General features: G+C 72.5%; 104 protein-coding genes (2 of these 104 cut by a window edge). 56 read left to right on the forward strand and 48 right to left on the reverse strand.

What is annotated here, in order from left to right; translation table 11 throughout:
• Together ACF1A5_RS01950 and ACF1A5_RS01955 are read left to right on the forward strand one after the other, a co-directional pair.
• Positions 1-109 carry the final stretch of a hypothetical protein gene (locus ACF1A5_RS01950; RefSeq protein WP_392190846.1) on the forward strand. It extends 449 nt beyond the left edge of the window, so 109 of the gene's 558 nt are visible here — the last part of the coding sequence; its start codon lies off the left edge, out of view; it ends in the stop codon at positions 107-109.
• A gap of 241 nt (positions 110-350) precedes the next feature.
• Positions 351-737 carry a hypothetical protein gene (locus ACF1A5_RS01955; RefSeq protein ID WP_392190847.1) on the forward strand — a complete coding sequence of 129 codons (387 nt, stop codon included), beginning with the start codon at positions 351-353 and terminating at the stop codon, positions 735-737.
• Between the two features lie 102 nt (positions 738-839).
• Here ACF1A5_RS01955 and ACF1A5_RS01960 read toward each other — a convergent pair whose 3' ends face one another.
• Complete coding sequence (locus tag ACF1A5_RS01960; RefSeq protein ID WP_392190848.1) at positions 840-3,545, reverse strand: FG-GAP-like repeat-containing protein; 2,706 nt, start codon at positions 3,543-3,545, stop codon at positions 840-842.
• Positions 3,546-3,861: 316 nt separating this feature from the next.
• On the opposite strand from ACF1A5_RS01960, the gene ACF1A5_RS01965 reads away from it, so the two are divergent.
• The 4 genes from ACF1A5_RS01965 (at position 3,862) to ACF1A5_RS01980 (ending at position 7,768) form a co-directional block, all read left to right on the forward strand.
• Positions 3,862-4,479, forward strand: coding sequence for an RNA polymerase sigma factor (locus ACF1A5_RS01965; protein ID WP_392190849.1), 618 nt, complete (start codon positions 3,862-3,864; stop codon positions 4,477-4,479).
• Between the two features lie 60 nt (positions 4,480-4,539).
• The gene (locus tag ACF1A5_RS01970) at positions 4,540-5,514 is read left to right on the forward strand and encodes a hypothetical protein (protein ID WP_392190850.1); all 975 of its coding nucleotides are present in this window, start codon (positions 4,540-4,542) and stop codon (positions 5,512-5,514) included.
• A 422-nt stretch (positions 5,515-5,936) separates the two neighbouring features.
• Positions 5,937-6,599, forward strand: coding sequence for an RNA polymerase sigma factor (locus tag ACF1A5_RS01975; RefSeq protein ID WP_392190851.1), 663 nt, complete (start codon positions 5,937-5,939; stop codon positions 6,597-6,599).
• Positions 6,599-7,768, forward strand: a complete 1,170-nt coding sequence (locus ACF1A5_RS01980) for a hypothetical protein (RefSeq protein WP_392190852.1) — start codon at positions 6,599-6,601, stop codon at positions 7,766-7,768. The genes ACF1A5_RS01975 and ACF1A5_RS01980 overlap by 1 nt, the downstream gene beginning before the upstream one ends.
• A 208-nt stretch (positions 7,769-7,976) precedes the next feature.
• Here ACF1A5_RS01980 and ACF1A5_RS01985 read toward each other — a convergent pair whose 3' ends face one another.
• Entirely contained in the window at positions 7,977-8,831 is an 855-nt protein-coding gene (locus ACF1A5_RS01985; RefSeq protein ID WP_392190853.1) for a L,D-transpeptidase family protein, read from the reverse strand.
• Between the two features lie 254 nt (positions 8,832-9,085).
• Between ACF1A5_RS01985 and ACF1A5_RS01990 the strand changes: the two genes are divergently transcribed.
• From ACF1A5_RS01990 to leuE, 3 genes are all read left to right on the forward strand, one after another.
• A complete protein-coding gene (locus tag ACF1A5_RS01990; protein ID WP_392190854.1) occupies positions 9,086-10,666 on the forward strand; it encodes a methylmalonyl-CoA mutase in 1,581 nt (526 codons plus the stop codon).
• Between the two features lie 96 nt (positions 10,667-10,762).
• Entirely contained in the window at positions 10,763-11,167 is a 405-nt protein-coding gene (locus ACF1A5_RS01995; RefSeq protein ID WP_392191195.1) for a hypothetical protein, read from the forward strand.
• Between the two features lie 65 nt (positions 11,168-11,232).
• Positions 11,233-11,898 carry a leucine efflux protein LeuE gene (gene leuE / locus ACF1A5_RS02000; protein WP_392190855.1) on the forward strand — a complete coding sequence of 222 codons (666 nt, stop codon included), beginning with the start codon at positions 11,233-11,235 and terminating at the stop codon, positions 11,896-11,898.
• Here the strand turns inward: leuE and ACF1A5_RS02005 are convergent.
• From ACF1A5_RS02005 to ACF1A5_RS02025, 5 genes are all read right to left on the reverse strand, one after another.
• Positions 11,873-12,316, reverse strand: a complete 444-nt coding sequence (locus tag ACF1A5_RS02005; RefSeq protein ID WP_392190856.1) for a hypothetical protein — start codon at positions 12,314-12,316, stop codon at positions 11,873-11,875. The two genes, leuE and ACF1A5_RS02005, sit on opposite strands and share 26 nt — an antisense overlap.
• Before the next feature lie 33 nt (positions 12,317-12,349).
• Positions 12,350-13,261, reverse strand: coding sequence for a class I SAM-dependent methyltransferase (locus ACF1A5_RS02010; RefSeq protein ID WP_392190857.1), 912 nt, complete (start codon positions 13,259-13,261; stop codon positions 12,350-12,352).
• A 160-nt stretch (positions 13,262-13,421) separates the two neighbouring features.
• Complete coding sequence (locus ACF1A5_RS02015; RefSeq protein WP_392190858.1) at positions 13,422-14,606, reverse strand: acyltransferase family protein; 1,185 nt, start codon at positions 14,604-14,606, stop codon at positions 13,422-13,424.
• A 120-nt stretch (positions 14,607-14,726) separates the two neighbouring features.
• Positions 14,727-16,064, reverse strand: a complete 1,338-nt coding sequence (locus ACF1A5_RS02020; RefSeq protein WP_392190859.1) for an alpha-2,8-polysialyltransferase family protein — start codon at positions 16,062-16,064, stop codon at positions 14,727-14,729.
• Positions 16,061-17,038, reverse strand: a complete 978-nt coding sequence (locus tag ACF1A5_RS02025) for a glycosyltransferase family 2 protein (RefSeq protein ID WP_392191196.1) — start codon at positions 17,036-17,038, stop codon at positions 16,061-16,063. The genes ACF1A5_RS02020 and ACF1A5_RS02025 overlap by 4 nt, the downstream gene beginning before the upstream one ends.
• 199 nt (positions 17,039-17,237) lie before the next feature.
• On the opposite strand from ACF1A5_RS02025, the gene ACF1A5_RS02030 reads away from it, so the two are divergent.
• From ACF1A5_RS02030 to ACF1A5_RS02050, 5 genes are all read left to right on the forward strand, one after another.
• The gene (locus ACF1A5_RS02030) at positions 17,238-18,575 is read left to right on the forward strand and encodes a DUF6716 putative glycosyltransferase (RefSeq protein ID WP_392190860.1); all 1,338 of its coding nucleotides are present in this window, start codon (positions 17,238-17,240) and stop codon (positions 18,573-18,575) included.
• A gap of 32 nt (positions 18,576-18,607) precedes the next feature.
• Positions 18,608-19,912 (forward strand): cytidylyltransferase domain-containing protein, encoded by a 1,305-nt coding sequence (locus ACF1A5_RS02035; protein WP_392190861.1) that lies wholly within the window; start codon positions 18,608-18,610, stop codon positions 19,910-19,912.
• Between the two features lie 14 nt (positions 19,913-19,926).
• Positions 19,927-20,865, forward strand: a complete 939-nt coding sequence (locus ACF1A5_RS02040) for an N-acetylneuraminate synthase family protein (RefSeq protein ID WP_392190862.1) — start codon at positions 19,927-19,929, stop codon at positions 20,863-20,865.
• Positions 20,866-20,908: 43 nt separating this feature from the next.
• Positions 20,909-22,105, forward strand: coding sequence for a hypothetical protein (locus ACF1A5_RS02045; RefSeq protein ID WP_392190863.1), 1,197 nt, complete (start codon positions 20,909-20,911; stop codon positions 22,103-22,105).
• 399 nt (positions 22,106-22,504) lie between these two features.
• A complete protein-coding gene (locus tag ACF1A5_RS02050) occupies positions 22,505-23,743 on the forward strand; it encodes an amidohydrolase (protein WP_392190864.1) in 1,239 nt (412 codons plus the stop codon).
• A 92-nt stretch (positions 23,744-23,835) separates the two neighbouring features.
• On the opposite strand, the gene ACF1A5_RS02055 is transcribed toward ACF1A5_RS02050, so the two are convergent.
• Positions 23,836-24,183, reverse strand: coding sequence for a hypothetical protein (locus ACF1A5_RS02055; protein ID WP_392190865.1), 348 nt, complete (start codon positions 24,181-24,183; stop codon positions 23,836-23,838).
• A gap of 496 nt (positions 24,184-24,679) precedes the next feature.
• Here ACF1A5_RS02055 and ACF1A5_RS02060 point away from each other — a divergent pair, with 496 nt between their 5' ends.
• The 7 genes from ACF1A5_RS02060 to ACF1A5_RS02090 all read left to right on the forward strand — a co-directional run bounded on the left by ACF1A5_RS02060 (position 24,680) and on the right by ACF1A5_RS02090 (position 31,887).
• Positions 24,680-25,735, forward strand: a complete 1,056-nt coding sequence (locus tag ACF1A5_RS02060) for a BMP family protein (protein WP_392190866.1) — start codon at positions 24,680-24,682, stop codon at positions 25,733-25,735.
• Positions 25,736-25,926: 191 nt separating this feature from the next.
• Positions 25,927-27,453: an ABC transporter ATP-binding protein gene (locus ACF1A5_RS02065; RefSeq protein WP_392191197.1), complete on the forward strand. Its 1,527-nt coding sequence runs from the start codon at positions 25,927-25,929 to the stop codon at positions 27,451-27,453.
• Positions 27,450-28,577, forward strand: a complete 1,128-nt coding sequence (locus ACF1A5_RS02070; RefSeq protein ID WP_392190867.1) for an ABC transporter permease — start codon at positions 27,450-27,452, stop codon at positions 28,575-28,577. The genes ACF1A5_RS02065 and ACF1A5_RS02070 overlap by 4 nt, the downstream gene beginning before the upstream one ends.
• Positions 28,577-29,860, forward strand: coding sequence for an ABC transporter permease (locus ACF1A5_RS02075; RefSeq protein ID WP_392190868.1), 1,284 nt, complete (start codon positions 28,577-28,579; stop codon positions 29,858-29,860). The genes ACF1A5_RS02070 and ACF1A5_RS02075 overlap by 1 nt, the downstream gene beginning before the upstream one ends.
• Positions 29,857-30,258: a cytidine deaminase gene (locus tag ACF1A5_RS02080; protein WP_392190869.1), complete on the forward strand. Its 402-nt coding sequence runs from the start codon at positions 29,857-29,859 to the stop codon at positions 30,256-30,258. Before ACF1A5_RS02075 ends, ACF1A5_RS02080 begins: the two co-directional genes overlap by 4 nt.
• A 76-nt stretch (positions 30,259-30,334) precedes the next feature.
• A complete protein-coding gene (locus ACF1A5_RS02085) occupies positions 30,335-31,618 on the forward strand; it encodes a thymidine phosphorylase (protein ID WP_392190870.1) in 1,284 nt (427 codons plus the stop codon).
• A 95-nt stretch (positions 31,619-31,713) separates the two neighbouring features.
• Positions 31,714-31,887, forward strand: coding sequence for a hypothetical protein (locus tag ACF1A5_RS02090; protein WP_392190871.1), 174 nt, complete (start codon positions 31,714-31,716; stop codon positions 31,885-31,887).
• A 7-nt stretch (positions 31,888-31,894) separates the two neighbouring features.
• Here ACF1A5_RS02090 and ACF1A5_RS02095 read toward each other — a convergent pair whose 3' ends face one another.
• Entirely contained in the window at positions 31,895-32,815 is a 921-nt protein-coding gene (locus ACF1A5_RS02095) for an AEC family transporter (protein ID WP_392190872.1), read from the reverse strand.
• A gap of 135 nt (positions 32,816-32,950) precedes the next feature.
• Between ACF1A5_RS02095 and ACF1A5_RS02100 the strand changes: the two genes are divergently transcribed.
• On the forward strand, positions 32,951-33,337 hold the full coding sequence (locus ACF1A5_RS02100) for an STAS domain-containing protein (RefSeq protein ID WP_392190873.1): 387 nt from the start codon (positions 32,951-32,953) through the stop codon (positions 33,335-33,337).
• On the opposite strand, the gene ACF1A5_RS02105 is transcribed toward ACF1A5_RS02100, so the two are convergent.
• Together ACF1A5_RS02105 and ACF1A5_RS02110 are read right to left on the reverse strand one after the other, a co-directional pair.
• Positions 33,221-34,234, reverse strand: coding sequence for a sigma-70 family RNA polymerase sigma factor (locus ACF1A5_RS02105; RefSeq protein ID WP_392190874.1), 1,014 nt, complete (start codon positions 34,232-34,234; stop codon positions 33,221-33,223). The genes ACF1A5_RS02100 and ACF1A5_RS02105 overlap by 117 nt on opposite strands.
• A 145-nt stretch (positions 34,235-34,379) precedes the next feature.
• Positions 34,380-35,693 (reverse strand): MFS transporter, encoded by a 1,314-nt coding sequence (locus ACF1A5_RS02110; RefSeq protein WP_392190875.1) that lies wholly within the window; start codon positions 35,691-35,693, stop codon positions 34,380-34,382.
• Between the two features lie 63 nt (positions 35,694-35,756).
• On the opposite strand from ACF1A5_RS02110, the gene ACF1A5_RS02115 reads away from it, so the two are divergent.
• Positions 35,757-36,731: a LysR substrate-binding domain-containing protein gene (locus ACF1A5_RS02115; protein WP_392190876.1), complete on the forward strand. Its 975-nt coding sequence runs from the start codon at positions 35,757-35,759 to the stop codon at positions 36,729-36,731.
• Positions 36,732-36,761: 30 nt separating this feature from the next.
• On the opposite strand, the gene ACF1A5_RS02120 is transcribed toward ACF1A5_RS02115, so the two are convergent.
• Positions 36,762-37,523, reverse strand: a complete 762-nt coding sequence (locus ACF1A5_RS02120; protein WP_392190877.1) for an alpha/beta hydrolase — start codon at positions 37,521-37,523, stop codon at positions 36,762-36,764.
• A 113-nt stretch (positions 37,524-37,636) separates the two neighbouring features.
• On the opposite strand from ACF1A5_RS02120, the gene ACF1A5_RS02125 reads away from it, so the two are divergent.
• Both ACF1A5_RS02125 and ACF1A5_RS02130 read left to right on the forward strand, forming a co-directional pair.
• The gene (locus ACF1A5_RS02125) at positions 37,637-38,800 is read left to right on the forward strand and encodes an adenosine deaminase (protein WP_392190878.1); all 1,164 of its coding nucleotides are present in this window, start codon (positions 37,637-37,639) and stop codon (positions 38,798-38,800) included.
• Between the two features lie 127 nt (positions 38,801-38,927).
• Positions 38,928-39,278, forward strand: coding sequence for an ATP-binding protein (locus tag ACF1A5_RS02130; protein ID WP_392190879.1), 351 nt, complete (start codon positions 38,928-38,930; stop codon positions 39,276-39,278).
• Between the two features lie 79 nt (positions 39,279-39,357).
• On the opposite strand, the gene ACF1A5_RS02135 is transcribed toward ACF1A5_RS02130, so the two are convergent.
• From ACF1A5_RS02135 to afsQ1, 5 genes are all read right to left on the reverse strand, one after another.
• Entirely contained in the window at positions 39,358-39,558 is a 201-nt protein-coding gene (locus tag ACF1A5_RS02135) for a PspC domain-containing protein (RefSeq protein WP_392190880.1), read from the reverse strand.
• A 41-nt stretch (positions 39,559-39,599) separates the two neighbouring features.
• A complete protein-coding gene (locus tag ACF1A5_RS02140; protein ID WP_392190881.1) occupies positions 39,600-40,181 on the reverse strand; it encodes a VanZ family protein in 582 nt (193 codons plus the stop codon).
• Positions 40,182-40,287: 106 nt separating this feature from the next.
• Positions 40,288-40,920: a hypothetical protein gene (locus ACF1A5_RS02145; RefSeq protein ID WP_392190882.1), complete on the reverse strand. Its 633-nt coding sequence runs from the start codon at positions 40,918-40,920 to the stop codon at positions 40,288-40,290.
• Positions 40,917-42,530, reverse strand: coding sequence for an ATP-binding protein (locus tag ACF1A5_RS02150; RefSeq protein ID WP_392190883.1), 1,614 nt, complete (start codon positions 42,528-42,530; stop codon positions 40,917-40,919). The genes ACF1A5_RS02145 and ACF1A5_RS02150 overlap by 4 nt, the downstream gene beginning before the upstream one ends.
• A complete protein-coding gene (gene afsQ1, locus ACF1A5_RS02155) occupies positions 42,527-43,204 on the reverse strand; it encodes a two-component system response regulator AfsQ1 (RefSeq protein ID WP_356182571.1) in 678 nt (225 codons plus the stop codon). Before afsQ1 ends, ACF1A5_RS02150 begins: the two co-directional genes overlap by 4 nt.
• Before the next feature lie 259 nt (positions 43,205-43,463).
• Here afsQ1 and ACF1A5_RS02160 point away from each other — a divergent pair, with 259 nt between their 5' ends.
• Positions 43,464-44,255, forward strand: coding sequence for a SigE family RNA polymerase sigma factor (locus tag ACF1A5_RS02160; protein WP_392190884.1), 792 nt, complete (start codon positions 43,464-43,466; stop codon positions 44,253-44,255).
• A gap of 254 nt (positions 44,256-44,509) precedes the next feature.
• On the opposite strand, the gene ACF1A5_RS02165 is transcribed toward ACF1A5_RS02160, so the two are convergent.
• Complete coding sequence (locus ACF1A5_RS02165) at positions 44,510-45,145, reverse strand: uridine kinase (protein ID WP_392190885.1); 636 nt, start codon at positions 45,143-45,145, stop codon at positions 44,510-44,512.
• A 127-nt stretch (positions 45,146-45,272) separates the two neighbouring features.
• Between ACF1A5_RS02165 and ACF1A5_RS02170 the strand changes: the two genes are divergently transcribed.
• Positions 45,273-45,704, forward strand: coding sequence for a hypothetical protein (locus ACF1A5_RS02170; RefSeq protein WP_392190886.1), 432 nt, complete (start codon positions 45,273-45,275; stop codon positions 45,702-45,704).
• Positions 45,705-45,828: 124 nt separating this feature from the next.
• Here ACF1A5_RS02170 and ACF1A5_RS02175 read toward each other — a convergent pair whose 3' ends face one another.
• Genes ACF1A5_RS02175 through deoC form a run of 3 tightly spaced genes read right to left on the reverse strand, consistent with a single transcriptional unit; the run spans position 45,829 to position 49,128 of the window.
• A complete protein-coding gene (locus ACF1A5_RS02175; RefSeq protein WP_392190887.1) occupies positions 45,829-46,734 on the reverse strand; it encodes an aldehyde dehydrogenase family protein in 906 nt (301 codons plus the stop codon).
• Positions 46,727-48,163, reverse strand: a complete 1,437-nt coding sequence (locus ACF1A5_RS02180; RefSeq protein ID WP_392190888.1) for an aldehyde dehydrogenase family protein — start codon at positions 48,161-48,163, stop codon at positions 46,727-46,729. The genes ACF1A5_RS02175 and ACF1A5_RS02180 overlap by 8 nt, the downstream gene beginning before the upstream one ends.
• A 5-nt stretch (positions 48,164-48,168) precedes the next feature.
• Complete coding sequence (deoC, locus tag ACF1A5_RS02185; protein WP_392191198.1) at positions 48,169-49,128, reverse strand: deoxyribose-phosphate aldolase; 960 nt, start codon at positions 49,126-49,128, stop codon at positions 48,169-48,171.
• Between the two features lie 173 nt (positions 49,129-49,301).
• Here deoC and ACF1A5_RS02190 point away from each other — a divergent pair, with 173 nt between their 5' ends.
• Positions 49,302-49,988 (forward strand): PH domain-containing protein, encoded by a 687-nt coding sequence (locus ACF1A5_RS02190; protein ID WP_392190889.1) that lies wholly within the window; start codon positions 49,302-49,304, stop codon positions 49,986-49,988.
• A gap of 365 nt (positions 49,989-50,353) precedes the next feature.
• On the opposite strand, the gene ACF1A5_RS02195 is transcribed toward ACF1A5_RS02190, so the two are convergent.
• The 3 genes from ACF1A5_RS02195 to ACF1A5_RS02205 all read right to left on the reverse strand — a co-directional run bounded on the left by ACF1A5_RS02195 (position 50,354) and on the right by ACF1A5_RS02205 (position 53,746).
• On the reverse strand, positions 50,354-51,985 hold the full coding sequence (locus tag ACF1A5_RS02195; RefSeq protein WP_392190890.1) for a phospho-sugar mutase: 1,632 nt from the start codon (positions 51,983-51,985) through the stop codon (positions 50,354-50,356).
• Positions 51,986-52,327: 342 nt separating this feature from the next.
• Positions 52,328-53,152 (reverse strand): purine-nucleoside phosphorylase, encoded by an 825-nt coding sequence (locus tag ACF1A5_RS02200; protein ID WP_392190891.1) that lies wholly within the window; start codon positions 53,150-53,152, stop codon positions 52,328-52,330.
• 156 nt (positions 53,153-53,308) lie between these two features.
• Complete coding sequence (locus ACF1A5_RS02205) at positions 53,309-53,746, reverse strand: gamma-glutamylcyclotransferase (protein ID WP_356182594.1); 438 nt, start codon at positions 53,744-53,746, stop codon at positions 53,309-53,311.
• A gap of 104 nt (positions 53,747-53,850) precedes the next feature.
• On the opposite strand from ACF1A5_RS02205, the gene ACF1A5_RS02210 reads away from it, so the two are divergent.
• Both ACF1A5_RS02210 and ACF1A5_RS02215 read left to right on the forward strand, forming a co-directional pair.
• Positions 53,851-55,299 carry an NAD(P)H-quinone dehydrogenase gene (locus ACF1A5_RS02210; RefSeq protein WP_392190892.1) on the forward strand — a complete coding sequence of 483 codons (1,449 nt, stop codon included), beginning with the start codon at positions 53,851-53,853 and terminating at the stop codon, positions 55,297-55,299.
• A gap of 167 nt (positions 55,300-55,466) precedes the next feature.
• A complete protein-coding gene (locus tag ACF1A5_RS02215) occupies positions 55,467-56,420 on the forward strand; it encodes a DeoR/GlpR family DNA-binding transcription regulator (RefSeq protein ID WP_392190893.1) in 954 nt (317 codons plus the stop codon).
• A 317-nt stretch (positions 56,421-56,737) separates the two neighbouring features.
• Here the strand turns inward: ACF1A5_RS02215 and ACF1A5_RS02220 are convergent, their stop codons facing one another.
• The gene (locus tag ACF1A5_RS02220) at positions 56,738-58,510 is read right to left on the reverse strand and encodes an acetyl/propionyl/methylcrotonyl-CoA carboxylase subunit alpha (RefSeq protein WP_392190894.1); all 1,773 of its coding nucleotides are present in this window, start codon (positions 58,508-58,510) and stop codon (positions 56,738-56,740) included.
• A 382-nt stretch (positions 58,511-58,892) separates the two neighbouring features.
• On the opposite strand from ACF1A5_RS02220, the gene ACF1A5_RS02225 reads away from it, so the two are divergent.
• Positions 58,893-59,408, forward strand: a complete 516-nt coding sequence (locus tag ACF1A5_RS02225) for a hypothetical protein (protein WP_392190895.1) — start codon at positions 58,893-58,895, stop codon at positions 59,406-59,408.
• A 60-nt stretch (positions 59,409-59,468) separates the two neighbouring features.
• Here the strand turns inward: ACF1A5_RS02225 and ACF1A5_RS02230 are convergent, their stop codons facing one another.
• The gene (locus ACF1A5_RS02230; protein ID WP_392190896.1) at positions 59,469-60,089 is read right to left on the reverse strand and encodes a Maf family protein; all 621 of its coding nucleotides are present in this window, start codon (positions 60,087-60,089) and stop codon (positions 59,469-59,471) included.
• 55 nt (positions 60,090-60,144) lie between these two features.
• Entirely contained in the window at positions 60,145-60,273 is a 129-nt protein-coding gene (gene mmpB / locus ACF1A5_RS02235; protein ID WP_392190897.1) for a morphogenic membrane protein MmpB, read from the reverse strand.
• Positions 60,274-60,418: 145 nt separating this feature from the next.
• Here mmpB and ACF1A5_RS02240 point away from each other — a divergent pair, with 145 nt between their 5' ends.
• Positions 60,419-60,670, forward strand: coding sequence for a hypothetical protein (locus ACF1A5_RS02240; RefSeq protein ID WP_392190898.1), 252 nt, complete (start codon positions 60,419-60,421; stop codon positions 60,668-60,670).
• A gap of 10 nt (positions 60,671-60,680) precedes the next feature.
• On the opposite strand, the gene ACF1A5_RS02245 is transcribed toward ACF1A5_RS02240, so the two are convergent.
• Both ACF1A5_RS02245 and ACF1A5_RS02250 read right to left on the reverse strand, forming a co-directional pair.
• Positions 60,681-60,890, reverse strand: coding sequence for an acyl-CoA carboxylase epsilon subunit (locus tag ACF1A5_RS02245; protein ID WP_392190899.1), 210 nt, complete (start codon positions 60,888-60,890; stop codon positions 60,681-60,683).
• Between the two features lie 29 nt (positions 60,891-60,919).
• Positions 60,920-62,515: an acyl-CoA carboxylase subunit beta gene (locus tag ACF1A5_RS02250; protein ID WP_392190900.1), complete on the reverse strand. Its 1,596-nt coding sequence runs from the start codon at positions 62,513-62,515 to the stop codon at positions 60,920-60,922.
• A 111-nt stretch (positions 62,516-62,626) separates the two neighbouring features.
• Between ACF1A5_RS02250 and ACF1A5_RS02255 the strand changes: the two genes are divergently transcribed.
• Positions 62,627-63,490, forward strand: a complete 864-nt coding sequence (locus ACF1A5_RS02255; protein ID WP_392190901.1) for a biotin--[acetyl-CoA-carboxylase] ligase — start codon at positions 62,627-62,629, stop codon at positions 63,488-63,490.
• A 161-nt stretch (positions 63,491-63,651) separates the two neighbouring features.
• The gene (locus ACF1A5_RS02260) at positions 63,652-64,785 is read left to right on the forward strand and encodes an adenylate/guanylate cyclase domain-containing protein (protein ID WP_392190902.1); all 1,134 of its coding nucleotides are present in this window, start codon (positions 63,652-63,654) and stop codon (positions 64,783-64,785) included.
• Between the two features lie 44 nt (positions 64,786-64,829).
• Here the strand turns inward: ACF1A5_RS02260 and ACF1A5_RS02265 are convergent, their stop codons facing one another.
• Positions 64,830-65,819 (reverse strand): hypothetical protein, encoded by a 990-nt coding sequence (locus ACF1A5_RS02265; protein ID WP_392190903.1) that lies wholly within the window; start codon positions 65,817-65,819, stop codon positions 64,830-64,832.
• A 280-nt stretch (positions 65,820-66,099) separates the two neighbouring features.
• On the opposite strand from ACF1A5_RS02265, the gene ACF1A5_RS02270 reads away from it, so the two are divergent.
• The 3 genes from ACF1A5_RS02270 to hutH all read left to right on the forward strand — a co-directional run bounded on the left by ACF1A5_RS02270 (position 66,100) and on the right by hutH (position 69,930).
• Positions 66,100-66,894 (forward strand): enoyl-CoA hydratase/isomerase family protein, encoded by a 795-nt coding sequence (locus tag ACF1A5_RS02270; protein WP_392190904.1) that lies wholly within the window; start codon positions 66,100-66,102, stop codon positions 66,892-66,894.
• A gap of 225 nt (positions 66,895-67,119) precedes the next feature.
• Positions 67,120-68,292 (forward strand): diguanylate cyclase domain-containing protein, encoded by a 1,173-nt coding sequence (locus tag ACF1A5_RS02275; protein WP_392190905.1) that lies wholly within the window; start codon positions 67,120-67,122, stop codon positions 68,290-68,292.
• Between the two features lie 99 nt (positions 68,293-68,391).
• Positions 68,392-69,930, forward strand: a complete 1,539-nt coding sequence (hutH, locus tag ACF1A5_RS02280; protein WP_392191199.1) for a histidine ammonia-lyase — start codon at positions 68,392-68,394, stop codon at positions 69,928-69,930.
• 70 nt (positions 69,931-70,000) lie between these two features.
• Here hutH and ACF1A5_RS02285 read toward each other — a convergent pair whose 3' ends face one another.
• The gene (locus ACF1A5_RS02285; protein WP_392190906.1) at positions 70,001-70,339 is read right to left on the reverse strand and encodes a hypothetical protein; all 339 of its coding nucleotides are present in this window, start codon (positions 70,337-70,339) and stop codon (positions 70,001-70,003) included.
• A 109-nt stretch (positions 70,340-70,448) separates the two neighbouring features.
• Between ACF1A5_RS02285 and ACF1A5_RS02290 the strand changes: the two genes are divergently transcribed.
• The 3 genes from ACF1A5_RS02290 (at position 70,449) to ACF1A5_RS02300 (ending at position 73,353) form a co-directional block, all read left to right on the forward strand.
• Positions 70,449-70,838: a hypothetical protein gene (locus ACF1A5_RS02290; protein ID WP_392190907.1), complete on the forward strand. Its 390-nt coding sequence runs from the start codon at positions 70,449-70,451 to the stop codon at positions 70,836-70,838.
• A gap of 215 nt (positions 70,839-71,053) precedes the next feature.
• Entirely contained in the window at positions 71,054-72,301 is a 1,248-nt protein-coding gene (locus ACF1A5_RS02295; RefSeq protein ID WP_392190908.1) for an Ig-like domain-containing protein, read from the forward strand.
• A 281-nt stretch (positions 72,302-72,582) separates the two neighbouring features.
• Positions 72,583-73,353: a group II truncated hemoglobin gene (locus ACF1A5_RS02300; RefSeq protein ID WP_392190909.1), complete on the forward strand. Its 771-nt coding sequence runs from the start codon at positions 72,583-72,585 to the stop codon at positions 73,351-73,353.
• Between the two features lie 49 nt (positions 73,354-73,402).
• Here the strand turns inward: ACF1A5_RS02300 and ACF1A5_RS02305 are convergent, their stop codons facing one another.
• On the reverse strand, positions 73,403-74,332 hold the full coding sequence (locus ACF1A5_RS02305; RefSeq protein ID WP_392190910.1) for a helix-turn-helix domain-containing protein: 930 nt from the start codon (positions 74,330-74,332) through the stop codon (positions 73,403-73,405).
• Positions 74,333-74,505: 173 nt separating this feature from the next.
• On the opposite strand from ACF1A5_RS02305, the gene ACF1A5_RS02310 reads away from it, so the two are divergent.
• Positions 74,506-75,546: an NAD(P)-dependent alcohol dehydrogenase gene (locus ACF1A5_RS02310; RefSeq protein WP_392190911.1), complete on the forward strand. Its 1,041-nt coding sequence runs from the start codon at positions 74,506-74,508 to the stop codon at positions 75,544-75,546.
• Positions 75,547-75,744: 198 nt separating this feature from the next.
• Here ACF1A5_RS02310 and ACF1A5_RS02315 read toward each other — a convergent pair whose 3' ends face one another.
• Complete coding sequence (locus ACF1A5_RS02315; protein ID WP_392190912.1) at positions 75,745-79,254, reverse strand: glycosyltransferase; 3,510 nt, start codon at positions 79,252-79,254, stop codon at positions 75,745-75,747.
• A gap of 453 nt (positions 79,255-79,707) precedes the next feature.
• On the opposite strand from ACF1A5_RS02315, the gene ACF1A5_RS02320 reads away from it, so the two are divergent.
• Positions 79,708-80,073, forward strand: coding sequence for a hypothetical protein (locus ACF1A5_RS02320; protein ID WP_392190913.1), 366 nt, complete (start codon positions 79,708-79,710; stop codon positions 80,071-80,073).
• A 518-nt stretch (positions 80,074-80,591) separates the two neighbouring features.
• Positions 80,592-81,059 carry a hypothetical protein gene (locus ACF1A5_RS02325; protein ID WP_392190914.1) on the forward strand — a complete coding sequence of 156 codons (468 nt, stop codon included), beginning with the start codon at positions 80,592-80,594 and terminating at the stop codon, positions 81,057-81,059.
• Here ACF1A5_RS02325 and msrA read toward each other — a convergent pair.
• Together msrA and ACF1A5_RS02335 are read right to left on the reverse strand one after the other, a co-directional pair.
• The gene (msrA, locus tag ACF1A5_RS02330; RefSeq protein WP_392190915.1) at positions 81,019-81,738 is read right to left on the reverse strand and encodes a peptide-methionine (S)-S-oxide reductase MsrA; all 720 of its coding nucleotides are present in this window, start codon (positions 81,736-81,738) and stop codon (positions 81,019-81,021) included. The genes ACF1A5_RS02325 and msrA overlap by 41 nt on opposite strands.
• Positions 81,739-81,956: 218 nt before the next feature.
• The gene (locus ACF1A5_RS02335) at positions 81,957-83,075 is read right to left on the reverse strand and encodes a hypothetical protein (RefSeq protein ID WP_392190916.1); all 1,119 of its coding nucleotides are present in this window, start codon (positions 83,073-83,075) and stop codon (positions 81,957-81,959) included.
• Between the two features lie 111 nt (positions 83,076-83,186).
• On the opposite strand from ACF1A5_RS02335, the gene ACF1A5_RS02340 reads away from it, so the two are divergent.
• The gene (locus ACF1A5_RS02340) at positions 83,187-84,341 is read left to right on the forward strand and encodes a cystathionine gamma-synthase (protein WP_392190917.1); all 1,155 of its coding nucleotides are present in this window, start codon (positions 83,187-83,189) and stop codon (positions 84,339-84,341) included.
• A 43-nt stretch (positions 84,342-84,384) separates the two neighbouring features.
• On the opposite strand, the gene ACF1A5_RS02345 is transcribed toward ACF1A5_RS02340, so the two are convergent.
• The 3 genes from ACF1A5_RS02345 to ACF1A5_RS02355 form a co-directional block, all read right to left on the reverse strand.
• Entirely contained in the window at positions 84,385-84,633 is a 249-nt protein-coding gene (locus ACF1A5_RS02345; RefSeq protein ID WP_392190918.1) for a hypothetical protein, read from the reverse strand.
• Positions 84,630-85,190 carry a sigma factor-like helix-turn-helix DNA-binding protein gene (locus ACF1A5_RS02350; RefSeq protein ID WP_392190919.1) on the reverse strand — a complete coding sequence of 187 codons (561 nt, stop codon included), beginning with the start codon at positions 85,188-85,190 and terminating at the stop codon, positions 84,630-84,632. Before ACF1A5_RS02350 ends, ACF1A5_RS02345 begins: the two co-directional genes overlap by 4 nt.
• Positions 85,191-85,368: 178 nt before the next feature.
• Positions 85,369-85,875 carry a MarR family winged helix-turn-helix transcriptional regulator gene (locus tag ACF1A5_RS02355; RefSeq protein ID WP_392190920.1) on the reverse strand — a complete coding sequence of 169 codons (507 nt, stop codon included), beginning with the start codon at positions 85,873-85,875 and terminating at the stop codon, positions 85,369-85,371.
• Positions 85,876-86,039: 164 nt separating this feature from the next.
• On the opposite strand from ACF1A5_RS02355, the gene ilvA reads away from it, so the two are divergent.
• From ilvA to ACF1A5_RS02370, 3 genes are all read left to right on the forward strand, one after another.
• Positions 86,040-87,269, forward strand: coding sequence for a threonine ammonia-lyase (ilvA, locus tag ACF1A5_RS02360; RefSeq protein WP_392190921.1), 1,230 nt, complete (start codon positions 86,040-86,042; stop codon positions 87,267-87,269).
• A 255-nt stretch (positions 87,270-87,524) separates the two neighbouring features.
• Positions 87,525-88,538 carry an ATP-binding cassette domain-containing protein gene (locus ACF1A5_RS02365; protein WP_392190922.1) on the forward strand — a complete coding sequence of 338 codons (1,014 nt, stop codon included), beginning with the start codon at positions 87,525-87,527 and terminating at the stop codon, positions 88,536-88,538.
• A complete protein-coding gene (locus tag ACF1A5_RS02370; protein ID WP_392190923.1) occupies positions 88,535-89,392 on the forward strand; it encodes an ABC transporter permease in 858 nt (285 codons plus the stop codon). Before ACF1A5_RS02365 ends, ACF1A5_RS02370 begins: the two co-directional genes overlap by 4 nt.
• An 88-nt stretch (positions 89,393-89,480) precedes the next feature.
• On the opposite strand, the gene greA is transcribed toward ACF1A5_RS02370, so the two are convergent.
• Both greA and ACF1A5_RS02380 read right to left on the reverse strand, forming a co-directional pair.
• On the reverse strand, positions 89,481-89,981 hold the full coding sequence (gene greA, locus ACF1A5_RS02375) for a transcription elongation factor GreA (protein ID WP_392190924.1): 501 nt from the start codon (positions 89,979-89,981) through the stop codon (positions 89,481-89,483).
• Between the two features lie 176 nt (positions 89,982-90,157).
• The gene (locus ACF1A5_RS02380) at positions 90,158-90,556 is read right to left on the reverse strand and encodes a DUF4307 domain-containing protein (protein ID WP_392190925.1); all 399 of its coding nucleotides are present in this window, start codon (positions 90,554-90,556) and stop codon (positions 90,158-90,160) included.
• Between the two features lie 223 nt (positions 90,557-90,779).
• Here ACF1A5_RS02380 and mca point away from each other — a divergent pair, with 223 nt between their 5' ends.
• Both mca and ACF1A5_RS02390 read left to right on the forward strand, forming a co-directional pair.
• Positions 90,780-91,637, forward strand: a complete 858-nt coding sequence (gene mca / locus ACF1A5_RS02385; protein ID WP_392191200.1) for a mycothiol conjugate amidase Mca — start codon at positions 90,780-90,782, stop codon at positions 91,635-91,637.
• 6 nt (positions 91,638-91,643) lie between these two features.
• Positions 91,644-91,889 (forward strand): hypothetical protein, encoded by a 246-nt coding sequence (locus tag ACF1A5_RS02390; RefSeq protein WP_392190926.1) that lies wholly within the window; start codon positions 91,644-91,646, stop codon positions 91,887-91,889.
• 26 nt (positions 91,890-91,915) lie between these two features.
• Here the strand turns inward: ACF1A5_RS02390 and ACF1A5_RS02395 are convergent, their stop codons facing one another.
• A complete protein-coding gene (locus ACF1A5_RS02395; RefSeq protein WP_392190927.1) occupies positions 91,916-95,116 on the reverse strand; it encodes a tetratricopeptide repeat protein in 3,201 nt (1,066 codons plus the stop codon).
• 198 nt (positions 95,117-95,314) lie between these two features.
• Here ACF1A5_RS02395 and ACF1A5_RS02400 point away from each other — a divergent pair, with 198 nt between their 5' ends.
• Positions 95,315-97,345 (forward strand): thioredoxin domain-containing protein, encoded by a 2,031-nt coding sequence (locus ACF1A5_RS02400; RefSeq protein ID WP_392190928.1) that lies wholly within the window; start codon positions 95,315-95,317, stop codon positions 97,343-97,345.
• Positions 97,346-97,351: 6 nt separating this feature from the next.
• On the opposite strand, the gene ACF1A5_RS02405 is transcribed toward ACF1A5_RS02400, so the two are convergent.
• Genes ACF1A5_RS02405 through ACF1A5_RS02415 form a run of 3 tightly spaced genes read right to left on the reverse strand, consistent with a single transcriptional unit; the run spans position 97,352 to position 99,494 of the window.
• A complete protein-coding gene (locus ACF1A5_RS02405; RefSeq protein WP_392190929.1) occupies positions 97,352-98,083 on the reverse strand; it encodes a Mut7-C RNAse domain-containing protein in 732 nt (243 codons plus the stop codon).
• Positions 98,084-98,116: 33 nt separating this feature from the next.
• Complete coding sequence (locus ACF1A5_RS02410) at positions 98,117-98,755, reverse strand: TetR/AcrR family transcriptional regulator (protein ID WP_392190930.1); 639 nt, start codon at positions 98,753-98,755, stop codon at positions 98,117-98,119.
• A gap of 25 nt (positions 98,756-98,780) precedes the next feature.
• On the reverse strand, positions 98,781-99,494 hold the full coding sequence (locus ACF1A5_RS02415; protein ID WP_392190931.1) for a hemolysin III family protein: 714 nt from the start codon (positions 99,492-99,494) through the stop codon (positions 98,781-98,783).
• 278 nt (positions 99,495-99,772) lie between these two features.
• Here ACF1A5_RS02415 and ACF1A5_RS02420 point away from each other — a divergent pair, with 278 nt between their 5' ends.
• Positions 99,773-101,596 carry a phosphoenolpyruvate carboxykinase (GTP) gene (locus ACF1A5_RS02420; protein WP_392190932.1) on the forward strand — a complete coding sequence of 608 codons (1,824 nt, stop codon included), beginning with the start codon at positions 99,773-99,775 and terminating at the stop codon, positions 101,594-101,596.
• Between the two features lie 562 nt (positions 101,597-102,158).
• The gene (locus ACF1A5_RS02425) at positions 102,159-102,677 is read left to right on the forward strand and encodes a hypothetical protein (RefSeq protein ID WP_392190933.1); all 519 of its coding nucleotides are present in this window, start codon (positions 102,159-102,161) and stop codon (positions 102,675-102,677) included.
• Positions 102,678-102,914: 237 nt separating this feature from the next.
• On the opposite strand, the gene ACF1A5_RS02430 is transcribed toward ACF1A5_RS02425, so the two are convergent.
• Both ACF1A5_RS02430 and ACF1A5_RS02435 read right to left on the reverse strand, forming a co-directional pair.
• Positions 102,915-103,340 (reverse strand): hypothetical protein, encoded by a 426-nt coding sequence (locus ACF1A5_RS02430; protein ID WP_392190934.1) that lies wholly within the window; start codon positions 103,338-103,340, stop codon positions 102,915-102,917.
• Positions 103,341-103,460: 120 nt separating this feature from the next.
• Entirely contained in the window at positions 103,461-104,672 is a 1,212-nt protein-coding gene (locus tag ACF1A5_RS02435; protein ID WP_392190935.1) for a pyridoxal phosphate-dependent aminotransferase, read from the reverse strand.
• Positions 104,673-104,798: 126 nt separating this feature from the next.
• Between ACF1A5_RS02435 and ACF1A5_RS02440 the strand changes: the two genes are divergently transcribed.
• Positions 104,799-105,485 (forward strand): hypothetical protein, encoded by a 687-nt coding sequence (locus ACF1A5_RS02440; protein WP_392190936.1) that lies wholly within the window; start codon positions 104,799-104,801, stop codon positions 105,483-105,485.
• 149 nt (positions 105,486-105,634) lie between these two features.
• A complete protein-coding gene (locus ACF1A5_RS02445; RefSeq protein ID WP_392190937.1) occupies positions 105,635-106,495 on the forward strand; it encodes a serine protease in 861 nt (286 codons plus the stop codon).
• Between the two features lie 221 nt (positions 106,496-106,716).
• On the opposite strand, the gene ACF1A5_RS02450 is transcribed toward ACF1A5_RS02445, so the two are convergent.
• Both ACF1A5_RS02450 and ACF1A5_RS02455 read right to left on the reverse strand, forming a co-directional pair.
• Entirely contained in the window at positions 106,717-108,366 is a 1,650-nt protein-coding gene (locus ACF1A5_RS02450; protein ID WP_392190938.1) for an amidohydrolase family protein, read from the reverse strand.
• 10 nt (positions 108,367-108,376) lie between these two features.
• Positions 108,377-109,642: an amino acid deaminase gene (locus ACF1A5_RS02455; RefSeq protein ID WP_392190939.1), complete on the reverse strand. Its 1,266-nt coding sequence runs from the start codon at positions 109,640-109,642 to the stop codon at positions 108,377-108,379.
• A gap of 135 nt (positions 109,643-109,777) precedes the next feature.
• Here ACF1A5_RS02455 and ACF1A5_RS02460 point away from each other — a divergent pair, with 135 nt between their 5' ends.
• Entirely contained in the window at positions 109,778-110,857 is a 1,080-nt protein-coding gene (locus ACF1A5_RS02460; protein ID WP_392190940.1) for a sugar kinase, read from the forward strand.
• Positions 110,854-111,244, forward strand: partial view of an IclR family transcriptional regulator gene (locus tag ACF1A5_RS02465; protein ID WP_392190941.1) — the 5' portion only. The gene runs 383 nt beyond the window's last position; the window shows 391 of its 774 coding nt (coding positions 1-391); the start codon lies at positions 110,854-110,856; its stop codon lies beyond the right edge, outside the window. Before ACF1A5_RS02460 ends, ACF1A5_RS02465 begins: the two co-directional genes overlap by 4 nt.

Below are 111,244 nucleotides of genomic sequence, written 5' to 3' on the forward strand. Positions count from 1 at the left end.
GGTCGCCGACCACGGCCCGGCCGGCCTCCGCCAGGCCCTGGACGTCTCGACCGAGGGCCGTCGCGTCCTGCGCGCGGTGGTGTCGCGCCGGGCCCGCGGACGGGTCTGAGGACCGGACTCCGCGGGTCACCGCGCGGGGCTCCGGACGTCCCGGGCGGGCTCGTGCCCCCGCCGCGTGCGCCCATGCGGCCGCCGGGCGGCCGGCGATGCCTCAAACCCCGGCCCTGCGAGAGTCCTGTGACTGTCCTGCGGGCGCCGTGGGTCGGTCCTGCGCCGGTTGCGGGAAACCGCCGGATCGGCGTGACGCGACGCGCGCCGACCTCGCTCTTCCCTATGTGACAGCGCTAGATGTGACGACTCAGCAGACCAGGCCGCCGGCCGCCGCCAAGCCGGTGCGGTGGGCGGCGGACACCGTGACGGCGATGCGCGAGGGCGCCCGGCTGCGCCTGGACTACTCGGCGCAGAGCCTGTGGCGCGTGGACCGGGTGATCGAGGAGATACGGCGGGAGGGCGCCCCGTACGCGGCCGTGGAGAGCATGCTGCGCGGCTTCGGCGCCTACGCCGGTGAGGTGATCGTCCGCCAGGCCGGGGGCGAGTGGTGGGGAGCCGGCGGCGACCACTGGGTCCGCACCCCGGACGGGCGGCTGTGGGACCCGATCGACGAGGCCCGGCGCTGTTTCGCGGGCGACGGCTCCCTGCGGCTGCTGTGCCGCGACGCGAGCACGGCCGGCTCCTGACCACGGGCGGCGCGGCGGACGCGGACCGGGCCCCGCCCCCGCGGTCAGGCGCGGGGACGGGGCCCGGTCCGGTGGACGGCCCCGGGCGGGGCCGGTAGATCCCTACGGGGTCAGCGTCTGGCCGAGGCGGGCGCCCGCCGGGGTGCCGAGGGCGGACCGGCCGAGAATGGCGGTCTGCGTGTAGCCGAGGCCGCTGCTGTTGCTGGGCAGGTACATCAGGATGCCGTTGCCGCTGTCCTCGCCCTCCACACCGAAGGTGAGGTCGGCGCGGCCGTACCCGGACAGGTCCGTCAGGGACACGCTCGACCCGAGGTGGTCGCCGGACTCGGTGGAGCCGGGGACGCCGGAGGTGTCCTGCGAGACGCCGATCGATCCGGAGCCGGTGAGGCCCGTGGAGGTGCCCTTGAGCAGGACCGCGTCACCGGCGTCGACCTCGTTGACGCCACTGCGGGTCAGGTTCTCGCCGGGCGCGCCCACCAGGGCGTCCGGGTAGCCGTCGCCGTTGTAGTCGCCGACCGACACCGAGGTGCCGAAGGCGTCGCCGGACTCGTTGCCGCCGGGTACGTAGGCGGTGTCCTGCTGGATGACGGTCATACCGGTCGTGGTGAAGCCGGTCGAGGTGCCCTGGAGCATGGTGACCTGGCCGCCGGACGCGCCGCCGGACTCGGAGGCGTAGGGCTGGCCGATGACGATGTCGTCGTAGCCGTTGCCGTTGATGTCGCCCGCCGCGACGGAGCGGCCGCCCTTGACGGAGAGGACACCGGCCTTGGTCAGGCCGGTGGCCGAGCCCGCGAAGCGGACGATCCGGCCGATGCCGCCCGCGTCGCGGTAGTTGAGGGCGACGTCGGCGTAGCCGTCCCGGTTGAAGTCGCCGGTCGCGGCGTCGAGGTAGGCGACCGCGCCGGTGGCGGTGGTGAGCGTGCCGGAGGTGGTGGCGCCGCCGGTCAGGCGGACGTTCCAGTTGCCGCCCTGGCCGGTGCCGGCCGAGAACAGGTCGGCCTTGCCGTCGCCGTCGAAGTCCCCGACCGCGACCGTCGAACCGAGTCTCGCGCCGGTCGCCGTGACACCCGACGTGGTGTACGAGAAGCCGGTGTTCAGCGCCGGGCCGTACAGGACCGTGACCGCGCCGCGGTCGGCGTGCCCGCTCGTGTCGTCCTCGCCGGGGGCACCGATCGCGAGGTCCGCGTAGCCGTCGCCGTTCACGTCGCCCCAGGCGGTGGCGGCGCCGAAGTCGTCACCGCTCTCGGAGGAGCCGGGAACGCCCGGGCTGCTCTGGGTGAGGGTCGTCCTCGAGGCCGTGACCGGGCCGTCGAGCCCACCGGGGACCACCGTCAGCGAGTTGGCCTTCGGAGTGCCCGCGACCAGGTCGGCGACGCCGTCCCGGTTGTAGTCGGAGGTGGGCAGGGCGTGCGAGATGCCGGGCGTCTTGGCGAGCGCGGCGATGAAGGACAGCTTGGGATAGAGATTGTCGCCGGGGCAGGCGGTCGCGTTGGTGTCGCGGTGGCCGAAGACGCGGGGCAGCGTGATCGACTCGCCCTTGGCGACCTTGTTGCCGTCGACGCCGGCGTCGCTGCCGGACACCAGGGTGACCTTGCCGGTCGGGTCGACGCCGTACATGCCGAACTTCCACGCCACGACGCGCGCGATGGCGTCGAGGGCGGCGCGGGAGGGCTTGGCGCTCATGTAGTTGCCGATGTACGAGATGCCGACCGTGTTGGTGTTGAACCCGATGTCGTGGGCGCCGACCACCGGCAGGTCCATGCCGCCGCTGCGGCCCTCGAAGATCTGGCCGCAGCGGTCGACGACGAAGTTGTAGCCGATGTCGTAGTAGCCGCGGGAGAAGTGCTCCTGCTGGATGGTGCGCATCCGGGCGCGGGACTCTCCGCAGGAGAGCGTGTTGTCGCTGTCGACACCGGTGTGGTGGACGACTGCGGCCTTGATCTCGGTGCCGTAGCTGGGCGTGCCGTCGTAGTTCGTCGACGCGCCCCACTCGGCCTGCGTGATGACCGGCGGCTTGACGACGGTGGACGGGACCGGCTCGGGAACCGTGCTGGACGGCGACGGCGAGGCGCTCGGCGACCCGCCGGCGGAGTCCGTGGCCGTGGGCGAGCCGGCCGGCGTGGAGTCCGTCGGCGCCGGGTCGGTGGGCGAGGGGGAGTCGCTCGCGACGGGCGAGTCGGTGGGCACCGCCGAGTCCGTCGGCGCGGAGGAGTCGGTCGGTGACGGCGAGTCCGTCGTGGCCACGGTGTACGCGGCGGGCTCGGAACCCCGCTTCGGGTCCGTGCCGGGGTCGAGCAGCCGCACGTCCATGCCGGCCGGCTGGCCGGCCGCCTCGGTGCCGTCGGCGTTCACGACGCGTACCTGGACGCCGTCGGAGTCGCCGGTCCACACCGAGGCGGTACCGCCGCGCACGGCGCTTCCGGCCCGGGCGCGCTCGGCGCCGTCGGCCTGGTAGGGGTCGTCCGGCAGCTTCTGCCAGCCCGACCACTTGTGGGTCTCGAGGTCACGGGTGCGGACCTCGGGCGTCCCCCTGGCCTTGTCGCTCTCGTCGTCCCAGGTCAGCAGCAGTGCGCTGAACCGGTCGGTGTCCTGCTGCCCCAGGCCCTTGCGGCCCGCCCCCCGGTCCTGGAGCTTCAGCGTGTGCACCGACGGCTTGCGGGCCGCGCCCTTGCCGTCGCCCTGCGCGCCGGGATCGGCGATCGCATACGTGACGGCTCCTGCTCCGCCCAGTACGACGGCACCGAGCGTCAGCCACGCTCTTCGCTTGAGACTCAGCGGTTTGTACGCATGGGTCCTGCGAGGACTCAACTGTCCCACCCCTAGAAGTTCAACACGATGACAACACCTGTCACACAGGCGGTACTTGTACAGCGCACAGGACTCGCCGAACGTCACCGGGCGGCCGGCGCCGGCGCCGGGGCCGGAGCCGGGGCCCGCGGCCGGTGTCGTGCCCGGTCTGCGCCCGGAGGGGGAGGGGTGTGCGCGGCCCTCTGGGCCAGGGGCTGTGACACTTCCGTCGGGCCCGGCGCTGAAGATCGTGGAGGACACGGACACGGCTGGACCGTGCCCGCGGTGGGGTACGCGCCACGCGGTGGCTACGCACTCGGCACGAACGAGGACAGTCTTGGGCCAGGGAGGGGAACCCCGTCGCCGCCAGGCGCACGACGGGGAACTGGGCGCGGCCGTCGCACGGGCCCAGGACGGTGACGAGGCAGCTTTCGCGGTCGCCTACCGGATCGTGCAGCCGGGTCTGCTCGGCTATCTGCGCGGACTGGTCGGTGACGACGCCGAGGACGTGGCGTCCGACGCCTGGCTGGAGATAGCCCGGGACCTCGGCCGCTTCAAGGGCGACGGGGCCGGTTTCCGCGGCTGGACGGCGACCATCGCCCGGCACCGGGCGCTGGACCACCTGAGGCGCCGGAGCGTACGGCCCCGGGCGGCGGCTCTCGAGGCGGAACTCCTCGACCTGCCCGCTCCGTCCAACACCCACGACCAGGTCCTGGAGTCGCTCTCCACCGCGCGGGCCCTCGACCTGGTCCGGGCCCTCCCGAGGGACCAGGCGGAGGCCGTGCTGCTGCGCGTCGTCGTCGGTCTCGACGGCCCTGCCGCCGCCCGCGTGCTGGGCAAGCGGCCGGGAGCGGTGCGGACGGCCGCGTACCGGGGGCTGAGGCGGCTCGCGGACCGGCTGGGTGCGACAGGTGTGACGAAGGACGACTCCCGGACGCTGGGGGAGTCGGAGTGAACTACAACCGCGGCCGGGAACGACAGGACGGCCGACGGGCGGACAGGGACGGGTACGGACATGGGTGAACGGCGAAGCGACGGCAGTGCTCACGGCCGTCGGCGCGGGCACCCGGGCAGCGCCGTGTCCGGGGCCGGGCACAGTACGCGGGACCTCATATCGGAGGCGCAGCAAGCCCGGGTGGAGGCGCTGCTGGCCGCGGTGCTGCGCGGAAGCGTCCTGGACGCGGAGGCCGAGCAGCGGGCCGTGGTGGCGTTCCGGGCCGCCCGGGACACCGGCGCGCACGGCGCGCGGTCCCGGCGCCGGGACGACTGGCGGGCGCCCGAGCCCCGGCGCAAGCGGCGCTCGGTGAAGGTCACCGCGGGTCTGGCCCTGGCCGGCCTCACCCTCGGCGGAGTCGCGGTCGCGGCCATCGGCTCCGCCCGGTCGTCGGACGGCGGACCCGGGGACGGGCCCTCCACCCGCCCGTCGTCCGGCGTCTCGGCCGGGACCTCCGCCGCGTCGTCCGCGGGCGGTCCGGGTACGCCGGGCGCCTCCGCCACGACGGACCGCCCGGCCACCGCCCGGGACACCGAGGCGCACTGCCGGGCGTACGAGAGGGTCGAGGGCCGCGGCAAGGCGCTGGACGCGACCACCTGGCGGCGGCTCGTCAAGGCCGCGGGCGGTGAGGACGAGGTCGCCGGCTACTGCGCCGATCAGCTGGCGCGGGCCGCGGCCCGCGACGCGGAGAGCGGCACCGGCGGCACGGGGAACCCCGGCGGCTCCGGCAATCCCAGGACCTCCGTGACCGCCGGGAACACCGGCACCGACAGGCCTGAGACCGGGACGGCGGCGAACGGAGGCGGGTCGGCGACGGGCGGCTCGAGCGGCGACGGCACCAGCGCGGCCACGGGCGGCACCGGCGCGGCCGCGGGTGGCGGCGGCACGGGTGACAGTACGGGTGGTGGCACGGCCACGGGTGGTGGCACCTCCACCGGCGGCGATGCCTCCACCGGCGGGGACGGCTCCGGCGGGACCGGCGGAAAGAGTCGCTGATCACGCGCCGTCCGGCGCACGCTCCCGGCCCCCGCGCGGGACGGTGGAAAATTACCGAAAAGTTCATGTCCGGCGCGCGACAGCGCCCGCTCGTCCGCTCATGGCGCGTCACTTTCCGGCCGGGGCGAACGCTTTCGTGCCCTGCCGGGGCCGCCATGGCAACGGCCGGGGCCGCCACCCCCCACAGGAGAGGCCCCGGCCGTCGCGCGGCACGGGCCGCGCGGCGGCCCGTATTCTCTACAGCGCCGGGAGTGCGTTTTCTGTCACACCTCACCCCACCTCAGTTAGTTGCACGTTGTACGGTCATGGACGGCGAGCTGTTTCACGCCGTAACGTGCCTTTCGCTCCGGGCGCGAAAGATGCATGATCACAGCCATCGACGGTCTCGGGGCCGGCCGCAACGATCGACTGAGGAACCACGGGTGCTGGGGGACGACGCGGAGCTGACCGCTGCGGTGCTTGCGGCACAGGACGGGGACGAGACCGCGTTCCGGACTGTGTACCGCGCTGTGCAACCGCGGCTGCTCGGATACGTACGGACGCTGGTCGGCGACCCGGACGCGGAGGACGTGGCGTCCGAGGCCTGGCTGCAGATCGCCCGGGACCTCGGGCGGTTCAGCGGCGACGCCGACCGCTTCCGCGGCTGGGCCGCCCGGATCGCCCGCAACCGTGCGCTGGACCACATACGGATGCGCGGCCGCCGCCCGGCGATCGGCGGCGACGAGACGGAACTGACGGGCAAGCCCGCCGAGTCCGACACCGCGGGCGAGGCCATGGAGGCCCTGGCCACCGACAGCACCCTCTCGCTCATCGCCAAGCTCCCGCAGGACCAGGCCGAGGCCGTCGTCCTGCGGGTCGTCGTGGGCCTCGACGCCAAGACCGCCGCGGAGACGCTCGGCAAGCGGCCCGGAGCCGTACGCACCGCCGCGCACCGCGGTCTGAAGCGGCTCGCGGAGCTGCTCGGCGCCGATCCGGAATCGGCGGGCGTCCTGGACGCGCTGCCCCCTCCGCGAGAACCGCAGGGCCGTGCGGTGACGTCCGCCGGTGTGACGCAGACGCGCGCCCGGACGCAGAAGGACATGTGATGGCCGACGAGCAGTACAGGTGGCTTGACCGCGCTACGGCGGAGCGTTTGCTGCGCGGAGAGCCACTGGACACCGTCGACGCCGCCGCCCGTGAGCAGGCAGAACGCCTCGCCAAGGCCCTGAACGCCCTCTCCGTGGAGCCCTCCGGGGCGGAACCGGAACTTCCCGGCGAGGCCGCCGCGTTGGCCGCCTTCCGCAAGGCGCACGCCGAACGGGCGGACGCCCAGGCCGCCTTCGCGCCGTCCGTCTCACCGTCCCGGACCCGGTCCGCCGACGCGGGCGTCGTCCACATCGGCTCCCGCGACGGCCGCACCCGGCGCGCCCGCCGGAGCCGTTCCGTACGCCTCGCGCTGTCCGCGGTGCTGGCCGCCGGGGCGGTCGGCGGGGTCGCCGCCGCCGCCACGACCGGCGTGCTGCCCACCCCGTTCGTCGATGACGAGCCCGGCCCGGCCGCCTCGGTCTCGGCCCCGGCGACCCCCGGCCGCCCGCTGGACCCGCCCTCGCCGGGCGGCGGCCCCCGCTCCCCGGAGCCCGGCGGACCCACCGCGGGGACGCCGGACGGTGGCCGGGACACCAGTGGCGACGGCAGTCCCGGCCGGAACGGCGCCACCGGCTCCGACGGCAGCATGGGCCGCGGCCGGAGCAGGCTGGTGTCCGCCTGCCGCGACCTGCGCGACGGCCGGGGCCTGGGCGCCGACCGCAGGCGCGCCCTGGAGGGAGCGGCGGGCGGTTCCTCGCGCGTGTGGACGTACTGCGAGGGCGTCCTCAAGGCCGCCGACACCCGCTCCGAGGGCAAGGGCGGCACCGGCAACGGCACCGGCAACGGCAACGGCACCGGGAACGGCACGGACACCGGCCCCGGGAACGGGAACGGCAACGGGAACGGCAACGGGAACGGGAACGGCAAGGGGAACGGGAACGGGAACGGCGAGGGGAACGGGAACGGCAAGGGGAACGGGAACAGCACCGGGAACGGTAACGGCCAGGGCCAGAACGGCGGCGGCGAGGAGGGTGGCCAGGGCGCCCACGGTGGCGGCCACCACCCCGACGGCGGGAAGAAGCCCCTGTCCCCGGCCCCCGAACCCGCCCCGGCGTGGACGCCGGCGCCCCGCACCACCCCCGCCACAACCTCGCCCACGTCGAACGGCGCGCCGACGCACTCATCCTGACCTGCGGTTTTCCACCCCAGAAAAATTTTTCTCCGCAGGGTGTGACGTTTTCGGGGCCCGTAGCGCAGTAATGAGTGAGCCGACTGGTCATCGGCCGTCGCACAGAGCCGGGGTTCCCCCCGTACCTACGGCTCGTGCAAATGGCGCGGGCGGGACACGTTCCCCCGGTCCCGCCCGCGCCCCGAATCCCTCTCCGGCGGATCGTGCCTCACCAGGACACGACGACCTTGTCGCCGACCCTCACCCGCGCGAACAGCCGCGCGATCGCCGCCTCGTCCCGTACGTTCACGCAGCCGTGCGAACCGCCGGCGTAGCCGCGGGCCGCGAAGTCGTACGAGTAGTGCACCGCCTGGCCGCCGCTGAAGAACATCGCGTACGGCATGGGGGAGTGGTAGAGCGTGGACACGTGGTGACGGGACTTCCAGTAGACGTGGAAGACGCCCTCCCGGGTGGGCGTGTACTGCGCGCCGAAGCGCACCGCCATCACCGAGACGGTCCGTCCGCCGATCATCCAGCGCAGCGTCCGGCTGGTCTTGTCGATGCACAGCACCCGGCCGGTCAGGCAGCGCGGGTCCGGCGCGGCGGCCGGCTGCCCGCCCATCAGGTACAGCTCCCACCGGCCCGGCTCGTGCGTCATGGCCAGCAGCCGCCGCCAGGTGACGGTGTCCGTCCGCCCCGTGCGCGGCAGCCCGCGCTTGCCCTGGAAGCCCGCGACGGCCCGCTGGGTCAGGTCGTCGTACGTCCCGGTCGGGCCGTCGAACAGCCAGGCGATCTGGCGCAGCCGGGCCTGGAGCTCGCGGACGCCCCGCCCGGAGTCGCCGCGGGACCACAGGACGGGCGCGGCGGCCCGGCCCGTGGCGGGGTCCGGGCCGGGGTCCGGTGTGGCGCGCGGGCCTCCGCCGGCCGGGGCGTGGGCCGTGGGGGACCGGGTGGCCGGAATCTCGATGTGCACCGGCGAGCGGTGCTTGCCGTCCGGGCCCGTCCCCGCGCCCTGCACCGTGCACCCGTACAGCGCGGCCGTCGCCGCGACGGCCGCCGCGACGGCGCGGCCTCTTCCGCTCATGCCCCCGATACGCATACCGCCCCCTGCGCCCCCTGCCGTCTCACGGCTGTCTGTCCGGTCGTACACCCCGGATGTCTCCCCACGCGTGACGCGCGGCGAACCACGGGGCAGGAACACAAGGATGAACAGGTCTGTGAGCAAGGTCCCAGCGTGGGGCCCTCCACCCGACGCACGGCCGCCGCTACAGTCCGTGGCGGGGGTCGGCTGTACCGGCGAGTAACTGGCGAGTAATTCAGAACGCGGAGGCACACACCATGGCGCGCGAGTCGGAGTCCGGGCTGCCCATCGAGCCGGTCTACGGACCGGACGCCCTGGAGGGCTGGGACCCGGCCGGGAAGCTGGGCGAGCCGGGGTCGTACCCGTTCACCCGCGGTGTCTACCCGTCCATGTACACCGGCCGCCCCTGGACGATGCGCCAGTACGCCGGCTTCGGCACGGCGGTGGAGTCCAACGCCCGCTACAAGCAGCTCATCGCCAACGGCACGATGGGCCTGTCCGTCGCCTTCGACCTGCCCACCCAGATGGGCCACGACTCGGACGCGCCCATCGCGCACGGCGAGGTCGGCAAGGTGGGCGTGGCGATCGACTCGATCGACGACATGCGGGTGCTGTTCGGCGGGATCCCGCTGGACAAGGTCTCCACGTCGATGACGATCAACGCGCCGGCCGCGCTGCTGCTGCTCCTGTACCAACTGGTCGCGGAGGAGCAGGGGGTGCCGGCGGACCGGCTCACCGGCACGATCCAGAACGACGTGCTGAAGGAGTACATCGCGCGCGGGACGTACATCTTCCCGCCCAAGCCGTCGCTGCGCCTGATCGCGGACATCTTCAAGTACTGCAAGGCCGAGATCCCGAAGTGGAACACCATCTCGATCTCCGGCTACCACATGGCGGAGGCGGGTGCCTCGCCCGCGCAGGAGATCGCGTTCACGCTGGCGGACGGCATCGAGTACGTCCGCACGGCGGTCGCGGCCGGCATGGACGTGGACGACTTCGCGCCCCGCCTGTCGTTCTTCTTCGTCGCCCGGACGACGATCCTGGAGGAGGTCGCCAAGTTCCGCGCGGCCCGCCGGATCTGGGCGCGGGTGATGAAGGAGGAGTTCGGCGCCAAGAACCCCAAGTCGCTGATGCTGCGCTTCCACACGCAGACGGCGGGCGTGCAGCTGACGGCGCAGCAGCCGGAGGTGAACCTGGTCCGCGTCGCCGTCCAGGGCCTTGCGGCGGTGCTCGGCGGCACCCAGTCGCTGCACACGAACTCCTTCGACGAGGCGATCGCGCTCCCCACCGACAAGTCCGCGCGCCTGGCCCTGCGCACCCAGCAGGTCCTGGCCTACGAGACGGACGTGACGGCGACGGTGGACCCCTTCGCCGGGTCCTACGTCATCGAGAGGATGACCGACGACGTCGAGACGGCCGCCCTGGAGCTGATGCGCAAGGTCGAGGACCTCGGCGGCGCGGTCACGGCGATCGAGCACGGCTTCCAGAAGAACGAGATCGAGCGCAGCGCCTACCGCATCGCCCAGGAGACGGACTCCGGCGAGCGGGTCGTGGTCGGCGTCAACCGCTTCCAGCTCGACGAGGAGGAGCCGTACGAGCCCCTGCGCGTCGACCCGGCCATCGAGGCCCAGCAGGCCGAACGCCTCGCCAAGCTGCGCGCCGAGCGCGACCAGGCGGCCGTGGACGCGGCGCTGGCGGCCCTGAAGAAGGCCGCCGAGGGCGAGGACAACGTCCTGTACCCGATGAAGGACGCCCTGAAGGCCCGCGCGACGGTCGGCGAGGTCTGCAACGCGCTGCGGGACGTCTGGGGGAACTACGTGCCCTCGGACGCGTTCTGACCTGGGCCGTTCCTCCGACGAGTGACCGGGGGCGGAAATGGTCCGCTCCCGGTTACTCGTGTTGGGTATTCCGGGAAGGAGGGTGCCGTGGCTGTGATGCTGCACGAGTCGTCGCTTGCCGATGCTGCCGACCGGCTCTGGGAGGAGCTGCCCGGGCACCGGGTGGGGATCCTCAACGGGAGCATCGTCGTGACACCGCCGCCGGATGGCTCGCGTCAAGAGACGCTGACCTGGCTCGTCGAAGAGTTCTCAAGGGCCCAGGCCGGAAAAGCAGGGCCCAAGTACCTCTCCGGGATCGCTTTGTGGCTGCCGACCGGCCCTGACGACTACGCGGTTCCCGACTTCTCCCTCGTCGAGGCCGACTTCAAGGACGCACTCGTCGAGAAGAACTGCTACGCGCCCCATGTCTTCCGCCTGGGCGGCCAGTCCGTCCCCGTGCCGGAGTCCGTCGGTGTGACCCTCGAGCTGTCCGTCGACGCCCTCCTCGACGGCGACGGCTGACCCACCCGTCTCGCCCCCCGAAATCCGCGACCGGGGTGCGGTGTCCGCGTGCGACACTCCATCTCATGTTCGGCGTCATCGACCTCCCCACCTACCTGGCGGGCCTCGTCCTCATCGTGCTGCTCCCCGGGCCCAACTCGCTCTACGTGCTGTCCGTCGCCGCCCGGCGCGGGATTCGCGCCGGCTACACGGCCGCGGCGGGCGTGTGGTGCGGGGACACCGTGCTGATGACGCTGTCGGCCGCCGGGGTCGCCTCGCTGCTCAAGGCGAACGCGGTGCTGTTCGGAATCGTGAAGTACGCGGGCGCCGGATATCTGACGTGGCTGGCGATCGGGATGCTGCGGGCCGCCTGGGGGATGTGGCGGACGCGGCGGGAGCAGGTCCTGGAGGACCTGGAGGAGGGCCCGGCCGCCACCCGCGACCGGGCCGACGAGCGGCCCTACCGCCGTGCGCTCGTCGTCAGCCTCTTCAACCCCAAGGCGATCCTGTTCTTCGTCGCCTTCTTCGTGCAGTTCGTCGACCCGGGGTACGCCTACCCGGCCCTGTCCTTCGTCGTCCTCGGCACCTTCGCCCAGCTGGCGAGCTTCCTCTACCTCAGCGCCCTGATCTTCGGCGGCACCAGGCTGGCCGCCGCCTTCCGCCGCCGCAGGCGCCTGTCGGCGTGGACGACGTCGGCGGCGGGCGCGCTGTTCCTCGGCTTCGCCGTCAAGCTGTCCCTGGCCAGCGCGTAGCGGTGGCGCCGCTGCGCCCGTACGACCGCCCGCGGGGCCGGCGGAGCCCGACCCGCGCGAGGTACTCGGTCAGCCCCGCCTCCGTGCTTCCGGCCCAGCCGACGTGACCGCCCGGACGGACCAGGAACAGGCCGGTGCCGTACGACGCGGGGGCGGGACCGGCGAGCACATGAACCGCGTCGGTCTCGGCGCCGGTTGCCGGTGCGTCCGGAGCCAGCAGAGTCCAGTGCGGCCCCCGGAACGGCTCGAAGAGCCGCACGCCGTCCACCGTGCCGTCCGGCGCCCGGTCACCGGCGACGACCGGCCCCGGCGCGGTGCGGCCCTCCGTGCTCCAGCGACGACTCCCGGTGGCCCAGACCTGGTTGCGCGGTCGCCTTAGGAGGGTCTGGCGCTGGCCGTCGCCGGGATCGAGGCGCACTACGGGATGAGCTGAACCGGCACGCGGCAGCCATCAGCCGGAGCGGCGGGCGTTGCGCAAGGCTCGTGTCAGGGCCGGTGGCAGCAGGTCGACGGCGATGCGGCGGCCGCGGCTGCGGCTGAGGGAGGCAGTGGCGGGTGCCGGCGGCGTCGTGGGGGCGCGGTGCAGGGCGGGCACGGGCGGGCCCGCGTATCGGGAGGGCGGGAACGGTGGGGCCTTCATGTCCTTGGACTTGAGGCGGATGATGCGGTGCCCGGCGGCCTGCTGGACGCTGAGGTGGCAGTCCCGCCGCTCGCGCGCCATGGCCAGCAGCTCCTCCTGGACCGGCTCGGGGTCGTCCCAGGTGCCGTAGAGCTTCTGGGTGCTCAGGCAGATCGGCTTCAGGCCCCGGTTGAGCACCGCCTCCCAGGCGGCGATGGAGACACCGGGCGTGTGCTCCGAGCGGAAGTCGTCCAGGACGACGACCCCGCCGGGCTTCAGCGCCTCGCGGGCGGCGCCGATGTCGTCGCGCACGTGCTCGTACAGGTGGGAGGCGTCGATGTGGACGAACCGGCAGGAGCGGGGCTCCACCTGGGCCGGCACCAGGGAGCTGGGGCCCTGCAGGACGCGGGGCAGCTCGTCGTGGAAGGCGCGGTAGTTCTGCTCGAAGGCGCGCCGGGTCAGCGTGCCGTAGGACTTGGTCGACTCGGCCCGGTTGGCGTCGTCGGGCGCGTCGCCCTCGAAGAGGTCGCACACGGTGTAGCGCTCGCCCGCCCGCAGATGGCGGCCGACGAAGATCGCGCTCTTGCCGAGGTAGACCCCGACCTCCAGCAGGTCGCCGCCGAGTCCCGCGGACTCCTGCCGGCTCAGGAGCCATTCGAAGAGGACCTGGTCGAGGACGGGGAACCAGCCGGGTACGTCGTCGAGCCGGTGGGGCAGGCGGGCGGTGTCGGGTGCGGTGGTCATGAGGATGAACGCTCCCTCGGGGACGGGGCGGGTGGCGGAGCGACCGGGGGAAACGCCCCGAGGCGGTCGGGCCGTGGCCGGTCGCGGCAACTCCCCCGGCACCTGCCCGACCACGGATCCGCGAACCCGCCGCCGGATGAACTCCGGCCCAACTTCCGCTTCAGCGCGGGCCGTCGGTAGATGGCCTGCGGGTGACCAGCGCGCGCTTCAGCCGCGGCCCGAGGGGCCGCTCCACGAAGCGGTGGATCAGCCACGCCAGGCACAGCAGACCGGCCACCGCGAGCAGCAGCGTGAGATACGGGTGCAGTCCCAAGCGCCGGTGCAGCACCCGGATGACCACCCAGCCCAGATGCTCGTGCACCAGGTAGAAGGGGTACGTCAGCGCCCCCGCGACCGTCAGCCAGCGGCCCTTCACCCAGCGCGTCCAGCCCGTCGCCACCGCCGCCACCGAGGCGAAGGCGAGCGCCACCACCAGCTGGATCACCCAGGGACTGCGGGGGATGCCGCCGTGGGCACCCGGGTGCCACAGCTCCACCGTCGCCCAGTGCTGGCCCAGCAGCCAGGAGATCGCCACGATCCCCCACAGCATCAGGGAGCTCCCGAAGCGGTGGACGAGGTAGAGCGCGAGGCCGCCGACGAAGAACGGCGCGTACTCGGGCATCACCAGCTGGTCGAGCACCGGATTGCGGGCGATCTGTGTGAGGGCGCAGGCCAGCGTCCACACCGCGCAGAACATCACCACCCGCCGGTAGGTGACGCCCCGCCACACCACGCACAGCGCGAACAGGGCGTAGAAGCGCACCTCCGCCCACAGCGTCCAGCACACGCCGAGCACCCGCGGCACGCCCATCGGCTGCTGCAGCATCGTCAGATTGACCAGGAACTCGTCGAACCGGACCGGTCGCAGCACGACGGGCAGGACCAGGCTCGCCCCGCCGACCAGGAGCAGAGCCACCCAGTAGGCCGGGTACAGCCGGGCGACCCGGGAGCGGAAGAAGTCGCCGAGGCTGCGGCCCCAACTGCTCATGCAGATCACGAAACCGCTGATGACGAAGAAGAACTGCACGCCCAGACAGCCGTAGACCGCGGCCTGGGACAGTGTCGGGAACATCCGGCCGGGGGACTGGTGCCAGGAGGCGGCGATCGTGCCGCCGCGTCCGGTGAAGTGGTACAGGCACACCATCAGGGCCGCCAGCAACCGCAGGCCGTCCAGGGAACGCAGCCGGTCGTCGCCGCCGCGCGGCCCCGGCACGGAGGGGCCGGGCGCGGTCAGGACGGCGGTGGCCCCCGGGGGCGGCGTGGGCGCCGGGCGTGCCGGGGCCATGGTCTGGTCGGACACGTTCATCCCAGGGCTTTCTGGTCGGGGGGCGGACAGGGCGCCGGCGCCGCGACGCCCCCCACCCGGTGGTGGGGCAGGGGCGTGGTGCGCGGCGCACGGCCGGCTCGGCCGGGCACACGGCCCGGGTCAGCTCCTGACACCCCGGCGCAGCGCCCGGGCCCGGCGGGCCATCCGTCGCACCGTCGCGTTGCGCGGGATGAAGGCGAGCTGCGCCGGGACGGCCCCGGGCAGGGCCAGCGAGGTGAGGCGGCGGCGCTTGAAGTAGCGCCAGGTGTGCGGGGACAGGTGCCGCGCCAGGTACCGCTCCGCCTCCGCGCGCAGACCGTGGTAGATCTTCGGCTGCATCGCGTAGGAGACGGTGCGCACCAGCTCGGTCAGCGCCGCCACGTCCATGCCCCGTCGCTGCTCGGTGACGGCCGCGCGGTCGCCCAGGTCGGGCAGCAGCGCGTCGACGACCGCCACCGGCACCCGGTTGCTGTTCTCGTACGGCGCCAGGCGCTCCATCAGCGTCGTGGTGCCGGTGCGCGCGACCGGCAGTCCGTACAGCGCGGAGGCGGTGAGCAGGGCGGTCGAGAAGCAGCCCACGACCAGCGCGGGACGCATCCGCTGGTAGAGCACCTCGGCCAGGACGGGCGTGTCGAGCACCGTGAGGTCGGCGCCCAGCTTCTCCGCCTCCTGCTCCAGCGCCCGCGACCAGCGCGCCGGCGCCGACGGGTGCGGCTTGAAGACGACCTCGGTGTGGCCCAGTTCGACCACCCCCCGGAGCATCCTCACGTGCAGCTGCTCCTCCTCCTCGGGGGTGAGGATCTCCAGCGCGGAGAGGTACTGGCCCAGCAGCAGCGCCGGTTCGCCCTCGATCCGGGGCAGCTCGCCGCCGGTGTCGCCGATGTCGGCCAGCACCTTCAGGAAGGCGTCCGTCGGCACGATCTCCGGTGCGACGCCGAACTCGGTGAGCAGTACGGGCGTCAGGCCCGGCACCAGGTCCAGGTGGAGCAGCCGGTCGATGCGCGTGCCGACCAGCGGGTCGATCTTGTTGCGGGTGGGGCCGTAGCTCATCAGGCCGTCGGCGTAGACGGTGACGGGCGCGCCGGTGAAGATCTGCGCGACGCCGAGCGCCGGATTGACCTGGATCGACTCCACGGCCAGCTCCACCGGATCGTCGCCCAGGTTCCACAGCAGCCTGAGGTGCCGCTCCCACAGCGGGACGTCGTCGGCGCGCGGGGACCAGCCGCCCGGGTGGAAGGGGGAGATGGTCTCGTTCCACGACACCACGTCGTCGAACCGGTCCCGCAGCCGCTCGAAGCCCGGCATCTCGTCCAGGCCCGGGGTGGTCTCCGGCGTGGCCGCGTTGTTGCAGACCAGCAGGATGCGGCGGTCGGCGGGGCCGAAGCAGTCGGAGTCGAGGGCGGCGGCGAGCGTGGCGGTGCCGTAGAGCGTCGACGCCAGGAAGATCTGCGTGCTCACGCGGCGACCCCCGTGCCGGTCGCGCGGCGGCGCACCCTGCGCAGCCGGGTGGCGCGCAGGACGTCCATGGAGTCGAGCGCCTCCTCGAGGACGGCCTGCGGCATCCGCCGCAGGGCGGCCCCGCTGAGCGACTTCAGTTTCCGTGCCACGGGCGGCTCGAACCTTTCGATGGATCCCAGGTGGTGCGAAATGATCGCGCAGTAGGTGCGGACGGCCTTGGGCAGCAGTTTCTCCGCCTCCGGGTCCTTCGCCGTCTCCTCGATGACCTGGTCGAACGCCCGGATGAAATCGAGCTGCCGGACGTCGCCGATCTGGGTGAGCGAGGAGGCGACACCGCGCCGGTAGTGGACGCCGAGCAGACCGGCCACCGCGAAGGACTCGGCCTCCCGGTGCAGCTTCCAGATCCACGGCCGGTCCTCCGCGGTGCGCAGGCCGTCGGTGAAGTGCAGCAGGCCCCGGTCGACCAGCCGGCGGTGGTAGATGCCCGCCCAGGCGTAGGGGTAGTCGACCGAGGTGGAGCGGTCGGCGGGGAGTATCGCGTCCCGCGGGTTCATCACCACGCCGCGCCGGCCGTGCGGCACACGGGTGATGCCGCGCGCCCGCGCGGTGCAGTGCACATGGTCGGTGCGCACGAAGTCGCACCCCAGTTCCTCGATGAAGGACAGCAGCCGCGGGTAGTACCCGGGGGCGAGCCAGTCGTCGCCGTCCAGGAACGTCAGGTACTCGCCGCGGGCCCTGTCGATGCCGGTGTTGCGCGCGGTCGCCAGTCCTCCGTTCTTCTCGTGTCTGACCCACACCGCGCCCGGCAGCTCGCGCTCCGCGCGCGCGAGAATGTCCGGGGTCTCGTCGCGCGAGCAGTCGTCGACGAGGATGAATTCGAAGTCCTCACGCGCGTTCGCGCGCAGGCTCTTCAAGGTGTCGGGTGCGTATTGCTGCACGTTGTAGAACGGCACGATGACGGAGAGCTTGACCACGGCGTCGACGTTAAATGCCGGGTCCGTCATCCGTCTTTACCTGTGGCTTGATGATCGGTGAACGGCGCGTGGCGATGCCGTGAACCCGGCCTTTTCCCAGGTCGATCGGGCCCCGATTCGCCATTCGTCGATGCGCTGTTAACCGTTTGTTGAGATCGGGTTGGGCCGAACCTAGAAATGCCTTCCTACGGTCTTCGACGTGCCAGTAAGTGCAACGAAGGTCCTGCGAGTAGCCGTTCTCGCGGATTCCGACACCCGGTGGAAATGGGGCGCGCTCACCGCGAACCGCATCGCCGCCGATGATTCCCCCGAATCGGACATCCGGCTCGACGGCTATCTCCTGCGCGGCCGCGCCACTCCCACCGCCCGTCAGCTGACGGAGGTCGGCGTCCGCGCCGACTCGCTCCGTGAGGTGACGGCCGTCGAGTTCCTGCGCGCCATGGGCGAGGACGCCGCGGGCGAGGAGCCCTACGACGTCCTCGTGCTCGCCCTGGTCGGCGGCGGTGTGCAGGCGATGCTGCACGGGCTCGGACAGGCCTGGAAGGGCCGCACCCGGCGGCCCGTCGTCGTCACCGGCTACGTCGGCGTCGTCTACGAGAAGCTCGCCGACGGCCTGCTGCTGCGTCACGGCGCCGACCTGGTGCTCGCCAACTCCCGCCAGGACGCGGAGCGTTTCCGGGCCGTGTACGACGGGGTGGGCGCCGACGCCTCGGCGGTCACCGAGGTGGCCCTGCCGTTCCTCGGCGGCGCCCCCTACACGGGTGAACACGAGCCCTGCACCGTCGTGTTCGCCGCCCAACCCTCCGTCCCGGAGAACCGCCGGGACCGTACGTACCTGCTCGAACGCCTGGTCCAGCACGCCCGCCGGCACCCCGAGCGGGAGGTGCTGCTCAAGCTGCGCTCGAGGCCGGGCGAGCACACCACGCACCTGGAGGAACTGCCGTACCAGAGGCTGGCGCAGAAGACCGACCTGCCGCCCAACTTCCGCCTGGTGTACGGGCACATGGGCGAGGTCCTCGACCGCACCGACCTGCTGGTGACCATCAGCTCCACGGCCGCCCTCGAAGCGCTGCACCGCCGTATCCCCACGGTCGTCCTCACCGACCTGGGCGTGCGCGAGGTGCTCGGCAACCACCACTTCGTCGGCTCCGGCTGCCTCGCCTCCTGGGACCAGCTCGACGCCGGACACCGGCCGACGGCCGACGAGGAGTGGGTGGCCCGGCAGGGCGTCGCCGCCGACGGCGGCTACGCCACCGCCTTCGACCAGGCCCGCGAGCGCATCGCCGAGCTGCTCGACCGGCCCGGCGGACTGCCGCCGCTGGCCCCCTACTACACGTCCGTCACCGCCCCCGGCTACCTGCCCGGCATCCTCGCCCGCCATCACCTCGGCCCCGACGGCAGCCCGCTTCCGGGCGCCCCGGCCGCCGACCGGGAGCCCGGACCGGTCCGGCAGATCGTCCGGCGCGCCGCCCGCGGCGCCTACCGCCACGGCGTCCAGCGCGTGGCGCCCGTGATCCGGCGGATGGGGGAGCTGTGAGCGACCGCGTCCCACGTCAAGGAGTGCAGCCCATGTCCAACGCCAACCCGGAGACGGGCCCCCGCGCATCGGTGCGCCGCGTGCTCGCGGTGATCCCCGCACGGGGCGGCTCCAAGGGCGTGCCCGCCAAGAACCTCGCCCCGGTGGGCGGCGTACCGCTGGTGGCCCGCGCCGTGCGCGAGTGCCGCGCGGCCCGGCTGGTCACCGATGTCGTGGTCTCCACCGACGACCAGGCCATCGCCGCCGCCGCCCGCCAGGCCGGCGCCGAGGTGGTGCTGCGCCCGGCCGCCATCGCCGGCGACACCGCCACCTCCGAGGCCGCCGTCCTGCACGCCCTGGACGCCCACGAGGCGCTGCACGGCTCCCCGGTCGACGCGGTCCTGCTCGTCCAGTGCACCAGCCCCTTCCTCCTGCGCGAGGACGTCGACGGGGTGGCCGCGGCGGTCGTCGAGCACGGGGCCGACACCGCGGTGACCGTCGCGCCCTTCCACGGCTTCGTCTGGCGGGACGCGGCCGACGACCCGGCGGTCGGCGGCACGCGTTCCGCGGCGGCCGTCGGCGGCGCGGTGGCCCTCGCCAATTCCACGGAGACCGAGGGCGGTTACGGCGTCAACCACGACAAGTCCTTCCGCCCGCGCCGCCAGGACCGCCCCCAGGACCTGCTGGAGACCGGCGCCGCCTACGCGATGGACGCGGCCGGTTTCCGCGAGCACCGGCACCGCTTCTTCGGCCGCACCGAACTGGTGCGCACCGACCCCGCCCGCGTGCTGGAGGTCGACGACCCGCACGACCTCGCGCGCGCCCGCGCCCTGGCCCCGCTCTTCGACGCGGACAGGCCCGGCGCCCTCCCCACCTACGACGACATCGACGCCGTAGTTCTCGACTTCGACGGCACCCAGACCGACGACCGGGTGCTGATCGACTCCGACGGACGCGAGTTCGTCTCCGTGCACCGCGGGGACGGACTCGGCATCGCGGCCCTGCGGCGCAGCGGCCTGACGATGCTGATCCTGTCCACGGAGCAGAACCCTGTGGTCGCCGCCCGCGCCCGGAAGCTGAAGCTCCCGGTCCTGCACGGCATCGACCGCAAGGACCTCGCACTGAAGCAGTGGTGCGAGGAGCAGGGCATCGCGCCGGAGCGCGTGCTCTACGTCGGCAACGACGTCAATGACCTCCCGTGCTTCGCCCTCGTCGGCTGGCCCGTGGCGGTCGCGAGCGCCCACGACGTCGTGCGCGGCGCCGCACGCGCGGTCACCACCGTCCCCGGCGGTGACGGCGCCATCCGAGAGATCGCCAGCTGGATCCTCGGCCCCTCTCTCGATTCCCTCACCAAGTAAGGAAATTCTCTGCCATGAGCACCAACTCCCGCCAGCGCATGTTCGGTTCGCGTGAGGTCGGCCCGGGCAAGCCGGTCTACATCTGCGGCGAGATCGGCATCAACCACAACGGTGAGCTGGAGAACGCGTTCAAGCTGATCGACGTGGCCGCCGAGGCCGGCTGCGACGCCGTCAAGTTCCAGAAGCGCACCCCGGAGATCTGCACCCCGCGCGACCAGTGGGACATCGAGCGCGACACCCCCTGGGGCCGGATGACCTACATCGACTACCGCCACCGGGTGGAGTTCGGTGAGGACGAGTACCGCCAGATCGACGAGTACTGCAAGGAGAAGGACATCGCCTGGTTCGCCTCCCCGTGGGACACCGAGGCCGTCGCCTTCCTGGAGAAGTTCGACGTCCCCGCCCACAAGGTGGCCTCCGCCTCCCTCACGGACGACGAGCTGCTGCGCGCGCTGCGCGCCACCAACCGCTCGGTCATCCTCTCCACCGGCATGTCGACCCCGAAGCAGATCCGCCACGCGGTCGAGGTCCTCGGCAGCGACAACATCCTCATGTGCCACGCCACCTCGACCTACCCGGCCAAGGCCGACGAGCTGAACCTCCGCGTGATCAACACGCTGGAGAAGGAGTTCCCGAACGTCCCGATCGGCTACTCCGGCCACGAGACCGGCCTGCAGACCACGCTGGCCGCCGTCGCCCTCGGCGCCACCTTCGTCGAGCGCCACATCACCCTGGACCGCGCGATGTGGGGTTCGGACCAGGCCGCCTCCGTGGAGCCGCAGGGCCTGCAGCGCCTGGTGCGCGACATCCGCACCATCGAGGCCTCGCTGGGCGACGGCGTGAAGAAGGTCTACGAGTCCGAGCTCGGCCCGATGAAGAAGCTCCGCCGTGTCCCCGGCGTCGTCGCCGAGGCGGAGATCGCCGCGGCGGCGGGCGAGCCGGTGGCGGTCTGAGACCGAGCACCCGCACCCCTGACGACGGGACGGTCGTACCTCGATGAGCCTCCGCGCCGGGTCCGCCGGCTCCACCCCCCACGGCTCCCGCACCCTCGCCTTCGTGGAGAGCCCGGTACAACTGCTCAACGTGCTGGAGTGGGCCCATGCCCGCTCCCTCGGCGAAGGCCGCGAGGCCTCCGGCACGGGGCCCGTACCGGCCCGGGCGAGGCGTGCCGCGAACCTCGGTGCCACCGGGGCCCGCGGCGCGGCCGTTGCGGCCGGCCCGTCGGCGGCCGGCGCGGATCTCACCCTCGTCGTCCTGTCCCCGACCGACCCCATGACCCGCGGCCAGCTGCGCCGTATGGCCGAACTGGCCCGCGACGAGGGCCACGAGGTCCGCTGGGAGGAGGCGCGGGGCGGGCCGGCGGCGCCGTTCCAGACCATCGGCGGCCTGACCCGGCTGCTGCGCCGGGCCGAGCGGATCGTGATGGGCGACCCGTTCTCCCGCTACGTGCAACTGCTGCTGACCATCACCCGGGCGCGCGATCTCGTGGTGGTCGACGACGGCACGGCGACGATGGAGTTCGTCGCCCAGCTCGCCCGCGGCGAGCGGCTGGTCCGCTGGCACCGCAAGGGCGGCCGTCCCGGCCCCCGCGACCTCCTCTTCGCGCCCGTCTCGGGCGCCGCCCGGCGCCGTCTGACGCCGAGCGCGAGCCGCCGGGTGGAGGTCTTCTCCTCGATGCCGATCGAGGAGACCCCGGACGGCGTGACCGTCACGGCGAACGACTTCGCCTGGACCCGGGCCCGCTTCGGGCCGCCCCGCATCAGCGCGGGCGCCGACCTGGTGGGCACCTCGCTCGTCGAGACGGGCGTGGTGGACGGCGAGCGGTACCTGAACGCCGTCCGCACCCTGGCCCGGACCCACGGCGCCACCCGCTACTTCGCCCACCGCCGCGAGAGCGCGGACAAGCTCCACCGGCTGGCGGTGGAGACCGGCCTGGAGATCGTCCGGCCCGAGCTGCCGCTGGAGGTGATCGCCCGTCGTGGCCCGATCGGCCGTACGGTGCTCAGCTTTCCCTCCACCGTCGTGCACACCCTGCCCCTGGCGCTGACCGGCACGGACGTGAAGGTCGCCGTCTGCGACATCGACCCGGCCTGGCTCACCGCCACGGCGTCCCCCCGCGCCCAGGGCTTCCTGTCGGGCGTCACGGGCACCGCCCGCGACGTGCACCGTCTGGCAGCCGTCACGACGGCCTGAACCCGCCGCTCCCGCCCGATGCGCGCCGAGGGCCGCCCCGCCCCCCACGCCCGCCCCCCACGCCCGGCGCCCCGCCGGCGGTGTCGCGGCGCCGTGCCGCGGACGGCGGGCGGATGACGGACGCAAGCCCCTCGCGGTGTCCGGAAAGTGAACAGACCGGCGTGCTCCCCGTGTGACGTGGTATGCGTGGAGAGAGACAGTGGACGGGTGCGGAGTGGGTTCGCCGCCGCTCCCGGGGAGTTCGCGATCACTCGGCGGAAAGGCGGGCGAGTTTACCCATCCCAGACGACCCCCATGCGTCGTGCGGTCGGATTTTCTTCCCCTAACGGGTTGAAGTTTTGTTGATCGAGGGTCAGCCGACCGCTCCGGCGTCCTACCCTTCAGAGGGTGAAGCAACTGATGTCCCTACAGTCCGAGGCCGATCTGCCGACCGATGCCGCCCTGCCCGGCGCGCTGCCCGAGGCGCTGCACGCCGAGCTCGTGGCCTTCCGCCGCGACCTGCACATGCACCCGGAGCTCGGCAACCAGGAGTTCCGTACCACCGCCGCGATCAAGGCACGGCTGGAGAAGGCGGGGCTCACGCCACGGGTGCTCACCGGCGGGACCGGACTGGTCTGCGACATCGGTGTGGACACGTGGGACGGCGGGCCGGACATCCTCGCCCTGCGGGCCGACATCGACGCCCTGCCCATCCCGGACACCAAGAGCGAGTGCCCCTACCGCTCCACGGTGCCCGACCGCGCCCACGCCTGCGGACACGACGTGCACACGACCGTCGTGCTGGGCGCCGGGCTGGTGCTCGCCGACCTGCACCGGCAGGGGCGGCTGCCCCGGCCCGTGCGGCTGATCTTCCAGCCCGCCGAGGAGGTGCTGCCCGGCGGCGCCGGCGAGGTGATCAAGTTCGGTGCCCTCAACGGGGTGGCGCGGATCCTCGCCGTGCACTGCGATCCCCGGGTGGACGCCGGCAAGGTCGGCCTGCGCCACGGGCCCATCACCTCCGCCTGCGACCGCCTGGAGGTCTCCCTCGACGGCCCCGGCGGGCACACCGCCCGGCCGCACCTCACCACGGACCTGGTCACCGCCGCCGCGCGCGTCGTGACCGACGTGCCCGCGCTGGTCGGCCGGCGGGTCGACACCCGGGCCGGGCTCGCCGTGACCTGGGGACGGATCGAGTCCGGCCACGCCCCGAACGTCATCCCGCAGCACGCCGAGCTCGCCGGGACGGTGCGCTGCCTGGACATCGCGGCCTGGCGGCAGGCGCCCGACATCGTGGTCGCCGCCATCGACGAGGTCGCCAACCTGCACGGCGCCAAGTCGGAGATCACCTACGTCCGCGGGGTGCCGCCGGTGGTCAACGACCCCGGGGTGACCGAACTGCTCCGGGACGCCATGACGGCCCGGCGGGGCGCCGAGTCGGTGGAGGGCACCGAGCAGAGCCTCGGCGGCGAGGACTTCTCCTGGTACCTGGAGCACGTGCCCGGCGCCATGGCCCGCCTCGGGGTGCGCACCCCGGGCGAGCGGACCGTGCGCGATCTGCACCAGGGCGACTTCGACGCCGACGAGTCCGCGATCACCGTGGGCGTGGAGCTGTTCACGGCGGCCGCCTTCCTGGATGCGGTGCCCTCAAGGGAGGCCTGAACCACGTGCGGCCGCATGAGTCGGGCCGTCCGGCGTGACACCGGACGGCCCGACTCATGCCGTTGGAGCGAAAAGCGGCTTACCTCTGCCGATCAGAGGGGCTCGTCGGTCTCGATCTTCATCTTGAGGACGGCGACGCCACTGTGTCCCGGGTCCGAGCTGCAGGTGGCATGCGAGGTCTGACCCTTGCGCGTGTTCACCCAGTTGCCTTCCAGGTTGAACGTGTGGCCGTTCGGGCCCACGCACACGGCCCAGACGCGGTGCTGGCTGAAGCGCGTGTTGCCCCCGGTGCACTTGCCGTACGCGGTTCCCCCGTTGGAGGACCTCCACGTGGTGCACGTGGAACTGGCGGCCGCAGGCGTGGCCGTCAGGAGGACGAGCGCGGTGCCGGCGGTGACGCCCACGCCGACCGCGGCGGAGATGGCCTTACGGAAATTCAAGAGTTCCCCCCTGGTGATCCCAAATGATCGGCCTTGGTCAATGGCCGAAGATCCTCGGGCTCAACTTAACCAAGGGGTAAGGGGGTTGCAACGGTTTTCGATCACAGCTCGCCTGCGCCTGCGTGACGTGAGGCGCCCGCCGGGCAGTGTCTGTGATCACCGTGTGGGAAGCGACCGCCCTGGCGCTTCCGGGTGGGGGGGAGCTGGGCCCACCTCGAGAGCGGTGGTCTCGGTGAGAGTCGCTCCGTCGTCCGGCGCAACACCGTCGTGAGCCATTCGCACACGGTCTGCGACGACGGCCCGAGGCGCCTCAGACTCCGAGTTCAGACAGTGTTTGCCTCGAATCGATAACGGCCTTGTGAAGGGTGTTTTTCTGACATCTACGCGCGTTACGATGCCGCGAAGCCGATGCCGTCGGAGCGCTCGGCCCGAGCACCGGCATGGTGCTCACATCAAGCGCCGACATGGCGCTCAGGTCAGGTGAAGGAGCCTTCCCGTGCGCCGGGTAGCCAAGCTTTCCGCTGCGTGTCTCGCCACCGCAGCTCTCGCCCTTTCTGCCACCGCCTGTGGCAGCACGTCCTCCGAGAACAACGCCTCGTCGCCCTCCTCCAGCGGCGGCAAGGGTGTCAAGATCGGTCTCGCCTACGATGTCGGCGGGCGGGGTGACAGGTCCTTCAACGACTCCGCCGCGCGCGGCGCCGACAAGGCCGAGAAGGAGTTCAGCGGTTCGATCAAGGAGCTGACCGCGAAGTCCTCGGACACTCCGGCCGACCGTGAGCAGCGCCTCACGGACCTGGCTCAGGCCGGCTACAGCCCGATCATCGCGGTCGGTTACACCTACGCCCCCGCCGTCGCCAAGGTCGCGAAGCAGTTCCCGAAGACCTCGTTCGGCCTGATCGACGCCGTGGTGGAAGGCAACAACGTCGACAACATCACCTTCACGGAGGAGCAGGGCTCCTACCTGGCCGGTGTCGCCGCCGCGCTGAAGACGAAGAAGGACCACGTCGGCTTCATCGGCGGTGTCGACAGCCCGCTGATCAAGAAGTTCGAGGCGGGTTACGTCCAGGGCGTCAAGGACACCAACCCGAAGATCAAGGTCGACACCCAGTACCTGAGCCACGGCTCGGACACCTCCGGCTTCGCCAGCCCCGACAAGGGCAAGGAGGCCGCGCAGGGCATGCTCGACAACGGCGCGGACGTCGTCTACTCGGCGGCCGGCTCCTCCGGCAACGGCGCGATCGAGGCCGTCAACGGCGTCAAGGGCGCCTGGGCCATCGGCGTGGACTCCGACCAGTACAACATCCCTGGTCTGGCCAAGTACAAGAACTCGATCCTGACCTCGATGGTCAAGAACGTCGACGTCGGTGTCTACGACTTCGTCAAGTCCGTTCACGACGGCAAGCCGCTGACCGGCACCAACTCCTACTCGCTCGCCAAGGGTGGCGTCTCGCTGTCCACCAGCGGCGGCTTCATCGACGACATCCAGGCCAAGCTGGACGCTGCGAAGAAGAAGATCGTCGACGGCTCCATCAAGGTCAAGACCACTCCGTGACCTGACGGATCCGCTCGGACCTCGGGCTCGGCGGGGGGCCTTCCCCCGCCGAGCCATAACAATGCCTCAACTCTACGCGCGTAGTGCGGAGTTGTCGCGCTAGCGTCGCCGACGCCTGCCCTCCCCCTTGCAGCCCCTTCCCCCGAGGAGAGTGCGCCATCAACGCGTCCAGCCCTCCCGCTGCCGTCGAACTGCGCGGCATCACCAAGCGTTTTCCCGGCGTCGTCGCCAACCGCGACATCGACATCACGGTCCGCACGGGCACCGTACACGCCCTCTGCGGTGAGAACGGCGCCGGCAAGTCCACCCTGATGAAGATCCTCTACGGCATGCAGCAGCCGGACGAGGGCACCATCACCGTGGGCGGCGAAGAGGTCACCTTCCACAACCCCGGTGACGCCATCGCCCGCGGCATCGGCATGGTGCACCAGCACTTCATGCTCGCCGACAACCTGAGCGTCCTCGAGAACGTCGTCCTCGGCGCGGAGAAGCTGTACGGCATCGGCGCCAAGGCGCGCAGGAAGATCAAGGAGATCTCCGACTCCTACGGGCTGAACATCCGGGCCGACGTCCTGGTGGAGGAGCTCGGGGTGGCCGACCGCCAGCGCGTGGAGATCCTCAAGGTCCTCTACCGCGGCGCCAAGACCCTCATCCTGGACGAGCCGACCGCAGTGCTCGTGCCGCAGGAGGTCGACGCCCTCTTCCGCAACCTGCGCGAGCTGAAGGCCGAGGGCCTCACTGTCATCTTCATCTCCCACAAACTGGGCGAGGTGCTGTCGGTCGCCGACGAGATCACCGTCATCCGGCGCGGCACCACCGTCGGCACGGTCGAGCCGCGCACCACCACCCCCAAGCAGCTCGCCGAGCTGATGGTCGGCAGCGAACTGCCCACGCCGGAGACCGGGGAATCCACCGTCACGGACGCCCCGATGCTCAGGGTGGACGGGCTGCACCTGGCGCAGAAGGACCTCGACGGCGTCGAGCGCATCGTCCTCGACGAGATCTCCTTCACCATCCACAAGGGCGAGGTCCTCGGCATCGCCGGTGTGGAGGGCAACGGCCAGTCCGAGCTCGTGGAAGCGATCATGGGCATGCGCGACCCGGACGCCGGCGTCGTCACGCTCGACGGCGACGACATCTCCCACATCCCCACCCGCCGCCGTCGTGAGGCGGGCATCGGCTACATCCCCGAGGACCGCCACCGCCACGGCCTGCTCCTCGAGGCGCCGCTGTGGGAGAACCGCATCCTCGGCCATGTCACCGAGCGCCCCAACTCGCGCGGCGGACTGCTCGACATCAAGGCCGCCCGCGCCGACACCGAGCGCATCGTCGAGGCCTACGACGTGCGCACGCCCGGTATCGAGGTGACCGCCGCCTCGCTGTCCGGCGGCAACCAGCAGAAGCTGATCGTCGGCCGCGAGATGAGCCACTCGCCGAAACTGCTCATAGCCGCCCACCCCACCCGCGGTGTGGACGTCGGCGCCCAGGCGGCGATCTGGGACCACATCCGCGAGGCCCGCCGCGACGGCCTGGCCGTGCTGCTGATCTCCGCCGACCTGGACGAGCTCATCGGCCTCTCCGACACCCTGCGCGTGATGTACCGCGGCCGCCTGGTCGCCGACGCCGACCCCGCCACCATCACCCCCGAAGAGCTGGGCTCCGCCATGACGGGTGCGGCCTCCGGCCACCTGGAGCACACAGAGGACGACGACCGATGAACAAGCTGACCTCACGGATCGACAAGGAGCGGCTGTTCCTCGGCATCGCCGCGCCGCTGCTGGCGATCGTCACCGCGCTCGTCATCACCACCCTGGTGATCCTCGCCACCGGCAAGAACCCGGGCGACGCCTTCAGCGACATGGTGACCTACGGCTCCGCCAGCGACAGCCAGGTCTACATCCTGAACAAGGCGACGACGTACTACCTGGCGGGTGTCGCGGTGGCCATCGGCTTCCGCATGAACCTGTTCAACATCGGTGTCGACGGCCAGTACCGGCTCGCCGCGTTCGTCGCAGCCGTCCTCGGCGGCGCGCTGACCGTCCCCGGCTGGATCGCCATCCCGTTGATCATCGCCTGCGCCATGGCGACCGGCGCCCTGTGGGCGGCCATCGCGGGCATCCTCAAGGTGACGCGAGGCGTCAGCGAGGTCATCTCGACGATCATGCTGAACTCGATCGCCACCGCGATCATCGCCTACCTGCTGCAGCCCGGGAAACTGGCCGAGCTCCAAGAAGGCGGCACCGTCGTCTCCACCAAGCCGCTGCCGTCGGCCTCGTACTTCTTCAGCATCGACACCGGCCCGGCCGGTCTGCTGTGGGGCTTCATCTTCATCGCCGTGATCGTCGGCGTGGCGTACTGGTTCGTGCTCGGCCGCACCCGGTTCGGCTTCGACCTGCGCACCGTCGGCCAGTCCGACTCCGCCGCCGCCGCGAGCGGTGTCGGGGTCAAGAAGATGATCGCCACCAGCATGATCATCTCAGGGGCGGTGGCCGGCCTGATCGGCATGCCGACCCTCCTCAACGACAGTCACCAATTCAGTAACGACTTCCCGGCGGGCATCGGCTTCACCGGCATCGCCATCGCACTGCTCGGCCGCAACAGCCCGATCGGCATAGCGCTCGGCGCCCTCCTGTGGGGCTTCCTCGAGCGCACCACCAACCACCTGGAGTTCCAGGGCTACGACAAGGAGATCCTCGGCGTGATCCAGGGCGTCATCGTCCTGTGCGTCGTGATCGCCTACGAGGTCGTCCGCCGCTACGGCCTCAAGCGCCAGCAGCAGCGGGTCGGCGCCGAACTCGCCGCGCAGGCCGCGGCCCCGATGAAGAAGCAGGAGGTGGCGTGATGACTGCCACGATGACCGACGCGCCGCCGCCCGCGGCGCCCAAGGCGGACACCCGAGCACCCAAGGGCCGCTCCACCGGCCAGCTCCTCATACTGGCCGCGGGCGCGCTCATGCTCGTGGCCGCGGTCCGCGTCGTCACCGGTGCCAACCAGCTCGACTCCGCCGGACAGGTCGGGGCCGCGCTGGGCCTGGCCGTGCCCATCGGTCTCGCCGGTCTCGCCGGCCTGTGGTCCGAGCGGGCCGGTGTGGTCAACATCGGTCTCGAGGGCATGATGATCCTCGGCACCTTCGGCGCCGGCTGGATCGGCTGGCAGTCCAGCCCCTGGCTCGGCCTGCTGTGCGGAATCGGCTTCGGTGTCCTGGGCGGCCTGGTGCACGCGGTCGCCACGGTCACCTTCGGCGTGGACCACATCGTCTCCGGTGTCGCGGTCAACCTGCTGGCCCTCGGCGCCACCCAGTACCTCGCCAAGCTTTTCTTCGCCAACGGCAAGGCGACGGAGGCGGGCGGCAACCCCAAGCAGTCCCCGCCCGTGGACTCACTGCCTCACGTCACCGTGCCCGGCCTCTCGGACGCCCTGCAGGCGGTCGAGAAGCACCACTGGTTCCTGATCTCCGACCTCGCGGGCATCCTCGGTGGTCTGATCACCAACCTGTCCGTCGTGACGGTCCTCGCCGTGCTGCTGTTCGTCGGCAGCTGGTGGCTGCTGTGGCGCACCCCGTTCGGGCTGCGGCTGCGCTCCTGCGGCGAGAACCCGATCGCCGCGGAGTCGCTCGGCGTCAACGTCTTCCAGTACAAGTACGTCGCCGTGGCCGTCTCCGGCGGCCTCGCCGGGCTCGGCGGCGCCTTCCTCGCCCTGGTCACCTCGCACACATACCTGGAGGGCCAGACCGGCGGGCGCGGTTACATCGGCCTCGCGGCGATGATCTTCGGCAACTGGCGTCCCGGCGGAGTGGCCATGGGCGCTGCCCTGTTCGGTTACTCCGACGCGCTTCAGCTGCGCAACGGCGGTACGACCGTGCACGCGCTGCTGCTCCTGCTGGTCGTCCTGCTCGTGGTCCTCGCCGGCTGGAAGCTGTACCGCACCGCCCTGTGGCAGGGCGCGATCAGTCTGATCGTGGGCGCCCTCGTCCTGGTCTGGTATCTGTTCACCGACGAGGTCCCGAGCGACTTCGTGGGCGCCACGCCCTACGTCGTCACGCTGCTTGTGCTCTCACTGTCCGCCCAGCGGCTGCGGATGCCCAAGGCGGACGGCATGCGCTATCGGAAGGGACAGGGCAAGTGACCGCGGACGCGACCTTCGACTGGGCGGCTCTGCGCGAGGAGGCGCGGGCTGCGATGTCCCGCGCGTACGCCCCCTACTCGGGCTACCCGGTCGGCGTCGCGGCCCTGGTCGACGACGGACGCGTGGTCACCGGCTGCAACGTCGAGAACGCCTCGTACGGGCTCGGTCTGTGCGCCGAGTGCGGGCTCGTGTCGCAGCTGCAGAACAGCGGGGGCGGCCGGCTGACCCACTTCACCTGCGTGGACGGAGGCGGCGAGATCCTCGTGCCGTGCGGCCGCTGCCGCCAGCTGCTGTACGAGTTCGGCGGGCCGAACCTGCTGGTGGAGACCCCGGTGGGGATCCTGCCGCTGTCGGAGATGCTGCCGCAGGCCTTCGGCCCGGACCATCTCACCAAGTGACTCCCGTGCGGCCCCTCTGAGTCGATCGTCCTGGCTCAGGGGGGCCGCGCACCTTCGCAACCCCGGAAGGAACGCCATGGCCATGGACGCCATCTCCGTCATCCGCACCAAGCGGGACCGCGGCGAGCTCAGCGACGAGCAGATCGACTGGGTCATCGACGCGTACACCCGCGGGGAGGTCGCCGACGAGCAGATGTCCGCGCTCGCGATGGCCATTCTGCTCAACGGCATGGACCGCCGGGAGATCGCCCGCTGGACCGCCGCGATGATCGCCTCCGGCGAGCGCATGGACTTCTCCTCCCTGTCCCGGCCGACGGCGGACAAGCACTCCACGGGCGGCGTCGGCGACAAGATCACGCTGCCGCTGGCCCCGCTGGTCGCGGCCTGCGGCGCGGCCGTCCCCCAGCTCTCCGGCCGGGGCCTCGGCCACACCGGCGGCACGCTGGACAAGCTGGAGTCGATCCCGGGCTGGCGGGCGCTGCTGTCGAACGAGGAGATGCTGTCCGTGCTGGACGGCGTCGGCGCGGTGATCTGCGCGGCCGGTGACGGGCTGGCCCCGGCGGACAAGAAGCTGTACGCGCTGCGCGACGTGACCGGCACGGTCGAGGCCATCCCGCTGATCGCCTCGTCCATCATGTCCAAGAAGATCGCGGAGGGCACCGGGTCGCTGGTCCTGGACGTGAAGGTGGGCACGGGCGCCTTCATGAAGACCCTCGAGGACGCGCGCGAACTGGCCTCCACGATGGTCGGCCTGGGCACGGACCACGGGGTGCGGACGGTCGCGCTCCTCACCGACATGTCCACCCCCCTCGGGCTGACCGCGGGCAACGCGCTGGAGGTCCGCGAGTCGGTCGAGGTCCTCGCGGGCGGCGGCCCGGCGGACGTGGTCGAGCTGACGCTCGCGCTGGCCCGCGAGATGCTCGACGCGGCCGGCCTGAAGGACGCCGACCCGGCCAAGGCCCTCGCCGACGGCTCCGCGATGGACGTCTGGCGCCGCATGATCGCGGCCCAGGGCGGCGACCCGGACGCCCCGCTGCCGACGTCGCGCGAACAGCACGTGATCACGGCCCCGGCATCCGGTGTCCTGACCCGCCTGGACGCCTACGACATCGGCGTCGCCGCCTGGCGCCTGGGCGCCGGACGCGCCCGCAAGGAGGACCCGGTGCAGGCGGGCGCGGGCGTCGAGATGCACGCCAAGCCCGGCGACCCGGTCACCGAGGGCCTGCCCCTGCTGACCCTCCACACGGACACCCCGGAGCGCTTCGCGTACGCGCTGGAGGCGGTGGCGGGCTCCTACGACATCGCCACCCCCGGCACGGACTTCACCGCTTCCCCCGTGGTGCTGGAGCGTATCGCCTGACCTGGCGTTTCTCCATTCGGGTGAACGGGATCGGTGGACCTGCGCCGGTCCCGTTCGGCAGGCTGGGACCGGTGACGCACCGATAGGAGACCGCCATGAGGGCACTCACCGTCAGCCACGACCCCGGGCAGAGCTGGGACGACCTCGTCCGGTTCTGGGAGGAGATGGCATGGCCTGAGGTCAGCAAGGTGGAGATCATCGAGGCGATCATCACCGGGTCACCACCGCCGTCCGAAGAGCACAACGACACTGTGTTCCCCTGCCGCTGATGTGCAGTCATCCCAGCAGCGCCGCCACCAGCACCAGGACCGGCACCGACAGGATCGTCGACAGCAGGATCGACTCGCGGGCCAGGGACTCGCCGACGCGGTAGCGGCTCGCGTAGGTGAACAGGTTCTGGGCGGCGGGCAGGGACGAGGTGACCACCACGTCCAGGAGCGGGGCGCCGTGCAGGCCGAAGACTCCCGAGGCCAGCGCCCAGGCGGCCAGCGGCTGGCCCGCCGACTTCAGGGCGACGGAGAGCAGGACCAGGTGGCGGTCGTGTCCCCGGCCGGGGGCGGCGCTGCCGCGCAGGGAGATGCCGTACGCCAGCAGGACCGCGGGGACGGACATGTTCCCGATCAGGGTCAGGGGCGCCATCACCGGGCCCGGCACCGTCCAGCCGGTCGCCGACACCAGCACGCCGGTCAGTGAGCCGACCGCGATCGGGTTGCGCAACGGCGTGAGCAGCCGCCGCCACAGCGGGCCCTTCTCGCCCCCGCCGGACAGGTCCAGGACCGTCAGCGCGAGCGGCGTGACCATGATCTGCTGGAACAGCAGCACCGGGGCCACCAGGGACGCGTCCCCCAGGACGTACACGGCGATCGGGATGCCGAGGTTGCCCGAGTTGACGTAACTGGAGCACAGGGCGCCGATCGTGGTGCGGCCCACGCCCCAGCCCCGTACCGCCCCCACCGCCACGAAGACGCCCGCGACGGCCGCCGTGCTCATCGCCGTGACCAGCAGGCGGCTGGAGAAGATCACCGACAGGTCGGCCCGGGCCAGCGTGGTGAACAGCAGGGCCGGGGACGCCACGCTGAAGGCCAGCTTGGTGAGGACCTCACGGGCGTGCGGGCCCAGGGAACCGCGCCGCCCGATCACATAGCCGACGCCGATGACGACGGCGATGACCGCGAACCCGCTCAGCACCCCCCGCACACGGCCCCCTTCCCGGTCGGGAGGCCCGCGGAGATCCCGGTCGGAGCAGATACGCGGCCCATCCGGCAAACCCTCCGGGGCGGGAGGGCGGCAGGTCAATGTGATCTTCGCCGGCCCCGGCCGCGGCGGGCACCGATGAGTCGGGCCGGCCGCGGACGTCTACCGATCGTGGACGCCACGACACCGCCCGTACTCGTGCTCGCCGGACCCGTCACCCGTACCGAGGTGGTGGGTCTGTGCGAGGAGGTGCGGGTGCTGCTGGCGGCCGGGGGAGCCGGGCACGTCGTGTGCGACGTGGGCGGGCTCGGGCCGCCGGGGCTCGGGGTGGTCGACCTGCTGGCCCGGCTGGAGCTCGCCGCCCGGCGGGCCGGGGGCCGGATCCGGCTGCGCGACCCCGACCCCGCGCTACCCGCCCTGCTCGACCTGGTCGGAATCCGCTTCGAGCTGGAGGGGCAGCCCGAACAGCGGGAACCAGCGCTGGGTGTCGAGGAAGCAGTGGAATCCGGTGATCCGGCCCTCTGACACCTCCAGCACCTGCACGGCCCACGCGCTGAAGCCGCCCTTGTCGGGATCCGGCTTGTAGTGGGCGAAGCCGGGCAGCCCGTTGGCCCGCACGGGCAGCAGACGGGAGCCCGCGCAGGACGCGCCGAGCGTCGTCATGAAGCCGGTGATGTCCGCCGGGCCGGTCAGCCACAGGTCGAACGGCGGCATCGTCATGACGGCGTCCTCGTGAAGCAGTGCCGTCAGCGCCGTCATGTCGTACCCCTCGAACGCCTTCACATAGCGCTCCAGCAGCTTCTGCTGCTCCTCGTCGAGCGGGTCCGAGACGGCCGCGTCGGCGCCCCGGTCGTCCCGCTCGGCGAGCGTGGCACGCGCCCGCTGCAGGGCGCTGTTGACCGACGCGACCGTGGTGCCGAGCAGCTCGGCCACTTCGCTCGCCCGCCAGGCCAGCACCTCCCGCAGGATCAGCACGGCCCGCTGCTTGGGCGGGAGCTGCTGCAGGGCGGCCATGAAGGCGAGCCGCACCGACTCCCTGGCGACGGCCGCCTCCGCCGGGTCCTGCACCGCGGGCAGGACGCGGGCGTCCGGCATCGGCTCCAGCCAGGTGCTGTCCGGGCGGGGTGCGAGAGCGGCCCGGGCCAGCGGCGTCGACTCCGTCAGGTCCATGGGCCGGGCCCGCTTGCCGCCTGCCGTCAGCATGTCCAGGCAGACGTTCGTCGCGATGCGGTAGAGCCAGGAGCGGAGGCTGGAGCGGCCCTCGAACCGGTCGTGGCTCCGCCAGGCGCGCACCAGGGTGTCCTGGACCGCGTCCTCGGCCTCGAAGGACGAGCCGAGCATCCGGTAGCAGTACCCGGTCAGCTCGACCCGGTACTTCTCCAGCTGCGCGTCGAGGTCCGTCGTCGCGGTGCCGTCGCTCATCGTCCACCCACCCCTGTGGCCGTCCCGGCCGGTGCGCGTCCTCGCGTCCGGCACTTCGGAAGCTACCGCAGGCCACTGACAACGGCTCCTCGAGCGCACAGCCGGCCACTTCGGTCCGTTGGCCGCACGCACGTGAGCGATTCGCTCAGTGGGCCGGGACCGCCTCCCGCCCGGCGGCCACCCGCGCCGCGCGGGAGCCGAGCGCCGTGATCGCCACCACGCCCAGCACCGCCAGCAGGCCGACGCCGACCGTGCCGGACCAGCCCCGCGCGTGGAAGGCCAGGGCGCCGAGGGTGCTGCCGGCGCTGGAGCCGACGTAGTACGCGGACTGGTAGAGGGCGGAGGCCTGGGCGCGGCCGTGGGTCGCCGTCCGGCTGACCGCCGAGGACGCGACGGCGTGGCCCGCGAAGAAGCCCGCCGTGATCAGCACCAGGCCGGGCAGGACCAGGGCGATGGAGCCGAGCAGGGACATCAGCAGACCCGCCGCCGTGGTGGCCCCGGCGAGGTAGAGGGCGCCCCTGCGGCCCAGCCGCCCCACCAGCCGGCCCGCCGTCGAGGCGGACACCGTGCCGACCAGGTACACCAGGAAGATCGAGCCGACGATGCCCTGCGGAAGCGAGAAGGGTGCCTCGGTCAGGCGGTAGCCGATCACCGTGTAGACACCGCCGAACACCGTCATGAACAGCGCCCCGATCGCGTACAGGCGGCGCAGCAGCGGGTCGGCGAGGTGGTCGCGGACCGTGCGGGCCAGCACCCGCGGGCGCAGCGAGCCCGGGGTGAAGTGCCGCGGCGCCGGAAGGAGGAGGCGGAAGGCCACCGCGCAGGCCACCGCGATCACGCCGATCGTCCCGACGGCGGCCCGCCAGCCCCACTCCTGGGCGACCCAGCCGGTGACGACCCGGCCGCTCATGCCGCCCACGCTGTTGCCCGCGACGAACAGGCCGATCGCGGTGACCAGCGCCTTGGGCCGGACCTCCTCCGCCAGGTACGCCTGTGCCGAGGCGGGCAGACCGGCCAGCGCCGCGCCCTGCAGCGCCCGCAGCACCACCAGCGCGCCGAGCGAGGGGGCGAAGGGCACCAGCAGGCCGATCGTCACCGCGACCGCCAGCGAGGCGGTCATCACCGCGCGCCGGCCGAAGCGCTCCGACAGCGCGCTCATCGGCAGGACGAACAGCGCCAGCCCGCCCGTCGCGGCCGCCACGGTCCAGCTCGCCTCGCTCGCCGCCACCGCGAACTCGCCGGAGATCAGCGGCAGCAGGGCCTGGGTGGAGTACAGCAGCGCGAAGGTCGCCACGCCCGCGAGGAAGAGGGCGAGGCTCATCCGGCGGTAACCGGGATCGCCCGGGGTCGTACGGGAGTCGGCGGGGGAGGGGAGGGAGGCGGTGGAGGCGGTGGAGCCGGCGGGTACGGCGGGTGCGGCGCCCACGACGGTGGACGCCCCGGTATCGGCGCAAGACATGTCCTCGACGGTAGGGAGGGCCCGCTCATCCGTCCAATGCATGGAATCGCCATAATCGTTCCCATGGTGCATCAGCAGCGGTCACGAGCTCGCCTGTCACCGTCCGGTGACACAGAAGACATCGAAAAGAGCGGCGAGGAGGTCGCGCTGCTGCTCGCGCCCCGGCTCGCCCACTTCGCCGGGGTCGCCCGGACCGAGCACGTCACCCGCGCCGCGCAGGAGATGCAGGTCCCGCAGTCCACGCTCTCCCGGGCCATGGTCCGGCTGGAGGAGGACCTCGGCGTCGACCTCTTCGCCCGCCGGGGCCGGACGATCTCCCTCACCCCCGCCGGACGCACCTTCCTCGGCCACGTCGAACGTGCCCTCGCCGAGATCGAGCGGGCCGCCGAGGAGGTGCGCGCCGACGCAGACCCGGCCACCGGCAAGGTCGCCTTCGGCTTCCTGCACACCATGGGCGCCGAGACCGTGCCCGGCCTGCTCCAGGCCTTCCGCGCCGACCATCCCCGGGTCCGCTTCGGCCTCGTCCAGAACTACGGCGAGGCCATGCTGGAGGGGCTGCGCGCGGGGGAACTGGACCTGTGCCTGACCTCCCCCGTGCCGGACGCGCCGGACCTCGTCGCCCGCCGCCTGGACGAGCAGAAGCTGCGCCTGGTCGTCCCGGCCGAACACCGCCTCGCCGCCCGCCGCCGCGTCCGCCTGGCCGAGGCCGCCGACGAGACCTTCGTGACCCTGGAGGCCGGCTACGGCCTGCGCCGCATCACCGACGACCTGTGCCGTGAGGCGGGCTTCACCCCGCGCGTCGCCTTCGAGGGGGAGGAGGCGGAGACGTTGCGCGGTCTGGTCGCGGCGGGGCTCGGGGTCGCCCTCCTGCCGCCCCCGGCCGTCCCCAGGCCGGGTGTGGCCGAACTGACGGTCACGGCCCCGCGCGCGGTACGCGAGATCGGCGTGGCCTGGCGGGAGGGCCACCCGGACACGCCCCCGGTGGCCGCGTTCAAGAGGTTCCTGCTGTCCCGCCGCGGCAGCCTGCTGCCCGACTGAGGCCCACCACCCGGGAACGGGCCCGCCGCCCTACCGGTGCAGGGTCTTGCCGAACCCCGCGGCCAGCGGCATCCGCAGCCCCAGCGGCGGCGGCGCCGCCAGCGCGTCCTGCACCGGACGCGAGAGCGGCCGCCCGAACAGCGACCCCATGACGAAGTCCGCCGCGAGGGAGAGGACTTCGTCCCGGTACTGGTGCAACCCGTGCCCGTCGGCGTGGACTTCGAACCGGCACACGTCCCGGTTGGCCTTCTTCGCCCGCGCAGCGAAGCGGAAGGACAGCTCGGGGTCGGTGCGCCCGTCGTTGGTGCCGTGCACGATCAGAACCCGGCGCCCGGCGAGCTGCTTCACCGGTTCGGGCGAGGCGGCCACGTCGTCCTCGGGCAGCCAAGGGGCGATCGCCACGACGGAGTTGACGGCCTCGTGCCCGCCCGCGTGCAGCGCCGCCCGGCCGCCCATGTCGACACCGGTCAGGCAGACGGGGACGTCGCCGTAGCGCCGTACGACCTCGTCGGCGGCCCAGGCGGCGTCGCGGGCGAGATGGGCCTCGCTGCCGTTCCAGCCGCGGTAGCGGTAGTGCACCACGTGGGTGGCCAGGCCCTCCGCGCGTCCCGCGCGGGCCAGCCGGCGCCCCAGGGCCCGTACGGAGGCCGTCGCCAGCACCGGCGCGGGCCTGCGGCCGGAGACCGCCTGGCCGCCGGGGAGCAGCAGCACCACTCCGCTCACCGTCGCCGGCTCCGCGCCGAGCGTCCTCCCCAGCCGGGCGGTGCGAACCGGCGTCGCTTCCTGTGCCATGACAGAACATTCTCAGAAGCGCCGGTGTACGCCACCCGTCCGTGCGGTCACCGTTACGTATCGACGGATGTGTACACGGAACGATCTACGCGCGTAGGAGTTAGAGTGCGGAAATGACGAGCCAGACTGCCCACCTGGGGAACACCCCGAGCTCGGACCAGATCCGCCGGGCGCCCAAGGTTCTGCTGCACGACCACCTCGACGGCGGGCTGCGCCCCGGCACCGTCGTCGACCTCGCCCGCGCGTCGGGCTACTCCCAACTCCCCGAGACGGACCCGGACAAGCTCGGCCTGTGGTTCCGCGAGGCGGCCGACTCCGGTTCCCTGGAACGGTACTTGGAGACCTTCTCGCACACCGTCGGCGTGATGCAGACCCGGAAGGCCCTCGTACGGGTCGCCCGCGAGTGCGCCGAGGACCTCGCCGAGGACGGCGTCGTCTACGCAGAGGTGCGCTACGCGCCCGAACAGCACCTCGAGGGCGGACTGAGCCTGGAGGAGGTCGTCGAGGCCGTCAACGAGGGCTTCCGGGAAGGGGAGCGGCTGGCCCGGGAGAACGGCCGGCGCATCCGCGTCGGCGCGCTGCTCACCGCGATGCGGCACGCGGCCCGCGCCCTGGAGATCGCCGAACTCGCCAACCGCTACCGGGACCTGGGCGTCGTCGGCTTCGACATCGCCGGGGCCGAGGCCGGCCACCCGCCCACCCGGCACCTCGACGCCTTCGAGTACCTGAAGCGGGAGAACAACCACTTCACCATCCACGCCGGTGAGGCCTTCGGGCTGCCGTCCATCTGGCAGGCGCTGCAGTGGTGCGGCGCCGACCGACTCGGCCACGGGGTGCGCATCATCGACGACATCGAGGTCCACGAGGACGGCTCGGTCGAGCTCGGACGGCTGGCCTCGTACGTCCGCGACAAGCGCATCCCGCTGGAGCTGTGCCCGAGCTCCAACCTCCAGACCGGCGCCGCCTCCTCCTACGCCGAGCACCCGATCGGGCTGCTGCGGCGCCTGCACTTCCGGGCCACGGTCAACACGGACAACCGGCTGATGTCCCACACCAGCATGAGCCGGGAATTCGAGCACCTTGTCGAGGCATTCGGTTACACGCTCGACGACATGCAGTGGTTCTCTGTCAATGCGATGAAATCAGCGTTCATTCCTTTCGATGAACGACTTGCGATGATCAATGACGTGATCAAGCCCGGATATGCCGAGCTGAAATCCGAATGGCTGTTTCAGCAGGCCGCCTCCACCAGCGGTTCTGCGGTCCCGGAGGGCTGATCGGCCCCTCATCGGTGCGGGCGGGCTTCACAACCCGTCCGCATTTCGATGTTTGCGGCGGACGGGTCGCCGTGTTTACGGTCGAGAACCGCTCGGTTCCCCGTCATCCATTCAAGGACGCGTTTTTATGAAGCAGTCTGCCGCCAAGACCCTCGGTGTCGCCGCCCTCGGTGCCGCCTTCGCCGCCGCCGGCGCGGGCGCCGCGAACGCCGCCCCGGCCGTGCCGGACGCCGGCCAGGCACTGGGCACCGTCAGCAAGGCGCTGCCGACGGACAACGTCGCCAGGACCCTGCCGGCCGGCCAGGCGCTGAACCAGGCCAGGCCCGCGGTGCAGACGGGGCTCGCCGCCGCGCGGCCGGTCGCCCAGGGCACGCTGGAGCACGGCCCGACCAGGCCGGTCGCCGGCCTGCTCGGCGGACTGCCCCTCCAGGGCCTGCCCACCCACGGCCTGCCGGTGAACGGCCTCCCGCTGGGCTGAGCCGCACCACCGCCGAACGCGCCGTCGGGGCGCACCCGTTGCTTCCGGGTGCGCCCCGACGGCGTTCACGCGCGGGCGCTCACCAGGCCGTGGGTGCCTTGTCCTCGGAGGGGAGCAGGATCCACAGCGCGATGTAGAGCACGAACTGCGGCCCCGGCAGCAGGCACGAGAGCAGGAAGATCACCCGCATCGTCGTGGCGGAGGTGCCGAAGCGCCGCGCCAGCGCTGCGCACACTCCGCCGATCATGCGGCCTTGGGTGGGGCGGGCGAGGGCGGTCATGTGCGGCTCCTTCGTCTGGGAGGACTTCTGTGCCTTCCACACTACGGAGACGAAGGGGGCAAAGCGTCGCTCCAGGGGGCGATCCCGACCCTGGGAATCGTGGGGGTACGACCCTGAGCCGGCTCCTCCGGGCGGACGGCCGTGCGCCCCCGGCGCTCGGCCCCGCGACGGAGCCGGGCGCGGCCCGCGGGCACCACCGCGAGATGGGCGAGGGCCACCCCCACCGTGTTCAGCAGCAGCGTGTCGACGTCCACGACCCGGCCGGGCACTCCCGTCTGCAACAGGGCGATGCCCACGGAGATCAGGGCGCCCGCGGCGACGGTGCGGACCAGCGAGGCCACTAAGGAGGCGCAGAGCCTGCCGTGCGCCAGGGGCAGCAGCACCCCCAGCGGCGCGAGCAGCGCGATCCCCTCGCCGATGCGCCGGGCCGCCTCCGGCCAGCCCAGCGCCAGGTCGGCGCGGACGGTCGCGAGCGGACGGAAGTTGGCCGGCATCATCCAGGGGACGTCCAGCGGACGCAGCGTGAGCCAGGCGACGAGCGCGAGGTGTGCCACAAGGAGGACACCCCCTGTCACACGGACGTGGTTCGCGGCGCTGCCGCAGACGGAGCCTTGACGCTGCACGCCACCCAAGACGCGGCCACCGGCGGGATCGGTTCCGAGGCCGTGCCCCTGGATCCGGATGAGGCCTGTGCCACAGCGCGGGCGCCGGCGGCCGCCGGGGACCGGATCAGCCCGCCGTGGCCTCGCTGGACGGCGGCTCGGCGGTCCCCGGCCGGGACCGGACCGCATCGGTGCACTCGTAGCGCAGCGGCGCCCTGTCGCCCGGCCCGCCCAGGATCACCGACCCGTCGCCCTCGGCGGCCGCCGAGTCGGAGAAGGTGCAGACGATCTGGGCGAGCGCGTACGCCGTCAGCTCGCTCGGCGCGGTGCTCAGCCGCAGCGCGTCCTCCGGGTCCCGGGGACCCGGACCGCTCACCGACATCCCGCCGCGCACGTCCGTCGAGTAGCCCGCGCCCTTCTCACTGGCCGACGGCGTCATGGCGAGCTGGTCGAGCAGTCCCTGGGCCACCCGCACCCGCCGCTTGGCGTCCGCCGTGCCGTCCGGCACCCGCACCGTCCGGTCGACGGTCACCAGCGACGAACCGCACAGCAGGAAGACCTGGACCGGGACCCCGCGCGAGGACTGCGTGGAGATGTCCGGCTCGCTCAGCGAGCAGGGCACGCGGGAGGGCGCGGCGCCGAAGTCGGTCGGCACCTCCGTGGCCCGGATCCCGCAGCCCGTGAGCAGGGCGGCCAGCACCGCCAGCGCCGGCAGGCGGCGTACGGCCGCGTCCCGTCCGCGCGTCGTACGCGCCCTCATCGGACGCCCCCCTTCGATCCGGCGCCGTCCCCGTCGCTCCCGCCCCTGCCGCCCTTCCCGCCGCCCTGCCCCTGCCGGCCGGCCGTCTCGGCGAGCTCCGAGGCGTCCCGCGGCAGCCGCAGCGTGAACACGGCGCCGCCCTCGGGCGAGTTGGCGGCGGTGATGTCGCCACCGTGGATATGCGCGTTGGCCATGGCGATGGACAGACCCAGTCCGCTGCCCTCGGAACGCGGCCGGGAGGCGCTCGCCTTGTAGAACCGGTCGAAGACGTGCGGCAGGACGTCCTCGGGGATGCCGGGCCCGTGGTCCCGAACCGCGATGACGATCTCGTGGTCCGCCTCCCGGACCGACACCCGCACCGGGGAGCCGCCGTGCTTGAGCGCGTTGCCGATGAGGTTGGCGAGGATGACGTCCAGGCGGCGCGGGTCGAGCCGGGCGTGCAGACCGCGCTCCGCGTCCAGCTCCACCGCGTCCAGCCAGGCACGGGCGTCGATGCACGCGGTGATCTGGTCGGCGAGGTCCACGTCGTCCAGGACCAGCCGGGCGGTGCCCGCGTCGAAGCGGGTCACCTCCATCAGGTTCTCGACCAGGTCGTTCAGCCGTCGGGTCTCGCTGACCACCAGCCGCACCGCCGGCTCGATCATCGGGTCGATGCTGCCGCTCTCGGCCTCCAGCTCCTCCTCCAGCACCTCCGTCACGGCGGTGATGGCGGTCAGCGGAGTGCGCAGCTCGTGGGACATGTCCGCCACGAAACGCCGGGAGGCCTCGTCCCGCCCGGCCATGTCGGCGACCCGCTTCTCCAGCGCCTCGGCCGCGTTGTTGAACGTCCGTGACAGATCGGCGAGTTCATCGGTCCCGGACACCCTCAGCCGGGTGTCCAGCTTGCCCTCGCCGAGCCGCCGGGCGGCCACGCCCAGCCGGTGCACCGGCTTCAGCACGGTCGTGGCGGCGGCCTGCGCCAGCAGCGCGGAGCCGATGAGCGCCAGCGCGGTGGCGATGCCGAGCGACCACGCGAGCGAGTTGAGGTCCTTGGCCTCCGGCTCCAGCGACTTCAGCATGTAGCCGGTCGGGCCGCCCCCGATCACCCGGGTGCCGGCCACGAGATACGGGGTGCCGTGCTCGACGACCCGCTGCCAGTACAGGTGGTACGGCGACCGGCCCGCCGAGGAACCAGACTGCTTCTTGTTCACCGCGGCGCGCAGCGGCCTCGGCACGTCCTCCAGGGAGAAGCCGCTCAGGCCGTCCGAGCTGCCATACACGGTCTTGCCGCCCGGGTCCTGCGCGACCAGCAGCACGCCGAAGCGCTGGCTGCTGCTCGCCATCTGCCCCGCGGTGTGCTGGAGTTCGTCCTGGGTGGGGTGCACCGGCAGCGCCCCCGCCCGGTTCTGCATCTCCTGCTGGAAGTCGCGCAGCACCGCGTCCTGGGCACGGGTCAGCACGGCCTCGCGGTTGAGCCAGTACGCGATCCCGGACGCGGACACGGCGGCGGTCAGCGCCACCAGCCCGAAGACGACGACCACCCGCAGCCGCAGGCTGGTGAACCGCAGCCGCGACAGAACTCCTCTGCGGCCCGCGGCCCAGCCGCGGACCCCCCCCTGCCGTTCGGTCACTGAGGCGCGTCCAGGCGGTAACCGACCCCGCGCACCGTGCGGATCAGCGTCGGGGACGAGGGCACGTCCTCGACCTTGGCCCGCAGCCGCTGGACACAGGCGTCCACCAGCCGCGAGTCACCCAGGTAGTCGTGCTCCCACACCAGCCGCAGCAACTGCTGCCGGGACAGCGCCTGCCCCGGCCGCCGGCTCAGCTCCAGCAGCAGCCGGAGCTCGGTGGGGGTGAGCTGGAGGTCCTCGCCGTTCTTCGTCACCGTCATCGCCGCCCGGTCGATGACGAGGCTGCCGAAGGCCGCCGAGTCGTTCGCCTCCCGCTCGCCGCGGCGCAGCACGGCACGGATCCGGGCGTCGAGCACCCGTCCCTGCACGGGCTTGACGACATAGTCGTCGGCGCCGGACTCCAGGCCCACCACCACGTCGATGTCGTCGTTGCGCGCGGTCAGCAGGATGATCGGCAACTGGTCCGTGCGCCGGATGCGACGGCACACCTCGAACCCGTCGATGCCGGGCAGCATCACGTCCAGCACGATGAGGTCCGGCCGCTGCTCGCGCAGCAGCTTCAGACCGTCCTCGCCACTGGCAGCGGTGGCCACGCGGTGCCCCTGGCGCGTCAGTGAGAGCTCCAGGGCCGTCCGGATGGCGTCGTCGTCCTCGATCAGCAACAGGGAAGGCACGGGGCTCATTCTGGCCCATGCCGGGGCGGGGTAGCGACACTTGGAGCGCTCTCACCCGACTCCCGCCCACGATCGCCGGCGCGCGCACGTCTGCGTAGCCGCACCGCTCTCCTCCGTCACCGCGCCGAGCACGGCACGCAGGGGCCCTGTGACACGTCTGTGACAGTCGGCGGACACGGCCATGAAGTGGCGGCGGCAAGCTTCTCGGCACAGGCAAGGAAGCACGGAAGACCGGTAAGTCCACGACGGGGGGCGCGAGATGAGCACGCTGCACAGCACCAGCGACAGCGCAGTGGTCACGCGCCTGCACGACGTGGCGCGGGTTTCCGAGAAGTCCGGTGCCGATGGGGGTGCCTCCCTGCTCGAGCGAAGCCGAGAGCTTGGGGGACTGCGGGGGTCCGCTCGCGGTACCGGGCGTCAGCACACCGGTTTCATGACGGTGGTTGACGCGCACACGGGGGAGGCTCACGGGGGAGCCGCGTACGGGGAGGGCTCGGGGGAGCGCCGGTCCCTGCCGGGGGCGGGGGACGCCGAAGCGGCGTTCACCGCCTACGTGCAGGAGCGCCGCGCCTCCCTGTACGCAACCGCCTACCACCTCACCGGCGACCGCTTCGAGGCCGAGGACCTGCTGCAGAGCGCGCTGTTCTCGACGTACAGGGCATGGGACCGGATCAGCGACAAGGCGGCCGTCGGCGGATACCTCCGCCGCACCATGACGAACCTGCACATCAGCGCCTGGCGGCGCCGCAAGCTCAACGAGTACCCGACCGAGGAACTGCCGGAGACGCCCGGCGACACGGACGCGATGCGCGGCACCGAGCTGCGTGCGGTCCTGTGGCAGGCGCTGGCCCGGCTGCCCGAACTCCAGCGCACCATGCTGGTCCTGCGCTACTACGAGGGCCGCACGGACCCGGAGATCGCGGAGATCCTCGACATCAGTGTCGGCACGGTCAAGTCCAGCATCTGGCGGTCCCTGCGCCGGCTGCGCGAGGACGAGGTCCTCAGCTTCGGCCGTGACGAGGAGGAGTCCTTCGGCGAGCTCGTCGCCTGAGCCGTACGAAGGTCTGGGGGGAACGGGGAACACGGGGGAAGCACGGGGGAGCGGTACCGGGGGACCCACGGGGGACACGGGGGACCACCGGAAGCACGGGGGAGCACCACCACGGGGGAATGTGGGGGAGCACCGAGGAGCGGGACTGGAGGGCCGGGGGGTCCGTCCAGTCCCGCTTCGGCGTGTACGGGCCGTGCGCGCCGTGGTGTACACGTACGGGCGTGACGCGGGCCGTTGCCGAGGACGTACGGCCGTCACGCCGCCGTGCGCGCCTGCGGCTGCCGCCCCGCCGCCGCGGCCGCGAGCCGGCCGAGCGCCTCGTCGCGGTCGCACGGGTGGGCGCCCAGCGCGACCTGGCGGGCGACGATCGACCGCTCGGCGCGCATCAGGCGCCAGCCGCGGCGCAGCAGGAACGGCACCGACTTGCGGCCCTCCCGCAGGTCCCGCAGGAAGCGGCGGCGGAAGGTGGTGACCGGCCCGCGCGACAGGCACAGCGCGTCGGCCAGGACGCCCAGTTCGCGGCAGCGCCCGACGATGTCGGCGGCGAAGATGCCCTCGGCGATGAACAGCGGGGTGCGGCCGATGTGCAGGGTCTCCTCGCCGGTACGGGCACTCAGCCCGATGTCGTACACCGGTACGGCCGTGCTGCCCGTGGCGCACAGCCGGGTGATCGCCTCGACCGCGATCTCCGCGTCCCACGACCCGGGGTGGTCCCAGTCGATGTCCGAACTCCCCGCCACCAGCGGCAGGGTCGGGTCGTCGCCCTCCTTGTAGAAGTCGTCGAGGCGCAGCACGGGCAGCCCGGAGCGGGCGGCGACCAGGGACTTGCCCGAACCCGAGGGGCCGCAGAGCAGCACGACGCGGGCAGGCGACGGGAGAAGAGGGCTCACGGAACACCAGTTTGACGCATGGTGAACCGCCTGCCGACTGCGCGGGTCGGCTTTGGAGCGTGGCTTACGTCTCAACTACCCTGAGTTCCGTTCTCGTTACCTTGCGCAGCAGAAGGCGGCCTCAGAGATGGCTCGACACGCGTCCCCTTCCCGTCCTACCCGTCCCACCGCCCGGCGCGCCCTGTTCGCCCTGGCGACCGCCGGTGTCGCCGTGGGCGGGGGTGCCACGACGGCCGCGGCGGACACCCTGCCCGTGGTGGGCGCCGAGCACCGGCCCACCTCCCTCGGCCGCGTCGACCCGCAGGCCGGACTGGCGGCGACGTCCGGCACCGTCGGGTACGTCACCGGGCCGGTCGCCGGTCTCAAGCCCAACCCCCTCGCGGGCACCGGCGTCGACCCGCTGGACAACGGCGTCGGCACCCAGCTCGCCGACTTCCAGCCGGTGACCTCCAGGGCGCTGACCGGCCCGGTGGCGCAGGCGCCGTCGGTCGGCAGCATGCCGGTGCTGGGGCAGGTGACCGGACTGCTGGGCGGCGGCGCGGGCGGCCCGCTGGGCTGACGCCCGCGCGGAACGCGGAGAGCCGCGCCTCCCCCGGACGGAGGGAAGGCGCGGCTCTCGGTCTGTGCGGGGTGAAGCGGTCGGTGCGCTCCGTGCCCTTCGGGCGCTCCGTGCGTGCGACGGCTCAGTACGAGGAGCCGGACGCGCCCAGTGAACCGGTCGGGTGCCAGACCGTCTTCGTCTCCAGGAAGGCGGTCATGCGGTCGGTGCCGGGCGCCGCGGTCCAGTCGTCCACAGGCTGTGGACGCAGGACGCGCTTGAGGTTGTCCGCCGCCGCGATCTCCAGCTCCTTCGCCAGCACCTCGTCGGCGCCCGCGAGGTCGACCGCGTTGACGTCCTGGTGCGCGGCGAGCGGCGCCGCGATCTCCGCCGTACGGCCGGAGAGCACGTTGACCACTCCGCCGGGCAGGTCGGAGGTGGCGAGCACCTCGCCCAGGGACAGCGCCGGGAGCGGGGACTTCTCGCTCGCGACCACGACCGCGGTGTTGCCGGTGGCGATCACCGGGGCGACCACCGAGACCAGGCCGAGGAAGGACGAGTCCTGCGGCGCGAGGACCGCCACCACGCCGGTCGGCTCGGGGGTGGAGAGGTTGAAGAACGGTCCCGCCACCGGGTTTCCGCCGCCCACCACCTGGGCGATCTTGTCGGTCCAGCCCGCGTACCAGACCCAGCGGTCGATCGCCGCGTCGACCTGGGCGGCCGCCTTCGACTTGGACAGGCCCTCGGCCTCGGCCACCTCGCGCACGAACTGGTCACGACGGCCCTCCAGCATCTCGGCGATGCGGTAGAGGATCTGGCCGCGGTTGTACGCGGTCGCGCCGGACCAGCCCCCGAACGCCTTGCGCGCGGCGACCACCGCGTCACGGGCGTCCTTGCGGGAGGACTGGGGAGCGTTGGCCAGCCAGTTGCCCTTTGCGTCGGTCACCTCGTACACCCGGCCGCTCTCGGAACGCGGGAACTTCCCGCCGACGTACAGCTTGTAGGTCTTGAAGACCGACAGCCGCTCGATCTTCTCGGACTTCTCAGACATCGAGGTACGCCTCCAGGCCGTGGCGGCCGCCCTCGCGGCCGAAGCCCGACTCCTTGTAGCCGCCGAACGGCGAGGTCGGGTCGAACTTGTTGAACGTGTTGGACCAGACGACGCCGGCGCGCAGCTTGTTCGCGACGGCCAGGATCCGGGAGCCCTTCTCCGTCCAGATGCCGGCGGACAGGCCGTACGGGGTGTTGTTGGCCTTGGCGACGGCCTCGTCGGGCGTGCGGAAGGTGAGGACCGACAGCACCGGGCCGAAGATCTCGTCGCGGGCGACGGTGTGCGCCTGGGTGACGTTGGTGAAGAGCGTCGGCGCGAACCAGTAACCGGAGGAGGGCAGTTCGCAGGCGGGCGACCAGCGCTCGGCGCCCTCGGCCTCGCCCCGCTCTACCAGCGAGGTGATGCGCGAGAGCTGCTCGGCGGAGTTGATCGCGCCGATGTCCGTGTTCTTGTCGAGGGGGTCGCCCAGACGGAGCGTGCCGAGCCTGCGCTTCAGGGAGTGCAGCAGCTCGTCGTGGATCGACTCCTGGACCAGCAGGCGCGAGCCGGCGCAGCAGACCTGGCCCTGGTTGAAGAAGATGCCGTTCACGATGCCCTCGACGGCCTGGTCGATGGGGGCGTCGTCGAAGACGATGTTGGCGCCCTTGCCGCCCAGTTCGAGGGTGAGCTTCTTGCGGGTGCCCGCGACCGTGCGGGCGATCTCCTTGCCGACGGCCGTGGAGCCGGTGAAGGCGACCTTGTTCACGTCCGGGTGCCCGACGAGCGCGGCGCCCGCGTCGCCGTAGCCGGGGAGGATGTTGACGACGCCCCTGGGCAGGCCCGCCTGGCGGCAGATGTCCGCGAAGAACAGGGCCGAGAGGGGGGTGGTCTCCGCCGGCTTGAGGACGACCGTGTTGCCGGTCGCCAGCGCCGGGGCGATCTTCCACGCCAGCATCAGCAGGGGGAAGTTCCACGGGATGACCTGGCCGGCCACGCCCAGCGGCCGGGGGTTCGCCCCGAACCCGGCGTGGTCGAGCTTGTCGGCCCAGCCCGCGTGGTAGAAGAAGTGCGCGGCGACCAGGGGGAGGTCGGCGTCGCGGGTCTCCTTGATCGGCTTGCCGTTGTCCAGCGTCTCCAGGACGGCCAGCTCGCGGCTGCGCTCCTGGATGATGCGGGCGATGCGGAACAGGTACTTGGCGCGCTCGGCGCCGGGCAGCGCGGACCACTTCTCGAAGGCCTTGCGAGCGGCCCTCACCGCGCGGTCCACGTCCGCCTCGCCGGCCTGGGCGACCTCGGAGAGGACCTCCTCGGTGGACGGGCTGACCGTCTTGAAGACCTTGCCGTCGGCCGCCTCGGTGAACTCGCCGTCGACGAACAGGCCGTACGAGGGCGCGATGTCGACGACCGAGCGGGACTCGGGCGCGGGGGCGTATTCGAATGCCGATGCCATGGTGATCAGTCCACCGTCACGTAGTCGGGGCCGGAGTAGCGGCCGGTGGCCAGCTTCTGACGCTGCATCAGCAGGTCGTTCAGCAGCGAGGAGGCGCCGAAGCGGAACCAGTGGTTGTCCAGCCAGTCCTCGCCGACGGTCTCGTTGACCAGGACGAGGAACTTGATGGCGTCCTTGGAGGTGCGGATGCCGCCGGCGGGCTTGACGCCCACCTGGACCCCGGTCTGTGCGCGGAAGTCGCGGACGGCCTCCAGCATGAGGAGGGTGTTGGCGGGGGTCGCGTTGACGGCGACCTTGCCGGTCGAGGTCTTGATGAAGTCGGCCCCGGCCAGCATGCCGAGCCAGCTCGCGCGCCGGATGTTGTCGTACGTCGAGAGCTCGCCCGTCTCGAAGATGACCTTCAGACGGGCGGACGTCCCGCAGGCCTCCTTCACGGCGACGATCTCGTCGTACACCTTCAGGTAGTGGCCCGCGAGGAACGCCCCGCGGTCGATGACCATGTCGATCTCGTCGGCACCCGCGGCCACGGCGTCGCGCACGTCGGCCAGCTTCACGTCGAGCGCGGCGCGGCCGGCCGGGAAGGCGGTGGCGACCGAGGCCACCTTGACCCCGGAGCCGGCGACGGCCTCCTTGGCGGTGGCCACCATGTCGGGATAGACGCAGACGGCGGCGGTCGCCGGGGTCGTCCGGTCGGTGGGGTCGGGGTGGACCGCCTTGGCGCCGAGCGCCCGGACCTTGCCCGGGGTGTCCGCGCCTTCCAGCGTCGTCAGGTCGACCATCGAGATGGCGAGGTCGATGGCGTACGCCTTCGCGGTCGTCTTGATGGAGCGGGTGCCGAGGGAGGCGGCGCGCGCCTCCAGGCCGACCGTGTCGACGCCGGGCAGCCCGTGGAGGAAGCGGCGCAGCGTGCTGTCGGACGCGGTGACGTCCGAGAGAGCGTGTGCTGTGGGTGCAGTGGTGGGCATGGTCACCAGCCCAGCATATCTACGCGCGTAGCGGACTGTACACCCCCGGGGCCTCTCCTCTTGGCGCGAAGAGGTGAGCGGGGTGGGGGAAACGGGAGGGAAGGGAGGGGCGGGAGAGAGGAGACGGACACCGCGAGTGAGCCGGGGTGGGAGCGTCGGGCAGAATCGGGGGCATGACGACGCCCGAGCACGAGCCCTCCGCGCCGCAGCCTCCCGCGCCCCGGTCCAGCGACCGGGTCCACCGGTCGCCCGCAGGCATCCTCACCGGGGTCCTGCTGCTCGCGCTCGTCGCGTGGCTCGGCTTCGACGCGCTGTTCACCGGGCACGGGCGCACCCCCTGGCTGGCCCTCGCCGGGATGATCCTCGTCGTGCCCCTCGTGATCGCCTTCACCGTGCGGCCGGCCGTGTACGCCAACGACGAGCGGCTGCGCATCCGCAATCCCTTCCGTGTGATCGTGCTGCCCTGGGGCCAGGTCGCCACCCTGCGGTCCGGCTACTCCAACGAGGTCGTCACCGGCTCCGGGGCCAAGTACCAGCTCTGGGCGCTGCCCGTGTCGCTGCGCGCCCGCAAGAGGGCGGCGCGGCAGGCGGCGCGGACCACCGCCGCGGGGGAGCCCCGGTCCGGAGGGGGGCGCGGGGGCGCCTTCGGGTTCGGGGGCGGTGCGCCGGCCGCGGGCGGGCGGTCCGGGCCCACGCGCGCCACGACCGACCAGGTCATGGACGACCTGCGCGAGATGCAGGAGGCGCGGGAGAACGCCGAGGCCGCGCAGGGCGAGGTCACGGTCCGCTGGGCGTACGAGATCCTCGGCCCGGCGGCCGCCGGGGCGGTGCTGCTGGCGATTCTGATCGCGTCGGGGTGACGCCGGGGGCGGTCAAGGGGCTCTGCCGGCACGGGGGAGCGACCCGCTGGTCTCCTGGTAGCCGAACCTGCCGGTCCGGGGTGCGGCCCTGCTGGTCCGGGGCAGCCGACCTGCCGGTGCGGGGCGGCCGATCCAGCGATCCAGCGGCCCCGGGCACCGGGCCGCCCCGGCCCTGGGCCGCGGAGCGCCGGTCCGGGCAGGCGCCCCGTCGGCCCGAGGCGCCACCTCGACTGTCCGGTGCAGTCGACCCATCGGTCCGGACAGGTGCCCCGCCCCGGCTCTGGGCAGACGGCCCGCCGGTCCAGGGCGATCGGGCTGGTGCCGGTGGGTGGCAATTCCACCACCGGCCCGTACGGCGCCCGTGATCAGATGCCCGCCGCTGTCGACAGGTCCCGCTTGATCGTCGTCAGCAGGTCCGCCGCCCTGGTGCGGGCCGCCGGGAGGTCGGTGTGCGCGGCCACCGGGACCACCACCTCCAGGTAGCACTTCAGCTTCGGCTCCGTGCCGCTGGGGCGCACGACGACGCGGGCGCCGTCGAGGGTGTAGCGCAGGCCGTCCGTGGGCGGCAGCCGGTCCGTGCCCCGGGTGAGGTCCTCGGACCGGGTGATGGACAGGCCCGCGAGTTCCGTCGGGGGCTGCTCGCGCAGACGGCGCATCGCGTCGGCGATGAGCGAGAGGTCCTCGACGCGCACCGAGAGCTGGTCGGTGGCGTGCAGGCCGTGGGCCACGGCGAGGTCGTCGAGGAGGTCGAGGAGCGTGCGGCCCTCCTCCTTGAGCCGCGAGGCCAGTTCGGTGATCAGCAGCGCGGCGGTGATGCCGTCCTTGTCCCGTACGCCCTCGGGGTCGACGCAGTAGCCGAGGGCCTCCTCGTAGCCGTAGCGCAGGCCCTCGACGCGGGCGATCCACTTGAAGCCGGTGAGGGTCTCCTCGTACGGCAGGCCCGCCTTCTCGGCGATCCGTCCGAGGAGGGAGGAGGAGACGATCGACTCCGCGAAGGTGCCGGTGACGCCGCGGTCGACCAGGTGGGCGGCGAGGAGCGCGCCGACCTCGTCCCCGCGCAGCATCCTCCAGTCGGCACCGTCCCTGACCGCCACCGCGCAGCGGTCGGCGTCCGGGTCGTTGGCGATGACCAGGTCGGGATCGGTGGCGCGGGCCTTGGCGAAGGACAGGTCCATCGCGCCCGGCTCCTCCGGGTTCGGGAAGGCGACCGTCGGGAAGTCCGGGTCGGGGTCGGCCTGCTCGGCGACGAGCTCCGGGGCCGGGAAGCCGGCGCGGGCGAACGCGGCGAGCAGGACGTCACGGCCGACGCCGTGCATCGCCGTGTAGACAGTGCGGGCGGTGCGCGGGGAGCCGGGGGAGAGGACGGCGTCCGTGCGGGCGAGGTAGGCGTCGAGGACGCCGTCGTCGAGGGTCTCCCAGCCGGAGTCCGGGCGGGGGACGTCGTGCAGGCTGCGGATCGCGGCGATCTCGGCGGCGATCTCCGCGTCGGCCGGCGGGACGATCTGGGAGCCGTCGCCCAGGTAGACCTTGTAGCCGTTGTCGCGGGGCGGGTTGTGGCTGGCGGTCACCTCCACGCCGGCGACCGCGCCGAGGTGCCGGATGGCGAAGGCGAGGACGGGGGTGGGGAGGGGGCGGGGCAGTACGGCGGCGCGCAGGCCCGCGCCGGTCATCACGGCGGCGGTGTCGCGGGCGAAGTCGGCGGACTTGTGGCGGGCGTCGTAGCCGATGACGACGAGGCCGTCGGTGTGACCCTGCTTCCGCAGGTACGCGGCGAGGCCGGCGGCGGCGCGGATGACGACGGCGCGGTTCATGCGCAGGGGGCCGGCGCCGAGTTCGCCGCGCAGGCCGGCGGTGCCGAACTGGAGAGTGCCGGCGAAGCGCGCGGCGAGCTCCTTGACGTCCTCGGCGTCGATGAGCCGGGCGAGTTCCTCACGGGTGTCCGTGTCGGGGTCCTCGGCCAGCCACGTCTTGGCCCGTGCGATGAGGTCGTCGTGCACGTTCGGTCAGCCTCTCGTGTTCGTCTTGGGGGCCTGGGGCCTGGAGGCGCTTGGGGCGCCCCGGGTGTGTTGTGGGGATGCGTTGTGGGTCGGGAGGTGCGGGCGGGGCGGGCCCCGCGTGCGCCGGGGTCGGGGCCGTGGGGAGGGGGGCCAGCCCGCCGCTGTCGGACGTACTGCCGCCCGCCGCCATGGCTCGCCTGCGCGGAGAACCCTGTGCGCGGCGGGCTGTGACGCACCCCCACGGCCCGCTCCCGTCGCCCGGCGGCCGTCCCCGCCATAGTGGCAGGGGACATGGCTTGGGTGGCGGGCCCGGTGGACGGGTGGCGGCCCGTTGCGGGTGTCCTACAGGCGGCCGAGGACCTGGGCCAGGAGGGAGCCCATGCGGGTCGCGGAGTCGCGGCCGGCCTGGAGGACCTCCTCGTGGTTCAGCGGCTCGCCGGTCATGCCCGCGGCGAGGTTGGTCACCAGGGAGATGCCGAGCACCTCGGCGCCCGCCTCACGGGCGGCGATCGCCTCCAGGACCGTGGACATGCCCACGAGGTCCGCACCGATCACGCGGGCCATGCGGATCTCGGCCGGCGTCTCGTAGTGCGGGCCGGGGAACTGCGCGTAGACGCCTTCCTCCAGCGTGGGGTCGACCTCCTTGCACAGGGCGCGCAGGCGCGGGGAGTAGAGGTCGGTCAGGTCGACGAAGTTGGCGCCGACGATCGGCGAGGTCGCCGTGAGGTTGATGTGGTCGCTGATCAGCACCGGCTGGCCGGGACGCATCCCCTCGCGCAGCCCGCCGCAGCCGTTGGTCAGTACGACGGTCTTGCAGCCGGCGGCGACGGCGGTGCGCACGCCGTGCGCGACGGCGGCGACCCCGCGGCCCTCGTAGTAGTGGGTGCGGCCGAGGAAGACCAGGGCGCGCTTGTTCCCGATGGTGTACGAGCGGATCTTGCCGCCGTGGCCGGCGACCGCCGGGGGCGGGAAGCCGGGCAGCTCCGTGACCTGGAACTCGGCGTCGGGAGCGCCCAGGGCGTCGACGGCCGGAGCCCAGCCGGAGCCCATCACGAGGGCGACGTCATGGGTCTCGGTGCCCGTGAGTTCGCGCAGGCGCGCGGCGGCGGCGTCGGCGGCGGCGTGGGGGTCGCCCTGGAGGTCGTCCGGAAGAAGAGATGCGTTCACGCGGACGAGAGTAGCCGGTATCGGCCTACGCGCGTAGATGACGGAGGTCACGGGATGGGGATCGTTGTCTTGTCGTTTCCGACCAACGGCGGAACCTGCGCGGTCCCCGCCGGGCGGCCCCGCGCCGGTGCGGATCGGCGGCCGCCCCCGGACTCCTCAGCACGGCCTCTTGCGCAGCTCCATCACGTAGTCGTGCGGGGCGCCGGCGGACTCGGCCGCGTCGGCGACCTCGCCCAGGTAGCGGGCCGACGGCAGGCCGCCCTCGTAGGCGTTGAGGACGTACGTCCACGCGGACTCCTCGCCGTCCAGGGTGTGGACACGGACGCGGGTGCGCCGGTAGACGCCGAGACCGGTGCCCTCCCAGCGGTCGAGGGACTCCTCGTCCATGGGGGCGATGTCGTAGAGCGCGACGAAGACCTGGGACAGCGGGTCCTCGACGACCGTCGCGAGCGCGCCCTCCCAGCCCATGTGCTCGCCGCCGAAGGTCAGCCGCCAGCCGTTCAGCCAGCCGGTGGCGCGCAGCGGGGAGTGGGGTGCGCGGCGGGTCATCAGCCGCGCGTCGAGATTGCCGGCGTACGCGGCGTAGAGCGACATGGGTCGAGCGTACGGCAGGCCCGCGGGCGTCTCGTCCGTCTCAGAGGTAACGGAACGGGTCCGGCCCCGCCCCCGGGGGAGGAGCACCTGGAACGTGCGGGACAATGGAGTACGTGACTCGGATCGTGATCATCGGTGGCGGACCCGGCGGATATGAAGCGGCGCTGGTGGCCGCGCAGCTCGGCGCGGAGGTGACCGTCGTCGACTGCGACGGTCTGGGCGGAGCGTCGGTGCTGACCGACTGCGTGCCGTCGAAGACGCTCATCGCGACTGCCGAGGTGATGACCACCTTCGACTCGTCGTACGAGGAGCTGGGGATCATCGTCGCGGACGACACCCCGCCGCTGGAGCAGGCCGCCCGGGTGGTCGGCGTGGACCTCGGCAAGGTCAACCGCAGGGTCAAGCGGCTCGCGCTCGCGCAGTCGCACGACATCACCGCCTCCGTGACGCGCGCCGGCGCCCGGGTCATGCGCGGGCGCGGCCGGCTGGAGGGCATGCAGGCCCTCGACGGGTCCCGGAAGGTCGTCGTCACCGCCGCCGACGGCACCGAGGAGACGCTGGTCGCGGACGCGGTGCTGATCGCGACCGGCGGTCACCCGCGCGAGCTGCCCGACGCCCAGCCCGACGGCGAGCGCATCCTGAACTGGACCCAGGTCTACGACCTCACCGAGCTGCCCGAGGAGCTGATCGTGGTCGGCTCCGGTGTCACCGGTGCCGAGTTCGCCGGCGCCTACCAGGCGCTCGGGTCCAAGGTCACCCTCGTGTCCTCGCGCGACCGCGTGCTGCCGGGTGAGGACCCGGACGCCGCCGCCGTGCTGGAGGACGTCTTCCGCCGCCGCGGCATGAACGTCATGGCCCGCTCCCGCGCCCAGTCCGCCAAGCGGGTCGGGGACCGGGTCGAGGTGACGCTGGCCGACGGACGGGTCATCTCCGGCTCCCACTGCCTCATGGCGGTCGGCGCCATCCCCAACAGCGCCGGACTGGGGCTGGAGGAGGCCGGCGTCCGGGTGCGCGAGTCCGGTCACATCTGGACCGACAAGGTGTCGCGGACGACGGCTCCGGGTGTCTACGCGGCCGGTGACGTGACCGGTGTCTTCGCCCTGGCGTCCGTCGCCGCCATGCAGGGACGTATCGCCGTGTACCACTTCCTCGGCGACGCGGTGGCCCCGCTCAACCTGAAGACGGTCTCCTCGAACGTCTTCACCGACCCCGAGATCGCCACCGTGGGCTACACACAGGCCGACGTGGACGCCGACAAGATCGACGCCCGCTGCGTCAAGCTGCCGCTGCTGCGCAACCCGCGCGCCAAGATGCAGGGCATCCGGGACGGCTTCGTCAAGATCTTCTGCCGGCCGGGGACCGGGATCGTGGTCGGCGGTGTCGTCGTGGCGCCGCGCGCCTCGGAACTCATCCACCCCATCTCGATCGCCGTCGACAACAATCTGACGGTCGAACAGATCGCGAACGCGTTCACCGTGTACCCCTCCCTTTCGGGGTCGATCGCCGAGGTGGCGCGGCAGCTGCACACGCGCAAGGCGGGCGCCGAGCTCTGACGGCCGAAACCGACTCCCCGCTGGTCACGGGGAGTTGCCGACCATGCGTACGGCATAGGCGACAGGGCTGGGCCCCTATACCACCTCGCGCTGTGCCGTGCGAACAACTTCTGCTATTCACCGCAAACTGCTGAAAGCAGACGGTCGCTGGGGTTACTGTCAGTTTCGTGTTCGCTGCTGAACGTCGCCAATTGATCCTCGAAATGGTGCGAGCGAACGGTGCCGTGTCGCTCCGTGAACTCGCCCGTGTCGTCCAGACCTCCGAAGTGACCGTACGGCGGGACGTGCGGGCGCTGGAGGCAGAAGGACTCCTCGACCGCCGACACGGCGGTGCGGTACTCCCGGGCGGATTCACCCGGGAGTCCGGCTTTCCGCAGAAGTCGCATCTCGCGACGGCGGAGAAGACGGCCATCGCCGACCTCGCCGCGGGCCTCGTCGAAGAGGGCGAGGCGATCGTCGTCGGAGCGGGGACGACCACGCAGGAGCTGGCGCGCCGGCTCGCGCGGGTCCCCGGCCTGACCGTCGTCACCAACTCCCTCCTGGTCGCCCAGGCGCTCGCCCATGCCAACCGGGTGGAGGTGGTCATGACCGGGGGCACGCTCCGCGGATCGAACTACGCCCTCGTCGGCTCCGGAGCCGAGCAGTCGCTCCAGGGGCTCCGCGTCTCCAAGGCCTTCCTGTCGGGCAGCGGTCTGACCGCCGAGCGCGGACTGTCCACGTCCAACATGCTCTCGGCCTCCGTGGACCGGGCCCTGGTCCAGGCGGCCGCGGAGGTCGTGGTCCTCTCCGACCACACCAAGCTCGGTACGGACACGATGTTCCAGACCGTGCCGACCGACCTGATCACCCGCCTGGTGACCGACGAGCCCCCGGTGCACGACGACCGAGCGGCCACCGAGCTGCAGGCCCTGGCCGACCAGGGGGTGCAGATCGCCGTGGCCGGCGCGTCGGGGAGTCCGGGGGGTGATCCGACCCCGGCCCGTGACCGACGCCGGGACGTCCCGCTTCCGGGCCCGCGCCGCGGCCAGGTGCCCGGACCGGGGCTGCGCCCGGCGACCCTCGGCGGCGACCAGTCGCCGGCCACGGAGCGGGCACGGGTCGCGGACCTGCGCAGGCGCTGAGGGCGCCCCCGGCCGGCGCTCAGGGGGCGTCTCCGGCCCGTGCTCGGTGCGTCGCCGACGAGCGCTCAGGGCGTCGCCGGTGCGTGCTCGGAGCGCCGCCTACGGGTGCTCAGGGGCCGGCGGGTGCCCAGGGGCGCCTGCGGCCGGTGCGGAAGGCCGCGCGGTGCGGACGCGGGACCGGTGCCGAAGGGGAGCCGGTACGGAAGCAGGGCCGACGTCGAAGCGGGGCCGGTACGGCAATCGGGCCGGTACGGAAACGGGGCGCCCGGCGGACCGTCGTGCTGTGGTCCGCCGGGCGCCCCGGGACGTCGTACGGCTCAGTCCTTGATCTCGCAGATCGCGGCGCCGGAGGTGACGGACGCGCCGACCTCGGCACCCAGGCCCTTGATGGTGCCCGACTTGTGGGCGTTGAGCGGCTGCTCCATCTTCATGGCCTCCAGGACGACGACCAGGTCGCCCTCCTTGACCTCCTGGCCCTCCTCGACGGCGACCTTGACGATGGTGCCCTGCATCGGGGAGGCGAGGGTGTCGCCGGAGGCCACGGGGCCGGACTTGCGGGCCGCGCGGCGCTTGGGCTTGGCGCCCGCCGCGAGGCCGGTGCGGGCCAGGGACATGCCCAGCGACGTGGGGAGGGAGACCTCCAGGCGCTTGCCGCCGACCTCGACCACGACCGTCTCGCGGCCGGACTCCTCGTCCGCCTCGGCCTCGGCCGGGGCGGTGAAGGGCTTGATGTCGTTGACGAACTCGGTCTCGATCCAGCGGGTGTGGACCGTGAACGGGTCGGTGGAGCCGGTCAGTTCCGGCGCGAAAGCGGGGTCGGTGACCGCCTTGCGGTGGAACGGGATGGCAGTGGCCATGCCCTCGACCTGGAACTCCTCCAGCGCGCGAGCGGCCCGCTCCAGGGCCTCCTTGCGGGTACGGCCGGTCACGATCAGCTTGGCCAGCAGGGAGTCCCACGCCGGGCCGATGACCGAGCCGGACTCCACGCCCGCGTCCAGGCGCACACCGGGGCCGGCCGGCGGGGCGAACGTGGTGACCGTGCCCGGGGCCGGGAGGAAGTTGCGGCCCGGGTCCTCGCCGTTGATGCGGAACTCGAACGAGTGGCCGCGCAGCGCCGGGTCGTCGTAGCCGAGCTCCTCGCCGTCGGCGATGCGGAACATCTCGCGCACCAGGTCGATGCCGGCGACCTCCTCGGTGACCGGGTGCTCCACCTGGAGACGGGTGTTGACCTCCAGGAAGGAGATCGTGCCGTCCTGGCCGACCAGGAACTCACAGGTGCCGGCACCGACGTAGCCCGCCTCCTTCAGGATCGCCTTGGAGGCGCGGTACAGCTCGGCGACCTGCTCGTCGGACAGGAACGGCGCCGGGGCCTCCTCGACGAGCTTCTGGTGGCGGCGCTGCAGCGAGCAGTCACGTGTGGAGACCACGACCACGTTGCCGTGCTGGTCGGCGAGGCACTGGGTCTCGACGTGGCGGGGGCGGTCCAGGTAGCGCTCGACGAAGCACTCGCCGCGGCCGAAGGCGGCCACCGCCTCGCGCACGGCCGAGTCGTAGAGCTCGGGGACCTCTTCGAGAGTACGGGCGACCTTCAGGCCGCGGCCGCCGCCGCCGAAGGCGGCCTTGATGGCGATGGGCAGGCCGTGCTGCTCGGCGAACGCGACCACCTCGTCGGCGCCGCTCACCGGGTCGGGCGTACCGGCCACCAGCGGCGCGCCGGCGCGCTGAGCGATGTGCCGGGCGGCGACCTTGTCGCCGAGGTCGCGGATGGCCTGCGGGGGCGGGCCGATCCAGATCAGGTCCGCGTCCAGCACCGCCTGCGCGAATTCGGCGTTCTCCGAGAGAAAGCCGTACCCGGGGTGGATCGCGTCCGCCCCCGACTCCTTCGCGGCCTTCAGCACCTTCTCGATGTCGAGATAGCTGGTGGCCGGGGTGTCACCGCCCAGGGCGAACGCCTCATCCGCGGCGCGGACATGCAGAGCGTCCCGGTCCGGGTCGGCGTAGACGGCCACGCTCGCGATCCCGGCGTCCCGGCAGGCCCGGGCCACGCGGACAGCGATTTCGCCACGGTTGGCGATGAGCACCTTGCGCACGATTGAGGCTCCCTCCTTGAAACAAGCCGAGTTTAGGGACTGCCGACACGGCACTTCGACCCGTCCCCAATGGTGAGCTTGCCCACACGGAGCGTCACTCGAGGCTCGCTCGACCCGTGAAATCCCTTGTCGCGTCGCCGTACGCAGGACTCCTGCGGGAAACCCTAGCCTCCCGATGTGGTCAAGGTCTCTGTGAGGGCGTGCTGCGGCCCACTTCGTTTCTTTGTGGAGTCCCTACGAATGGCCCAATGATTCTTTGCCGCCCGCAGGACCCTTGTCCCCCGCTTTACCTCTCAGTAGCGTTCGCGCTGTCGTGAACGTACCTGGGGTAACAGGCGCTCTCGCGGAGTCGAGGAGCGGCAGTGGGAAGTGGGTGGGACCGGTGGTGCGCAGACCGGTGGCGTGGATCGTGGCGGTCGTGCTCTTCGCCGAGGCGTTCGGTGTGGCGGCGCTGAACTGGTTCCTCGGGATGGTCGTGGACCGGCAGAAGATGTCCCTGGCCGGCCTCGACCCGGACATGATGTCGACGTCGTCGAAGGCCGGCGGGGTCGTCTTCGGTCTCTACTTCGCCCTGTGCGGGGTCGTCGCGCTGATCGTGGCGCTGCGCGGCCGCCGGCCCGCCGGCCTCGGCCGCGTCCTGCTGATCAGCGCGGCGGTGGTGCACGGGCTGCTGGGCGCGGTCGCGTGGGGCCTGGTGGGCTGGAGCGCGTTCCTGTTCATGGTGGTCGTGCTCGGGCTCATCGTGCTGCTGCTGATGACGTACGACCGTGAGGAGGGCACTGCCGCTGCCGCCCGGGACGGCGGGCCTCAGGGGGTGGACGGTCCCGGCGGGGACGGCCCGCGGGACGCGAGCGGTCCGGCCGGTGCCGGTCCCGCTCCGGTCGCCCCTCCGGCGTAGCCCCGATCGCCGGTGCACCTGATCACCCCGTGACGCCCCCGTCGCCGCGCGGCGGGAGCGTCACTCGGCCGACGGTGCCCACAAGTCGGTGATGCCGACACCCAGTTGGGCCAGCAGACGCCGGACCAGGGGCAGGCTGATGCCGATGACGTTGCCGTGGTCGCCGTCGATGCCGTCGATGAACGGGCCCGAGCGGCCGTCGAGGGTGAAGGCGCCGGCGACGTAGAGCGGCTCGCCCGAGGCGACGTACGCGGCGATCTCCTCGTCCGTCGGCTCGCCGAAGCGGACGACGGTGGAGGCGGTGGCGGAGGCGTACCGCTCGGTCGTCGTGTCCCAGACGCAGTGCCCGGTCTGGAGCGTCCCGGCCCGCCCGCGCATCGCCTTCCAGCGGGCGGTGGCCTCCTCGGCGTCGGCGGGCTTGCCGAGCGCCCGGCCGTCGAGGTCGAGCACCGAGTCGCAGCCGATCACGAGGGCGCCCTGCACCTCGGGCCGGGCCGCCACCACCGAGGCCTTGGCCTCGGCGAGCGCGAGCGCCAGCTCGGCGGGCGTGGGTGCGGTGATCGCGTCCTCGTCGACGCCGCTCACGACCACCTCGGGATCGAGACCGGCCTGGCGGAGCAGCCCGAGCCGGGCGGGGGACTGGGAGGCGAGCACGAGTCGGCGGCGCGGCTGATCTGTCATGCGGTCAGCGTACGGGGATCCAGTCCCCGGGGGTGCGCGAGCGGGACGGCGGGCCTCAGCGCACTCCGATCACGATCATCGTGAGCACCATGGCCAGCGCCATGAGAACGCCCAGCCGCCGCAGCATCTCCTGCATCTCGCGCAGTTCCTCGGGCGGCTCGTTCTCGGGGTCGGACCACAGCATGCCCTCGATCGTCCGGCGGTGACGGGCTCCGGCGCCTGAGTACGCGTACTCAACTTCGCCCGCGGGGCTTCTGGCGCCGGCCCGTACGGCAGAACGTCCGGGGCCTCGGGAGCCGATCCGGCAGGCGCGCCGGGCGGGCCTGCGGGTGATCGGCGCGACCCTGCCGCCGTTCGCCGGCTCCGACCACTGGGGCGAGCACGCGGCGAAGGTGAGCCACCAGCTCGACGAGTGGACGCGGTGCTCGGTCGAGTACGACGCGGTCGTCGACCTGAACCGCGTGCTCGCCGGTCCGGAGGACCCGGACCGGCCGCACCCGGCGTACGACTCCGGCGACCACCCGCACCCGGACGACGCCGGGTACGCGGTGATGGCCGAAGCCGTCGCGACGGTGCTGTGAATCCCGCCCGTCAGCCGGGCCAGTAGGTCCGGGCCCAGGCCGACGCGCCCGGCTGGGGGGTCCGGTGGGCGGCGATGCGGGCCGGGTCGGCCCAGGAGTCCCGCGGGCCGGGCGCGCCGGACGGCGCGGCTGCCGCCGCCGCGGCGCGGGCCCGGACCACCGCCAGAGCGGCGGCCAGCTCCTCCGGGGTCGGATTGCCTCGTACGACCCTGATCGTCATGTCTGCTCCCGTCGTCGAAGATCCGCGGCCTACAGAGGGATGTTGCCGTGCTTCTTCGGAGGCAGGGATTCCCGCTTCGTGCGCAGCTGACGCAGGCCGCGCACGATGTGGGCGCGGGTGTCGGACGGCATGATCACCGCGTCGACGTAGCCGCGCTCCGCCGCGACGTAGGGGTTGAGGAGGGCGTCCTCGTACTCCTGGATCAGCCGGGCGCGCACGGCCTCGAGATCCTCGCCGCCGGCCTCCGCCTCGGCGAGGGTGCGCCGGTGCAGGATGTTGACCGCGCCCTGCGCGCCCATGACGGCGATCTGGGCGGTGGGCCAGGCCAGGTTGAGGTCGGCGCCGAGGTGCTTGGAGCCCATGACGTCGTACGCGCCGCCGAACGCCTTGCGGGTGATCACCGTGATCAGCGGGACGGTCGCCTCGGCGTAGGCGAAGATCAGCTTGGCGCCGCGACGGATGATGCCGGTGTGCTCCTGGTCGACGCCCGGAAGGAAGCCGGGCACGTCGACGAAGGTCAGCACGGGGACGTTGAAGGCGTCGCAGGTGCGCACGAAGCGCGCGGCCTTCTCCGAGGCGTCGATGTCCAGGCAGCCGGCGAACTGCATCGGCTGGTTGGCGACGATGCCGACCGGGTGGCCCTCCACCCGCCCGAACCCGGTGACGATGTTCGGTGCGAACAGCGCCTGCGTCTCGAAGAACTCGGCGTCGTCCATGACGTGTTCGATCACGGTGCGGATGTCGTACGGCTGGTTCGCGCTGTCCGGGACCAGCGTGTCCAGCTCCAGGTCCTCGGCGGTGGCCGAGAGGTCGGCCTCCTCCGGGAAGACCGGGGGCTCGCTGAGGTTGTTGGACGGCAGGTACGACAGCAGCTGCTTGACGTACTCGATGGCGTCCTTCTCGTCGCCCGCCATGTGATGGGCCACGCCCGACGCCGAGTTGTGGGTGCGGGCGCCGCCCAGCTCCTCGAAGCCGACGTCCTCGCCGGTGACCGTCTTGATGACGTCCGGGCCGGTGATGAACATGTGCGAGGTCTGGTCGACCATGACCGTGAAGTCGGTGATCGCGGGGGAGTAGACCGCGCCGCCCGCGCACGGCCCGACGACCAGCGAGATCTGCGGGATCACACCGGAGGCGTGGGTGTTGCGGCGGAAGATCTCGCCGTAGGCGCCGAGCGAGGCGACGCCCTCCTGGATCCGGGCGCCACCGGAGTCGTTGATCCCGATGACCGGGCAGCCGGTCTTCAGGGCGAAGTCCATCACCTTGACGATCTTCTGCCCGTAGACCTCGCCGAGGGCGCCGCCGAAGACGGTGAAGTCCTGCGAGAAGACGGCGACCGGACGGCCGTCGACCGTGCCGTACCCGGTGACGACGCCGTCCCCGTAGGGGCGGTTCTTCTCCAGCCCGAAGTTGGTGGAGCGGTGGCGGGCGAATTCGTCCAGCTCGACGAAGGAACCCTCGTCGAGGAGCAGCTCGATGCGCTCACGGGCCGTCAGCTTGCCCTTGGCGTGCTGCTTTTCGACGGCGCGCTCGGAGCCGGCGTGCGTCGCCTCGTGAATTCGGCGCTGCAGATCCGCGAGCTTGCCCGCGGTCGTGTGAATGTCGATCTCTTCCGCCTCGGACATCGGGATCGCGGCTCCCTGCCTGCTCATAAGGGGGGACGGTTACTCATCCGTAGCGTAGTGGGGGGTTCCTGGTTCGGCAGTGCGGCGTTTACCACACCTAGGGTGGCTTGCATGACGCCGCGAGATGCATCAGACGACAACAGCCGGTGGTCCGACCTGGACCGCCCGCCCCTCAACGCGACGGCGTTGCGTCGCGGGCTGGTGCGGGAGGGGAGCCTGTGGTCCGAGGTGGAGGTGGTGCCGCGCACCGGGTCCACCAACTCGGATCTGGTCGCCCGTGCCGCCGGGGGCGACCTCGCCGAGGGCGCCGTGCTGGTCGCGGAGGAGCAGACCGCCGGGCGGGGCCGCCTGGACCGGCAGTGGACCGCGCCGCCCCGCTCCGGCCTGTTCTTCTCCGTGCTGCTCAGGCCGGCCGGCGTGCCCCTGGCCCGCTGGGGCTGGCTGCCCCTGCTCACCGGCGTCGCCGTGGCGACCGGGCTGGCGCGGGCGGCCGACGTGGACACGGCGCTCAAGTGGCCCAACGACGTCCTCGTGACCGTCGACGGGGAGGAACGCAAGGCGGGCGGGATCCTCGCGGAGCGGGCCGCGGGCGAGGCGGTGGTGGTCGGCGTCGGCATCAACGTCACCCTGCGCAAGGACGAGCTGCCGGTGCCGCAGGCCGGCTCGCTGGCCCTGGCCGGGGCCCTGAGCACGGACCGGGACCCGCTGCTGCGGGCGGTGCTGCGGTCGCTGGAGGACTGGTACGGGCGCTGGCGGGCGGCCGACGGCGACCCCGGCGCGAGCGGTCTGCTGGAGGCGTACGCGGCGAACTGCGCGACCCTGGGCCGCATGGTGCGCGCGGAACTGCCGGGCGACCGGACGGTCGTCGGGGAGGCCGTGGCGGTGGACGGCGACGGACGGCTCGTCCTCGCCACGGAGAAGGGGGTGCAGGAGCCGGTGGGGGCCGGCGACATCGTGCACCTGCGGCCCGCGTGAGCACCGCCGGCCGGTCGGCGCGGTGCGGACGCCCCCGCGCCGGACGCCGGCTCCCGGGCCGGCTCACCTGCCGGCGTCCCTGACGGAGTGAGCTGGCGCACACCTGCCGTAGAGTTGAGGCCGGTCGAACCTGACCGTGGCAGATCGGAAGGGCAGCACGCGTGACCGTCGACGACACGGGCTCCGGCGCGGACGCGGACGACCGGAGGGACCCGCACGCCGCCGACTCCGGCGAGGAGGATCCGCTCGCGCTGCGTCTCGAAGGCCTCATTCTGGGCGCGGAGCGGCGCTACACCCCCTTTCAGGCGGCCCGCAGCGCCGGGGTCTCCATGGAACTGGCCTCCCGCTTCTGGCGGGCCATGGGCTTCGCCGACATCGGCCAGGCCAAGGCGCTGACGGAGGCCGACGTGCTGGCCCTGCGACGCCTCGCCGGTCTGGTCGAGGCGGGACTGCTCAGTGAGGCCATGGCCGTGCAGGTGGCCCGTTCCACCGGTCAGACCACCGCCCGCCTCGCCGAATGGCAGATCGACTCCTTCCTGGAGGGCCTGACCGAGCCGCCCGAGCCGGGGATGACCCGCACCGAGGTGACGTACCCGATCGTCGAGCTGCTGCTGCCCGAGCTGGAGGAGTTCCTCGTCTACGTCTGGCGGCGGCAGCTCGCCGCATCGGCCGGCCGGGTCGTGCAGGCCGGCGACGACGAGGAGATGGTGGACCGGCGCCTGGCGGTGGGCTTCGCCGACCTCGTCGGCTTCACCCGGCTGACCCGCCGCATGGAGGAGGAGGAACTCGGCGAGCTCGTGGAGGCCTTCGAGACGACCGCCGCCGACCTGGTCGCGGCCCGCGGCGGGCGGCTGATCAAGACCCTCGGCGACGAGGTGCTCTACGCCGCCGACGACGCCGGCACCGCCGCGGACATCGCCCTGCGGCTGGTGGAGACCATGGCGAACGACGAGACGATGCCCGAGCTGCGGGTCGGCATGGCGTTCGGCACGGTGACCACCCGGATGGGCGATGTCTTCGGTACGACCGTCAACCTTGCCTCCCGGCTCACCTCGATAGCGCCACGGGACGCCGTCCTCGTCGACAGCGCCTTCGCCGAGGAGCTGATCCGCACCGGTGACGCCCCCGCCTCCGAGGCGGAGGCCGCCGAGGCCGCGGCCGCGGCGGAGAAGGAGGGCGAGGAGCCCCCGGCGTACCGCTTCGCGCTCCAGCCGATGTGGCAGCGCCCGGTGCGTGGCCTGGGCGTGGTGGAGCCCTGGCTGCTCACGCGGCGGGACGAGGGTGCGGCGCCCTAGGCCCAGGTGGCTTTCCGGCGGGCTGCTGCCCCGGGCGCGGCCGGTCAGCGGGCGCCTCCGCCTTTCACACACAGGCCGATGATCGGGACGCAGAGCTCCGGCTGCTTCGGCGCGGGGGTGTGCGAGCCGTGGCTTCGCGTCGGCGCCGGGGTGGGGGTCGGTGGGGGCTTCGGCTGCGGGGCGGGGGTGTCGGTGGGCGCAGGCCGGTCGCCGTCCGGCGGGTTCGGGATCTCGGGGATGGTCGTGGGGACGGACGCCGGGGCGCCGGAAGCGGCCCGGGCGGGCGCTCCCCGGGCGGGGGACAGTGACATGGACGGTCTTGGGCCGGTGCCGGAGGCGGACGTGGTGGGCGCGGCGCTCACGAGGGGGAAGGTCGCCGAGGGCCCGGCGGTGGGGGCCGTTCCGGTCGTGGCGGCGGTCTCGGCGGCCCGGCCCGCCCCGTAGCCCGCCCCGGGGCGATGGGGCTCCGCCTCTGCGGTGCCGAGGCCGCCGACCCCGGACTCGGGCGCCAGCCGGACCAGGCTCAGCACCCCGGCGGCCAGTGCGAGCCCACCGGCCGCGAGCAGCACCTTGCGGGGGCGCGGCCGACGGTGCCGCCCACGGCCCCGCTGGTTCCATGGCAGCACCCGCAGACCACCGCCTCCGGACACGGTGGGGCTGGCGCAGGGGCGTACGTCTTCGGTGGGGGGCGCGGGGGCGGGGACGGGGGTGGGGGCGGTGGAATCGGGTGCCCGTGCCCCGTCCTCGGTGGTGGCGGGGGCCGCGACCTCCTCGGCCTCCTCGGCCTTCACAGCCTCTTTGGCTTCTACGGCCTCCACGGCCGGCGCGTCCGCCGCTCGGGCCTCCGCCGCCCCGGCGTCCGTCGCTTCGGTCCCCGGCGCCTCCGTGGCCGTCGTCCCGCTGTCGGCCGTCCCGGCGGCCCTCGCCCCGGCGTCCGTCGTCCCGGCGCCCGGCGCGTGAGCGTCCCTCGCCCCGGCGTCCATGGTCCTGCGCTGCGGTCCGGTGGCGTGCGCGTTCGTCGTGTTCGTCGTCATCGTGATCCCTCTCCGATGCGCTCGCGCCCCCGATGCGCCGTGGCGGAGGCACGTTATGCGCTCCTGTGAGGCTTCGGTAGGAGTTGGGCGAGATGTCACTCGAACGGGTAAACGGGGAACGGGTGAACGGGCATTGCGCCCTGAGGGAGACAGGGGCGAGAGCCGGGGGCGGGCCCCGCGTCCGGTTCGGCCCCCGGCCGGTGTCGGCCCTTTCCCCGCGCGGGTGCGGCTGCGATGATCGGGGAGGATGCTGTTAACACGCGTTAACCGGGAGGGTGTCATGAGCGAGGAGCGGTTCGGGGAGTTCGTGCTGGTGCGGCGGCACGATTACGTCGCGGAGCTCGTCCTCGACCGGCCCAAGGCCATGAACGCCGTGTCGACGGCGATGGCCCGGTCGATCGCGCAGGCGTGCGCCGCGCTGGCCGCCGACCGCGACGCCCGCGTGGTCGTCCTGACCTCGTCGCACGAGCGGGCGTTCTGCGTGGGGGCCGATCTGAAGGAGCGCAACTCCTTCTCCGACGCCGACCTGATGAAGCAGCGGCCGGTCGCGCGCGGGGCGTACACCGGCGTCCTGGAACTGCCGATGCCGACGATCGCCGCGGTGCACGGGTTCGCGCTCGGCGGCGGTTTCGAGCTGGCCCTGTCCTGCGACGTGATCGTGGCCGACCCCACGGCCGTGGTGGGACTGCCCGAGGTCTCCGTGGGCGTGATTCCGGGCGGTGGGGGTACGCAGCTCCTGCCGCGGCGGGTGGGCGCGGCGCGGGCGGCCGAGCTGATCTTCACCGCCCGGCGGCTGGAGGCCGATGAGGCGCACGGGCTGGGGCTCGTGGACCAGTTGGCGGCTCAGGGGCGGGACCGGGAGGAGGCCCTGGAGCTGGCCTCCCGGATGGCGGCGAACTCGCCGGTCGGCCTGCGCGCCGCCAAGCGCGCGCTGCGGCTCGGGCACGGGCTGGATCTGCGGGCAGGCCTGGAGGTCGAGGACGCCGCGTGGCGTTCGGTGGCGTTCTCGGGGGACCGGGCGGAAGGGGTGGCGGCCTTCAACGAGAAGCGCCCGGCGAGGTGGCCCGGCGAGTAGCAGGACCGGGTTCCCGCGCTCGGCCCCGGTGTTGGGCCTCCGGCGTACGGGCGCGCTGTGCGGCCTCCGGCGTACGGGCACGCCGTGCGGCCCGCGGGGCGCGACCCCCGGGTACGCGGCCCCGCGCCGCCCGGTACGCGGCGGCCACGCGCCGCGGTCCCCGGTGCCCCCACTGTCAGCCGCACCGATGTCCCCATTTGGGTAAAACATCCCTAACCTGGGGTAATGGGCGAGAACGGGCGGCTGGCGGCCGTGGTGGGGCTGGCGCAGGGGATGGCCGCGGCGCACGACCCGCGGGAGTCGTGGCGGGCCGCGGCGCTCGGCGCCTGCCGTGCGCTGGCCGGGAGCTTCGCCGCGCTCTCCGTGTGGGACCGGGGCCGCGGCCGGCTGCGGGTCCTCGTGAACGTGGGGGACCGGGCGCCGCAGGAGGAGGAGTTCCCCGAGGACGAGACCTACCCCGTGCACCAGTTCCCGGAGATCACCGAGTTCCTGCACGAGCGGTGGGTCGCGGGCGGCGAGCCCAATGCCTGGGTGGAGATCGCAGGCGGGCCCGCGCAGGGCGACGCCGGGTACTGCCACCAGCGGGTCGCCGCCCTGCGGCGGCGCGGCCGCGGCTGCTGTGTGGTCGCGCCTATCGTGCTGCACGGCCGTGCCTGTGGCGAACTCTACGTCGCCCGCTCGGCCGGCGCGCCCGTCTTCGACCGCGACGACGCCGACTTCGCCACGGTGCTGGCCGCCGTCGTGGCCGCCGGGATCGCCCAGACGGAGCAGGTGGAGGAGGCCCGCAGGCTGGCCTTCACCGACCCGCTGACGGGTCTGGCCAACCGCCGTGCCGTCGACGTGCGGCTCGACGAGGCGATCGAGCGGCACCGCCGGGACGGGACCGTCGTCAGCCTCGTCGTGTGCGACCTCAACGGGCTCAAGCGGGTCAACGACACCCTCGGGCACGCCGTCGGCGACCGGCTCCTGGAGCGCTTCGGGTCCGTGCTGTCGCTGTGCGGGGCGATGGTGCCCGGGGCCCTCGCGGCACGGCTCGGCGGGGACGAGTTCTGCCTGGTCGCGGCGGGGGCGTCCGCCGACGAGGTGGTCAAGGCGGCCGACGAGCTGTGCCGGCGGGCGGCCGAGTTGGAGCTGGGCGAGGGGGTGGCCTGCGGGATCGCGTCGACCGGGGACGCGATCGGGCCGGTGGTCTCCGCCCGCAGGCTGTTCCGGCTCGCCGACGCCGCCCAGTACCGTGCGAAGGCGCTGCGTGCGGAGCGGCCCGTGGTGGCCGGGCGCGAGGGTCCCGACGATCCGGTCGTCCGCCTCGCCGACGAGACGCCCCCGGGCGCCCGGGGCGTCGAGGGCCGGCCGGGCGTCCACGCGGAGCGTCGGCGCTTCCGGGGCCGCCGGCCGTGACCTGCCTGGGAGCGCCGCGACCTACCTTCGAGTAAGGGGTGCTCACCGGATCCACTAGTGACATCAAGGCATTCACTGCGTACGCTCCTGAATATGGATATGCACACTGTGGTGGTGGGGACGTCCGGGGTCACCGCGTCCGACGTTCTCGCCGTGGCGCGCGGCGGCGCGCGGATCGAGCTCTCCGGGGAGGCGGTGGCGGCCCTCGCGGCGGCCCGGGAGATCGTGGACGCCCTGGCGGCCAAGCCCGATCCCGTCTACGGCGTCAGCACCGGCTTCGGCGCCCTGGCGACCCGGCACATCAGCCGGGAGCTGCGCGCCCAGCTGCAGCGCAACATCGTCCGCTCGCACGCCGCCGGCATGGGACCGCGGGTCGAGCGGGAGGTCGTGCGCGCGCTGATGTTCCTGCGGCTGAAGACCGTCTGCTCCGGTCACACGGGCGTCCGCCCCGAGGTCGCCCGGACCATGGCCGACGTCCTCAACGCCGGGATCACCCCGGTCGTGCACGAGTACGGCTCCCTCGGCTGCTCCGGCGACCTCGCCCCGCTGTCCCACTGCGCCCTGACGCTCATGGGCGAGGGGGACGCCGAGGGCCCGGACGGCACGGTCCGCCCGGCCGGGGAGCTGCTGGCCGAGCACGGCATCGCGCCCGTCGAGCTGCGTGAGAAGGAGGGCCTCGCCCTCCTCAACGGCACCGACGGAATGCTCGGCATGCTGATCATGGCTCTCGCCGACCTGGAAGCCCTCTACAAGTCCGCCGACATCACCGCCGCCCTCAGCCTGGAGGCGCTGCTCGGCACGGACAAGGTCCTCGCCCCCGAGCTGCACGCCATCCGCCCGCACCCGGGCCAGGGCGCCTCCGCCGCCAACATGCTCGCCGTGCTCAAGGGGTCCGGGCTGACGGGGCACCACCAGGACGACGCCCCGCGCGTCCAGGACGCCTACTCCGTGCGCTGCGCCCCGCAGGTCGCCGGTGCCGGCCGTGACACCCTGGCGCACGCCCGGCTGGTCGCCGAGCGCGAACTGGCCTCCGCCGTCGACAACCCGGTGGTGCTGCCGGACGGCCGCGTCGAGTCCAACGGCAACTTCCACGGCGCCCCGGTGGCCTACGTCCTGGACTTCCTCGCCATCGCCGCCGCCGACCTCGGCTCCATCGCCGAGCGCCGCACCGACCGGCTGCTCGACAAGAACCGCAGCCACGGCCTGCCGCCGTTCCTCGCCGACGACGCCGGGGTCGACTCCGGGCTGATGATCGCGCAGTACACCCAGGCCGCCCTGGTGAGCGAGTTGAAGCGGCTCGCGGTGCCCGCGTCCGCGGACTCCATCCCGTCCTCCGCGATGCAGGAGGACCACGTCTCCATGGGCTGGTCGGCGGCGCGCAAGCTGCGTACGGCCGTCGGCAACCTCACCCGCGTCCTCGCGATCGAGCTGTACGCCGCCTCCCGCGCCATCGAGCTGCGCGAGGGGCTGAGCCCGGCCCCGGCCAGCCGCGCCGTCATCGACGCCGCACGCCGGGCGGGGGTCCAAGGCGCCGGTCCGGACCGGTTCCTGGCACCCGACCTCGCCGCCGCGGACGCCTTCGTGCGCGAGGGGCGGCTCCTCGCGGCGGCGGAGACGGTCACCGGCCCGCTGCTGTGAGACGTCCGGGGCCCCGCCCGTCGGCAGGGCCCCGGTCAAGTCACCGCGGCGGGGGAAGACTTCGGCAGGCTCAGAAACCGAGCCGTTCGCGGCGCACCGAATACACCACGAAGCCGGCGCCGACCGTGAGGAAGAGCGTTCCGCCGATGACGTAGGGAGTGGTGTCGACGCTTCCGGTGTCGGCCAGTTCCGTCTCGCCCTGGGCGAGGGTCCGGCCCTCGGTCCCGTCCGTCTCGGAGGCCGTGGACGCGGCCCGCGCCTGCTCCGTGACCCGCGTCGTCGGCGCGGCCGAGCTCTCCGCTCTGGCCGGCGCCTCCACCGTCGCGTTCGCGGAGGGAACGAACCACAGGGCGCCCAGCAGGGTGCCCGCGGTGGTGGCGGTCAGCAACGTGCGGCGAGCGGATGACACGGAATATCGATCCCCTTGTGGCGCTGGCGAATTGGCCGTGTGGGGCGATGTTAGTGAAAGTCGCGGGTCACGGGAAAGTCACAGGAGGTTTGAGCCGTACGCTCCGGGCATGACCACACCAGAGACATCACGTTTTGTACGGCTTCGCGTCGACCTGGTTCTGGCGATCGACGACGAGGCCGCCGTGACCGGGGCGGCCCGGCGGCGTCTCGCCGAGGACAGCGAGGTGGCCCCGGAGGACCGGGCCCGCACGGAGAGCGCTGTGACGGAGGACACCGCGGAGGCGCTGGCGTATCTCGTGGATCCGTTCGTACTGGTCGGCGAGGTGCCGGGGGTGGAGCTGCATCAGGCCTCCTGGTCCAGCGAGCGAATCGAGTACGACCCCGCCTCGCCCGGCTGGGAGTTGGGCGAGGATGATGTCGACGGGGACTACGACGACGACGAGGACGACGAGAGCCGGGAAGTGGATGGCGCGGAGTATCGCGGGTACTCCGGCTGACATCGCCCGGGCCGTCGGCGGCCCCGGGCGGCAACCGCCGTCCGGGGTTCCGTCGTCCGAAACGGACGTACGGCCGGTGCTCGCACCGCCCTCGCGGACGTGGTGTGTCCCACACCACGGGGCCCTGGGGAGCGGTACGAACCGGTCGTAACGTTGATGTTTCCGCACGGGGGCTCGGGGCTATTGGGGATTCGGCAACCATGGAGAAGCGTGTGATGACGGACAGTAAGCGGCGCAAGGGTCTGATGACCGCGTCCGCACTGCTCGGCGGTGTTCTGGTACTGACGGGGTGCTCCGGCAGCAGCAGCGCCTCGGGTTCAGCCGGCGACGACACCTCGCAGGCCAAGGCCGACAAGGCGGCCGCGCAGGAGACCTCCGACGCCCAGATCAAGATCACCCCGGCGGACGGGTCCGACAACGCCTCCATCAACAACGCCGCCGCCGTCACCGTGACCCAGGGCACGCTGACCGAGGTCACCATGACCACGAGCGACGGCAAGACCGTGGCGGGCCAGATATCCGCCGACAAGAAGAGCTGGAGGCCCAGCGGCCAGCTCGAGCGGGCGACCACCTACAAGGTCGCGGCGACCGCCACGGACGCCAAGGGCCGCGCCGCCCACGAGAACGCCTCGTTCACCACGGTCGCCCCGGCGCACAGCTTCATCGGCAGCTTCACACCGGACAACGGCACCACGGTCGGCGTCGGCATGCCCGTGTCGATCAACTTCGACAAGGCGATCACCAACAAGGCGGCCGTCCAGAAGGGCATCACCGTCACCTCCAGCAGCGGCCAGGAGGTCGTCGGCCACTGGTTCAGCCCCAACCGCCTCGACTTCCGCCCCGAGCAGTACTGGAAGGCCGGCTCCACCGTCACCCTGAAGCTCGCCCTCGACGGCGTCCAGGGTGCCCAGGGCGTCTACGGCGTCCAGCAGAAGACGGTCACCTTCCACATCGGCCGCAACCAGGTGTCCTACGTCGACGCGAAGACCAAGCAGATGAAGGTCACGCAGGACGGCAAGGTCGTCAAGACCATCCCGATCTCCGCCGGCGCGCCCGACCACACCACGTACCAGGGCCAGATGGTGATCGCGGAGAAGTTCGTCCAGACCCGGATGAACGGCGCGACGGTCGGCTTCAAGGACGACGACGGCAAGGGCGAGTACGACATCAAGGACGTGCCGCACGCCATGCGCCTGACCACGTCCGGCACCTTCATCCACGGCAACTACTGGGGCGCGCCGTCCGTCTTCGGCAACGTCAACACCAGTCACGGCTGTGTCGGTCTGCAGGACAAGAAGGGCGCGAAGGACGCGAAGACGGCGGCCGCGTGGTTCTTCAACCACTCGCTCGTCGGTGACGTCGTGGTCGTCTCCCACACCGGCGACAAGACCGTCGCCCCGGACAACGGCCTCAACGGCTGGAACCTGAACTGGGCGCAGTGGAAGGCCGGATCGGCCGTCTGACGCACCCTCGCACATCACGCCGATGCCGCCCTCAGGGGCGGCATCGGTGTTTCCTCCGCCACGGCTGACCTTCGCCATGGTCACCCACGACTCCGCCCTCCCGCGCCGGCCCCCGGGCCTGGCCACGCTCCGAAAGGGCCGCGGCACCGCCAGGGAGGACGCGGGCGCCCGACCGCGCGTACCTGCGGCGGGCCGGGGTGGCGCGGACGGCGACTGTGCCGACAGCGAACGGCCCGCCGGAAGTACGGCATCCGGCGGGCCGTCCGTGTTTCGTTGGACCCATGACCGCTCACACCGTGGAGTACATCCGGTACCGCGTCCCCGAGCAGCAGTCGGCCGAGTTCCTCGCCGCCCACCGCCGCGCCGCGACCCGGCTCGCTGCGGCACCCCAGTGCGTCGACTACGAACTGGCCCGCGCCGAGGACGACTTCGAGCACTACATCCTGCGCGTCACCTGGACCTCGACCCAGGACCACGTGGAGGGTTTCCGCTCGTCGGACCTCTTCCCCGCCTACGCCGCCGAGGTCGGCCCCTACGCCGAGCAGGTCGAGGAGTCGCGCCACTACAAGGCGACCGCGGTCCGCGGGACCGGCGCCGCGACCCCCACCCTGTACGCGTGGGCGGGCGGGGACGAGGCCTTCTCGCGCCTCACGGACGTCTTCTACGCCAAGGTCGTCGAGGACGACCTCCTCGCGCCGCTCTTCGCCGACCTGCCCGCCGAGCACGCCCGGCACGTCGCGCTCTGGCTGGCCGAGGTATTCGGCGGTCCCGCCGCCTACTCGGAGACCCAGGGCGGCCACTCCCACATGGTCGCCCGGCACGCCGGCCTCGGCATCACCGAGCCGCAGCGCCGCCGCTGGGTCGAACTCGTCCAGGACGCCGCCGACGAGGCGGGCCTGCCGACCGACGCGGAGTTCCGCTCGGCGTTTCTGGCCTACGTGGAGTGGGGCACCCGGCTGGCGGTGCACTTCTCCGCCCCGGGCGCGACGCCTCCGGCCCCGCAGCCGGTCCCGAAGTGGACCTGGGGTGCGGCACCCCCGTACCCGGGCTGACCCGCCCCGGCGTCCTCGCGGCGTGCCCGCCGGCTCGCGGTGCGCGCGGTCAGCTCGCGGCGCCCGCGCGGGTCGCGTCCGCGCCCCAGCTCGCCAGCAGCCGCAGGGCCTCCGCGGAGGGGGAGGCCGGTTCGGCGTGGTAGACGAGCAGCGTCTGCTCGGCGTCGTCGGCGAGCTTGAAGGACTCGTACTGCAGGGCGAGTTCGCCGACGAGCGGGTGCCGCAGGCGCTTGACGCCGTGGCTCTTCTCCTTGACGTCGTGGGTGGCCCACAGCCGCCGGAAGTCCTCGCTCTTCACCGACAGCTCACCGACCAGCGCCGACAGCCGGGGGTCGTCCGGGTAGCAGCCGGCCTCCATGCGCAGCGCGCAGACGATGTCGATCGCCTTCTGCTCCCAGTCGACGTAGAGATCGCGGTACTCGGGCCGCAGGAAGACCGTCCGCGCCCAGTTGCGGTCCTGCGCAGGAAGTTCCGACCAGTCGCCGAAGACCGCCGCCGCCATCCGGTTCCACGCCAGGATCTCCGCGCGCCGCCCCACGACGTACGCCGGCACCCCGTCCATCGTGTCCAGCAACTGCCGCAGCGACCCCCGCACCTGCTGCGTCCGCGTCGCCGCCTTCTTCTTGTGCCTGGGCTTCGGCTTCGCCAGATGCGTCAGATGCGCGTGCTCGGCGTCGGTGAGCCGCAGCGCCCGCGCGATGGAGTCCAGCACCTCCCCCGACACGTTCCGCCCGTTGCCCTGCTCCAGGCGCGTGTAATACGCCACCGACACCCCGGCCAGCTGCGCCAGCTCCTCCCGGCGCAGCCCCGGCACCCTGCGGTACCGACCGTGGTCCGGCAGCCCCACGTCCTCCGGCTTCAGCCGGGCGCGCCGGGTGCGCAGGAACTCGCTGAGCTCGGCGCGCCGGTCCAGTCCCGCCCCGGCGTCCCTCCCGGCGGGCGCGCCGCCGGCGTGCACGGCTTCGGGCTGTACGTCCATGACGTCCAGTATTCATGGTCGTACGCACATGAGCCTGACCCCGCCAGTGGTAGGCACGGTGAACGTAGGCAAAGGCGTGGCCTGGGTGGTCTTCGGGATCCCGGGCACTCTGGGGGTCGCGCCCGGACACGAAAGGCAGCCGGGCGCGACCGACCGCTAGGAGAACCCCCGGCATGACCACTGTTGCTGCATACGCCGCACCCGCCGCCAAGGCTCCGCTGGAGCGCACCACGATCGAGCGCCGCGCGGTCGGCGAGTTCGATGTCCTGATCGACATCAAGTTCGCCGGAATCTGCCACTCCGACATTCACCAGGCCCGAGAGGGCTGGGGCGAGGCGATCTTCCCGATGGTCCCCGGCCACGAGATCGCCGGCGTCGTCTCCGAGGTGGGCCCCGGTGTCACCAAGTTCCAGGTCGGCGACCGGGTGGGCGTCGGCTGCATGGTCGACTCCTGCCGCGAGTGCGAGAACTGCAAGGCGGGCGACGAGCAGTACTGCGTCAAGGGCGCCACGATGACGTACAACGGCATCGGCAAGGACGGGGAGCCGACCCAGGGCGGCTACTCGGAGAAGGTCGTCGTCGACGAGAACTACGTCCTGCGCATTCCCGACGGCCTGCCCCTCGACGTCGCCGCCCCGCTGCTGTGCGCCGGCATCACCACCTACTCCCCGCTCAAGCACTGGGGCGCCGGCCCCGGCAAGAAGGTCGCCGTCCTCGGCATGGGGGGCCTCGGCCACATGGCCGTGAAGATCGCGCACGCCCTCGGCGCCGAGGTGACCGTCCTGTCGCAGTCGCTGCGCAAGAAGGACGACGGGCTGAAGCTGGGCGCCGACCACTACTACGCCACCAGCGACCCGAAGACCTTCGAGGAGCTCCAGGGCACCTTCGACCTGATCGTCTCCACGGTCTCCGCCCCGCTCGACCTCGGCGCGTTCCTGTCGCTGCTCAAGACGCGCGGCGCGCTGGTGAACGTGGGCGCCCCGGAGGAGCCGATCGCCCTCAACCTCTTCTCGGTGATCGGCGGCGGCAAGACGCTGGCCGGCTCCATGATCGGCGGCATCGCCGAGACCCAGGAGATGCTCGACTTCTGCGCCGAGCACAGCCTGGGCGCCGAGATCGAGCTGATCGGCGCCGAGCAGATCAACGACGCCTACGAGCGCGTGCTCGCCAGCGACGTCCGCTACCGCTTCGTGATCGACACCGCGACGATCTGACCCTGCCCCGGGGGAGGGGGCGGCCGTGCGGCGCCCCCCGCGGAGCTTGCCGTCGGCGCCCCCGAGGAGATACGGCCTCAGGGGCGCCGGGGCGGGTGCCGGGGCGGGGATACGGAGAGTGACACTGCGGGGCGCGGCGCGTGGCGCCGCCCGTGCAGGGTGTCCCCCCTGCGCCCGTCACCGGTCGTGTTCGTCCCGTCAGTCGTTTCCGTGCTGCCCGGACTGCCCGTGCTTGCCGTCCTGTCCGCAGGAGTCCAGCAGCCCGGAGACCGCCTGGGACCAGGTCCACAGGCCCGCGAGGCGGCTCTGGAGCTTCGCCGCCCAGGTGAACGCCGCCTCCCGGTCGCGCAGCACCGCCTCGATGGCGTGGCCCCACTCGGTGACGTCCCGGACGTCGTCCCGGGTCGTCGTCACCACGACGCGGGCCGCCTCGTCCGGGGAGAGAAGTTCCCGCAGCAGCTCGCCGAGCCCGCTGGCGCTGCTGACGAGCACGGGGGCGCCCGCGACGATGGCCTCCACCCCGACCAGGCCGAAGCCCTCGCTGCGGGACGGCATGAGCACCAGACTCGCCGCCTTCAGGTCGGCCGCCAGCCGTTCGTGCTGGGTCGAGTACGGGCTCACCCGGACGGAGAGGGCGGCGTCCTCCGCCCAGTCGCGCATCTGCTTCTCGAGCGCGCCGGACTCCCCCTCGGGAGCGCCGCGGACCAGCAGCTCCACCGCCGTCGTCCCGGCCGCCCGGCGCCGCTGCGCCAGGGAGAAGGCCCGAGCGGCCAGATCGAGGCCCTTGAGCCGGTGGTCCTCGGCGCGGCCGAACAGCAGCGTCATCCAGGGCGCGCCCAGCGGGGGCGTACGGGGCTGGGTGGTGTCGGCGTCGAACCCGGGGTCGAAGCGGAGGACCTTCTCCTTGTCCACGCCGCGCGCCTGGAGATCGCGGAGGAACCAGTTGTACATGCGCGGCCCCACCACCACGACCCGGTGGGCGTCCGTGCTCAGCTCCAGCTCGATCTGCTGCCGCTCCTCCGCCAGCCTGCCGACGTCCTCGCCGCGGTCGAGCTTCAGCCGCTCGATGTCGTCCGGGATCATGTGGATGAAGTGCAGCCGTCTGGCGTGCGGGAAGGCGTCGCCGAGGTGGTGCGCGGCCGGGCCGGTGATCCGTCCGTGCCCGACGATGAAGTCCGGGTCGGCGCCGTTCGGGAGCGCGGGCTTGCGGAAGAGCCGCTGCGTGTCGGAGACGCCGGGCGTCTGCTGCGCCTGGATGAGCCGGACGCCCTTCGCCGCCGCGTCCTCGTACTCGCCCGGCGTCGCCTGAAGCACCACGCAGAAGACCTGGGTGCCGGCCGCCGCCAGCGCCGTGCACAGTTGCCGGTTGAAGGTGCTCAGCCCGCCGTGGGCCGACGACCACTCGGTGGCCAGCACGAGGAACCGGAGACGGTCGTCGGACATCGGCGCGTTTCCTGCCTTCTGGTCTCGGGGGAGCACCGGGTCGCCGTACTGCGGCCGGGTCACGACGGCCGCCAGGCCGGTGAGCGTGGGGGGCAGGACGGGGAACTCGTAGGCGGGGTTGGCCGCTCCGACCTTCCCCACCTGCTGGTCCCACTCGCCGAGCAGGACCGAACGGATCTCCTCGGCGGCGGTCGGCGGCGTCGCGCTTCCCAGGTAGGTGCCGAGCAGATGGGACGCCCGGGGCAGGTCGCCGTTCTGGAGCGCGACCGCCGCGGCGAGCCAGGTGTTGACGTTCCCCGTCGTCAGCCTGAGAGAGGGGTACTTGTCCAGCGCCGCCTGCGCGCGGCGCGCCTCACCGGCCCCGAGCCAGCCCATCGCCTCGTGCACGGAGAGGGCGAGGTAGGCGGGGGCCTGCGCCCTGACCTCCGCGGCGAGTTCCGCCGCCTCGCGCCAGCGGCCGTGGCGCTGCGCCGACAGGGACCGCGCCAGGCACAGTTGTATGTGCCACCCCGGTTGGCGCAGCCAGCCGATCACCTCGTTCAGCAGGTCGTCGGTGGGCTCCGCGGCGGCGATCCGGATCGCCGCCTCCGCCAGCCGGGACTTCTGGTCCTCGGTGTGCCCCGTGCCCTTCCGCAGGGCCTTGACCGCCTCGTCGGCCCGCCCCAGGGCGCACAGGGACGCGCCGAGCAGCTGGTAGATGCTGAAGAGGCTCTTGCTCGGAGCCACGGAGGCGGCGGCCTTGCGGGCCGCGGGCACGGCGGCCTCGAGCCCCTCGACGGCCCGGACGAGCTGCACCCACAGCACCCAGGGGATGGCGTGGTCCTGCCCGGCCGTGGAACGCTCGGCGTGCCGCAGGGCCTCGGCGAGCTCGCCGTGCCCGGCCCGGTCCCGCAGCAGCGTCGCCAGATGGTAGTGCGCGGCGGCGCCGCCGGAGACGGTGAGATAGGCCCGCAACAGTGCGATGCGGGCGTCCCGTTCCTCGTCCGAGGACGGCCGGGAGGCGGACCAGCCGTACCGGTGCTCCATGTACCCGTGGACGGACCGCATGGCGTCCGCGAAGACATCGTCGGCCGCGGCCTCCGTCAGATGGAACTGCGCGTTGCTGAGCGCCCCGGCGAGCACCAGGTCCCGGGTGCGGATGTTGGAGGCGGCGTAGAGCGGGCGGGCGTACCACTCACCGGCGCGCCGGTGCGCCTCCCGCCAGGCCGCCTCGTCGCGCTGCATGCGCACACCGTCGACCTCCCGGACCAGCGGATGCACCTGGTACAGGGTGTGCGGGCCCGAGTCGCTCTGCCAGGCGGGCGCACGCGCGGTCATCAGATAGCGCTCGAGCAGCTCGTCCATCCGCGGCTCGATGTCGCCGTGGTCGTCGCCGCCCATCGTCTCCACGAGCTTCCACGGCGCCCACTCCCGCAGGATGGACAGGTCGCGCAGGAAGGCGCGGGTCTCGGCGGGCAGGCCTTCGGCGGCCTTGGCCAGCAGCCTGCGCTCGATGTCCTCGACGAGCTGCATCCGGGCGGGTTCCTTCGGCAGGACCGCGGCGGGCGGGAGCAGGTCGTCCAGGGAGTGCTTCTTGAGCAGGAACCCGAGCAGCCGCAGTGCTCGCGGGTTCGCCCCGAGCCGGCGGATCACCTCCACCCGGCGTCCCACCGGGAAACGGGCGTCGGTGTCCTGCGCGGTGAGGCCCTTCAGCACGATCCGCGTGGCGTCGTCCGCCTCCGGGATCGGCAACTCCTCCACATGGAAGGACTCGGTCCAGTCGGCGTCGACCAAGCGGTTGGACACCAGCCACAGACAGCCCCCGTCCGGCGGGCGTTTCGCGAGCCTCTCCACCCCCCTGAACCAGGCCTGCCGCAGATGCCCCCCGGCGTCCAGCAGACGCTGGAACTCGTCCACGACGACCAGCGCCCCGGCACGCAGCACTTCCCGCGCCGCCGTGGCGAAGTCGCTGTTGCTTGGGATCGTCTCGGCCAACTCGCGGTGCCCGCCGGCGACGAGTTCCTCCACGAGACGGCTCACCAGCACACCGTTGACGTCCGCGGCCTCGAACGGCACGTCGAGGCACACCGTCGGCGCGCCCTCGCGCGCCGCCTTGGCCAGCAGGGGGGCGACCACCGCCTGGGTCTTGCCGACCCCCGGCATCCCCGTCAGCACAGCCGCTCCGCGCCCCTCGACCCGCCAGCCCTGCCACAGCCGGTGAGCCACCCCTTGGCGTTCAGCCCCGTCGAGGCCGGGAATCAGGTCCGCCTCATGTCCCCGCGTCATGCCTTCTTATTACAGCAGTCCGCCGAAAGTCGCACGTAACTCCTGCTGGCTGCCCGGGTCTCGGCCGTACTTCAGCCCGCTCTCCCTCCGACTGGTCACGCCGGTAGGCCGGTTGCCCCGCAGCGGACCACCGCCACTGAGCAACCGTCAGGGACGGATGGCGGTCTGCCCCGAGTGCGTCCCGCACCGAGGCCCACGCATGAACGTCAACTGCTGACGGCCTTCCAGACGATCACGGTGTCGTAGGTTTCTCTCGGCCCGTCATGACCAGGCGGGCGTCGGCGAAGAGAGGGGAATCCGGTGCGAGGAGCACTGACCGGCCGAGGCCGGTTCGTCACGCGAGCGACGGTCGTCTGCGGTGCCGTCCTGCTCACCGGACTTGCCACGGCCTGCACTGGTGGACCCGGCAGTGCTCATGAGCCAACGGGTACGCCCGGCCGAAGCCCTTCGCCCATGCCCGCACTCGACGAACAACGGCTCGGCAAGCAGGTGGAAGAGGCCCTCGGCGCCGAGACGCTTCCGGACGACCGCGATCCGTTGTTCGTGGAGGCCGGGCTGGAGCGGGTCAGCGATGGGATCCACGCGGAGTCGGTGACGACGCGGGGAAAGGATTACCAACTCAGGGTCGCTTGCGCCGGTAAGGGGAAGATCACTCTCTCCGTCGCCTCGAAGAAGCCGACACGTCGGATCATTTCCTGCGACGGCGTGCCCGCGAGCCGGCGCATAGCGGATTCACCGGGAAGACTGCGAATCGACGCCGAGGGTGTGAACGGAGCCGTCGGGATGATCGGCTGGCGAATCGACAAGGTCAAGAAGTAGGTGTTGCCGTGTGACCGCCGATGGGAGCCGGTCCCCTGACGAGCGTGCCCGGCCCGTGCTCTGGTCGCCGATCGCAGCCGCCCTCTTCGTCCACCTCGTCACGGCGCCATGATCCATGCTTCCCAGCGGATCGGTCGTGACCCCCGTACGCTTGACCTGGGGCACAGGCCAACCTCGCCGGGGTGATGGAGATGCTCGACCTTTCCTCCGCACTGTCCGACGTTCCGCCCGCACGGGGCCGGGCGCCATGGCCCCAACACGAATACGTCAAGGGCTGGGGTGTCTTCGGACTCCCCTTCGACTCCGGTCACGTACTCGCCCTACGCGTCTTTCCGGAGAACTCCTTCGGCCCCTACCGCACGTTGTGGCACCGCGACCCGAACGGCAGCTGGTCGATTCACGTCGACGGGCCACGACTGGACACCGCGTGCCCCAGGTACTACGGCGCTGCCTGCGACCATACGGGGCATGCCCGGATCGGGCTCACGTGGACGGGCCCTGCCAGCTTGCGGGTGACGATGGATTCCCCCTCCCTGGCCTGGACCCTCACCGCCTCCGAGACACGACTTCTCGGTCTCCTCAACGGCATCAGTGGGGCGCTGCCGCTCGCCACCTGGCGCCCCCGGCTCCTGGTGCGGGCTCGCGAGCGTCTGGCCCGTGCGCTGGGAATGGGCGACCTCCAGCTGTCCGGCAGGATGCCGAGCGGCCACACCGGAACGCTCATGCCGCAGCGGATGTACTTCGTCGACGACTCGCATGCCACATTCGACGGCGTCGACCTCGGGCGCCCGGTCCGGCTGAGGGAGAACCCGCGCATCGGTGACGTGGCCCTGCCGGCCCGCGGCATCCTGGCCATCGGCCAGGCGGCCTGGGAGATTCTCGACGCGGCGGAATACGAGCGCACTCGCACCGAGACCGCCCGTCGCGGCCGGCTGGGTCGGCGGGCTACTTCTCGGTGCCCTCGGGCGCCGGAGCGACCCCCGTAGGGCAGGACGCCCCCCAGTTCGTCTCGAAGGGGGCGCTCAGCTCGACCCCCGTGCCCCCGAGCCCGCAGTAGCCGTTCGGGTTCTTGGCGTCCGAGAGGTACTGCTGGTGGTAGGACTCGGCCGGGTAGAAGGGCCGGTCGGTCGCGGCGAGGACTTCTGTGGTGATCTCGCCGTAGCCCGCCGAGGTCAGGACCTGCTGGTAGGCGGCGCGGGAGGCCTGGGCCGTGGTGGCCTGTCCGGGGGTGTGGGTGTAGATCGCGGAGCGGTACTGCGTGCCCACGTCGTTGCCCTGGCGGAAGCCCTGGGTGGGGTCGTGGGACTCCCAGAAGGTCTTCAGGAGGCGGTCGTACGAGACGATCTTCGGGTCGTAGACCACGCGGACCACCTCCGTGTGGCCGGTCAGGCCCGAGCAGACCTCCTCGTACGTGGGGTTCTCGGTGAAGCCGCCCTGGTAGCCGACCAGGGTCGTCCACACTCCTGCCGGGAGCTGCCAGAACTTGCGTTCGGCGCCCCAGAAGCAGCCCATGCCGAAGTCGGCGACCTCCAGGCCCTCGGGGTAGGGGCCGAGGAGCGGGGTGCCGAGGACGGTGTGGCGGTCGGGGACCTCGAACGCGGGCGTGGGCCTGCCCTGGAGCGCCTGCTCCGGGGTGGGCAACTGAGGCTTGCGGCCGAAGAGCATGGGGTCTCCCTGTCGGTCTGGGGCGAGAGCGCCGGTCACGGGCCCACGGGGCGGGGCCCCGGGGACGGCACCGGTCTCGCTCGCGGTGCCGCCGCCCGCGCATCGCCGGGCGTCACTCGGACAACGTCCACCGCGCCGCCGGAATTCCGCCGGGACGCCGGCTCCGCGGATGTGGACACGGATGCGGCGCGGAGGCCGGACCGGGCCGCCGACGCCGACTAGCCGGCCAGCGTCGCGGGGCTGCCGCCGTTCGCCTCGTAGCCCGCCACCGCGAGGGCGCGGTAGACGGCGAACTCGGCCGCCGGGTCCGCCGAGAGGGTCCACGGGAGGGCGCCCACATGGCCGTCGACGTGTATCAGCTCGTTCATGGCCTCCGCCCAGCGCTCGGAGCGGACCAGGAAGAAGACCAGCAGGTGGCGGACGTGCGCCGCCATCGGGTCGTCCGAGCGGGCGGCGTGCACCGCGAACAGCGCGCCGTGGATCGCCTTGGTCACGACCTCGCTCTGGTAGAAGCTGCTGACCAGGTTCACCTCGGGGAGGTGCTCGAAGACCGCGAACAGGGGCATGGCCGCGAGCAGGGAGCCCCGGGGCGCGCGGGCCGCCGCGGCCTCCGCGAACGCCATCGCCGTCACCCGCGAGCCGTGCCACTTCTCGCACCAGTGGTGCAGGGCCGCCAGATGCGCGCCCATGTGGTTCGGCGCGGTGTCCAGGATCCTCAGCCAGAGCTTCTCGAACTCCGGCCGGGAGTACGCCAGTCCGCGCGCCACCGACAGCTCGACGATGTGCGGGACCGGGTCGCCCGGCGCCAGCAGCGCGGCCTGGGCGCACGCCTGGCCGGCCTCCTCCATGATGATCCGGAACTCCTCGGTGCCCGGCGTCGACGTCCGCCACGCCTGCTGCACCAGGAACTCCGCGTGCACCGCGGCGCCGCCCGGGTCCTTGGGTGCCTCGGCCCGCCACACCCTCAGCCACTGCCCGCCGGGCGTCTCGCTGACCCCGCCCGGCCGCTGCCGGAGCTCCAGCGCCGCCGCGCCCGCGAAGGCCTGCACGCGCTGCCAGCGCAACTCGCCCTCCGCCTCGGTGCCGGCCAGGAGCTGGGCGGCCGCGCGGTAGTCCTGGGTGCGCTGCACGAGCTCCAGGACGTCCAGCAGGTCCTGGTCGGGGCCGGGCATGCGGACGTCCAGCTCCTCCTGGCGCACGAAACCGTAGTTCGCCGGGTCCGCGGCGTCCGGATGTCCCGGCGGCACCTGCTCGATCCCGCCGCGCCTGCGCCGCAGGACCGGAAGCAGCACGAAGCCCAGCATGACCAGCGCCATCAGGACCCAGAGAATCTCCATGGGTCAAGCGAACCAGACGGCGCCGACAAATGGCCAACCCGTGCGGCGGCCCTGTGGAAAACCCGCCCGCCGGTCCCGCGCCCGTCCTGCGAGCGCATTACCCTCGGGCCCATGAGCGACAGGCACATCAGTCAGCACTTCGAGACCCTCGCGATCCACGCGGGCAACACCGCCGATCCCCTCACCGGCGCGGTCGTCCCGCCGATCTACCAGGTCTCGACCTACAAGCAGGACGGCGTGGGCGGTCTGCGCGGCGGCTACGAGTACAGCCGCAGCGCCAATCCGACCCGGACCGCACTCGAAGAGAACCTCGCCGCCCTGGAGGGCGGCCGCCGCGGCCTCGCGTTCGCGTCCGGACTGGCGGCCGAGGACTGCCTGTTGCGCACGCTGCTCAGCCCCGGCGACCACGTCGTGATCCCGAACGACGCCTACGGCGGCACGTTCCGCCTCTTCGCCAAGGTCGTCTCCCGGTGGGGCGTGGAGTGGTCGGTCGCGGACACCAGCGACCCGGCCGCCGTCCGCGCCGCGATCACCCCGAGGACCAAGGTCGTGTGGGTGGAGACCCCCTCCAACCCGCTGCTCGGCATCACCGACATCGCCGCCGTCGCCCAGGTCGCCGGGGCCGCCGGCGCCCGGCTCGTCGTCGACAACACCTTCGCCACGCCCTACCTCCAGCAGCCGCTCGCGCTGGGCGCCGACGTCGTCGTGCACTCGCTGACCAAGTACATGGGCGGCCACTCGGACGTCGTCGGCGGCGCGCTGATCACGGGCGACGCCGGTCTGGGCGAGGAACTGGCCTACCACCAGAACGCCATGGGCGCGGTCGCGGGACCCTTCGACTCCTGGCTGGTGCTGCGCGGCACCAAGACGCTCGCGGTGCGCATGGACCGGCACAGCGACAACGCCACCAGGATCGCCGACATGCTGACCCGGCACGCGCGCGTGACCCGCGTCCTGTACCCGGGCCTGCCCGAGCACCCCGGCCACGAGGTCGCCGCCAAGCAGATGAAGGCGTTCGGCGGCATGGTGTCCTTCCAGGTCGAGGGCGGCGAGGAGGCGGCCGTCGAGGTCTGCGACCGCGCCCAGGTGTTCACGCTCGGCGAGTCGCTCGGCGGTGTCGAGTCCCTGATCGAGCACCCGGGACGCATGACCCACGCCTCCGCGGCCGGCTCCGCCCTGGAGGTCCCCGCCGACCTCGTCCGCCTGTCCGTGGGCATCGAGAACGTCGACGACCTGCTCGCGGACCTGCAGCAGGCCCTGGGCTAACCGCTCCCGCCCCCTCGGCCGCGGCCGAGGGGGCGCGCGGGTCTCACCAAGTGATCACGGGTGGGGTCGTCTGCGACGGCGGCTCCACCCAGGGCCGCGCGGACAGCGCCCACGCAGTGAAGGCGACGGCCGCCGCCAACAGCAGCAGCCACATCACCCGGCGGGCCGCCGTGCGGCGGTTCGTCAGGCGGCTCCCGCGGCGTACGACGTCGGCGTACAGGTCGGGCGGCACCTGCGGCGGCCTCTGCTCCATCAGATGCCGTACGGCCGCCTCACGCTCCGCGCGGTTCACGCCCGCCCCCCGCGCCCGACCCGCTTCCCGCCGTCGCCCGCCCCCGCGTACGCCGTCCGCCCCTGCGTCGGCTGCTCCTGCGCGGTCCGTCCGCGCGCCGTGCGGGCCCGGGTGAGGGCGGTGATCGCCCGGTCGCAGATGGCGCGTACCCGCTCCGTGGGCAGGCCGAGCAGGGCCGCCGCCTGATCCTCGGCCACCCCCTCGTACAGACGCAGGACCAGGACCAGGCGCTCCTGCGGTGTGAGGGCGGCCAGGAGACCGGTGGGCCGGTGGCGTGCGCGGCCGAGGCCGCCGTGGCGGAGCCAGGCCTCACGGGCGAAGCGGGTGGCCAGGTACTGGCGTGCGCGGTCGTAGGGGTCCTCGCCGCGCAGCCGGTCCCAGCACGCGTACGTGTGCGCGAGGGCCAGGGTCAGCAGACGCCGCGCGCGCGGGTTGTCGTCCGGGGGCTCGGCGGTCAGCAGCGTGGCGGTGTGCAGCAGCCGACCGGCCGCGCCCGCGACGAATGCCTCGCACTCCCGGGCCCGGCGAGCGCCGTGGGACGCCTGCCGTTCTCGCACCGCGCCTCCCGCCAGGGCGACCCCTGAGGAACCGAAGCACCTCGTAGAGGAACCGAAGAAGCCCGTCGAAGCACACCCCACGACGCTCGGAGCACCGCACCGTTTCCGGACGTACGACGAGGACCCGGTCTCATATGAGGCCAGGGCCGGTCCTCCGGTCAAGAGCCGCGCAGCCGCCTCAGGAGGCCGGCGATCTCTCCGGCGCCGGGCCGCCCTGGGCCGACTGGCGGGCCGAGAGCGCGCCGTTGAAGCGGGTGAGCAGGGTGCAGAAGGTCTCGCGTTCCTCCGGCGCCCAGTCGTGGGTCAGCTCGGCCATCAGTTGACGCCGCGAGGAGCGCACCTCCTCCAGGCGGGACAGCCCGCGCGGGGACAGCTGCAGCACAACCGCGCGGCCGTCCTCCGGGTGCGAGGTGCGCTTCACGAGGCCGGTGTCCACGAGCGGCGCGACCTGCCGGGTGACCGTGGAGGAGTCGATGCCCATGCTCGCGGCGAGTGCCTTGACGCCCATGGGTCCCTCATTGTCGAGGCGGTTGAGCAGCAGGTATGCGGCGCGGTCCATCGAGTTGCGCACCTGCCCGACCCCGCCGAGCCGGGTCTGTTCGGCACGGCGTGCGAACACCGCCACCTCGTGCTGCAGCGTGTCGAGAAGACCGGTGTCACCGACTGTCGTCATGTCCATCGACATTTCAGGTGTTGTGGGCATGGCCGGGGGCTCACTTCATATAAGGGGTGCTGGGTTGGGGGACAGGGTACGCGGCCGGGGGGCGGGTCGTACCAGCGCTGCGCAAACCGGTCTCGGACGTTGGTCACACCGGGCGCGTCGGGCCTGTGAACTGCGAGACTCGAGTCATGAGCTACAGCACGGCCGGCCCGTCGCGCACCGTCACCCTCGACGACGTGCGCGGGGCCCAGAAAATGCTCTCGGGAGTCGCGCGGGTGACCGCGATGGAGGGCAGCCGGCACCTGTCCCAGCTGGTGGGCGCGCCGGTGCACCTCAAGTGCGAGAACCTCCAGCGGACGGGCTCGTTCAAGCTGCGCGGCGCGTACGTCCGCATCGCCGGGCTGCTGCCCGAGGAGCGGGCCGCCGGGGTGGTGGCCGCGAGCGCCGGGAACCACGCGCAGGGTGTGGCGCTCGCGTCGTCCCTGCTCGGCGTCCACGCGACGGTGTTCATGCCCAAGGGCGCCCCGCTGCCGAAGGTCGCCGCCACCCGGGAGTACGGCGCGGAGGTGCGCCTGTACGGCCAGGTGGTCGACGAGACGCTGGCGGCCGCCGAGGAGTACGCGGCCGCGACCGGGGCGGTGTTCATCCATCCGTTCGACCACCCGGACATCATCGCGGGGCAGGGCACGGTGGGGCTGGAGATCCTGGAGCAGTGCCCGGAGGTGCGCACGATCGTCGTGGGTGTCGGCGGGGGAGGGCTCCTTGCGGGCATCGCGGTGGCGGTGAAGGCGCTGCGGCCGGACGTGCGGATCGTCGGTGTGCAGGCGGAGGGTTCGGCGGCCTACCCGCCCTCGCTCGCGGCGGGACATCCGGTGTCGGTCCCGCACCCGGCGACGATGGCGGACGGCATCAAGGTGGGGCGCCCGGGCGACGTGCCGTTCGGGCTCGTGCGCGACCTGGTGGACGAGGTGCGCACGGTGTCCGAGGACCAGTTGTCGGCCGCGCTGCTGCTGTGCCTGGAGCGGGCCAAGCTCGTGGTCGAGCCGGCCGGGGCCGGCCCGGTGGCGGCGCTGCTGGGCGACCCGCACGCCTTCGAGGGCCCGGTCGTGGCCGTGCTCTCCGGCGGCAACGTCGACCCGGTGCTGCTCCAGCGCGTCCTGCGGCACGGCATGGCCGCGCAGGGCCGCTACCTGGCCGTCCGCCTGCGTCTGACGGACCGGCCGGGCGCGCTGGCCACTTTGCTGGGGGTGTTGTCAGTGGTGGACGCTAACGTCCTCGATGTGAGCCATGTACGGACCGATCCGCGGCTCGGGCTCACGGAGGCGGAGGTGGAGCTGCACCTGGAGACGAAGGGCCCGGAGCACTGCGCCGAGGTCAACCATGCTCTGCGCGACGCCGGTTACACGGTCATGGGCTGAGGTCACGGCGTGAGGCCGTGGACCGAGGTCCTGGGCTGAGCCGCCGGAACCGCGGTTCGGGGAGTCCTCGTCACTCGTCCGGGAAAATCCGTTGAGAGACGCGATACATCGCGTTATGGTGTGTCGCGCGCCACCTCCCTGACCGAGGTGGAGCACGCACACCCGCACGTCCGTTCCTGCTCGCGCGGGGCCCGCACCATCCTTCCTCCTCCGGCCCCGTTCCTACGAACCATTTCCGACGACGTGGAGACACACATGCCAGGCGCCATCTATGCCGAAGGCCTGGTGAAGACCTTCGGCGACGTAAGGGCTCTGGACGGCGTCGACCTCGATGTCCCCGAGGGCACGGTGCTGGGACTGCTCGGGCCGAACGGCGCGGGCAAGACCACCGCCGTGCGCTGTCTGACGACGCTGCTGCGGCCCGACAGCGGCAAGGCCGTCGTCGCCGGCCTCGACGTCCTCCGGCAGCCCGACGAGGTACGCCGTTCCATCGGGCTGTCCGGCCAGTTCGCCGCGGTCGACGAGTATCTGACCGGCCGTGAGAACCTCCAGATGGTCGGTCAGCTCTACCAGATGAGGTCCGCCGCGGCGAAGGCCCGCGCCCGGGAGCTGCTGGAGCAGTTCAACCTCGCCGAAGCAGCCGACCGGCCCGCGAAGACCTACTCCGGAGGCATGCGCCGCCGGCTCGACCTGGCGGCCGCGCTCGTCGTCTCGCCGCCGGTCATGTTCATGGACGAGCCGACGACCGGCCTCGACCCGCGCAACCGGCAGCAGCTGTGGGAGGTCATCAAGCAGCTCGTCTCCGGGGGCACGACGCTGCTGCTGACCACCCAGTACCTCGAAGAGGCCGACCACCTGGCACACGAGATCGCGGTGGTCGACCACGGCCGTGTCATCGCCCGCGGCACCTCCGACGAGCTCAAGGCCCGCACCGGCGGCGAGCGCGTCGAGGTCGTCGTGCACGACCGGGAGCGCATCCCGGCCGCCTCCGAGGTGCTGCGCGGCTTCGGCAAGGGCGACACCACCGTGGAGGAGCACACCCGCAGGCTCACCGTGCCGGTCACGGGCGGCGCCAAGCTGCTCGCCGAGGTGATCCGCGAGCTCGACACCCGCGGCATCGAGATCGACGACATCGGACTGCGCCGCCCCACCCTCGACGACGTGTTCCTGTCCCTCACGGGCCACGTCGCCGAGAGCGGCGACGAGGAGACCGGCGGCAAGGGCGCGGACGCCAGAGACCGCAGGCGCAACAAGGAGGCCGTCAAGTGAGTGCCGTCACCGAGCGGGCGCGCCCCACGGCGCCCGGCAACGCCCTCAGCGGGTCGATCCGCGACTCGCTGGTCGTGGCGAAACGCAATCTGATCCGGATGTCCCGGATCCCCGAGATGGTGATTTTCGGCCTGATCCAGCCGATCATGTTCGTGGTGCTGTTCTCGTACGTCTTCGGCGGCTCCATGCAGGTGGGCGGCAGCACCGACCCCGCCACCTACCGGAACTTCCTGATGGCGGGCATCTTCGCGCAGACCGTCACGTTCGCCACCGCCAGCTCCGGCGCGGGCATCGCCGACGACATGCACAAGGGCCTGATCGACCGGTTCCGCTCACTGCCCATGGCACGCGGCGCGGTGCTGACCGGTCGGACCTTCGCCGACCTGGTGCAGACGGCGCTGACCCTGCTCGTCCTCGCCGTCGTCGCGCTGCTCGTCGGCTGGCGCGTCGGGTCCGACGGCGGCACCAACGCCGGCCGGGTCCTGGGCGGGTTCGGCCTGCTGCTCCTGCTCGGCTACGCCTTCACCTGGATCGGCGCCCTGATCGGCCTGTCGGTGCGCACACCGGAGGCGGCCACCTCCGGCGGACTGATCTGGCTGTTCCCGGTGACCTTCATCTCCAACGCGTTCGTGGACTCCGGCAACATGACCCCGTGGCTGCGCCACATCGCGGAGTGGAACCCGTTCAGCGCCACCGTCCAGGCCTGCCGCGTGCTCTTCGCCAACCCGGGGCGCTCGGACTCCGGCGCCTGGCCCATGCAGCACCCGGTCTGGGCCTCGCTGCTCTATTCGGTCCTGATCATCGTCATATTCCGCACCCTCGCCGTACGGAAGTACCGCTCGGCGACGGCGTGAGCCGCCGCGTGATCACGCTGAACCGGACATGACGAAACCCCCGGCGCGAAAGAGCGCCGGGGGCTCGCCGAAGTGTCCGCGCGGGTACTCAGCCCGAGTACGGCACGGCCTTGAGGATCTTCACCTTGGCCGTCTTGCCGTTCGGCAGTTCGTACTCCGCGTCCTCGCCGACCTTGTGGCCGATCACGCCGGCGCCCAGCGGCGACTGCGGCGAGTAGGTCTCGATGTCGGAGCTCGCGTACTCACGCGAGGCCAGCAGGAAGGTCAGCGTGTCGTCCTCGTCACCGTCGAAGGCGATCGTCACGACCATGCCGGGCGCGACCGCGCCGTCCGCGGAGGCCGGAGCCTCGCCGACCTGGGCGTTCTCGAGGAGCTGGGTCAGCTGGCGCACACGGAGCTCCTGCTTGCCCTGCTCCTCCTTGGCCGCGTGGTACCCGCCGTTCTCGCGCAGGTCGCCCTCCTCACGCGCGGCGGCGATCTTGGCGGCGATCTCCGTGCGCGCAGGACCAGTAAGGTGCTCAAGCTCATCCTTGAGCTTGTTGTACGCCTCCTGGGTCAGCCAGGTGACGTTCTCGCTGGTCTGGGTCACAGGTGCTCCTCGTCGGTACTGGGAATACAAAGCATCGCCCTACCCAGAAGAATGTTCCCTCTCGGATGGGCGAAACCACGAGCCTAACAATTCAGCGGCGCAAGGGGGAGGACATAAGTCACGGGATTGGTGTCAGCGCAGGTCGGCGCGTACGTATTCCGTATGAAACCGGATCGTCAGCCGGCGTGGCAGCCGAGCAGCTCCGCCGTCGTGCCCCGGGACGTCGTGCGCAGCGTGACGACCTTGTCGATCCGGGTGGCGTGCTGGTCGAAACGGAAGTCCGCGCGGCCGACCTCGTCACCGTTGGCGGCCTGCGAGCGCAGGGTGCAGTAGCCGCGGGCGCCGGCGTCCTTGCGGACCTCCAGATGGACCCGCACCGCGTCGTCGGCGGCCTGGAAGGTGATCACCTGGCCGCTGATCTTGTTCTCTCCCACGTAGTGGTAGGCGAAGTAGCCGATCAGGGCGACGAGAAGCGCCCCGAAGACGGCGCCGGCGATCTTGAGCGGGCGGTCGCCGCGCTCGGCCGGGGAGCGGCCGTAGCGGCCCTCGGGCAGCCGGGTGCTCGCCGTGCTCATGATCGTCCTCTCCGCAGGGGCGGGACGTGGGTCCCGCGAGGGGCTCCCGGAGCCGTACCCCGGAATTATTCGCCCCCCGATTCGGTCACTATAGAAGCCCCCGCCCGGCGCCAGACCGCCGCCCCGGACGCTCGTCCCCCCGGGGCGGCAGACCGTTGACTGCCCGATCACACCGGGCACCGACCCGACTGAGGATTGAGCCTTGACTGACCAGCTGCGACTGATGGCCGTGCACGCGCACCCCGACGACGAGTCGAGCAAGGGCGCGGCCACCATGGCGAAGTACGTGTCCGAGGGGGTGGACGTGCTGGTGGTGACCTGCACGGGCGGAGAGCGCGGCTCCATCCTCAACCCCAAGCTCCAGGGCGACGCGTACATCGAGGAGCACATTCACGAGGTGCGCAAGAAGGAGATGGACGAGGCCCGGGAGATCCTCGGCGTCGGCCAGGAGTGGCTCGGCTTCGTCGACTCCGGTCTGCCCGAGGGTGACCCGCTGCCGCCGCTGCCGGAGGGCTGCTTCGCCCTGGAGGACGTCGACAAGGCGGCCGGCGAGCTGGTGCGGAAGATCCGGTCCTTCCGCCCCCAGGTGATCACCACCTACGACGAGAACGGCGGCTACCCGCACCCCGACCACATCATGACCCACAAGATCTCGATGGTGGCCTTCGAGGGCGCGGCGGACACCGAGAAGTACCCGGAGGAGCAGTTCGGCCCCGCGTACCAGCCGCAGAAGCTGTACTACAACCAGGGCTTCAACCGCCCCCGCACCGAGGCGCTGCACAAGGCCCTGCTGGACCGGGGGATGGAGTCCCCCTACGGCGAGTGGCTGGAGCGCTGGGACAAGTCCGGCCACAAGGACCGCACACTCACCACGCACATCCCCTGCGCCGACTTCTTCGAGATCCGCGACAAGGCGCTGATCGCGCACGCCACGCAGATCGACCCCGACGGGGGCTGGTTCCGGGTGCCGCTGGACCTGCAGAAGGAGGTCTGGCCGACGGAGGAGTACGAGCTCGCGAAGTCCCTCGTGGACACCTCGCTCCCCGAGGACGACCTCTTTGCTGGCGTCCGGCGGCACTGAGGGACAATGCCTGACATGAGCGCAAGCGCGAGCCTGGCAATGACGCACCTCGTCCCTCTGGCTGAGATCGACGAGAACAAGGTCACCCCCGGCGTCCTCGGCTTCATCGTCTTCGCGGTGATGGCCCTGGCGGTGTGGGGCCTGATGAAGTCGATGAGCCGCCACATGGGCAGGGTCGACTTCCACGAGGCCCCGGATCCGAAGGAGGAGTCCGAGGCCCCCTCGGCCGACCCCAGGGCCCACCAGGGCTGACCGTCGGGCGGGCCCGGTGACCGCGGTCACCGGGCCGCCGGCACCGCCACCCCCATCACCTCGCGGGCGTGCCGGTCCGGCACCATGCCCAGGCGCCAGGCCTGCCAGCCCGCCTCCAGGCTCACTCCGCGTTCCAGGAGGAGCTGGTAGGCCTCCACGTAGTCGTCGAGCTTGCCGTCGCGCGCCGGGTGGCCGTCGCGGGCGAGCCGGGACAGCTCCTCCTGGGCCACCGCCGTACCCACCTCCACTCCGCCCGGCGCCGCGTACGGCAGCAGGGTGCAGCGCAGGAAGCGGGCCCAGTCCTCGCCGCGGCGGTCGCCGTAGGACGCGAAGAGGGCCGCCGCCTCGTCGCACAGCGCCAGCGCCTGCTGGGTACGGGCGTTGCCCGCGTCGACCACGGCCAGCTCCAGGCACGTCCAGGCCTCGCCGTGGGCGACGCCGATGCGCTGGAAGTCGGCGCGGGCGTCCACGAGCAGTTGCCGGGCGAACCCGGAGTTGCGCAGCGAACCGGTCTGGGCCGCCCGCTGGTCCCGGGTCACCCGGGCCGAGTGATGACGGGCGCAGGCCAGACCGTAGACGTCCCGCATCCGGGAGAACATCGTGCGGGACCGCTCCAGTTCACGGACCGCCTGGTCGAGGGTGCCGGTCTCCTCCAGCGCCTGCCCGAGGTAGTACAGCGTCCACGCCTCGCCGCGCGCGTCCTCGTTGTCGCGGTGCCGGGCCGCCGCCAGGCGCAGTCCGTCCACCGCCTCGGAGGCCTCCCCGGCCACCAGCCGGGCCCGAGCCAGCTGGGTCATGGCCCACGCCTCGCCGCGGGCGTCACGGGTGCGTCCGTACCGGTCCAGGGCCTCCCGCAGGTCCGTCTCCGCGCGCGGTACGTCGTTCCGGCGCAGGGCCAGCTGCCCCAGATGGAAGTGGGCCCATGCCTCGCCGTGCACCGAACCGCCCTCCCGGTGCAGCACCAGGGACCTGTTCAGCAGGTCCAGGGCCTCCGCGAGGTGACCCCGGTCGCGCTGCACCGCCGCCAGCGCGTGCATCGTCCAGGCGCGGTCGGTCGCCAGCTCCGGCGCGGCCTGGATCTCCAGGGACTCGCGCAGCCTGGCCGCCGCCTCGGTGAGGTTGCCCTGGTGGTGCAGGGTGATGCCGAGGGAGGTCAGGGCCCGCGCCGCGCCCGCGTCGTGGTGGGCCTGCAGGTACAGGTCCACGACGGAGGTCAGGGTGGTGCGCGCCTTGTCCAGCTCGCCGAGCTGGCGGGCCGCGATGCCGGTGCGCCACTGCACGGAGCGGACCAGCAGGCCCTGGTCGACGGCCTGGGTCAGCTCGCTGATCTCGCCCAGCCGGTACAGGTCGCCGCGCAGCAGGCAGTAGTCGCACAGCGCGCCGAGCAGGTTCAGCACGGCCGCCTGGTTCACGCCCTCGGTGTGCCGCAGGGCCGAGGTGATGAAGCTCGACTCGTCGTCCAGCCAGCGCAGCGCCTCGTCGAGGGAGGTGAAGCCGTGCGGGCTGAAGCGGTCCGAGCGGGTGGACATGTTGCCGTCGACCAGCCGCAGCACCGAGTCGGCGAGCTCGGCGTAGTTCACGATCAGCCGCTCCTGCGCCGCGGTCCGCTCGGCCGGGTCCTCCTCGTCCAGCAGCCGGGCCTGGGCGAAGGCGCGCACCAGGTCGTGCAGGCGGTAGCGGTTGCCCCGGACGTGGTCGATCAGGCCCGCCCGGGCCAGGGCGGCCAGATGCCCGGTCGCCTCCGCCTCGTCCGCCGCCACCAGCGCGGCGGCCGCGGCCGCCCCGAGGGAGGACCGGCCGGCCAGGGCGAGCCGCCGCAGCAGCCGCCGGGCCGGCTCCGGCTGGTCGGTGTACCGCAGCCACAGTGCCCGCTCGACCGGCTCCACCGGGCCGTAGGCGCCGAGATCGGCGGCCAGCCGGCGCGGCGAGCGCGGGCCGAGGGAGGAGCCCGCGATGCGCAGTGCGAGCGGCAGTCCCCCGCACAACTGCCTGACCTTCTCGGCGGATTCGGCGTCGTACGGCCCCGACGTGTCCTGCGCGGCAGCGTTCAGCAGTTCCTCCGCGCCCGCCGCGTCCAGCGCCTCCACCGGCAGCTGGTGCACCCAGGCCGGAAGGTCGGCGGACAGGTCCAGCGGGGTGCGCGCGGTGACCAGGATCAGGCTGTCGGAGCGTTCGGGCACCAGGGCGCGGACCTGCTCGGGATCGGAGGCGTCGTCCAGCACGATCGTCACCGGCAGGTCGGTCAGATGCTGGTGGTACAGCTCGCTCAGCCGCTTGACCTGCTGGTCGGGGGAGGAACGTTCGCGGAACAGCAGTTGCTCGCGGGGCGCACCGAGCCGGTTGAGCAGGTGCAGCAGGGCGTCGCGGGTGGGCAGCGGCGGTTCCTCCGGGCTGGCGCCGCGCAGATCGACGACGACCGCCCCACGGAACTGGTCCTTCAGGTCGTGCGCGGCGCGGACCGCGAGGGTGCTGCGGCCGGATCCGGGCTCGCCGTGCAGCACGACCACCGTCGGCCGGGTCCGCGTGCTCGCGCGGGCCGTCTGCACCCACTGCCGGATCCGCGCCGTCTCCTGCCGTCGTCCGGCGAACACGCCTGTCGGCTCCGGGAGTTGCCCGAACGACTGCTCCAGGACACTGCGCCTGCGGGCCGCCGCGCTCTTGTCCGCGCCGCGCAGCCGGGGCGCCGTCTTCTTCGGCGCGGTGGAGGCGCTGAGCACCCGCTGCTGGTCGAGGAACGGGCGGATGCCGCGCACCTCCAGCGCGGTGAGCCACTGCAGCCGCAGCTGTTCCGCGCCACCGGGCTGGCCGGCCGCACCGGCGCGGTGGTGCGCCGCGGGCAGGTGGGCCGCGGTCACCTTCACGACGGTGGCCGCCGCGGCGACGACGCCGACGGTGACGCCCGCGCCGACGGCGGTGCCCGCGCCGGTGCCCAGCGCCACGTCGGCGACGGCGGCCGTGAGCGCGGCAACGGCCGCGACCAGCAGGGGGGTTCCGGCGCCGTCCCGGGCGTACCGCTGGGCGAAGGTCAGCTGTCCGGCAGCCGCCTCGTCCAGGGCGCGCGTGTAGGCGTCGTACTCCTCGGCCGCCGACCCCGCCATGCCGTCCAGCGCGCCGCGCGCCCGGGACAGCAGCACGCCGCCGTCCACACGGCCGCCCGACCGCCGTACCTCCTCCTCCACGGCCCGCGTCAGCAGCCGCTCGGCCTCCGCCCGATGAGCGTCCCGCATGTCCCGTCCCCCTCCGGCCACAACTCCTTTGCCCACGAGTGTCCTTCGGCACGGACGCGAGCGCGAGAGGGCGGTGATTAACGCCTCGGCCCCGACGACCGGCCCGGCCCGTCCGGGCCCGGGGGAGGGGCCGGCGGGGGCGGCCGGGCGGCGATCACGTTCCGTGCCCGTGCGCGGCCGGTGATGCAGGATGGGGGTATGCCGAACCGACTGGCCCACGAGACGTCCCCCTACCTGCTCCAGCACGCCGAGAACCCCGTCGACTGGTGGCCCTGGTCGGGCGCGGCCTTCGAGGAGGCGCGGCGGCGTGGCGTCCCCGTACTGCTGAGCGTCGGGTACAGCAGCTGTCACTGGTGTCATGTGATGGCCCACGAGTCCTTCGAGGACGAGGCCACCGCGGCCGTCATGAACGAGAACTTCGTCAGCGTCAAGGTCGACCGCGAGGAGCGCCCGGACGTCGACGCCGTCTACATGGAGGCCGTGCAGGCGGCCACCGGGCAGGGCGGCTGGCCGATGACCGTCTTCCTCACGCCCGACGCGGAACCCTTCTACTTCGGCACGTACTTCCCGCCGGACGCCCGCCACGGGATGCCCTCCTTCCGGCAGGTCCTGGAGGGCGTCCACCAGGCCTGGGCCACGCGCCGGGACGAGGTGACCGACGTCGCCCAGAAGATCGTGCGGGACCTGGCCGGGCGCGAGCTGACCCACGGCGGCACCCGGGCGCCGGGGGAGCAGGAGCTGGCCCAGGCCCTGCTCGGCCTCACCCGCGAGTACGATCCGCAGCGCGGCGGGTTCGGCGGCGCGCCCAAGTTCCCGCCGTCGATGGTGATCGAGTTCCTGCTGCGCCACCACGCCCGCACCGGCTCCGAGGGCGCCCTGCAGATGGCGCGGGACACCTGTGAGCGCATGGCCCGCGGCGGCATCTACGACCAGCTCGGCGGCGGCTTCGCCCGCTACTCCGTCGATCGCGACTGGGTCGTGCCGCACTTCGAGAAGATGCTGTACGACAACGCCCTGCTGTGCCGGGTCTACGCCCATCTGTGGCGGGCCACCGGTTCCGGGCTCGCCCGCCGTGTCGCGCTGGAGACCGCGGACTTCATGGTGCGGGAACTGCGCACGGACGAGGGCGGGTTCGCCTCCGCGCTCGACGCCGACAGCGACGACGGCACCGGCAGGCACGTCGAGGGGGCGTACTACGTCTGGACTCCGGACCAGCTCCGCGAGGTCCTCGGGCAGGACGACGCCGAACTCGCCGCCCGCTGGTACGGCGTGACCGAGGAGGGCACCTTCGAGCACGGCTCCTCGGTGCTCCGGCTGCCGGAGGGGGAGGGCGTGTCCGACGCGGAGCGGGTCGCCTCGATCAGGCGCCGGCTGTTCGACAGCCGCGCGCGGCGGCCCGCCCCGGGGCGCGACGACAAGGTCGTCGCCGCGTGGAACGGGCTCGCGATCGCCGCCCTCGCCGAGACCGGCGCCTACTTCGACCGCCCGGACCTGGTCGAGGCAGCGGTCGGCGCGGCCGATCTCCTGGTCCGGCTGCACCTGGACGAGCAGGCGCGACTGTCCCGCACCAGCAGGGACGGTCGGGCCGGCGCCAACGCGGGCGTGCTGGAGGACTACGCCGACGTCGCCGAGGGCTTCCTCGCCCTGGCCTCGGTCACCGGTGAGGGCGTCTGGCTCGACTTCGCGGGCCTGCTCCTGGACCACGTCCTCACCCGGTTCACCGATGAGTCCGGCGCCCTCTACGACACCGCCGCCGACGCCGAGGAACTGATCCGCCGGCCCCAGGACCCCACCGACAACGCCACCCCCTCCGGCTGGACCGCCGCCGCGGGCGCCCTGCTCGGGTACGCGGCCCACACGGGTTCCGAGGCCCACCGCACCGCCGCCGAGCGGGCGTCGGGCGTCGTCGCGGCCCTCGGCCCGCGGGTTCCGCGCTTCGTCGGCTGGGGGCTGGCCGTCGCCGAGGCGCTGCTGGACGGGCCGCGCGAGGTCGCGGTGGTCGGGCCGTCCCAGCAGGACGCCGCGGCGAAGGCGCTGCACCGTACGGCGCTGCTGGGCACCGCGCCCGGCGCGGTGGTCGCCTACGGGACTCCGGACAGCGACGAGTTCCCGCTGCTCGCCGAGCGGCCGCTCGCCGGCGGTGAGCCGACCGCGTACGTCTGCCGCAACTTCACCTGTGACGCCCCGACCAGCGACCCGGAGCGACTGCGTGCCGCGCTGAGCGGGTGAGGCGCGTCAGCCGTGGTCGGCGTAGTCGGCGAGGGCGCGCTCCACGATCGCCACGAGCTGGTCGTGGTGGGCGCCCTTCCAGTAGGCGCGCCCGCAGTCGAGGCACTGGGCGAAGACGTCGTAGGTGCGGTGCGTGCCGTGCTCGAGCCGGTCGGCCACCTCGTCCTTGGTGGCCTGCCGCAGCAGCCCGTTGCAGGCGGTGCAGCGGGTCCACGGGCGCAGCTCGGGACGGAAGCGGTCGAGGACGTCGCGGAGCTGGTCCGCGGGGCGGGTGCTGTAGACGAAGGCGCCCGCCCACAGTTCGCGGCGGCGCAGCAGCCCCCGGTCGCGGCTGAGCAGCACCCGCTTCTCGGCCGCCGAGCGGGTGGCCAGGGCCGGGTCGCCGATGTCCGTGGACTCGTAGGCCGCGTCGACGCCGAGCAGCCGCAGCCGGCGGGCGAGCGTGCCGAGGTGGACGTCGAGGAGGAAGCGCAGGGGCGCGCCGGGGACCTCCTGGGGGCGCTCCACGGCGCGTACGCTCACGGTCTCGCCGGCCGCCGGGATGTGCGAGGCCGGCACCTCGTGGCCGTCCACCACCAGCGCGCCGACCTCGGTGAGCGGGACGCCCAGGGACTCCACGACGTGGCCGAGCGTCGAGAGGCCGTCGGTGACGATGGGGGTGGCGCCGCCCCGCCGGGTGTGCGGGACGAACAGGCGCAGGCCGGGGTCGAAGCCGACGAGGATCTCGGGACCGTTCACCCGGCCAGGATGGCACGGACGGCGGCCGGCGCCTCAGGTGTTTCTGGCCGGGACGCCGTGTTCGAGGACGGTGAGGGCGCGGTCGACGAGGTCCGTGAGGTCCTCCCGGTGGCCGTGCTCGGCCCAGTACAGGGAGGTCTCCATCAGGGCGCCGATGAGGGACATCGCCCAGACCCGCACCTCCAGCCCGTGCGGGTCGCTGCCGGTGCGCTCACCGATGGCGGCGCAGAGCATACGGCCGGTGACCGACATGCTCTCCGTCATCCGGGCGCGCACCGCGGGCACCTCGACCATCAGCCGGGTGCGCAGCCGCGCCGGCCCGGGGTCCGTCCCGACACCGAGGCCGGCGGCCTGGCGCAGCACCTGGCGGACGGACTCCGTCCACGGCTCGTCCGCGGGGCGGGCGCGCAGCTCCTCCACGAGGACCCGGTCGTCCTCGTCGGTGAGGACGATGTCCTCCTTGGTCGGGAAGTACCGGAAGACGGTCGACGGCGACACCTCGGCCCGTTCGGCGATCTGCTCGATCGTCGTGGCGTCGTACCCCTGCTCCTCGACGAGGGCGTACGTCGCCGCGCGGATCGCCTCACGGGTCTTGATCTTCTTCCGCTCGCGCAGGCCCGGCTGCGCGGGGCCGGCGGGAGTGGTGGTGCGGGGGGCCGTCATGGAGGTCATTGTCCGGCACCGGCCGGGGCCGAGATCAGGCGTGCTGGTACGCCACCAGGGAGATGCCGACGTAGTGGACGACGAAGGCGGCGAGGGTCAAGGTGTGGAAGACCTCGTGGAAGCCGAACCAGCGCGGTGACGGGTTGGGGCGCTTGATGCCGTAGACGACACCGCCCGCGCTGTACAGCAGGCCGCCCACGACCACCAGGACCAGGACGGCGATGCCGCCCGTGCGCATGAAGTCCGGCAGGAAGAAGACGGCCGCCCAGCCCATCGCGATGTAGCAGGGGGTGTAGAGCCAGCGTGGGGCGCCGACCCAGAAGACGCGGAAGACGATGCCCGCCGCGGCCGCGGCCCAGATGCCCCACAGCAGCCACTGCCCCTTGGCGCCGGGCAGGAGCAGCATGGTGAGCGGCGTGTAGGTGCCCGCGATGATCAGGAAGATGTTCGCGTGGTCGAGGCGGCGCAGCACGCCGTCCATGCGCGGGCTCCAGTTGCCCCGGTGGTACAGCGCGCTGACGCCGAAGAGCAGGCAGGCGGTGAGGGCGTAGATCCCGCACGCGATTCGACCGCGCGTGGAATCGGCCAGGGCGGTGAGCACCAGCCCGGCGACGAGCACGGCCGGAAACATGCCCAGGTGCAGCCAGCCACGGAGCCTGGGCTTGACCGGGTGCGGCAGGGAGAGCGCGACCGGACCGCGGCCGGCGGCCGGCGGGTCCAGAGGCGCGTCGGAGGCGGACGCAGTCATGGACGGCATGGTACCTACGCCACCGTAAGTGGCCCATCAGTGCGGTCCGTGACCGGCCGGAACGCAAAAATTCTTCCAGCTGAACCCAACGTGGACGCAAAGAATCACGGTAACCGTGGCGTTCCTCACGTTGCTCACCTGTGACGCCCTCTGGACAGATGGGCACTCTCGTCGGATGATCAAATGAGTGCGGTCGGCACCGGATGAGCGGCTACGAAGCATCCGGGTCGCAGCCCCCACGGGGCGACAAGACAAAAACCCCTCATTTAGGAGCGATCGTGGCGCGCGACATCGCGGCTCCCCCCGTCATTCCCACCAAGCACCAGGAACTGATCTCGTGGGTGAACGAGATCGCCGAACTGACGCAGCCGGACAACGTGGTCTGGTGTGACGGATCCGAGGCCGAGTACGAGCGCCTGTGCGAGGAGCTCGTCGCGAAGGGCACCTTCCGCAAGCTCGACCCGATCAAGCGCCCCAACTCCTACTACGCGGCCTCCGACCCGACGGACGTCGCCCGCGTCGAGGACCGGACCTTCATCTGCTCCGAGAAGGAGGAGGACGCCGGTCCTACCAACCACTGGAAGGCCCCCGCCGAGATGCGGGAGATCTTCACCGGTGAGCAGGGTGTCTTCCGCGGTTCCATGAAGGGCCGGACGATGTACGTCGTCCCGTTCTGCATGGGCCCGCTCGGCTCCCCGCTGTCGGCGATCGGCGTGGAGATCACCGACTCCGCCTACGTCGCGGTGTCCATGCGCACGATGACGCGCATGGGCCGGCCGGTGCTGGACGAGCTCGGCGACAACGGCTTCTTCGTGAAGGCCGTGCACACCCTCGGCGCCCCGCTGGAGCCCGGCCAGGCGGACGTGCCGTGGCCGTGCAACTCCACCAAGTACATCTCGCACTTCCCCGAGAGCCGTGAGATCTGGTCCTACGGCTCCGGCTACGGCGGGAACGCGCTGCTCGGCAAGAAGTGCTACGCCCTGCGCATCGCCTCCGTCATGGCGCGCGACGAGGGCTGGCTCGCCGAGCACATGCTGATCCTCAAGCTCACGCCGCCGCAGGGCGAGTCCAAGTACGTCGCCGCCGCCTTCCCGAGCGCCTGCGGCAAGACCAACCTCGCCATGCTGGAGCCGACGATCTCCGGATGGACCGTCGAGACCATCGGCGACGACATCGCGTGGATGCGGTTCGGCGAGGACGGCCGCCTGTACGCGATCAACCCCGAGGCCGGCTTCTTCGGCGTCGCGCCCGGCACCGGTGAGCACACCAACGCCAACGCGATGAAGACGCTGTGGGGCAACTCGGTCTTCACGAACGTCGCCCTCACCGACGACAACGACGTCTGGTGGGAGGGCATGACGGAGGAGACCCCGGCCCACCTCACCGACTGGAAGGGCAACTCCTGGACCCCGGAGTCCGGGACGCCCGCCGCGCACCCCAACGCCCGCTTCACCACGCCCGCCTCGCAGTGCCCGATCATCGCGCCCGAGTGGGAGGACCCCCGGGGCGTGCCGATCTCGGCGATCCTGTTCGGCGGCCGGCGCGCCAGCGCGGTGCCGCTGGTGACCGAGTCCTTCGACTGGAACCACGGTGTCTTCCTCGGCGCCAACGTCGCCTCCGAGAAGACCGCCGCCGCCGAGGGCAAGGTCGGCGAACTGCGCCGCGACCCGTTCGCCATGCTGCCGTTCTGCGGCTACAACATGGGCGATTACATGGGTCACTGGGTCGAGGTGGCCAAGGGCAAGGACCAGTCCAAGCTGCCGAAGATCTACTACGTCAACTGGTTCCGCAAGAACGACGCGGGCAAGTTCGTCTGGCCCGGCTTCGGCGAGAACAGCCGCGTGCTGAAGTGGATCGTCGAGCGCCTGGACGGCAAGGCCGAGGGCGTGGAGACCCCGATCGGCGTCCTGCCGGCGAAGGGCGCCCTGGACACCAAGGGCCTGGACCTGTCGGAGTCCGACCTGGACTTCCTGCTCACCGTCGACAAGGACGTGTGGCGCGAGGAGGCCGCCCTGGTCCCCGAGCACCTCAACACCTTCGGCGACCACACGCCCAAGGAGCTGTGGGACCAGTACCACGCCCTGGTCGAGCGCCTGGGCTGAGGATCGCGCAAGCCCCGCGGCCGGCCCCGACTTGCCCTGACCTGCGATGTCGCTCGGGCCGGCCGCGGCGTCGAACCCGGGAGGCAGGGTGTGCACAACGACGTGCGCACCCTGCCTTCCCGGTTCGGGCGACGGCGCGGCGAAGCCCGCGCGGGCGATCGGAGTTGCTCCGGGAGCGGAGTGGCGGGGGCATGACGGAAGACGGTGACTCACCGCCCCGCGTCCGGTGGAGACGCAGCTGACCCCTGCCCCCCGCGGCGTCGGCCCGACGAGTCGCGCCGCCCGGCTTCCTGACCTGGTACGACCCTCGTCCTGCCGGTCTCGGCGGTGTTCGTGATCCGGGTGGTGTTCTTCAGCTGACATGCCTGGGGTCGCCCTCGGTTGCTTTGGGACCACACGGGTGATCTTCTGCATATGACACCAGAGTGCCTCGCGTTCTTTTCGATACGAAGAGTGAAGATTGCGCTGTTCGTACCGACGGAGATTTGGCAGCGGGCGAATTCAGCGCACGAGTGCGCCGCTTGCGGTCAGGTCCCTCCAAGTTCGTGAGGAAGGTTCTCTGGTGAGCCGTAGAACGACTCGCAGTTCGCGCGCCAAGGTCGCCGCGACGGTGGTGGTGGGCGCCCTTGCCCTGGCCCTCAACGTCGTCCCGACCGCCTCGGCCTTCGCCGCCGACGGCGACATGGTCCTGAACATCCCCAGCGCGTCCGACGGACCGCGCGGTGACAGGGGCCCGGAGGGGCCGCGCGGCCCGCAGGGTCCTCAGGGTCCGCAGGGTCCGCAGGGCCCGCAGGGTCCTCAGGGCCCGCCCGGAGTGGTCGACACCTACACGGTGGTGGACCCCACCCCGCTCAGCCCCACCGACATCCTCGGGGCGACGTCGGTTGCCACCTGCGCCGACAACAACGACGAGGTGACCGGCGGCGGGTACATCGCAAGCAACCTCGGTGCCGTCAACGTCATCGAGAGCCGTCCGATCGACTCCGCGCCCGACGCGTGGTCGGTCCGCGCCGACGCCGTTCTTCCCGCGGGGGCCTCTCTCGCGGCCTACGTCGTCTGCGCGAGGGTTCCGGGCGTCTGAGTCCCGTCGCGAGCGGCCGTGCGGCAGCGCCCGTCCGCTTCGTCGGGAAGAAGGCGCGACGGCGTCCGCGGGGCTTCGGCCTCGCGGACGCCGTCCGCCGTTTCGGGGGGTCCGCCCCGAGGTCGCCGGGTGACGTCCTCGCTGCCCGCCGGACCGCCGAAGTGCCGGACCGGCACCTGCGCCACGTGCGGCCGGCCACTCACCACGAGCAGAGCCAGAACCGGAACCGGCGAAGCACTACCAGGGGGCGGCGCCGCTCAGCTTCTGCGGCTCGCCCGCAGCGGCGGCGTGCGCGTCCATGCGCTCCGCCGCGAGGATCGCCACCGCCGTGTCGGCCCGGGAGGCGGCCACCACGAGCGCGCGGCCGGCGAGCGCGTGCGCCTGCCGGTGCAGTGTTGCGGACTCCCGTACGGCGGCCGACGAGGCGCGGGCCGGGGCGTGGCCGCCCCGCAGCCGGGCCACCTGTCCGGCCAGCCGCTCGGCGGCGGCGTCCAGGTCGGCGGACGGGGTCAGCGCGCGCAGTTCGTCGGTGACGGCGAGCAGCGCCGCGAGGTGCCCCGCGAGCTGGATGTCCAGCTCCTCCTCGCGGGAGCGGTGGGGGAAGTCGGAGGGGGCGCCGGCCATCGTGGTGTGGACCGACTTGGTGCGGATCGGCTCGTACATGGGATGGCCTCCTGTGCGCTGACGGAAGCCATCCTAGCTTGGAACTCGTCTAAAGTTGAGCCGGTTCGCGGAACCGGACCGTAGGGACACCCAGTGTGAGGGCCGGGCCGGGAGGGGGCGTCAGGGCTGGCCGTAGCCTTCGAGGAAGTTGCCGATCCGCCCCACCGCGTCGCGCAGGTCCCCGACCGAGGGCAGGGTGACGACCCGGAAGTGGTCCGGCTCGGGCCAGTTGAAGCCGGTGCCCTGGACGACCATGATCTTCTCCTGGCGCAGCAGGTCCAGGACCATCCGCCGGTCGTCCTTGATCTTGAACACCTTGGGGTCCAGCCGGGGGAAGAGGTACAGCGCGCCCTTCGGCCGCACGCAGCTCACGCCCGGGATCTGGGTGAGCAGCTCGTAGGCGACGTCCAGCTGTTCCTTCAGCCGCCCGCCGGGCAGCACCAGGTCGCCGATGGTCTGCCGCCCGCTGAGCGCCGCGACCACGCCGTGCTGTCCCGGCATGTTCGCGCACAGGCGCATGTTCGCCAGGATGGTCAGGCCCTCGATGTAGGAGTCGGCGTGCGCCCGCGGCCCGGAGATCGACATCCAGCCGACCCGGTAGCCGGCCACCCGGTACGCCTTCGACATGCCGTTGAAGGTCAGGGTCAGCAGGTCCGGGGCGACCGCCGCCGTCGGGGTGTGCGTGGCGCCGTCGTAGAGGATCTTGTCGTAGATCTCGTCCGAGCAGACCAGCAGGTTGTGCCGACGGGCGATGTCGGTCAGCCCCTTGAGCACCGCCTCGTCGTAGACCGCGCCCGTCGGGTTGTTCGGGTTGATGATGACGATCGCCTTGGTGCGGTCGGTGACCTTCCGCTCCACGTCGGCGAGGTCGGGCATCCAGTCCGACTGCTCGTCGCAGCGGTAGTGGACCGCCGTGCCGCCGGACAGGGAGACCGCGGCCGTCCACAGCGGGTAGTCCGGCGCCGGTACCAGGACCTCGTCGCCGTCGTCCAGCAGCCCCTGCATCGCCATCACGATCAGCTCGGAGACGCCGTTGCCGACGAAGACGTGCTCGACGTCCGTCTCGATGCCGAGGGTCTGGTTGTGCATGACGACCGCGCGGCGCGCGGCCAGCAGGCCCTTGGCGTCGCCGTAGCCGTGGGCCGACGACACGTTGCGGAGGATGTCCTCCAGGATCTCGGGCGGGCACTCGAAGCCGAACGCGGCCGGATTGCCCGTGTTGAGCTTGAGGATGCGGTGGCCGGCAGCCTCCAGCCGCATCGCCTCCTCGAGCACCGGGCCCCGGATCTCGTAACAGACGTTGGCGAGCTTCGTCGACTGGATCACCTGCATGCTTGGGAGCTTACGGCCGGGTAACGCTCCTTGGGTGGTGTTTTCCGCCACGTGAGACGCGTCGGAATGAGTGGTTATCGTCAGTAGCTGTCTCTCGTACCCCTGCAGCGCCTAGACTTTCCGGCCATGTCCATGCCTCCCGACGTCCACGGAGTGCCGCCCGCAGAGGGGGCGCCCCAGGGTGCGCCGAACGTGTACCACCCGCAGACCGCGGCCACTCCGGTGTACGACGAGTACACCGACCCGGCGACCGCCCACGGCTGGCAGAACGCGTACGACGAGACGTGCGAACTGCCCTCCGTGCCGGACGGCGAGTTCGCGGGACCGGGTGCGGACCGTCAGGGCCATCGGGGCGGGCGCCGGGGGCGCAGGAAGGAGCGGGGCGGTGACGGCCGGTCCCGACGCGTGCTGCTCGCCGCCGGGGCGGTGGGGGCCGTCTCCCTCGCGGTGATCGCCGGGTTCTCCGCCATGTCCTCGTCGGGCGGGACGGAGGACGAGCGGGGCGGTACGGGGCCCTCGGCCCGGAGCGTCACCCTGCCGGGGGAGGCCCCCACCGGCTCCCCGGGGTCGTCGTCCGTTCCGGCCGGTGGCGCACCGGAGGCCGGCAGCACCTCGGGCGCCGCACCGTCGAGCACGGCCGGCGATGCCTCGCAGAGCGCGTCGGCGGCGGAGAGGCGGAGCGGCTCTCCCTCTCCGACGTCCTCCGGCGCCAGCGCCACGACCACCACCGCGCCCACCTCGACCGCCGCGTCGTCCCCCTCCGGGGACCCGCCCGGCAGGGGGCTCGGCAGGGGCACCAAAGGGCCCAAGTAGCGGACGAATCCGCCCTGTTGACGGGCGGTCCGCCTCCGCGGACCGCTGACGTCTTCTTGTGGCGCACCCCTCGCGCCATCACAATGCGCATGACAAGACAGGCGGCCGGAAGATCTCCGGTCGCCCGTGTCTCAAGAGGGGACCCCCACATGAACAAGCCTCTCCTTGCCGCCCTCGCGACCCTGGTGATCACCGGGGCGGGAGCGGCACCCGCGGTCGCCGCGCCGACGACGGCCGCGCAGGCCCACGCCACCACGAGAACCGCGCCCGCGATCCAGGCCGTCGACTTCGCGGGCACCGTCTCGCTGAGCAACTGCTCCGGCTCCGTGATCCGTTTCCCCGGCTCCGCCGACAGCGACCCGGCCCTGGTGCTCACCAACGGCCACTGCCTGGAGACCGGCTTCCCGGCGCCCGGCGAGGTCGTCGTCGACCAGGCCTCCAGCCGCTCCTTCGGCCTGCTCAACTCGGCCGGCACGCGGGTCGGCACGCTCCGCGCGAGCAAGGTCGCCTACTCGACCATGACGGACACGGACGTCACGATCTACCAGCTCACCCGCAGCTACGCGCAGATCAAGAGCTCGTACGGGATCAGCGCGCTCACCATGAGCGACACGCACCCGGTCGCCGGCAGCGCCATCAAGGTCGTCTCCGGCTACTGGAAGCGGATCTACAGCTGCAACGTGGACGGCTTCGTCTACCGCCTGAAGGAGGGCGACTGGACCTGGAAGGACTCGGTCCGCTACACCTCCGCCTGCAACACCATCGGCGGCACCTCGGGCTCGCCCGTCGTCGACGTCGCCACGGGCAAGGTCGTCGCCGTCAACAACACCGGCAACGAGGACGGCGAGTCCTGCACCGTCAACAACCCGTGCGAGGTGGAGGAGAGCGGCAACGTGACCGTCCGCCAGGGCATCAACTACGCCGAGGAGACGTACCAGATCGCGGCGTGCTTCGGCGCCGGCAACAAGCTGAACCTCAGCGCGAGCGGCTGCACCCTGCCCAAGCCGTAGGGCCCGCCGACCGGGACCGGAGAGGGGCGGGCGGTCGCACCGCGACGCGGCGGGCCGCCCGCCTCCCGTCCCACCGACCGAGGGGGACTCCCCCCGGTCCCACCCGACCGAGGCGGACCGCCCCCCGTCCCACCGGAGCGAGGCGGACCGCCCGCTCCCGCCCCTGGAGCGCGACAGAGCGGCCGGCCCCTCACACTGGGATGCGGCGCACGGCCCGCCCCTCACGCCGGAGTGCGGCGCACCGCCCGCCCCGCCAGTACGCCCGTGCGCCGGCCGTCCTCGATCACGAACCGGCCGTCGATCAGCACGTACGGGATGCCCGTCGGCAGTGCCCGCGGCCGCTCGAACGTGGAGCCCGGCGCGACCGTGGCCGGGTCGAAGAGGACCAGGTCGGCCCGGTACCCCTCACGCACCAGCCCCCGGTCCGGCAGGCGCAGCCGGGCCGCCGGGCGCCCCGTGAGGTGCGCGACGCACTCCTCCAGCGACAGCACTCCCAGCTCCCGCACGTACCGTCCGAGGTAGCGCGGGAAGGTGCCGTAGGCGCGCGGATGCGGTTTGGCGCCCCGCAGGATGCCGTCGGAGCCGCCGGTGTGGACCCGGTGGCGCATGATGGCCCGTACGTTCTCCTCGTGACCCACGTGCTGGAGGATCGTCGGGCCGAGCCGGTCCTCCACCAGCAGCCGGCGCGCGGTCGTCCAGGGCTCCTCGCCCCGCCGTTCCGCCGACTCCCGCACCGTGCGGCCGACGTACTCGGCCAGCGCCGGATCGGCGACCCCGGAGATCTCGACCGTGTCCCACTCCACGGGGACGCCGTGGCAGCCGTCCGAGCCGGTGACCTCCAGGTCCCGGCGGATCCGCGCCGCGGTCTCCTCGTCCGCGAGCCGCCTGAGCACTTCCTCGGGGCCGCCCTCGCTCGCCCAGCTCGGCAGCAGGGCGGCCAGGGTGGTGCAGCCGGGGGTGTAGGGGTAGGTGTCGAGCGTGATGTCGGCGCCGACGGCGAGCGCCTCGTCCAGCAGCGCCAGCAGCTCGGGCGCCCGGCCCTTGTTCGGGCCGAAGTTCAAGGTGGCGTGCGCGAGGTGCAGCGGGCAGCCCGCCGCCCGGGTCAGGGCCACCATCTCCGCGTACGCCTCCAGCGCGCCGGCGCCGTAGGAGCGGTGGTGCGGGCAGTAGTAGCCGCCGTAGGAGGCCACCACCCGGCACAGCTCGGTCAGTTCCGCGTCCGGCGCGTACATGCCGGGCGTGTAGGTCAGCCCGGACGACAGCCCGACGGCGCCCTGCTCCAGCCCCTCGGCGACCAGCCGCCGCATCCGGGCCAGCTCCCCGGGCGTGGCCGGGCGGTCCTCCCAGCCGACGGCGAACGCGCGGACCGTGCCCTGCGGGACCAGGTAGGCGGCGTTGACCGCGATGCCCTCGCCGCCGAAGCCGTGGTCGAGCCGGTCCAGGTACTCGCCGACCGAGCGCCAGGTGAAGTCGATGTCCTCGCCGTACCCGTTCCAGCCGGTGATGGCACGGCGCACCTCCTCCAGCGTGCGCTCGTCGACCGGCGCGTACGACAGCCCGTCCTGTCCGAGGACCTCCAGCGTGACGCCCTGCGCGGCCTTCGCGCTGTGGTCCGGGTCGCGCAGCAGGGCGAGGTCGCTGTGCGCGTGCATGTCGATGAACCCGGGGGAGAGCACCAGGCCCTCGGCGTCCAGTTCCCTTCTCGCCCGCGGCCGTTGGCAGCCCGCGGCCGCGGCCTCCTTGACGATCGACACGATCCTGCCGCCCCGGACCGCCACGTCCGCGCGGTAGGAGGGCGCGCCGGTGCCGTCGACGACCTCCGCGTCCCGGACGACGAGGTCGGCGAAGTCGGCGAGCTCCACCGGATCCATACGGCGCCTCCTAGAAGAACGTGCGGACGTAGTCGACGACCGTGCCGTCCGCCTCGGCGAGCGGGATCAGCGGCCATTTGTCGAACGAGGTGCACGGGTGGGACAGCCCGAGGCCCACCCAGTCGCCCACCGCCAGGTCCGCCTCCGGCTCGGTGCGCAGCCAGGCGTGCTGGTCGGACAGCGCGGTGACGGTGATGCCGGTGGCCGGGCGCTCGGCGCCGTCCCGGCGGACCACCTGGGCGAAGGGCAGGTCGAGGTCGTAGGCCGCGTCCCGCTTGCCCGCGTTGACGAAGGCCTGCTCGGGGGAGGGCCGCGAGACGACCTGCGTCCACAACCGGAACGCGGGCTCCAGAGCGCCCTCCTCGGGCACCCGGTTGAAGGGGGTCAGCTTCCGGTAGTGGCCGTCGTCGTGCGAGACGTAGGCGCCGGAGCGCAGCAGCTTCAGCACGGGTCGGGAGAGTTCGGGGATCCCGGCGAACACCTCGGCCACCGCGTCGAACCAGGCGCTGCCGCCCGCGCTGACGACGATCTCGTCCAGGCCGGCGAACCGGCCCGCCTTGTCGAAGTCCACGGCCAGCGCCACCAGCCGGCCGAGCCAGGCCCGCACCCGCTCCGGGTCCGCCCGCGGCACCTCGCCCTCGTACCCGGCGACACCGACCAGCCGCAGGGCCGGCGTCGCGGCCACCGCGTCCGCGACGGCCGCGCACTCCGCCTCCGTGCGCACACCGGTCCGGGCGCCCTCGCCGGCGGCCAGCTCCACCACGACGTCCACCGGCCGCCGCGCGCCCCGCAGCGCCGCGTCCATCAGTTCCACGCCGCGCACGGAGTCGACGTAGGTGACGAGGCGGAAGGCCGGGTCGGCGGCGAGTTGGGCGGCGATCCAGCGCAGCGCGGCCCCGTCGACGACCTCGTTGGCGAGGAAGACCCGCTCGACGCCGAAGGCCCGCGCCACCCGCACCTGGTGCGGCACCGCGAGGGTGATGCCCCAGGCGCCGTGCTCGATCTGGCGCTGGAAGAGCCGCGGGGCCATGGAGGTCTTGCCGTGCGGGGCGAAGGCGAGGCCGTGCCGGGCGGCGTAGGTCTCCATGAGACGCAGGTTGTGCTCCAAGCGCTCGGCGGAGAGGGCGAGCACGGGCGTGGCGAAGCCGCCGGTGAAGAGGTTGCGGCGCTGGGCGGCCAGCTCGCCGACGGTCAGCCCGTCGGCGTCCGGCGGGAGGCCCTTGAAACGGTGGTCGACACGTTCCTCGGCCAGGCGGGCGAGCGCCTCGGTGCCCATGGAGCCTCCTGATCTGGTGTGTTGCATCATGTGCAACATCCATTGCGTATATCGTTGTGCGCTGTCTAACATCTCGGCCGACGCGGGGTCAACGAAAAGGCCGCCCGCCGCCGAACCCGAGGAGCTACGAGCATCGTGACCGCCACCGGACCCCGCAACGGCCCCGGCGCCGTGGACGTCGTGGACGTCGTGGCGCTCGGCGAGTCCATGGTCACGTTCCTGCCCTCCCGCCCGGGACGCCTCGCCGACGTCCCCTCCTTCGCGCGGGCCATCGGCGGCGCCGAGTCCAACGTGGCCTGCGTGCTCGCGGCCGCCGGGCACTCCGCCCGCTGGGTCGGCCGCGTCGGCACGGACGGCTTCGGCGACCACCTGATCGAGGCCATCGGCGCCTACGGCGTCGACGTGACGGCCGTACGGCGCGACCCGGCGCGGCCGACCGGCGTCTACTTCCGCACCGCCGGCGACCGGGCCACCGACGCGCACGAGGTGGCGTACTACCGGGCGGGATCGGCGGCCTCCGCGATGGCGGTGGACACCGTCGACCTGGACGCCGTGCGCGCGGGCCGCGTCCTGCACCTGTCCGGGATCACCCCGGCGCTCTCCGTCGGCTGCCTGGATCTGATGCGCGAGCTGACCGCCCGCCGCCCCGGCCGCCCGCTGGTCTCCTTCGACGTCAACCACCGCCCCGGACTGTGGCGGGACGCCGACGGGCCGCGCGTGCTGCTGGAACTGGCGCGCGGGGCGGACATCGTGTTCGTCGGGGACGACGAGGCGCGCGCGGCCTGGGGGCTGCGCGGCGGCCGGGCCGTCCGGGAGGCGCTGCCCGAGCCGGACGTCGTCGTCGTCAAGCAGGGCGGCGCCGGGGCGACGGCGTACGGCCGGACCACCGCGGGCCCGGCGGCCGGCGACGGCACCACGACGTTCGTCCGGGCGCCCGAGGTCGACGTCGTCGCCCACGTGGGCGCCGGGGACGCCTTCGCCGCCGGGTTTCTCTCCGCCACCCTGCGCGCCCTGCCGCTGCGCGACCGCCTCCGGCACGGGCACCTGACGGCCGCCGCCGCGCTCACCGCCCCCGGCGACCTCGCCGCGCCCCCTGCCCGCGACCACGCCGACCGTCTGGCCGCCCTGGACGAGGGCGCGTGGGGGAGACTGCGACTCGGCCCCGGCTGGACGCGCACCGCTCCGGGGGCCGAGGAGGAGGTACGTCCGTCATGAGCCAGACCGTCGACCGCGCGCTGAGCATCCTGCCGCTGCTCGCCGAGGGCCCCGCCGACCTCGGGCAGGTCGCCGACCGGCTCGGCGTGCACAAGTCCACCGCGCTGCGCCTGCTGCGCACCCTCCACGAACACGGCTTGGTCTACCGCCAGTCCGACCAGCGCTACCGCCTCGGCGCCCGGCTCTTCGCCCTCGCCCAGGAGGCGATGGAGAACCTCGACATCCGCGAGATCGCCCACCCCCACCTGGTCCGCCTCAACGAGAGCTGCGGCCACACCGTCCACCTCGCCGTGTACGAGGAGAACGAGGTCCTCTACATCGACAAGGTCGAGAGCCGCTATCCGGTGCGCATGTACTCCCGGATCGGCAAACCGGTCGCCATCACCG

Source organism: Streptomyces sp. NPDC014864 (assembly GCF_043081525.1).
Classification (GTDB): Bacteria; Actinomycetota; Actinomycetes; order Streptomycetales; family Streptomycetaceae; genus Streptomyces.

Excerpts from the sequence above, each read along its gene's own strand:
- ACF1A5_RS01970 (WP_392190850.1), top strand. The coding sequence starts at position 4,540 with ATGGGTGAACGGCGAAGCGACGGCAGTGCTCACGGCCGTCGGCGCGGG.
- ACF1A5_RS01980 (WP_392190852.1), top strand. The coding sequence starts at position 6,599 with ATGGCCGACGAGCAGTACAGGTGGCTTGACCGCGCTACGGCGGAGCGT.
- ACF1A5_RS01985 (WP_392190853.1), bottom strand. The coding sequence starts at position 8,831 with ATGAGCGGAAGAGGCCGCGCCGTCGCGGCGGCCGTCGCGGCGACGGCC.
- ACF1A5_RS01990 (WP_392190854.1), top strand. The coding sequence starts at position 9,086 with ATGGCGCGCGAGTCGGAGTCCGGGCTGCCCATCGAGCCGGTCTACGGA.
- ACF1A5_RS01995 (WP_392191195.1), top strand. The coding sequence starts at position 10,763 with ATGCTGCACGAGTCGTCGCTTGCCGATGCTGCCGACCGGCTCTGGGAG.
- leuE (WP_392190855.1), top strand. The coding sequence starts at position 11,233 with ATGTTCGGCGTCATCGACCTCCCCACCTACCTGGCGGGCCTCGTCCTC.
- ACF1A5_RS02010 (WP_392190857.1), bottom strand. The coding sequence starts at position 13,261 with ATGACCACCGCACCCGACACCGCCCGCCTGCCCCACCGGCTCGACGAC.
- ACF1A5_RS02015 (WP_392190858.1), bottom strand. The coding sequence starts at position 14,606 with ATGAACGTGTCCGACCAGACCATGGCCCCGGCACGCCCGGCGCCCACG.
- ACF1A5_RS02035 (WP_392190861.1), top strand. The coding sequence starts at position 18,608 with ATGTCCAACGCCAACCCGGAGACGGGCCCCCGCGCATCGGTGCGCCGC.
- ACF1A5_RS02040 (WP_392190862.1), top strand. The coding sequence starts at position 19,927 with ATGAGCACCAACTCCCGCCAGCGCATGTTCGGTTCGCGTGAGGTCGGC.
- ACF1A5_RS02045 (WP_392190863.1), top strand. The coding sequence starts at position 20,909 with ATGAGCCTCCGCGCCGGGTCCGCCGGCTCCACCCCCCACGGCTCCCGC.
- ACF1A5_RS02050 (WP_392190864.1), top strand. The coding sequence starts at position 22,505 with ATGTCCCTACAGTCCGAGGCCGATCTGCCGACCGATGCCGCCCTGCCC.
- ACF1A5_RS02070 (WP_392190867.1), top strand. The coding sequence starts at position 27,450 with ATGAACAAGCTGACCTCACGGATCGACAAGGAGCGGCTGTTCCTCGGC.
- ACF1A5_RS02075 (WP_392190868.1), top strand. The coding sequence starts at position 28,577 with ATGACTGCCACGATGACCGACGCGCCGCCGCCCGCGGCGCCCAAGGCG.
- ACF1A5_RS02085 (WP_392190870.1), top strand. The coding sequence starts at position 30,335 with ATGGCCATGGACGCCATCTCCGTCATCCGCACCAAGCGGGACCGCGGC.
- ACF1A5_RS02090 (WP_392190871.1), top strand. The coding sequence starts at position 31,714 with ATGAGGGCACTCACCGTCAGCCACGACCCCGGGCAGAGCTGGGACGAC.
- ACF1A5_RS02100 (WP_392190873.1), top strand. The coding sequence starts at position 32,951 with ATGAGTCGGGCCGGCCGCGGACGTCTACCGATCGTGGACGCCACGACA.
- ACF1A5_RS02105 (WP_392190874.1), bottom strand. The coding sequence starts at position 34,234 with ATGAGCGACGGCACCGCGACGACGGACCTCGACGCGCAGCTGGAGAAG.
- ACF1A5_RS02110 (WP_392190875.1), bottom strand. The coding sequence starts at position 35,693 with ATGTCTTGCGCCGATACCGGGGCGTCCACCGTCGTGGGCGCCGCACCC.
- ACF1A5_RS02115 (WP_392190876.1), top strand. The coding sequence starts at position 35,757 with ATGGTGCATCAGCAGCGGTCACGAGCTCGCCTGTCACCGTCCGGTGAC.
- ACF1A5_RS02120 (WP_392190877.1), bottom strand. The coding sequence starts at position 37,523 with ATGGCACAGGAAGCGACGCCGGTTCGCACCGCCCGGCTGGGGAGGACG.
- ACF1A5_RS02125 (WP_392190878.1), top strand. The coding sequence starts at position 37,637 with ATGACGAGCCAGACTGCCCACCTGGGGAACACCCCGAGCTCGGACCAG.
- ACF1A5_RS02130 (WP_392190879.1), top strand. The coding sequence starts at position 38,928 with ATGAAGCAGTCTGCCGCCAAGACCCTCGGTGTCGCCGCCCTCGGTGCC.
- ACF1A5_RS02135 (WP_392190880.1), bottom strand. The coding sequence starts at position 39,558 with ATGACCGCCCTCGCCCGCCCCACCCAAGGCCGCATGATCGGCGGAGTG.
- ACF1A5_RS02145 (WP_392190882.1), bottom strand. The coding sequence starts at position 40,920 with ATGAGGGCGCGTACGACGCGCGGACGGGACGCGGCCGTACGCCGCCTG.
- ACF1A5_RS02160 (WP_392190884.1), top strand. The coding sequence starts at position 43,464 with ATGAGCACGCTGCACAGCACCAGCGACAGCGCAGTGGTCACGCGCCTG.
- ACF1A5_RS02170 (WP_392190886.1), top strand. The coding sequence starts at position 45,273 with ATGGCTCGACACGCGTCCCCTTCCCGTCCTACCCGTCCCACCGCCCGG.
- ACF1A5_RS02175 (WP_392190887.1), bottom strand. The coding sequence starts at position 46,734 with ATGTCTGAGAAGTCCGAGAAGATCGAGCGGCTGTCGGTCTTCAAGACC.
- ACF1A5_RS02180 (WP_392190888.1), bottom strand. The coding sequence starts at position 48,163 with ATGGCATCGGCATTCGAATACGCCCCCGCGCCCGAGTCCCGCTCGGTC.
- deoC (WP_392191198.1), bottom strand. The coding sequence starts at position 49,128 with ATGCCCACCACTGCACCCACAGCACACGCTCTCTCGGACGTCACCGCG.
- ACF1A5_RS02190 (WP_392190889.1), top strand. The coding sequence starts at position 49,302 with ATGACGACGCCCGAGCACGAGCCCTCCGCGCCGCAGCCTCCCGCGCCC.
- ACF1A5_RS02205 (WP_356182594.1), bottom strand. The coding sequence starts at position 53,746 with ATGTCGCTCTACGCCGCGTACGCCGGCAATCTCGACGCGCGGCTGATG.
- ACF1A5_RS02210 (WP_392190892.1), top strand. The coding sequence starts at position 53,851 with ATGGAGTACGTGACTCGGATCGTGATCATCGGTGGCGGACCCGGCGGA.
- ACF1A5_RS02230 (WP_392190896.1), bottom strand. The coding sequence starts at position 60,089 with ATGACAGATCAGCCGCGCCGCCGACTCGTGCTCGCCTCCCAGTCCCCC.
- mmpB (WP_392190897.1), bottom strand. The coding sequence starts at position 60,273 with ATGCTGTGGTCCGACCCCGAGAACGAGCCGCCCGAGGAACTGCGCGAG.
- ACF1A5_RS02245 (WP_392190899.1), bottom strand. The coding sequence starts at position 60,890 with ATGACGATCAGGGTCGTACGAGGCAATCCGACCCCGGAGGAGCTGGCC.
- ACF1A5_RS02250 (WP_392190900.1), bottom strand. The coding sequence starts at position 62,515 with ATGTCCGAGGCGGAAGAGATCGACATTCACACGACCGCGGGCAAGCTC.
- ACF1A5_RS02255 (WP_392190901.1), top strand. The coding sequence starts at position 62,627 with ATGACGCCGCGAGATGCATCAGACGACAACAGCCGGTGGTCCGACCTG.
- ACF1A5_RS02265 (WP_392190903.1), bottom strand. The coding sequence starts at position 65,819 with ATGACGACGAACACGACGAACGCGCACGCCACCGGACCGCAGCGCAGG.
- ACF1A5_RS02270 (WP_392190904.1), top strand. The coding sequence starts at position 66,100 with ATGAGCGAGGAGCGGTTCGGGGAGTTCGTGCTGGTGCGGCGGCACGAT.
- ACF1A5_RS02275 (WP_392190905.1), top strand. The coding sequence starts at position 67,120 with ATGGGCGAGAACGGGCGGCTGGCGGCCGTGGTGGGGCTGGCGCAGGGG.
- hutH (WP_392191199.1), top strand. The coding sequence starts at position 68,392 with ATGCACACTGTGGTGGTGGGGACGTCCGGGGTCACCGCGTCCGACGTT.
- ACF1A5_RS02290 (WP_392190907.1), top strand. The coding sequence starts at position 70,449 with ATGACCACACCAGAGACATCACGTTTTGTACGGCTTCGCGTCGACCTG.
- ACF1A5_RS02295 (WP_392190908.1), top strand. The coding sequence starts at position 71,054 with ATGACGGACAGTAAGCGGCGCAAGGGTCTGATGACCGCGTCCGCACTG.
- ACF1A5_RS02300 (WP_392190909.1), top strand. The coding sequence starts at position 72,583 with ATGACCGCTCACACCGTGGAGTACATCCGGTACCGCGTCCCCGAGCAG.
- ACF1A5_RS02305 (WP_392190910.1), bottom strand. The coding sequence starts at position 74,332 with ATGGACGTACAGCCCGAAGCCGTGCACGCCGGCGGCGCGCCCGCCGGG.
- ACF1A5_RS02310 (WP_392190911.1), top strand. The coding sequence starts at position 74,506 with ATGACCACTGTTGCTGCATACGCCGCACCCGCCGCCAAGGCTCCGCTG.
- ACF1A5_RS02315 (WP_392190912.1), bottom strand. The coding sequence starts at position 79,254 with ATGACGCGGGGACATGAGGCGGACCTGATTCCCGGCCTCGACGGGGCT.
- ACF1A5_RS02320 (WP_392190913.1), top strand. The coding sequence starts at position 79,708 with ATGCCCGCACTCGACGAACAACGGCTCGGCAAGCAGGTGGAAGAGGCC.
- ACF1A5_RS02325 (WP_392190914.1), top strand. The coding sequence starts at position 80,592 with ATGGATTCCCCCTCCCTGGCCTGGACCCTCACCGCCTCCGAGACACGA.
- msrA (WP_392190915.1), bottom strand. The coding sequence starts at position 81,738 with ATGCTCTTCGGCCGCAAGCCTCAGTTGCCCACCCCGGAGCAGGCGCTC.
- ACF1A5_RS02335 (WP_392190916.1), bottom strand. The coding sequence starts at position 83,075 with ATGGAGATTCTCTGGGTCCTGATGGCGCTGGTCATGCTGGGCTTCGTG.
- ACF1A5_RS02340 (WP_392190917.1), top strand. The coding sequence starts at position 83,187 with ATGAGCGACAGGCACATCAGTCAGCACTTCGAGACCCTCGCGATCCAC.
- ACF1A5_RS02355 (WP_392190920.1), bottom strand. The coding sequence starts at position 85,875 with ATGTCGATGGACATGACGACAGTCGGTGACACCGGTCTTCTCGACACG.
- ilvA (WP_392190921.1), top strand. The coding sequence starts at position 86,040 with ATGAGCTACAGCACGGCCGGCCCGTCGCGCACCGTCACCCTCGACGAC.
- ACF1A5_RS02365 (WP_392190922.1), top strand. The coding sequence starts at position 87,525 with ATGCCAGGCGCCATCTATGCCGAAGGCCTGGTGAAGACCTTCGGCGAC.
- ACF1A5_RS02380 (WP_392190925.1), bottom strand. The coding sequence starts at position 90,556 with ATGAGCACGGCGAGCACCCGGCTGCCCGAGGGCCGCTACGGCCGCTCC.
- mca (WP_392191200.1), top strand. The coding sequence starts at position 90,780 with ATGGCCGTGCACGCGCACCCCGACGACGAGTCGAGCAAGGGCGCGGCC.
- ACF1A5_RS02390 (WP_392190926.1), top strand. The coding sequence starts at position 91,644 with ATGCCTGACATGAGCGCAAGCGCGAGCCTGGCAATGACGCACCTCGTC.
- ACF1A5_RS02395 (WP_392190927.1), bottom strand. The coding sequence starts at position 95,116 with ATGCGGGACGCTCATCGGGCGGAGGCCGAGCGGCTGCTGACGCGGGCC.
- ACF1A5_RS02400 (WP_392190928.1), top strand. The coding sequence starts at position 95,315 with ATGCCGAACCGACTGGCCCACGAGACGTCCCCCTACCTGCTCCAGCAC.
- ACF1A5_RS02410 (WP_392190930.1), bottom strand. The coding sequence starts at position 98,755 with ATGACCTCCATGACGGCCCCCCGCACCACCACTCCCGCCGGCCCCGCG.
- ACF1A5_RS02415 (WP_392190931.1), bottom strand. The coding sequence starts at position 99,494 with ATGACTGCGTCCGCCTCCGACGCGCCTCTGGACCCGCCGGCCGCCGGC.
- ACF1A5_RS02430 (WP_392190934.1), bottom strand. The coding sequence starts at position 103,340 with ATGTACGAGCCGATCCGCACCAAGTCGGTCCACACCACGATGGCCGGC.
- ACF1A5_RS02435 (WP_392190935.1), bottom strand. The coding sequence starts at position 104,672 with ATGCAGGTGATCCAGTCGACGAAGCTCGCCAACGTCTGTTACGAGATC.
- ACF1A5_RS02440 (WP_392190936.1), top strand. The coding sequence starts at position 104,799 with ATGTCCATGCCTCCCGACGTCCACGGAGTGCCGCCCGCAGAGGGGGCG.
- ACF1A5_RS02445 (WP_392190937.1), top strand. The coding sequence starts at position 105,635 with ATGAACAAGCCTCTCCTTGCCGCCCTCGCGACCCTGGTGATCACCGGG.
- ACF1A5_RS02450 (WP_392190938.1), bottom strand. The coding sequence starts at position 108,366 with ATGGATCCGGTGGAGCTCGCCGACTTCGCCGACCTCGTCGTCCGGGAC.
- ACF1A5_RS02455 (WP_392190939.1), bottom strand. The coding sequence starts at position 109,642 with ATGGGCACCGAGGCGCTCGCCCGCCTGGCCGAGGAACGTGTCGACCAC.